The sequence below is a fragment of the Limnobacter thiooxidans genome, assembly GCF_036323495.1.
Classification (GTDB): Bacteria; Pseudomonadota; Gammaproteobacteria; order Burkholderiales; family Burkholderiaceae_B; genus Limnobacter; species Limnobacter thiooxidans.
Genome location: NZ_AP028947.1, coordinates 2,585,859 through 2,701,201, shown reverse-complemented (window position 1 = coordinate 2,701,201; position 115,343 = coordinate 2,585,859). Strand labels below are relative to the sequence as shown.

Sequence of the window (115,343 nt, the reverse complement as noted above, 5' to 3'; positions counted from 1 at the left end):
ACAAGGTGAGCAGGCGGTCAACTGGCACTTGGTAATACTCAGAGCCAGCACATCACATTGAATGGAACTTACCCGTTCCATGGAGGATTGTGGTCATGAACGCTCCCTGTCACCCGCGTCACCCCCTGTCACGTGCCGTTTCCCTGCACGACAAGTACACCCTTCCCAAAGGCAAAATTTTTCTCACTGGCAGCCAGGCCTTGGTGCGTCTCACCCTGCTGCAAGCCGAACTGGATCGCAGCCATGGTTTGAACACCGGCGGGTTTGTGTCCGGTTACCGGGGTTCACCCCTCGGGGCCGTTGATCAGGCTTTCTGGGCCGCCAAAAAGCACTTGCAACCCGCCAACATTCATTTTCAGCCCGGGCTCAATGAAGACTTGGCCGCCACCTCCGTGTGGGGCAGCCAGCAGTTGAACCTGTTTCGGGGTGCAAAAGTGGATGGGGTGTTTGGCTTGTGGTATGGCAAAGGGCCGGGTGTCGACCGCAGCCTGGATGTGTTCAAGCATGCCAATGCTGCGGGCGCTTCCCGCTACGGTGGGGTGTTGCTGGTGGCTGGCGACGACCACGCCGCGAAAAGTTCAACCCTGCCACACCAGTCAGACCACGTGTTGAAAGCAGCTGCCATCCCTGTGCTGTTTCCCAGCAATGTGCAGGAAATCATTGATTTCGGCATTCTGGGTTATGCAATGAGCCGCTACGCGGGCGTGTGGGTGGGCTTGAAGACGGTAGCCGATGTGGTGGAATGTTCAGCCACGGTTGACATTGACCCTGCGCGGCATGTGATCCATGTGCCCACTGATTTTGAGATGCCCCCGGATGGCTTGAACATTCGCTGGCCCGACACCGCACTGGCCCAGGAAGCCCGGTTGCTCGACCACAAACTGTATGCCGCGCTGGCTTTTTGCCGTGCCAACCACCTCAACCGCACGGTAATTGATTCACCGCATGCACACTTTGGCATTGTGGCCACTGGCAAGGCCTATCAGGATACTTTGCAGGCTTTGAATGACCTTGGCTTGACGCCAGGCCGATGTGCCGAAATCGGCATTCGTGTGTTCAAGGTGGGCATGGCCTGGCCCCTGGATGCGGTTGGCATTCGGGAGTTTGCCAAAGGATTGAAAGAAATTCTGGTGATTGAAGAAAAACGGCAGTTCGTGGAATACCAGATCAAGGAAGAGCTTTACGCCTGGCGCGAAGACGTGCGCCCCAAGGTCTATGGCAAATTCGATGAGCGCCTGGCCGAAGACGGCCGGGAAGGAGGGGAGTGGTCATTGCCCCAAGGCAACTGGCTGCTGCCCAGTCATTACGAACTGGACCCCGCACTGATTTCACAGGCCATTGCCAAACGCCTTCAGCACATCGTGTTGCCCCCCGATGTACAAGCCGCAATTTCACAACGTATTCAGGCCATTCTTCATCGACAAACCATTGGCAAACCTGCGCACCTGGCCGTTGAGCGCAAGCCTTATTTTTGTTCGGGTTGCCCACACAACACTTCCACCAAGGTACCCGAGGGCAGCAGGGCCATGGCCGGCATTGGTTGCCACTACATGGCGGTCTGGATGAACCGCAGCACGGAAACCTACACGCAAATGGGCGGCGAAGGCGTGCCCTGGATCGGGCAGGCACCATTCACCGAAACGCCGCACGTGTTTGCAAACCTTGGGGACGGCACTTATTTCCATTCCGGTATTCTGGCCATACGCGCCAGCGTGGCCGCTGGTGTCAATATCACCTACAAGCTGTTATTCAACGACGCCGTGGCCATGACGGGCGGGCAGCACCTGGATGGCGTGTTGACCGTACCTCAGCTGAGCCGGCAGTTGGCCGCCGAGGGCGTCGCAAAAATTGTCATCGTCAGCGACAATCCCCAGGCGCACCGCAGGCAGTCAGACCAGGACCCCAAGGCTGAAGGGGTCGAGGTGTTTGATCGCCGCGACCTGGACCTGGTGCAGAAACTGTTGCGCAGCACCCCCGGCACCACGGTGCTGATCTACGAGCAAACCTGCGCCTCTGAAAAGCGCCGTAGGCGTAAACGAACCGACCCGGCCACAGGCCAGCCACTATTCCCCAACCAGGCCAAGCGCGTGTTGATCAACGCGCGGGTGTGCGAAGGGTGCGGCGATTGCTCCCGACATTCCAATTGCCTGTCGATCGAACCCCTGCCCACACCCTGGGGCGTGAAGCGAACCATCAACCAGTCAACCTGCAACAAGGATTACAGCTGCCTGGAAGGCTTGTGCCCCAGTTTGGTCACCGTAGAAGGTGCCGGGTTGAAACAACATTCAAACCAGGTCCACTTGGCTGCGCTCAGCAATGCCTTGTCGGAATTGCAAGAGCCCGATTTCAATATTCACCCGAACGACTTGGACCGACGCTATGCCGTACTCATCAACGGTGTGGGGGGCACAGGGGTTGTCACCATCGCCGCCTGGCTGGGTATGGCGGCCCATTTGCAAGGCATGGCGGCCTTGGGGCTTGACATGGCTGGCCTTGCGCAAAAAGGCGGTGCGGTGTTTTCGCACTTTCAGTTTGCACCTGCCGGGCAGGCGTTGGCGTCGTCAAAAATACCTGTGGGCGAGGCTGACCTCATGATCGGTGGCGACCTGCTGGTGTCGGCCCATGAAAAAACCCTGGAGCTGTTGCGCGGTGAGGCATTTGCAGTGGTCAACACCGACACGTCGCCCACCGCTGACTTCATTCAGCAACGCGATTGGTCTGTTTCTGAAAATACAATGCACGCCGACATTGCACAGGCCTTGAGCAATCCGCAGGTTCAACTGCAAACAGTGCGTGCCCAGTGGATTGCCGAACAATTGTTGGGCGACACGGTGTTTGCCAATGCATTGTTGCTGGGCCTGGCATGGCAGCGGGGCTATTTGCCCTTGCACTTGGCAGCCCTGCGCCAAGCCATTGAACTGAATGGCGTCAAGGTGGCAGAGAACTTGCAGGCTTTTGAACTGGGTCGCCTTGCAGCCCAAAATCCAGAGGCGCTCGACAAACTTTTCAACCAAGCCGACATCCCGGCAACGCAGGAAACGGCCGAGGAGTTGCTGCAACGTTGCCACCGTGAATTGGCGCAGTATCAAAACACCGCATTTGCAGACCGTTTTGCAGCACGTCTAAAATCACTGCGCGCGCTGTTCAATCAGCATGCTGAACCAGGGCTTGCCGAGGTTTCGTGGGCACGTCTGTGCCGCACCTATTTCAAGTTGTTGGCATACAAAGACGAGTTTGAAGTGGCTCGCCTCCACACTGACCCGGCATGGGCCAACACGACGCGAACACAGTTTGAACCCGGGGCCAAGATGGTTTTTCACTTCGCTCCCACCTGGCTTGTTGGTCACGCTGCCCGTCCCAAAAAAATCCGGTTGGGGCAGGGGGCAATCCCGATCCTCAAGGCAGTGGCTGCTTTGCGGGTTGTTCGGGGAACCTGGTTAGACCCTTTCAAAGGCAGTTTAGAGCGTAAAAATCAGACTTTACTGGTCACCTGGTTTGAATCCTGGATGGAACTGATGCACAATAATCCCTCAATGTTGCAGTACAGCATGGAAATTAGCCGAACCCTGGATCTGTTCAATGCCGTGAAAGGTTTTGGTCAGGTGCGTATTGAATCATTTGAGAAAGCAAGGTTCGAGATTCAAAATTCCGTGCAATACAAGCCCAACCTGGATCAGCATGACCAAGACAGACAACAAACCTGAAACCAAAGTGACCAAGCGCAAAGAGACCAAACGCTCTGAAAAAGTGTTGCCCGAGGCCTTGGTCCCCGAAAGTCAATGGGAAATTCTGGGCCAAGCCTGCATGGTCAATGGCAAGGCCGTGCGCCTGCGCCAGTGGCCCACCCGCTATGGCGACATGCCTTCCAATGAGGACATGCACGAACGTGTGGACCAACTGTCGAAGCGCTTGAACCAGTTGTTGACCTGCCTGTATGCGCAGGGGCAGCACAAACTTCTGGTGATTTTGCAAGGCATGGACACTGCTGGAAAAGACGGTGCCGCTCGTGCCATCATGGGTTCTGTACACCCCATGGCATTGCGCATGGTGTCGTTCAAAGAGCCTTCCGAACAGGAAAATTCACATGACTTCCTGTGGCGTGTTCACCCCCATGTGCCGGGGGCTGGGCAGTCAGTGATTTTTAATCGATCCCACTACGATGGGATCATCATGCCCATCATTCAGGACAATGTGTCTGCTGTCTGGATTGAAGAGCGGATTCGACAGGCCAATGACTTTGAGCGCCTGCTCGTGGAAAGCGGCACGACTGTGCTGAAAATTTTTCTCAATATTTCCCGTGAAGAACAACATCAGCGCATGGTCGATCGGTGGGAAGCGCCAGACAAGCGCTGGAAGTTGACCGAGAAAGACCTGCATTGCGGCGAGAACTACAGCATGTACGCCAATGCGTATGAGCAAGTGCTTGAGAAAACCTGCACCAAGCAGGCCCCTTGGTGGATCATCCCTGCAGACCACAAAGGATTTCGCAATATGCTGGTTGCTGAAATTCTGGTGGGCACGCTTGAGCGAATGGGCTTGGCTTGGCCGGAACCAGATCCCGCCGTTGCGAAAAGTGAATTCTGGAAGAAACCGTCAACCACTACAGGAACGTAATCGTTATTACAGTTCCAGTCTACTTGTTATTATTTCGCAGGAATTATCGATTATGAATAAAGTCACTTTGAAGTTCGCATTGGCAAGCACTGTAGTGTTTTTTTCCGCAACGGCAGGGGCTACGGGCCTGGGTCTGGGCGGAAGTGCCGGAGTTAAGGCCGCTTTGCCAGGTGTTTCCGTCAACGTGGGTACACAGGCAGAAGCAAATGCAAACGCAGACGCAAATGCAAATGCCAAAGGTAACGTCGGTACGGACCTTGATTTGAAGGGCAAGACGAGTGCAGCAGTAAAAGGTGCCAAGTCAAAAGGCGATGACATGCGCAACGAAGCAGGTACCTTGCATTCAGAAGCCAAAGGCGAACTGGGCAAGCGTGCAAGCGCGCTTGAATCGAAAAGCGAAGTGAAACCGAAAACGGATTTGGGTGTCAAAGCTGACGCCAATGCCAAGTCTGACTTGAAAGCCAAGGCCGATTTGAAAGCATCTGCCAAGTTGAAAGCCGAAAAGAACTGATACGCAACGCCTGTTTGCACATTAAAAATGCCCCTTTAGTAGGGGCATTTTTTATACATTCCAGGCTTGGGTTGAGCGGTTAGAGTTTGCGTATTTTTTCCAGTGTGGCTGTGGTACTGCGCTCATGTTCAAACGCGATGGACAGCGCTGTGCCACCCCAGCTTTGTACTTCCTTGGCGCCCACCATTTTTTCAACTGGCCAGTCTCCACCTTTGACCAGCACATCCGGGCGAGCCGCCAAAATGGCGTTCAATGGCGTGTCTTCTTCAAAGTATGTCACCAGTGCCACACAATCGAGCGCTGCCAATACTGACATTCGGTCCGCTTGGGTGTTGATTGGCCGATCCGGCCCTTTGCCAAGGCGTTTGACAGATTCGTCGGAATTCACTGCCACAATCAGGCTTTGTCCTTCCTGCGCAGCCTGGTCCAGGTAAGTGACGTGTCCGCGGTGCAGCAAGTCAAAAACCCCATTGGTGAACACCACGGGACCTTTAAGCTGTTTGGCACGTTCCGCCAGTTCTGCTGGTGTGCACACCTTTTTTTCAAAGCGTGCGGGTTTGCCGGTTGTTGTCATGTGGCTCAGGCTGCGCTGGTCACTGGGGTGTCAGTAGCACCCAGGCGAGCCATCACTTCCTTGCGGTAACGGTTCAGATCTTGAACTGATTCGAAAGTGCGTTCAAACAGCAGGCTCATGTTGTGCAAAATGCGGTCAACCACCTTCTTTTCCCAGTCGGCGTCGAACTGAATCTGGCCATCCAGCCAGTTTTCAAGCCAATCCGGGTCGGGCAAGCGACTTTGCACGGTGTCGTTGGGGAACAGGTCCTTGTTCACGTGCAAGTTGGTGGGGTGCAATGGTTTTTGGGTGCGTCGAGCCGATGCCATCAACACGCCAATTTTCGAGAATGCAGCACGCGCGCCATCACCTGCCTCAACCAGCGCTTTTTTCATGTAGCGCAGGTAGGCACCACCGTGACGGGCTTCGTCATGGGAAATGATCTTGTAAATCTGTTTGATCACGGGTTCCGTGTGCCAATCCGAGGCGCAGCGGTACCAGTGATTCAGGCGAATTTCACCGCAGAAGTGCAGCATCAGTGTTTCCAATGGCGGTGCGGGATCAAACTCAAAGCGCACGGCGTGCAATTCTTCTTCGGTGGGTAACAAATCGGGGCGGAAACGGCGCAGGTATTCCATCAACACCAGCGAATGTTTCTGTTCCTCGAAGAACCAGATCGACATGAACGCTGAAAAATCGCTGTCATGCTTGTTGTCCCGAAGAAACATTTCCGTGGCCGGCAATGCAGACCACTCGGTGATTGCATTCATCTTGATGGTTTTGGCTTGCTCTTCGGAGAGCAAGCTGGCATCAAACTGGTCCCAGTTGATGTCTGTTTCCATGTTCCAACGCACAGATTCCAATGACCTGAATAATTCGGGATACAACATGTCGTTCCGCCTTCACTGAATTAATCGAACTTTTGTGATTTTAACAAGACATGTCATGAAGCAAGTGAAGATTTGGTGACAGGGGGGTGTTTATGTGCACGCTCGTGCGCTGAAAAACACAAACCATTGTCTCAGCCTGCCTGTTTTTTAAGCCAGCGCATCAACCCGCCCAGCACCGGGATCTTCTCGTAAAGCTCTTCAGCCGTGTCCCAGTAGTCTCTATGTGACTGTACAAGTCCGTTTTGGTTCAATTGCAGGTGCGACGAGCCCTTGATGCACTGCACCTGGCCCTGTTTGAAACGCTTCATTTCAAACAGGAAATCCCAAGCCATGAAAACCTGCTGACCCGATTCAAATGCTGTGTGCACCACAAACCGCGGATTGTCCACCTGGTGAAACATTTCCCCGAATATGCGGGCAATGTCTTCAACCCGCTTCACTTCATTAAAAGGGTCTTTGAAGTAGGCGTCGCTCGCATAAAAGCGGGGCATGTCGGCCACGGTCTGTTCGGTGATGTGTTCAAAATAGTCGATCAGCCTTCGCAGGGGCTCGGACAGCTTTTGCCGGTCCAGGGGGGCCAGGCTGTTGGGGTAACGGGTTTTATTCATTGCCCAGCTCCGGCTTTTTTGTGTTTGCCGTGATTTTGCGTACCGCCGCGAAATACAGGGAATAGGGAAGGATGCGCAGGGTACGCAAAGTGCGTGTGAAGGCTTTCGGAAAGTGAATCTCGAACTCGCCTTTTTCCAGGCCCACAATAATTTCCTGCGCTGCTTTTTCAGCTGTAATCAGGAAAGGCATGGGGAAGGTATTCTTGCGGGTCAGCGGTGTGTCCACAAAACCGGGGTTGATCACACTGACGCCCACATTGTGCGGCTTCAACTCCAAGTGCAGGGCCTCGGCCAGATTGATCAAGGCGGCTTTGGTTGGGCCATAGGCCAGTGAATTGGGAAGCCCGCGGTAGCCTGCCACGCTTGAAACAATCGCCAAGTGACCTGATTTCTGTTCGAGAAGCTTGGGCAATACATTGCCCAGTACATACATGGTGCCGTTCAGGTTGACATCAATTTGCTGGCATACCTTGTCAATATCGAAGCCTTCAACCGACATTTCCGAATAGGTGCCTGCCATCAGCACAATCAGGTCTATGCCGCCCCAAGCATTGATCAGGTGATCAAACGCTGTTTTCACCGCGCCTAGCTGGGTGATGTCCAGTGGCAATGCGGTGGCGTTTTTCAATTCGCCTGCCAATGTGGCCAGCTTGTCCGCACTGCGGGCCGACAGCATCTGCCGGCAACCCAGCTGGTCAAGCTGACGGGCCAATGCTTCGCCAATTCCGGTGGAAGCACCGACCAGCCAAACACGCTTGTTTTGCCACTGGGTCAATTTCGAGTTGAAGCTCATGCGGTGTGTCCTTGTTGGTCCTTGTTGATTCAGTCTCTTTTACGAAAGCTCAGCAGAACTTCGCCCAGCTCAATGCCGAACTTGCTCATGGTGGCGCGGTTCAGCATGACCTTGTCGTCCATCAGGTACATCCAGTCATCAAACTGCACTTCGTAAGTGGTGCCGTCCACGGGCAACAGCATGGTGTATTTCCATTGAAAGGCATTGCCCGAGGTTTCGCCATTGGCCTGCCCCAGCACATCTCCAGCAGTGCCGGTGTAGCTGTTGCCGTTTTTCTTCAAGGTCCACACGCGTTTTTGCGTGGTGCCATCCGAATACACAAAGTCTTCGTCCAGAATACCGGTGTCGCCATCCCAGGTGCATTTCATGACCACAGTAAAACGTTTCACCACTTTGCCAGATCTGTCCTGAAACACACCCCAGGCGTCGATCGTGCCGTTGAAATATTCTTTCAAGTCCAACACCGGTTTTTCCTGGGCATAATCCTTGGGCTGCGGGCTGGCACAGGCAGTTAGTACGAGCGCGCCTGCCAGCGCCAGAAATGCCAGTTGAATACGCTGAATCCAGCGCGATGTCATTGAAAGGTTGTTTTTCATGAGGTACTCCCGGTTGCTTTGTTGGGTTGTGTGCTGTTCAGGCTGGCCAGGCCACTGCGGCCCAGCAGCACGATGGCCAGTAATTTCAGGGCGCAGGGCAGTAGCGCGTAAACCCACAGTAATGGATCATTGGCCAGTTGTTCAAGCAAGCCCATGCCTTGATAGCTGTCCGTTTTGGCCATGTCGGCCGAGTAGTTGAACCACTGCAAGGTGCCCAAAGCGAAGCTGGGCGCCAATGCCAAGTTGAATTTGTTAACCCAGTTCCACAGGCCAAAGTAGGTCCCTTCTGTTTTGCCACGTTCGCCGTTCTCTTCAATCAGGCGGGCTACCAGCGCAGCAGGTAGCGATAAATCAGCACCCAGCGCAAAGCCTGTGACCACGCACACCAGCAGGTAACCTGCCAGGTCGCCTTCGCCCAGCACCACCACCACGACAAAGGCCGGAATGGACAAAAGCATACCCAACAGCCAGGCGCGTGCCAGGCCGATTTTGCTCGACAGCCACACCCAGAAAACCGTGGAAGCAGCACCCACCAGAAAATACACCGCCAACACCCATTGATCCGAGTCACCCAAGCCTAGCCGGTCGCGCATGTAAAACGGCACCAGTGTAGCCGGCAAGGCAGCCGCCAGGCCGTTGCACAAAAACACGCCCATCAACTTCCGGAAATTCTCGCGGCGCAAGGGCTGCACAATGTCCGCCAAGCCTTTCCTGATTGAAGCAGTAACGCTGGATTGAGCTTTGCTGAAGGAGTTCCCCAGCGCATTGGCAGTTTGCCGCGCAGCTGTATCGGGTTGCGGTGAAAATTTCAGCAGCAGGTACATGCCCAGTACCAGCATCACCGCGAACACGGTGAAGATCAGGCCTGCATTCGTTTCCAGCGCCAGTGACACGGCAAATACAACGCCCAGAATACCAACACCTTCACGCACGGCTACGTAGGTGGAGCGCTCTTTGTCAGTATGACCCAGCTCAGCTCCCCAGGCCTGGTAAGCGATGCTCGCAAAACTGTAGCCCAAGTGCACCACAATCAGGCTGGCCATCAGGCTGGCAGCATATTCCGTGGGCGTATCCCCCAAGGGAAAAAATACGCCGGCCATGCCCAGCAGCAGCAAGGGCACTGACAGCAACAAGGGTAGGGCGTACCGGTTGCCAGAGTTGCCCGAGTTACCTTTTGCGCTACGCCGATCAACCCAAAGGCCGATTGCCGGGTCCAGAACCGCGTCCAGCAAGCGGGACAGCAGCAAGATGATGCCAACCCAAGCTGAGGGCACTTCATAAATTCGGGTGTAAAGGTAAGGAACCTGGATGTAAATGGGCACCGCCACTGCGCCCAAGGCCCAGCCCAAAAGACCATAGTTCAGCAGGTTCTTGGCGCTGGTTTCAGCTTGGTTTGATTTGCTCATGGCGCGGTGGTATTCAGCGCTTCAAACCGATGAGTTCACGGCGCATTTCCGGCGCAGATGTTTTGGGGTCCAGCCAGATGCCCATGAAGGCTTCCGCCAGTTCAGGGTCATCCACGCGAGCCAAGGGTTGGCCATTGCGAAACAATTGCATGCCCTTTCCGGGTGTGAAAAGCGCACTCAGCGTGTGGCCTTTCTTCACGTTCGGAAAAATGGAATTGAGCTTGCTCAGCCAGGCTTGCCGCTGTTCTTTCGTACCGGCACCAATGGCTTCCATCTCGTCAATGCTGCGTTCAGCAATGTCGCTGCCATCGAAGTCACGGGCATATTTCAATTCCAGCCACGAAGGGTCGCGCTTGTAATTGAAATCGCCGGGTTCCGCGTTGGCCCACAATTGCCCATCATAAACCCGCAAGCCAAACCAGCGCAGTGTGCCGTACCCCATCAATTTTGCATCATCAATGGTCTGGGTGACCTGCCTGGGCGGTGGATTCAGGTTGCTGTTGGCATTGGCCAAGGGCGCCAAGCCAAGAAGAGCCAGGCAAAGCAGGGCATTCTGAACAAGGCGGGTGGCGGTCAACTTCATTGGTTCTCCACTTTTTCCAGGTAGAACTGGATGACATCGGTGCTTTCGTATTCAAAACCGGCTTCACAGTAGGCCAGATAGAATTCCCAGGTCCGAATGAACGGGTCGTCAAACCCCTGGTTTTTGACCTGTTCCAGCGTACCCATGAATTGGGCGCGCCACTGGCGCAATGTTTCAGCATAGTCTTTTCCGAAGGCCTTTTCAGACACCACGCGCAAACCGTGCTTTTCTGCCATGGCCCTGAATTTGGAAGGCGAGGGCAGCATGCCGCCCGGGAAAATATACTGTTGAATGAAGTCTGTGCCCTTGCGGTAGCGGTCAAACAGGGCGTCGTCGATCACGATGGTTTGAATGGCCGCTTTGCCACCTTTTTTCAGCAGCCTGTTCACAGACTGGAAATAGGCTGGCCAATATTCTTCACCCACCGCCTCGAACATTTCAATAGACGCAATGTGGTCGAATTGACCGCGGCAATCGCGGTAGTCCTGAAGACGAAAATCGGCGTGCTCACCAAAACCCTGTTTGGTCAGTCGTTCTTTGGCATAGGCCAGTTGCTCGGTCGACAAGGTCAGCCCAACTAGTTTGGCGCCCGCTGCGCAGGCTTTTTCTGCAAAGCCACCCCAGCCGCAGCCAATTTCAAGCACCTGGTCGCCCAGCTTGGGTTGCAGGTAGTTGATCATGGCCATGTACTTCGCGTCTTGGGCTTGTTCCAGGCTCAGGCTGGTGTTGCCATCAAACAATGCGCTTGAATAGGTCATGGATGGATCTAGCCACAACTGGTAGAACGGATTTCCCAGGTCGTAGTGGGCGTGAATGTTCTTCCGGGCCTGGGCCTTGGTGTTGCGGTTCAGCAGGTGCTTGATCTTGTATGCAATGCTGCCCAAAAAGCTGCCATAAATTACTTTCTCAACAGCTTTGCGGTTTTCAAGAAACACACCCAACACCGATGCGATGTCATTGGTTTCCCATTCGCCTGCAATGTAAGCTTCCGCAAACCCGATGTCACCCGCTTTCAGTGCGCGTTGGCAAACTGACCAGGAGTTGAGCTTGATTTTTGCACTGGGCTGGTCTTCATCGCCACCAAACAACAGGTGTACACCTTCAGGCGTCACCAACTCCAGTCGACCCTTTCTCAGCTTGGTCAGCAGTTTCAGTGTCCACTGCGCAGAGGAAGGGGCATAGCTTGGCAGTTGAAACTGCGAAAACGTGATCGATTGGGTCATGCTTCAAATTTTGTCGACGTAATGGTGTTACTGGGAGGGTTTGGCTTGCCGTGAAATTTCGCGCCTTTGAACAGCAATTTCACCGCCTGCCAATGGATTTTTAATACGACTGCCAATGTAAACCAGCCATATTTCAATAATGTTTTACCCCAAAGTGGGGTTGTTGGATGCACCAATTTTCCACTAACACTGGTGCTCAGTTGCTGGGCCGCACCTTCAAAGTAGTTGATTCGAGCCAAGGAGTGGTTCTCACTGCTGACAAAACGGAATTCATAGCGGCCGGACACCGGAAAAAAAGGCGACACGTGGAATTCTTTGGTGGCGTGCAGCAGCATGCCCCTGTTCAGAGCCGCTTCAGTATCTGGAGCATTGAGCAGGTAAAAGTGGCGTTCACCAAAGGTGTTGTTCACCTCGCACAGGATCACGCGGCATCGTTGCTTGTCGTTGTGGAAGTACCAAAAGCTGACTGGGTTGAACACATAGCCCAACACTTTTGGAAATGTGTGCAGGTGCACAGGGCCGTTCAGGGTCTCGCCGGTTTCTGCTTCCATTCGCGCATTCAATTGCGCCACAAAGTCTGGAAATTTCAGATCGTGCGGTTCAAGCCCGTAGTTGGTGGCTGACACGGACACTATTCCCTTGCCATCGATCACCGGGTAGCGGTGGCGCGTTTTGCCCTCGGTTTCGGAAAACACCAAGCGAACAAAACAGGCCCCTGTTCTGAATCCGTTGGGTTTGGGCAGTTCGCGGTGGTGCAACACCTGCCCCCAGGCCATTTTGACTTCATTCAGTTGAAAACGCGGTTGCGCCATCAAGCCGCCTGTTGTGTGGTCTTCGACAATTTGCCAATCAGGGCACGTGCGGCATTCAATCCCGACGTGTGGCCATCTTCATGGAAACCATACTTCATCCACGCGCCGGCCAGGTAAATACTGTTCAAACCTTGAAGGTCTGTCAGCGCTTGCTGGGCTTGCACAGCAGGCACGTCAAACACGGGGTGTGAATAATGAATTTCACGGAATACCTTGTTGCTGTCAGGCTGGATAATCGGATTCAAAGTCACGAAAATCGGTGTCTTCACGGGCAAAGGCTGCAGCAAGTTGCTCCAGTAGGTCACCGACACACTGGGCTGCGGATTCAACACATCGCTGAGGTAGTTCCAGGAAGACCAGGTGCTGCGTGTTTTGGGCATCAGCTTGGCGTCAGTGTGCAAGTAAGCCACGTTGGGTTGGTACTTGATGTGGCGCAGTTGCTCTTTTTGCGCTTCGTTGCCCTTCAACATGGCCAGCGCTTCATCACTGTGGCAAGCCAGAATGACCTGGTCAAATTCCTGTGCACCCAGGCTGGTTTTCACGATGGGCTTTGGGCCCGTGGTGTCCACTTCCTGCACGGGTGTTGATTTGTGCACTACGTCGATGAAAGGCAGAATCTTCTGAACGTAATTTCGGGCGCCGTTTTTCACGGTGAACCACTTGGGTCGGTCATTCACTTGCAGCAAGCCGTGGTTGTGACAAAACTGGATAAAGGTTGCCACAGGGAAAGCCAGCATCTGTTCGCTGGGGCAAGACCAAATGGCCGCAGCCATCGGGATCAGATACCAATCCCTAAATTCGGCGCTGTACTTTTCCTGCACCAGGTAGTCGCCCAGGTGCATTTTGGCTTTGCTTTTGAACAAATCGACTCGGCCCGCATCGGCCACCATGGCGGTGGCTTCCTTGTTAAAGCGCAAAATGTCCAGCAGCATGCGGATGAAGCGCGGGCGCAGCAAATTGCGACGCTGGGCAAACACGGTGTTCAGGTTGGTTCCGGCCCATTCAATGTTCAGCTCGGGCAGGCAGACCGAAAAAGACATGTCCGACTCAACCGTCTCCACATTCAGTTCTTCGAACAGGCGAATCAGGTTGGGGTAAGTGCGTTCGTTGTACACCAGGAAGCCCGTGTCCACCGCCACCTGTTGGCCTTCCACCTCAATGTCCACAGTGTTGGTGTGTCCACCAATGTAGTCATTGGCTTCAAACAATGTAACGTGGGCACGGTCTCGAAGTGCATAGGCTGCGGTCAAGCCGGAGATACCGCCACCAACAACAGCCACCTTGGGCAAAAGCTTTTTGGAAATCAGGGTCATGTGTGCTCGGGTAAAAAAATAGGCTGACATTAACGCTAGCATCCTAACCTGTTATCAGCATTCAAACAGGCTCTTGGTTCAGGCTTTTACGCCGGAACCAAGGTTTGTTCGAGAATTTACAGGCGTTTGTCCTCTTCTATCCAAGCCACTGCCGAGTGGTTGTGAATGGATTCGAAGTTTTCGCTTTCAATTCTGTATGCCAATACCTTCTTGCTGGCCTTTAAGCGGATGGCGACATCACGCACCAGGTCTTCCACAAATTTAGGATTGTCGTAGGCGCGTTCAGTGACATATTTCTCATCGGGGCGCTTGAGCAAACCCCACAATTCGCACGAGGCTGATTCTTCAGCCATGCGAATCAACTCTTCCACTGAAATTCCATCCATCACCAAGGCGCGAATCGTGATGTGGCTGCGCTGGTTGTGCGCGCCGTAATCGGAAATTTTCTTGGAGCATGGGCACAGACTGGTCACTGGCACCACAACCGTGATAAACACATCGGTGGTTTTGCCATTGTTGTCCGCTTCCAGGGTTACTTCGTAATCCAGCAGGCTGGCCACCCCGGAAATGGGCGCAATCTTCCTGACAAAATACGGAAACTTCATGGTGATGGTGCCCGCATTGGAATCCAGGCGTTGCAGCATGTCCTGCATCATGTGTTTCATGCCAGCAGGCGTCAGTGCACTTTCCTGGGTTTGCAAAATTTCAAGGAAGCGCGACATGTGCGTGCCTTTGACGTCTGCAGGCAAAAACACAGCCATATCAATTGTAGCCACAGAAGGTTGTGGGCCTTCCAAGGTTTCGACAATGATAGGGTGCCGGATGGCACGAACACCCACCCGTTGAATGGCAATGTTTCGCTGGTCTGCGCGAGATTGTTCATCAGGTAAAAAAATTCCGTCCGGTGCATTCATGAAGAAGCGCTCCAATAATAATTACTACTTTGTGATTGGATGTGCATCGAGTGCACGGCGTATGGCCTGGGTGATCTCCGGGCTTTGTGGTGACACCCCACTTTTGAAGGTGCCAACCACTTTGCCGTTTCGATCGATCAGGTATTTGTGAAAATTCCAGCCGGGTTGTTCTCCGGTGGCTTTTGTTAACTGTTTGTACAAGGGGTTGGCCTGGTCACCCTTGACGGACGATTTTGCAAACATCGGAAACTTCACGCCAAAGGTGTTGTTGCAAAACTCAGCAATCTCTTTGTTGGACTTGGGTTCCTGCTTGCCGAACTCATTTGACGGGAAGCCGAGCACATTAAAACCCTTGGCACTGTATTGGCGCTGCAGTTGTTCAAGTTCCTCGTACTGACCCGTGAAGCCGCAATAGCTGGCCGTGTTTACAACAAGTAGAACCTGTCCTTTGAATGAGCACAGTGATACTGGTTTTTCATCCTGCAGACGCTGAAACTGGTGGTCCAGCAAAGCAGGGCACTGTTTGTCGCCAGCCGGTGTCGACAAGTTGGCTGCTTTCACGTTCCCGTTCAAACCCAGGGCAAGCAGTGCGATCGTCAATACCCACGCCATTTGCCTCAGGTTTACCCGTGCTGGACTAGACAGACCGTTCCAATTACAATGCGTGTTAATCACTCGGGCGTCTCTATAAATGTAGTGGAATCTTGGTCAATGTGTTAATTTGACTGGGAATCATAGTTTCGGTTCCATTATCATTCGTCCAGCGTATGAAGTCAATTTGTCTAGGACAAAACAAAGATGTTGAAGTTTCAGAATGATCGGGTTTTCGCATGAACGAGCGCGCAGATCTAAACCAGCCCTCCTTTTCCATTGCTGCAGTGGAGCGGGACACGGGTCTTCCCAAAGACACATTGCGTGTCTGGGAAAAACGTTATCTTTTTCCCCAGCCAGGTCGAGATGCCTTTGGCGAGCGCATTTATCCGATCAACCAGGTTGAAAAACTTCGCGTCATCAAACGCCTAATCGACGGTGGTCACCGCCCTGGAAAAATTATCGGCCTGAGCATTGACGAGCTGGCCAAGCTGGCCGAGGTCAGCAGTGCGGGTTCGCGCATCCATGTTGCGCCTGACAGCCTGGATGAACTCAACGGGTACATGGAGTTGATCAAGCGCCACAATGCGGAAGAATTTCGCCAAGCCATGTCCCGCCTGGCTATGACCATGGGGCTTCGCCGTTTTGTGGTTGAAGTGGTTGCCCCCATGAACGCCATGGTGGGTGACGCCTGGGCGCGCGGTTATTTTGAAATCTTCGAAGAACACATTTATACCGAAACAATCCAGGTGGTGTTGCGCAATGCTTTGAACACCATGCCTTCTGCCCGCCAGGGTCCGCGCGTGTTACTGACCACCCTGCCCAACGAAATGCACGGCCTAGGTTTGTTGATGGCTGAATGTATTTTTTCAATGGAAGGCGCGCAATGCGTGTCTTTGGGTACCCAAACCCCAATTTATGACATTGTGCTGGCTGCACGAGCGCAGAACATCGATGTTGTTGCTCTTTCTTTTTCAGCGATTCAAGGTTCGACCGCTGTATTGGATGCGCTGACTGAGCTACGCGAAAAACTGCCGCCGACCGTGGAAGTGTGGTGTGGCGGCTCGGCAGCAGCCTTGCGCAAGAAACCGTCAGATGATTTCTACCTGTTGTCCAGCCTCGACTCGATCAGCGAATCGATTGCAGGCTGGCGTTTGCGAAACCAATCCACATCTGCTTAAGTTTTTGTGAGTAAATCGCAGTCCTTCAAAGGCAACAAGTCCTACTTGCCCACCAAGCCCTGTGTGGCTTGCGGCAAGGACATGACCTGGCGCAAAAGCTGGGCCAAAAACTGGGATGACGTAAAATATTGTTCGGAAGCGTGTCGCAAGGCCGCTCCCAAAACTGGCAAAAATTAATTCGATGAGCAGTACACACAAAGCAGTGGTGGTGTTGGGCGACCAACTAGACCTCAACAACCCCGCCTTGCTGGCCAATCCGCCAGGGCAAGCCGACGTCCTGATGGTGGAATCGCATGTCGAATCCACAGTGGTGTGGGTTCACAAGGCACGCATTGCCCTGTTTCTCAGCGCCATGCGCCACTTCGCTGACCAATTGCGCCAAGCTGGTTATACCGTGCACTACCGCAGCCTGAATGAAACAGGCAAGCGAAGCCTGGTGGGTGAAGTGGAATTACTGTGTCAGCAACAGGGCTACAGCGAGCTGGACATGGCTGAGCCCGGTGAGTGGCGCCTGGAACAGGAGTTTTTGGAACTCGCCAAAACCGCCAAGCTGAAACTGCGTTTGCTGGAAGACACCCACTACCTGTGTAGCCGTGCCGAATTTGCGAAATGGGCCAGCGGCTACAAGCAAATGCGCATGGAATATTTTTACCGTGAAATGCGCAAGCGCACCGGTGTGTTGATGGACAGCGCCGAACCCGCAGGCGGCAAGTGGAATTTCGATGCCGACAACCGCAGCGCATTTCCAAAAGCAGGACCCGGAAAAATTGAGCCGCCCGCCGCTTTTGAGCCTGATGACATCACACAGCAAGTGTTTGCCGAGGTCGAACAGTATTTCGGGGACCACCCCGGTACGCTGGCCAACTTCAAGTGGCCTGTCACGCGTGAACAGGCCCTCCAGGCTCTTGATCGCTTTATTGAAATACGTTTTGCCAACTTTGGTACTTACCAGGATGCCATGTGGACCAATACGCCATTTGGCTGGCATTCGCTGGTTTCCAGTTCAATCAACCTGCATTTGCTGCACCCGCTGGAAGTGATTCAAAAAGCGGAAGCTGCGTTTCGCGAAAATCGGGTCGATGTAGCCAGTGCTGAAGGTTTCATTCGCCAAATCCTGGGTTGGCGTGAATTCATGCGTGGTGTCTACTGGCTCGATATGCCCAAGATGCGCGAAGACAACGCATTAAAAGCGACCCGCGACCTGCCCAAGTGGTTCTGGACCGGCCAAACCAAGATGAATTGCATGAAGGATTCTATTGGCCAAACCGTGGAACACGCCTACGCACATCACATTCAGCGCTTGATGGTGATTGGTAACTTTGCCTTGTTGGCGGGCCTGGTTCCCCAACAGGTTGAAGACTGGTTTCTGGCTGTGTACGTGGATGCTGTCGAATGGGTTGAATTGCCCAATGTGGCGGGCATGGCCCTGTTTGCCAATGGCGGGCGGTTCACCAGCAAACCCTACATTGCTTCTGGCGCTTACATCAAGCGCATGAGCAATTACTGCACGGGTTGCAAGTACAACCCGGCTGAAAAAGTGGGCGACAAAGCCTGCCCCTTCACCACCCTGTACTGGGGTTTCCTTGACCAGCATGAAACCATGCTGGCGGCCAACCCGCGCACCGGTCTCATGGCCAAAAACATTGCGCGCCTTGATGACGCCCAGCGCACGGCACTTCGGCAAAAAGTGGCCGACACCTTCGAGAATATTGAACAACTGTAAAGCCTTAATTTGTTAAGGTAGGGCTTGAGTGTTGAACAACTGGAGGGCAAGGCATGGGTTTGCTGGTCGAAGGGCAATGGCAGGACAAGTGGTATGACACCGATTCTAGCGATGGCAAGTTCAAGCGTGAAAGCGCACAGCTTCGCAATTGGGTCACTGCCGATGGCACCGCAGGGCCCTCGGGCGATGCAGGTTTCAAGGCAGAAAGCGGCCGTTATCACCTGTACGTATCCTTGGCCTGCCCATGGGCCCACCGCACGCTGATCTTCCGCAAGCTCAAGGAACTGGAAAACCACATTGGCGTGTCTGTGGTCAGCCCGGAAATGCTGAGTAACGGCTGGTCATTCAATACCAGCACAGGCAGCACCGGTGATGAGCTGTTCGGCAGTGAATTCCTTCATCAAATCTACACCCGCCACAAGGCTGATTATTCAGGGCGTGTCACCGTGCCCGTGTTGTGGTGCAAACAGACCCATCGCATCGTCAGCAATGAATCCTCGGAAATCATTCGCATGTTCAACACAGCATTCAATGGCATCACCGGCAACCACGACGATTATTACCCGGCACCGCTTCAAACCATGATCGACCGCGTGAATGGCCTGGTCTATTACAACATCAACAACGGCGTTTACAAGGCTGGATTTGCAACCACGCAAGCGGCTTATGAGGAGGCGTACAACGGCGTATTCATGGCCTTGGATTCGGTCGAAAAAATTCTCGAGAACAACCGCTACCTGGTGGGCGACCGGATCACTGAAGCGGATTGGCGCCTGTTCACCACCCTGGTGCGTTTCGATGCGGTTTACCACGGTCACTTCAAGTGCAACCGTCAACGGCTTGAAGAGTTTTCCAATATTTCAAATTACCTTCGAGAGTTGTTCCAGTGGCCAGGCGTCGTTGATACCGTGGATCTTCACCACATCAAGCGTCATTATTATTTCAGCCACAACACGATCAACCCGAGCAGAATTGTGCCGGCAGGTCCCGCAATCGACTTTGCGCGTGAGCACAATCGCACGCGTTTGCCCGCAGTTCACACCAGTTGATTCAGTGGTAACCTTGGGCAACTTTGATTCTTGATATGGCCATGGTTCAGCACTCTGCACTACAAGGCTTTTCGCCCGACCACGTTGTTGCCAAACTGCCCAAGCCCATCCAGGTTTATGTGGTTGGTGGGGCAGTTCGCGACGCCTTGATGGGGCGCAAATTCAGCGATCGCGACTGGGTGGTGGTGGGCGCCACCGTCGAGCACATGTTTTCAGCAGGCTTCAAACCTGTGGGTGCAGACTTCCCCGTGTTTTTGCATCCGCACACTCATGAGGAATATGCACTGGCCCGCACGGAAAGAAAAAGCGGGCATGGCTATAAAGGATTTATTTTCCACGCGGACCCCACGGTCACGCTTGAGGAAGACCTGGCCCGCCGCGATTTCACCATCAATGCCATGGCAATGGATGCACAGGCCCGGTTGATCGACCCTTACAATGGCCTTGCTGATTTGCAAGGCAAGTTGATGCGGCACGTCAGCCCTGCATTTGTGGAAGACCCGTTGCGCGTGCTGCGCCTGGCCCGTTTCTTGGCTCGCTTTCTTGATTTCTTGGTGGCCGAAGATACCTTGGCCTTGTGCCGCAATTTGCGCGACAGCGGTGAATTACAGCACCTGGTGGCCGAACGGGTATACGCCGAATTCAACAAAGGCATGGGTGAAGAAAAACCATCGCGCATGATCAAACTGATCAGCAAGCTTGAATGCTGGCCGGAATTGGCTTCCGGTTGCGCCGTGCCTTTCGCTCAATTCGACAAGCCTGAATTCGATCGACTGAATGGTTTGCAAACTGGCCCGCAAACAGCGCAAGACCGGTGGGTCTATTCACTGGGCTTTTTCCTGAATGCGACTGACATCAAGGCGCTGGCCAAAGCCTGGCGCTTGCCCCGCGATACCGAAGACTTGGCCACACTGGCTTCAAATTTTCTTGCGTTCCTGCAGACCAATCAATTCGATTCCGACAGTTTCGGCCAGTTTTTTAACCGTGTGGATTTGTATCGCAAACCCGCCCGCCTGCGTCATGTGAATGGCTTGATCCAATCCCTTGCTGGGGGCAGTCCTGTCCACAACTTTGTTGAGTTGGCGGTCGACAATCTGGAAGCTGGGCATTACAAATCATTTCTTGCCGCCAAAATTTCAGGCCTGCAGGCCGGTGAACAGGTGGCCACGGTTGCTGCTCAGGCGCGGCAGGATTGGATCAACACTTTGTACGCTGAACACTTCTGAATCATGAAAAATATCTGTGTGTATTGTGGCTCCAGCCCCGGCAGCCGCGTTGAATATGCTGAAGGTGCGAAAGCACTTGCACGCGCCTTGGTCGCCAACAATCTGGGGTTGGTATACGGTGGCTCAAATTTGGGCTTGATGGGTATTGTTGCCCAAGAGGTACTGGACCAAGGGGGCACGGCGGTTGGGGTCATTCCTGAACAACTCGTCACCAAGGAACTGGCACACCCGGCGCTTACCGAATTGTTTATCACTCGAAACATGCACGAGCGCAAAGCCAGGATGGCGGAGTTGTCCGATGGCTTTATTGCACTGCCCGGTGGTTTGGGCACGTTTGAAGAATTGTTTGAAATCCTGACCTGGGGGCAATTGAGTTTTCACAGCAAGCCTGTGGGGGTGCTCAACGTGAATGGCTATTACGACGGCCTGCTGGCGTTCTTGAATCATGCCCACTCGGAAGCATTCATTCGCACACAACACCGCAACATGCTGATGTCGGCGACTTGTCCAATTGAATTGTTGAATGCCTTTAAAACCTATGAGGCACCCCCCGTTGTGAAGTGGGTTTAACGCAGAATGAACAATGCAGCTGTAATCCGTGATGCAACTGTCGCCGACATGGTCGCCGTGCAAGCCCTGTATGCCCATTATGTGTTGAACGAACTGGCCACCTTTGAATTGTTGCCGCCCTCTCTGGAAGAAATGTGTGCGCGCAGGCAAGCCATACTGGATTGTGGCTTGCCCTACCTGGTGGCTGAAATGGCTGGTGAAATTGTTGGGTATGCCTATGCAGCTAGTTACCGGCCCAGGCCTGCCTACCGCTACACCGTTGAGGATTCCGTGTACCTGTCGCCCCAACACACGGGTGTGGGCATTGGTACAGCTTTGTTGTCCGAGGTTATTCGCCGTTGCGAACTGGGCCCTTGGCGACAAATGGTAGCTGTCATTGCACAAACAGGTGCAACAGGTTCTGCCGCGCTCCACAGCAAGCTTGGCTTTGTGGAAGTAGGAAACATGCCCAGTGTGGGCTACAAGTTCAACCGGTGGTTGGGCACCCTTATCATGCAGCGTGAACTCGGAGAGGGGGCGAAGTCTGCCCCAGCCCCCATTTAAATTCCTTGAATTGAAGGACCCGTTTTGGAATTCAGCAATTACAGCCTGATTGTGGGCGTGGCCTTTTTGGTGGCCGGGTTTGTCAAGGGTGTCACCGGCATGGGTTTGCCGCCCATCGCCATCGGCTTGATGGCGGTGGTGGTTCCGCCCGTACAGGCGGCAGCACTGATCGTGGTGCCCTCCATGGTCAGCAATGTGTGGCAAATGCTGGTGGGCCCCAGCATGTTCGGCGCCACTCGCCGCTTCGGCACCCTGTTGCTCATGGTGTGTATCGGGGCTGCATTCGGCGTGGGCGTGCTCACGGGCGAATCGCCAGCTTATGCCACCCTGGCACTTGGCGTGGTGCTGTTTGTGTATGCCTTGTTGGGCTTGTTCAAGTTCAATATGCTGGTCAGCCCCCGCAATGAACGCTGGGCCTCGCCCCTGGTGGGTGGCTTGACTGGTTTTCTGGCTGGGGCCACGGGCGTGTCGTCCGTGCCTTCCGCCCCTTACATGAATTCGCTGGGCCTGGATAAAGATGCGCTGTTGCAGGCGCTAGGGCTGGTTTTCACCGTGGGCACCTTCGCAATGGCGGTGGGCCTGTACCTCAAGGGCCGGTTTGAATTGACCGCCGCTTGGGAGTCAACTTTGTGCCTGATTCCGACCATGCTGGGCGTGGTGACCGGTCAAAAGTGCCGCGCCATGTTGAGCGCCGACACCTTCAAAACCGTTTTTTTTGCAGGTCTTTTTGCCTTGGGGCTATACATGATTGTGCGTTTCGTTTGGCTTTAGGCTAGGCTATTCAAAACCAAACGGGAGGTACACATGCTGCGACAATGCGCCAGAATATTCCTGCTGCTTTCACTGCTTCAGCCTGTGCTTGCACCGGCTGCGCCGATTTCTGCAGAAAAGGCGGTCACCCGTCTCAATGAAGAAGTGCAGGTTCAGTTCAAAGTGCGCTCAAGCAAACTGCGTACCGAACGCGACCAAGTGGATCTCAATTCCCACACCAATTTCCGCGACCCCTCCAACCTGACCGTGGTCATTGATGGCCGTGTGGCCGCCTGGTATTCCTACCAGGGCATTCATGACCTGCCCAAATTCTTTTTCGGAAAAACAATTGTGGTGTCGGGAATTGTTGAGCCGTTTGCCGATCAAATTCGCTTGCTTGTTGCTGATCCTGCACAAATTCAAATATTGAAGTAGCCATGTATCTACCCAAACACTTTGAAGAAACATCACAGCAGTTGCTTTTCGATCTGATCAAGGCACACCCGCTGGCCACGGTGGTTACGCTCTCTGAGTCTGGCCTGAACGCCAATCACATCCCCTTGATGATCGCGGAAAACGAGAATGGCGAAAAGGTTTTGCGAGGTCATGTTGCGCGGGCCAATCCGATACTCAATGACATCGGCCTGTCACCGTCAACATTGCTTGTTTTTCAGGGTGATGAGCACTACATCACTCCGTCCTGGTACGCCACCAAGAAAGAGACTGAAAAGGTAGTGCCCACCTGGAACTATGTTGTGGTTCACGTCCGTGGGAAAATGAGAGTTGTCGAAGATGCAGCGTGGTTGCACAAGCAACTCAATGATTTGACAGTACAGCAGGAGTCTTCCCGTGACCAGCCCTGGTCGCTCAGCGATGCACCACCTGAATTCATCGAGCAAATCAAAAAGGCAATTGTCGGTTTTGAAGTGCAAATCGAGAGTTTGGTTGGCAAGTGGAAGGTCAGTCAGAATCAGCCCCAAGTCAACCGTGAGTCGGTTGCCAAAGGGCTGGAACAGTTAGCAACCGATTCAGCATTGCGAATGCGCGAATGGGTCAAGCGTCAATCTTGATCAGGTTTGAGATGCCGGCAGTATGAAATCTTCAAGAATTAAATCGGGTGAGTGCCTGTGTTGCGGCCGCTTCACGCTACTGACATTCCACCACCTCATTCCCAAAAAATTGCACCGGCGTGCATTCTTTCGAAAAAACTTTGACAAGGAAGCCCTGAACAGTGGATTGAACATCTGCAGGCTGTGTCACGACGGCATTCATGACTTGTACGATGAAATGCAACTGGCCAAAAATTACCCTACCGCCCAAGCCCTGCTGGCCGACGAGGCCTTGCAAAAGCATTTTGCCTGGGTGGCCAAGAAAAAATAAGCAAACTGCCGGATGTAGGCCAAGTTAGATTGGTCAGAAGGCGGCAAGAAGGAATACTTGGTACAATCAGGGGCTTAGCTCAACACAGCCCCAACACCTCCCCATGCTTGCCCAACAACGAAACACACTGATTGCCGCATTTGAAGCGGCTGCCGCCGCTGCCTTGAACCAGTCTTTTGAAGGCACAGTGGCCTTGGAAAAGCCGAAAGACCCCAGCCACGGCGACGCCGCCTGCAACCTGGCCATGCAGTTGGCCAAGCCAGCCCGCCGCAACCCGCGTGAACTGGCCCAGTTGCTGGCAGATCACGTCAAGGCCAACCCCGTTTGCGCAGGTCTCGTCGATGCAGTTGAAGTTGCGGGCCCAGGCTTTATCAATATTCGTTTAAGCCAGCAGGCCCGTGTGGCCGTGGTGGCAGCCGTGCTTCAACAGGGCGCAGAATTCGGAAAAACCAACGCACAGGCAGGGCAGGCCGTGCTGCTGGAATTTGTCTCTGCAAACCCCACCGGCCCATTGCATGTAGGTCATGGTCGTCAGGCCGCACTAGGCGATGCCATGGCCGCAGTCATGAAAACGCAGGGCTGGAAGGTTCACAAAGAGTTTTATTACAACGACGCCGGTGTGCAGATCCAAACCTTGGCCACATCTGTGCAAGCCCGTGCCAAGGGCTTCAAGCCGGGTGATGCGCAATGGCCTGAAAACGCCTACAACGGCGACTACATTGCCGACATTGCGGCCGACTTTCTGGCTGGCAAAGAAGTGCAGGCTGCGGATGGCGAACCCGTCAAGGGCAGTGGCAATGTTGAAGATTTCGAATCCATTCGCGCCTTTGCCGTGGCTTACCTGCGCGCCGAGCAAGACCTCGATTTGAAAGCCTTCGGCGTGAATTTCGACCAGTTTTATCTCGAAAGCTCGTTGTATTCCGAAGGCAAGGTGGAAGAGGCTGTTGAAAAAATGGTTGCTTCCGGTAAAACCTTTGAAGAGGGTGGTGCCTTGTGGCTTCGTTCAACTGATTACGGCGATGACAAAGACCGCGTAATGCGCAAATCCGAAGGCGGTTACACCTACTTTGTGCCTGATGTGGCTTACCACATTCAAAAATTCAAGCGCGGCTTTGGCAAGGTCATCAACATCCAGGGCACTGACCACCACGGCACCATTGCCCGGGTGCGCGCTGGTTTGCAGGCCTGCGACGTGGGTATTCCGCAAGGCTACCCCGACTACGTGTTGCACAAAATGGTCACCGTCATGAAAGGCGGGCAGGAAGTCAAGATTTCCAAGCGCGCGGGTAGCTACGTCACCGTGCGCGACCTGATCTGCTGGTCAGGCGGTGTGGATGAAAACCTGCCCATGCTGGAGCAGCCCGAGGCGCTCACCAAAGGCCGCGACGCCGTGCGTTTTTTCCTGGTCAGCCGCAAGGCCGACACTGAATTTGTGTTTGATGTTGATTTGGCGTTAGCGCAGTCGGATGAAAACCCGGTGTACTACGTGCAGTATGCCCATGCCCGCATTCACTCCATCCTGGATCAGGCCGAAATTGATTTGGGCAAACTCGATGCCGCGGATTTAACCCTTCTGGCAGCACCTTCCGAGCAGGCCTTGCTGCGTGTGTTGGCTTCCTACGGCGATGTTTTGGTCAAGTCCGCAGAAGAGTTGGCTCCGCACCACATTGCTTTTTACCTGCGTGAGCTCGCTGCGGCCTTCCACACCTTCTACAACGCAGAGCGGGTCCGCATCGACGATGTGGCATTGAAAACCGCTCGAGTGGCGCTGCTGGTGGCTGTAGCCACCGTGTTGGCCAATGGCTTGGCTGTGTTGGGAGTTTCCTCGCCCAAGCGCATGTAGCATATTGAATATGGAAAGTACTCAAAACCCTTATGCCATAAGGGTTTTGGGCGAAAAATGAGGGGCGTCACTCTAGGCGCAAACGTCTGGTTTTTGATACCATGATCAGCTAAGCAGTCAAAAGGTTTTGCATGAACGCACCAGTCGAATTGAACACATTGAAATCCTCTGCCGGCGAAACCGCTCGCCTGCGCGAGATTCCGTACAACTACACCTCTTTTTCAGACCGTGAAATCGTCATTCGCCTCTTGGGCGAGTCTTCATGGAAAATTCTCCAGGAGCTGCGCCAGGAGCGCAAAACAGGACGTTCAGCTCGCATGCTGTTCGAGGTGTTGGGCGACATCTGGGTGGTGCGGCGCAACCCTTACCTCCAGGACGACCTGCTGGACAACCCCAAGCGCCTGACAGCCCTGATTGAGGCCTTGTTTCATCGCTTGCGTGAAATTGATGCACGCCGGGTCGAAGTGAAAGAAGCAGCTGTTGAAGCTGATTCCGAAGATCGCAGCGCAAAAGTTCGAGAGCTGTTAACCACCGCTGAGAAGGCCGTTCTTGAGTTCCAGCGTGAATTGGAGGCCACGGCCATTTTGCGCGGCCATGCTCGCAAAAAGTTGGGCGAGCACACCGCCAAAGACAACATCAAGTACGACGGCTTGTCCCGAGTATCCCACGTAACAGATGCCACCGACTGGCGCGTTGAGTACCCCTTCGTGGTGCTGACCCCCGACCGCGAATCTGAAATTCCCGGCTTGGTGAAAGCCTGTATCGACCTTGGCTTGACCATCATTCCTCGTGGAGGCGGCACCGGTTACACCGGTGGCGCAGTGCCCCTGACCGCCATGTCGGCCATCATCAACACAGAAAAACTGGAAGAGCTTGGCCCGGTGGTCATGGAAGTGCTGCCTGGCCTGACCCAGGAATACGCCACCGTGTTTTCCGGTGCAGGCGTGGTCACCAAGCGCGTGGCTGAGGCCGCCGAAGCAGCCGGTCGCATTTTTGCAGTTGATCCCACTTCCGCTGAAGCAAGCTGCATTGGCGGCAACGTGGCCATGAACGCAGGCGGCAAGAAGGCCGTGTTGTGGGGCACTGCGCTTGACAATTTGGCCTGGTGGAGAATGGTCGACCCTCAAGGCGACTGGCTTGAAATTACCCGGGTCAACCACAACCTGAGCAAAATTCACGATGCGCCTCAGGCCGATTTCGACCTGGTGTGGTCCGATGGCCGTTTGGCACCCAATGCGAAAATCCTGAAAACCGAGCGCCTGACTGTCGAAGGCGCCCGTTTCCGCAAGGTGGGCTTGGGCAAGGACGTGACAGACAAGTTTCTGGCTGGTCTGCCCGGCATTCAGAAAGAGGGTTGTGACGGCCTGATTACCTCGGCCAAGTGGATCTTGCACCGCATGCCCAAGCACACCCGCACGGTGTGCCTGGAATTCTATGGCCAGGCCCGTGACGCGGTGCCTTCAATCGTTGAGATCAAGAATTACCTCGACGGTGAAGGCAAAGCCATGGGCGCCATTCTGGCCGGCCTGGAACACCTGGACGAGCGCTATCTGCGCGCGGTGAAGTACAGCCCGAAGTCCAAGCGCGGCGCTTTCCCGAAAATGGTGCTGTTTGGCGACATCGTGGGCGATGATGAAAATGCCGTGGCCCAAGCTGCATCCGAAGTCGTGCGCCTGTCCAATGGCCGCGCGGGTGAGGGTTTTGTGGCCGTCAGCCCCGAAGCCCGCAAGAAGTTCTGGCTGGACCGTGCCCGCACAGCCGCCATTGCGCGCCACACCAATGCCTTCAAAATCAATGAAGACGTGGTGATTCCCCTGCCACGCATGGGCGAATACACCGACGAGATCGAACGCATCAATATCGAGTTGTCGATCCGCAACAAGCTGAAACTGGTTGCCGCGCTGCGTGCCTTCTTTGAAAAGCCCTTGACCTTGGGCAAAACCGACGAAGTGGATTCCACCAAGTTGTCTGTTGAAGACCTGGTGGGCGACCGCGTGGGCCGTGCTGTGGAGTTGCTGGAAACAGTGCACGATCGCTGGAGCTGGTTGCTGTCCAATATGAACATGCCGCTGGCGCAAGCCAACCCTGTTCTGAAAACCCTGGGCCTTGGGCACCTTGAAGAAAACCTGGCGCATCGCTTGGTTGATCAGCCTGAAGCCACCGTGTTTGATGTGCTGCAAGACCGCACCATCCGCGTCAGCTGGAAAACCGAGCTTCGCCACAACCTGAACCGCATTTTCGAAGGCGGCGTGTTTGTTCCCGTAATGGAAGAATGCAAGGCTGTTCACAAGCAGGTATTGCGTGGCCGCTTGTTCGTGGCCCTGCACATGCACGCTGGCGATGGCAACGTGCACACCAACATCCCGGTGAATTCCGATGACTACGAAATGCTGCGCGAAGCGGAACACACTGTTGACCGCATCATGCAGATTGCGCGCAATCTGGATGGTGTGATTTCCGGTGAGCATGGTATTGGTATTACAAAATACCAATACCTGACCAAGGAAGAGCTGCAGCCCTTCCAGGACTACAAGCAGCGCATTGATCCGGAAGGTCGTTTCAACAAGGGTAAACTGTTGCCCGGCGGTGATTTGACCAATGCCTACACGCCCAGCTTCAACCTCATGGGCCATGAAAGCCTGATCATGAGCCAAAGCGACATCGGCTCCATTTCCGATTCCGTGAAAGACTGCCTGCGTTGCGGCAAGTGCAAGCCCGTGTGTTCCACACACGTGCCTCGCGCCAATTTGCTGTACAGCCCACGCAACAAGATTCTGGCCACATCCTTGCTGGTCGAGGCTTTCCTGTACGAAGAACAAACCCGCCGTGGTGTGTCCATCAAGCATTGGGAAGAATTTGAAGACGTGGCCGACCACTGCACGGTTTGCCACAAGTGCCTGACACCTTGCCCGGTCGATATCGATTTCGGTGAAGTGTCCATGAACATGCGCGCCTTGCTGCGCAAGATGGACAAGAAAAGCTTCAACCCCGGCACAGCCCTGGCCATGACTTTCCTGAATGCGAAAGACCCGGCCACCATCAAGGCGATGCGCGTTGGCATGACCGGCATTGGCTACAAGGTGCAGCGTGGTGCTTACAAAGTGGCCAAGTCATTGGGCTTTTTGCACAAGCAGACTGAGAAGCCGCCCGCCACTGTGGGCAAAGCGCCTATTCGCGAGCAGGTGATTCACTTCATCAACAAGCCCATGCCCGGCGGTTTGCCGAAGAAAACGGCACGTGCCTTGCTGGACATTGAAAACAGCGATTACGTGCCAGTGATTCGCAACCCGAAAACCACGCAAGCCGACACGGAAGCGGTGTTCTACTTCCCTGGTTGTGGTTCCGAGCGGCTTTACAGCCAGGTTGGCCTGGCCACGCAAGCCATGCTCTGGAATGTGGGCGTACAAACAGTGTTGCCACCCGGTTACCTGTGCTGTGGATACCCGCAGCGTGGGGCAGGGCAGTACGACAAAGCCGAGAAAATGATCACGGACAATCGCGTGCTGTTCCACCGCGTGGCCAATACGCTGAATTACCTCGACATCAAAACCGTGGTGGTCAGCTGTGGCACGTGTTATGACCAGTTGCAGGGCTATGAATTCGACAAGATTTTCCCGGGCTGCCGCATCATTGACATTCATGAATTCCTGATGGAAAAAGGCGTGAAGCTGGACAACGTCACCGGTACGCAGTACATGTACCACGACCCCTGCCACACGCCCATGAAAACTTATGACCCGTTGAAAGTAGTCAACCAGTTGATGAACAGCGAGCTGCAAGGCCAGAACATCACCAAGAATGACCGCTGCTGTGGCGAGTCAGGCACCTTTGGCGTGTCACGTCCTGACGTGGCTACGCAGGTCCGCTTCCGCAAGGAAGAGGAAATGCGCAAGGGCGCCGACAAGCTGCGCGATAAGGCACCAGAAGCAGATGTGAAAATTCTGACCAGCTGCCCATCGTGTTTGCAGGGCCTGAGCCGCTACAGCGACGACGCCAACGTAACAGCTGATTACATCGTGGTTGAAATTGCCAAGAACGTGCTGGGTAAGGAATGGTTGCAGAACTACGTGAAAGAAGCCAACGACGGCGGCATTGAACGTATTTTGGTATGACCTTGAACGAGGCCCTTAACGATGAAGGGTCGGCTGCCCCGGCAGCTGACCTGCCTGCTGGTGCGGACACGCCTGTAGCGGAAGCCAATTGCCCCCTGTGCGCCACACCGGGCGGTGATTGGGTGTTCAACTGCAGCAAATTCCGGGTCATTGAGGCGCTGGATCCTGAATATCCTGGGTTTTTGCGCTTGATCTGGAATGACCATGTGCGCGAGTTTTCTGATTTAAGTCGTGAAGACCGCATGCTTTGCATGGATGCGGTGGTTCTTCTTGAGCAGTTCGTATTACGTGTATTCAAGGCCGACAAGGCCAACATTGCCACCTTGGGCAATGTGGTGCCGCACCTGCACTGGCACGTGATTCCCCGTTTCACAGACGACAAGCATTTTCCAGCACCGGTCTGGGCAACAGCCAAACCCGGTATTTCCCTGTCGCCGAGGCAGCAACTGGTGCTCGATTCAAAGCCGAAATGGATGCAGGTTTTGCGGGCGGAACTGCACAAGGCGTTTCCGAACTAGCGCCGCCTTTTCATGTTCATAGGTGCTGACCACTTCTTCGTATGCGAGTGGCATGACCCTTTTCGGTCGCAAGGGTGCCGACTACTTCTTCGTTTGCAAAGGCGCTTGCCCCCTTCCGCCTGAAAGCCTGTATTTCCCTTTTTGAAATTCACACTGACTCACCGAACCTCGGCAAAAAAGATGGCCGAGTTCGGTGTCGGCTTGCAGCCGAACGTGGCGTGTGAATTCAAACGGGCAGGCTTTCTTGAATGGCGGTGCAAGGGCAATGCCGCCTTTGCAAACTCGAAGGACAGCGCCTGCTACTCCAGACAGGATTTTGCGCTGAGCCTGTGTTCTCCGCCAGCAGTTCGTTGCTCGCAGCGTTTATTGAATCTCTAGTCCCACAATCACCAGCGCAAGTTCGCAGCCTGAGAAGTGTTCGTTGTCACAAGCCACTAACTGGCGCAAGTTCGCAGGCTGTGAGGTGTTCGTTTGCTGCATCATCTTGCCGATTCAGGGCGAGGCTTCCCGGCTGATTCGCAGCGAGGGGCGATTGCGTAAGCAATCGATGCGAAGACGCTCTCGCGTTTCGCATGTCCCAAGCCAGAATCAATAAGACGGGAAATCAGCCAAGACCCAAGGCAAGATGAGCGGCAAAGAACTCCGACCCAAAGGCCTGCGCAACGAAAGCGATGATGGGCGGTATCTCACACTGAACAAGGCTTACATAACGCCTAACAAGGTTGTGATTTACGCTGCTGTTGTAATTTGAGCAGCAGCTGATTTAGGCGCAGCTTCAAGTTTTGCCAGCGGCATCAGAATCGTGAAGGTACTGCCCGCATTCGGTCTGCTTTGAATGTCCAGTTCACCATCGTGGCGTTGCACCACGTGCTTCACAATGGCCAAGCCCAACCCAGTGCCACCGCTTTCGCGGGAACGACTACGGTCTACACGGTAAAAACGCTCGGTCAATCGGGGGATGTGTTCAGCGGACACGCCAATGCCCGTGTCCTGCACCACGAACGCAGCGCAAGACTTCCCAATTTCGTTCTCGGTTTTTCGCAAAGCGATGGAAATTTTTCCACGCTCAGGCGTATAGCGTATGGCGTTGGTGACAATGTTCGAGAAGGCACTGAAAATTTCGGCTGTATTGCCCATGGCGAACAGGCCAGTTTCCACCTCGACGCGGATGTCGTGTTTCCCACCAGAAAGTTGCTGGGCCTCATCGCCAGTTTTCTGGGCAATGCCGCTTAAGTCAACCAATTCTCCGCTTTCGGCGCTGGGTGAAGATTCCAGCGCCGAAAGCGCCAGCAGGTCTTCCACCAGGTTCTGCATGCGGTTGGCCTGGGTGTACATCAGGTTCAGGTATTCCGCCTGCTGCTCCTTGCTCAAGGGCAGGTCCCTGAATGTCTCCAGAAAGCCGCTAAGCACGGTCAAAGGCGTTTTCAACTCATGGGACACATTGGCAATAAAGTCGCGGCGCATCCGTTCCAGTTTTTCAACCTGGGTCACATCGCGCGACAATACCAGCATTTGCTGGTCGCCGTAACTGACCAGTTGAACCGACAGCACTTTGCTGCGGCTGCGTGGCGCGGTCATCACCAGCGGATGTTCCCACTGGCGGCTGCGTATGTATTGGGAAAAATTCGGGTTTCTAACCAGGTTAATCAATGGTTGGCCAATGTCACTGCCTAGTCGCAAGCCCAAATGGTCTTGTGCCGTGTCATTGCACCAGGAAATATGGCCTTCCGAATCCAGCGTAACTACGCCGTCAGGCAAGGCTTGTGCCGCGGTGCGGAATGAAACCAGGGCGTTGGTCAGCGCCTGTTGCTGCCGCTGGTGCAGGCGCAGGTAACGAAACAGCTTGGCCGCCAGGTCGTCCCACCAGCCCGACACATCGGGTACATTCTCAACCTTAAAGTCGTCCAGCCAGTCAATGATCTTCAGGCCTGAACGCACATGCAATGCGTACACGATGAGCGAGGCAAGTATGGAGCCCGCCACCGCGCCTTTTGGGCCAGCGATCATTTGGCCCGCGATTGCAGCCGCGCCAAGCACCAAGGCCAACACAAACAGTCTGAAAAGTATGAATGCCATAGGTGCGTATTCTAGGGGAATATCCTGCCGGAGGGAGCCCTTAGTTCAGCGCACCTTCATTTTGAGTGGCAGTAAAGCGGTAGCCTGCGCCCCGAACGGTTTCTATCAACCTGTCATGTCCTGAAATGGTCAGGGCCTGGCGCAGGCGGCGAATGTGCACGTCCACGGTACGCTCTTCAACAAACACGTGGTCGCCCCACACCTGGTCCAGCAGCTGGGTGCGGCTGTGTACGCGCTCCGGGTGGGTCATGAAGAAATGCAGCAGGCGAAACTCAGTGGGGCCCATGTCGATGATTTTGTCGTGGCCCATGATGCGGTGGGTCACAGGGTCCAGTTTCAAGCCGTGCACTTCAACAGTGTCATCGGTCAGTTGGGGAGCCCGGCGGCGAAGCACTGCCTTGATTCGAGCCAGCAATTCTTTTGGCGAAAAAGGCTTGGTAATGTAGTCGTCTGCACCCGCTTCAAGTCCGTCCACTTTGTCCTGTTCCTCGGTGCGGGCAGTCAGCATGATGACGGGCACGCTGCGGGTTCTTTCCTGGGCGCGAAGTTCGTGGGCAAACTGGATGCCGGTTTTTCCGGGCAACATCCAGTCCAGCAGTACCAAATCAGGCAATTCAGCCGTGATCAGGGTTTTGGCCTGGTCTGCATCGGCGGCCCGAAGTACTTTGTGGCCAGCAAAGCTGAGGTTCACCGCGATCAGTTCTGCAATTGCGGGCTCGTCTTCGACAACTAGAATGGTGCTGGACATCTCGTTTTCCTCTTCTCTGGCTTGCTTTGTTGTGTTCCGTGCCACATAAAGTAGTAGATTTCCATGACAGTAATATGACACTTGAATGAATCGTCATCAAATTAATCACGGCGCCGCGCACAAACCACGGCCTGTCCCGATGAGATACACTTGAGGATTCGCATTCCCAAGACCCTACGCAGCATGGAAACCACCAACATCCCCGTACCCACCCGCATCGTGGTGCATCAAAAGTCCAAAGTCCTGGAAGTGGAGTTTGACACCGGCGCCTGTTTCAACCTGCCTTTTGAGCTTTTGCGCGTGTATTCGCCTTCAGCCGAAGTGCGTGGCCATGGCCCTGGCCAGGAAACCCTGCAGGTGGGCAAGAAAGAGGTGACTATCAACAACCTGGAGCCTGTGGGCATGTATGCCGTGAAGCCATTCTTTTCAGATGGCCACGATTCCGGCCTGTTTTCATGGCAGTACCTGCTGTGGATGGGTGAAAACCAGGAAGGACTTTGGGAAGACTACCTTGAGCGCATGAAAAATGCAGGCGCAAGCCGCGAGCCCAACGCACCTGAAAACATTCCATTTGAGCAAAAAAAGGGCGGCGCTTGCGCAAGCCATTAAACCCGGTCCCATATTGATCCCATGAACGAAAAAATTACCGATTTCGGCTTTGAGAAGGTTCCCGAAGACCAGAAAGCCAAAAAAGTGGCCGAGGTCTTTGACTCGGTTGCCGCCAAGTACGACGTCATGAACGATTTGATGTCGGGTGGCATGCACCGCCTGTGGAAGGCCAGTACCGTGCGTGCCGCGGGTGTCCGCCCCGGCATGAAAGTGCTGGATATTGCAGGTGGCACGGGCGACCTGAGCAAGGCCTTTCTCGACAAGGTAGGGCCCAGTGGCGAAGTCTGGCTGACCGACATCAACGAAAGCATGTTGCGCGTAGGGCGCAACCGCATGATTGATCACGGTTATCTGCCAAAAATGGCATTGTGTGACGCTGAAAAACTGCCATTCCCCGACAATTATTTTGATGTGGTCACGGTGGCTTTTGGTTTGCGCAACATGACTCACAAAGACGTTGCACTTGCTGAAATGCGCCGTGTGATCAAGCCCGGTGGCAAGGTGCTAGTGCTCGAGTTTTCAAAAGTGAACCCCTTGCTGGCACCGGCTTACGACCTATATTCCTTTCAGGTTTTGCCAAAAATTGGTCAAATCGTTGCACAGGACAGTGCCAGTTACCAATACCTCGCGGAAAGTATTCGCATGCACCCGGATCAGGAAACCCTGAAAAACATCATGCTGGGCAGTGGCTTTGATCAGGTGAAGTACACCAACTTCACTGCCGGGGTCGTTGCCTTGCATCAGGGAACCAAATTCGCCTGATTAAGTCTATAGACTACAAGTGAATAATTGTTAAATCAGGAGGCTTTACCTTGAATACCCGTGTTTGGTCAGTTCGATTGTCGGTGATGGCTGTGGTAGCAGCTTTCTTGAGTCTTGGTGTATTGCCCAGCGACGCAGAGGCGAAGCGCATGGGTAGTGGCGGCAGCTTCGGCCGCTCGGCACCTTCACAGTTCCAGAAATCTCCGCCTGCCTCGCCTTCGGGTGCAGCAAGTACCGCACCGAGCAAGCAGCAAGCCACCAATGGTACCGCTGCGGGCAACACTGCTGCGGCTGCGCCACGCAATCGCTTCCTGGGCCCCTTGGCTGGTTTGGCCGCAGGCTTGGGTTTGGCTGCCTTGTTTAGTCACCTGGGCATGGGTGCGGGTTTGGCGGAATTCATGGGCACTTTGCTGATGGTTGGAGCGCTGGTGTTCGCCGTGGTATTCCTGGTGCGCATGTTGCGTGGTCAAAAGGGTAACAAGCCCCAGCCCGCCTACAACGCACAGGGCGCAAGCGGATCTGCTTATGGTAACAACAGCAGTAACAACAGCTATCGCCAGTCTCCTGAAGCGCCGCGCTACACAGCGCCTGCTTCAGTCACCGGCAATACAAGCCCGATCAATGACCCGGTACCTGGCATGGGTGCCCCACGCAGCGACCAGGGTTTCGGTCAGTTTGGTAATTCATCTGCCTTTGATGCCCCGCTGCCTGCTGCAACGCCAGTGAAAGACTTGCCACACGGCTTTGATGAAGCCAACTTCGTGAACAGTGCCAAGAAGTTTTTTGTCACCATGCAAGGCGTGTTTGATCAAGGTGATGTGGCCGGTCTGCGCGAATATTGCAGCGATGAAGTGGTTGATCACCTACGTGCGGAAATTGAATCCCGTGGCAATGCGGTAAACCGCACTGATGTGGTCACGCTGAATGCCCAGTTGATCGGTTTTGAAACCGATGTGGACGAGCAAATTGCTACAGTTGCTTTCACAGGCCTGTTGCGCGAAGAGCAGGACGCTGACGCCACTGAGATCAATGAGCTTTGGATCATGTCTCGTCCCGTGTCAGGCGGTGGCTGGGTGCTTTCAGGCATTCACAATCTGTAATTTTTGAACTCCCCAGCCGGGCTTGGCTTGCCCGGCTGGGTTACACTCAAGCAAGTTTTGTTTGTTGGAAGTGTGCCTTGGCCAGTCCCCCCGTATTGTTTTTTCAGTTCGCCTCCAAACTGCTTTCTGCCGGTCAAGCCAAAGGCTCCATGGCGGCAGGCGGCTTTCTGTCTGCACCCTTGGGCTTGATGTCCGCCACAGTGACCCAGATGGTGTGCCTTGTCTTGAACCATCTTCTGGATCAACAACGAAGCAGCAAGTCACGTTTGCAGAAAGAATCAGGCAAGGTGCTGGCTTTGTCCATCGCGCCCGTGGTGCTCAAGTTACGTGTCAATGACCAAGGCTACTTTCAGCCCAGCGCACCCAGCAATGGCTTATCGGCCCCTGCGGACACGCAGATCACCATGCAGTGGTCTGATTTGGTGGGTGCCGTCAGTAACCCCAATGCGATGTCCAGAAAGGCTGCCATTGAAGGTGACATGGACTTTGCCCAAACGGTGTCCACGGTGATCAACGACCTCAGTTGGGACCCAGAGCGAGATTTGGCTCGCGTAGTCGGCGATGCACAGGCGGTTTGGGTGATGAATACGCTGTCTGCCTTGGGTACCAATGCCCGTGACGTGGTTCAGCGCTTCAAGAACAATTTGCGCGAATACGTGGTGCATGAAAAATCAATGACCCCCACCGCGTCCGAATTCGACGCGTTTCGCGGTGAAGTGAATCAGCTGCGTGATGAACTGGCCCGCCTTGAAAAGCGCCTGGCCAAGCTGGGCAACACATCGGGTTCAAAGCCAGGTGAGCCGTCATGAAGCTTCGCCGTTTGGCACGCATTGCATTGGTTGCCCGGAAGTATGGTCTTTTCCTGATCGCAGCAGACTCGATCAACAACGGTTTGGCCAAGTGGTTTCTGACACTGATATCTTCGCGTTCACATGTGCAGGCCCCCCGTGGCGAGCGCATGCGCCGGGCGCTCGAAGACCTTGGACCCCTGTTCGTCAAGTTTGGTCAGTTGCTGTCTACCCGGCGTGATTTGTTGCCGGAAGATGTGGCCGACGAGTTGGCCAAGCTGCAAGACCAGGTGCCTGCATTCGCTTCTGAAAAAGCTCGTGAGCTGATCGAAAGCAGCCTTGGTCGCCGAATCGACGACATGTTCGTAGACTTTCAAAACACGCCCGTGGCCAGTGCATCCATTGCACAGGTTCACTTTGCCGTGGTTCGTGCAGGTGAACACGAAGGCAAGAAAGTGGCGGTGAAGGTATTGCGCCCCGGCATGATCGATGTGATCGACAAAGACCTGGCCTTGATGAAAACAGCCGCGCGCTGGATAGAAAAAATTTCCTCTGATGGCAAGCGCCTGAAACCGCGTGAAGTGGTGGCCGAGTTCAACAAGTACCTGCACGACGAACTCGATTTGATGCGGGAAGCCGCCAATGCGTCACAGTTGCGCCGCAATTTCTCGCCAACATCGGGCAGCGGTCACCTGTTGCGGGTTCCCGAGATGTACTGGGACTACTGCTGCAGCACCGTGATCACCATGGAGCGCATGCACGGCATTCCAATCTCGCACCTGGATCGCTTGCGCGAAAACAATATTGATTTGAAAAAGCTGTCACGGGAAGGAGTGGAGATTTTTTTCACCCAGGTGTTTCGCGATGGTTTTTTCCACGCGGACATGCACCCCGGCAACATTTACGTGGGTGACCAGCCCGAAGACTTCGGGCGCTACATTGCGCTTGATTTTGGCATCGTCGGTACCCTCAGCGATGTGGACAAGCAATACCTGGCTCAAAACTTCCTCGCTTTTTTCAGGCAGGACTACAAACGGGTGGCGGAGTTGCATGTGCAGTCAGGGTGGGTGCCACCCGGCACCCGCATCGATGAGCTTGAATCCGCCATTCGTGCTTGTATCGAACCCTTCTTTGGCAAGCCACTCAAGGAAATTTCTCTTGGGCAGGCGCTGATGCGCCTGTTTCAAACCTCACGGCGTTTCAACGTGGAAATTCAGCCCCAATTGGTGCTGCTGCAAAAAACCCTGTTGAATGTGGAAGGCCTGGGGCGACAACTCGACCCCGACCTGGACCTTTGGAAAACAGCCAAGCCTTATCTTGAAAACTGGATGCACCAGCAAATCGGCTTCAAAGGCTTTCAGTCCAGCCTGCAGTGGGAAGCGGCGCAGTGGTCACAAATACTGCCTGCCTTGCCGCGTTTGCTTCACCAAAACCTGACCCAATCCAGTAACCGGGTCGACAGTCAAATTGAACAGCTGGTGAAACAGCAGAAGCGCCTGAATCGGGCCCTGTTCTGGATGGTGTTGATGTTGGCTGTCCTGTTTGGCCTGGTTGCGCTGGATTTGTTGTGGCCTTTTTTGATCGCCCACGCGGGTCCTCAAGGTTTGTTCTAGGATTTCCGCGGGCTAAGTGGGGCACTAAGCTTCCCGGGCTGTATCGTGCGCACGTTTCTTGCCTATAATTCGCAATTGTTCCCTTTCACTGGTGGGTTTTCACGATGTTGCTTGCCTCTGTAGTTGCCTATTTGCTGGTTTCCGTAATCATTGGCCTGTATGTGGCCCGAAATGTTCACAGTGCGGCCGACTACGCCGTGGCGGGTCGACATCTTTCACTGCCCATCGTGACCGCCACGGTGTTTGCCACCTGGTTTGGTTCAGAAACGGTGCTGGGCATCTCGTCCACCTTCGTGGAAGAGGGTTTGAGTGGTATCGTGGCCGACCCCTTTGGCGCGTCCATGTGCCTGATTCTGGCCGGTTTGTTCATCGCTCCCAAAATTTACCGCCTGAATTTGTTGACCTTGGGCGATTACTACCGCGTGCGTTACAACCGTGCAGTCGAGGTGTTTTGCAGCGCCTGTATCGTGGTGTCGTACCTGGGTTGGGTTGCCGCTCAAATCACTGCACTGGGTTTGATCTTCTTCGTGCTCAGTGATGGTGCAATTTCCCGGGAATGGGGCATGATCATCGGCGCCAGTGTGGTGCTGATCTACACCGTGTTTGGTGGCATGTTATCGGTTGCCATTCTCGACTTCATCCAGATGGTTGTGATTGCAGCTGGCCTGATTTACATCATGTGGATCGTCGCTGACCTGGCTGGTGGTGTGGGCACAGTGGTGGCCCATGCAGAAGCGGCGGGCAAACTGCAGTTTTTCCCTGAAGAATTCAGTTACGTCATGTGGGTTCCCTTTGTGGGGGCATTCCTGACCATGGCATTTGGCTCCATCCCCCAGCAGGACATTTTCCAGCGCATCAGTTCCGCCAAGAATGAAAAAACAGCGGTGCGTGGTGCGGTACTGGGTGGTTCGCTTTACTTCTTCTTTGCCTTCATTCCCGTGTTTCTGGCGTATGGCGCCATCATGATCGACCCGGCCACATTCATCGCCATGGTCACGGAAGATTCCCAAATGGTGTTGCCCAACCTGGTGTTGAACCACACGCCGGTGTTTGCACAAATCGTGTTTTTCGGTGCGCTGATTTCCGCCATCATGAGTACGTCCAGTGCCACTTTGCTGGCTCCAGCGGTTTCGTTTTCCGAGAATATCGTGAAGGTGGCGTTTCCCAAGATGGACGACAAGGCCCTGTTGCTCACCATGCGGGTGTCGGTGTTTGTATTTGCAATCATTGTGGTGGCCTTTTCCATCAACAGCGATTCTTCCATTTTTGAAATGGTTGAAAGCGCCTATGAAATTACGCTGGCCGCCGCATTCGTGCCCTTGGTGTTTGGTCTGTACTGGAAAAGGGCCACCTCGCAAGGCGCGGTGTGTTCAATCATCGTGGGGATCAGCAGCTGGTTGATTGCCAAAAACTTCTTCCCCAGTGAAATTTGGCCGCCCCAGTTGTTGGGCATGGTACTTGGCCTGTTCACGATGATTATTGCTTCCCTGATTCCGCAGTGGATTGAACATCGCCCCGCCTTGCGCGATGGCGTTGTGCACCCACACTGAGCGTCTCATATTGGGTGCTGCCAATGGGCACACCCGCTTCAAGCGCAGTAAAATAGCCGGATTACCTTTGTTAAAAGTGATCCGGCTTTGAAATACCTCACCATCGAAGACACCATCGGCAACACCCCACTGGTGCAACTGCAACGCCTGCCGGGCCAAGGCAATGCAAGCCGTGGCAATGTGGTTCTGGGCAAGCTTGAAGGCAATAACCCGGCAGGTTCTGTCAAAGACCGCCCGGCGATTTCCATGATCAAGCATGCCGAGGCACGTGGAAATATCAAGCCCGGCGATACTTTGATCGAAGCCACCTCGGGCAACACCGGCATTGCGCTGGCCATGGCAGCTGCCATTCGTGGTTATCGCATGGTGCTGATCATGCCGGAACACCTCAGCATTGAACGCCGTCAAACCATGCGGGCCTTTGGTGCAGAAATTGTATTGACGCCCCAAAAAGGCGGAATGGAATATGCGCGAGATTTGGCCGAGCAAATGCGGGATCAGGGCAAGGGCGTGATTCTTGACCAGTTTGCCAATGAGGACAACCCGCTTGCCCATTTTGAAACCACCGGACCTGAAATCTGGCGAGACACCGCCGGCAAGGTCACTCATTTCGTGAGCGCCATGGGCACCACAGGTTCCATCATGGGCGTGTCGCGTTACTTGAAAAGCCAAAACCCGAATGTACAAATTATCGGTGCTGAACCCAGTGAAGGGTCTCAAATTCCCGGTATTCGCAAGTGGCCCCAGGAATACCTGCCGAAAATTTACAAACCCGCTGGCGTAGACCGCGTGGTTCAGGTTACCCAAGCTGAGGCTGAGGAAATGGCTCGCAAAATGGCGGCAGAAGAGGGTATTTTCTGCGGCATTTCAGCGGCCGGTGCGGCGCACATCGCCTTGAAAATTGCCGAAGAAGTGGAAAACGCTACCATCGTGTTCATCGTGTGCGACAGGGGCGATCGTTACCTGTCCACTGGGGTTTTTCCGGCTTAGTTAAAGCTCAGTTCAGCATGTCCCTTCTCAGCTTCAATGCTTCGCTCAATTCGAGAACGGCATTGGCATAGAAGGAACTGCGGTTGTACCGAGTCACCACGAAGAAGTTCTGGCCACCTACCACGTAAGCTGATTCACCTTCGCCGCGAACCAGTTCAATCAGAGCCAGCTTTTCATCAGGCAGTGTTTCACCGTTCAGTTTCAGGCCTTTTTGCTGCATGGCAGCCGCAGTAAAGGTGGGCACGATATCGGGTGCCAGCAGTTCAGCCAGGTTGTCTGCGTGCTCAATGTCCACCAGCACGCGTGTGGCTTTGCCACTTTCCCAGCCATGCACTTTCAGGAAGTTGGCCACACTGAAAATGGCATCTTTCCGGCTGTGAAACAGGTCAACAATGCCATCGGCATCGCCATCCACCGCATAGGCAGTCCATGAGCTGGGCATGAATTGCCCTAAACCTATGGCGCCGGCATACGAGCCTTTGACTTCCAGCGCGTCCAGGTGGGTTTTGTTGCACAGGGCAATGAATGACTCAAGTTCACTCAAGAAAAAACCGGATCGATCTTTTTGCCCTTCCGGGTACGCAAAGGCCAGCGTGGCCAGTGAATCAAGCACGCGGTAATTCCCGATGTGTTCCCCGTAAATGGTTTCCACGCCAATAATGGCCACAATCACTTCTTGCGGAATGTTGTACTTGGCCTCGGCTTGCTTCAAGGTTTCCAGGTTTTCATTCCAGAATGCCATTCCTTTTCGAATTCGAATGGGTTCCACAAAGCGGCTGCGGTAGGTGTCCCAATTGCGTACCCCCTTGGTTTTTGGAGGCTTGACGGCTTGTACAACCCTTGGCAGCAGCTCCGCCTGTTTCAGCAAGGCGAGGGTATCCGCAATTGCAATGCCTTCTTTTTCCTGAAGACGCTGGGCCATGGAAACAGCAGCTTCCCGTTCAGAAAAATTCACCCGAGTGGTGTCTTGGGCATGTGCCGCTTGAGTGTAAAGCGCTGTGCTGATTAGAATGGAGGCAATGGATTTAACAAGTCTGCGAGCAGTTTCAAAAGGAATCAGCATGTCCGGTATTTGGGTAGTCAGAGGTGGCAGGTACAAGCCCTGTGTGCTTTTGCTGTTGTTGACAGGTCTTGGCCCCACTATAACCCAGCATTTGCCTGTGGATTTGGCCTGAGCCATGACCACAGCCTATATTTCCCATGCCGATTGCGCCTTGCATAATCCGGGTTTGGGCCATCCGGAAAGCATGGCCCGTTTGAAGGTGATCCGGCAAAAGCTTGAGGCCTCGGATTTGTGGTCGCGCCTTGTGCACTGCGAGGCGCCCGAAGTGTCTTGGCCAGCCGTCACGGCTGTGCACACGCCTGCGTATGTTGAAAGTATCAAGGCGCGTTTCCCCTTGAAGCGCAACATCGACATTGACGGCGACACCACCTTGTCCGAGTTTTCTCTGGATGCCGCCCGCCGCGCGGCGGGTGCTTGTGTGCATGCTGTTGACTTGGTCATGGCGCACGCGGTGAACAATGCCTTTTGTGCGGTGCGACCACCCGGCCACCATGCTTGTGTCGACAAGGCCATGGGGTTCTGTGTGTTCAACAACGTCGCCATTGCGGCGCAACATGCCATGGACGCCTACCGGTTGGAACGCGTGCTGATTGTTGATTTTGACGTGCACCATGGAAACGGCACCGAACATGCATTTGCCAACAACCCCAAGGTGTTGATGTGCAGTATTTTTCAGTCGCCGCTTTACCCATTCAGTGGCGGGTTGGATGGTGCAAGCAACATGGTAAATTGCCCCATACAGCCGGGTGGTGGGCGTGAAGCAATCAAGCAGGCCATTCAAAAGCATTGGGTGGATGCTATCGATCAGTTCAAACCGCAGCTTGTGCTGGTGTCGGCGGGCTTTGATGCACATGAAAGTGATCCGCTGGCAGACCTTCAATTGACCACCGAAGACTATGGCTGGATAACCGGTTTTCTAAAGCGTGTGGCTGAGGAGTATTGCGACGGCAAACTGGTCAGTACGCTGGAGGGCGGCTACGAGCTGGAGGCACTGGCCGATTCTGTTTACGCCCATGTCGAGGCTTTGGCTGGGTAAAACTGAATCAGTAAAATGGAGTGAAATTGGCTGATTCTGTCAATTCCTTGCCTCGACAGAACGGCCCTTAGAGTGTAGACTCTATGAAAAATCGAACGATCGTGCGTTTTTTATAAAAACGCTTCGTATAATCCAATCATCTATTCTCCAATTTCAACAAAAGGGATGGCTTGCATGAAGATCCTGGTACCCGTTAAACGCGTAGTCGATTACAACGTCAAAGTTCGCTGCAAAAGCGATGGTTCTGGCGTAGATATTGCCAACGTCAAAATGTCCATGAACCCCTTCGACGAAATCGCGGTTGAAGAAGCCACACGCTTGAAAGAAGCTGGCGTGGCCACTGAAGTGATCGCGGTGAGCTGTGGCGTGGCCCAGTGCGTGGAAACATTGCGTACAGCTGCCGCCATCGGTGCCGACCGTGGCATTCTGGTTGAAACCGACGTGGAATTGCAGCCTTTGGCCGTGGCCAAAATCCTGAAAGCCATTGTTGAAAAAGAAGGCATTGATCTGGTCATCATGGGCAAGCAAGCCATTGACGACGATTGCAACCAAACCGGCCAGATGCTGGCTGCACTGGCCGACATGCCACAAGGCACATTTGCTTCCAAAGTGGTTGTAGAAGGCGGCAAAGTGAATGTAACACGTGAAGTAGACGGCGGCCTGGAAACTGTGAGCCTGAGCTTGCCAGCGGTTGTTACCACCGACCTGCGCTTGAACGAGCCACGTTATGTGACCCTGCCCAACATCATGAAAGCCAAGAAAAAACAGATCGACACCATCAAGCCCGCTGATTTGGGCGTGAATGTGGATCCACGCATTAAAACCCTGAAAGTGAGCGACCCGCCCACACGTTCAGCCGGTATCACCGTGCCCGATGTGGCCACGCTGGTAGACAAGCTGAAGAACGAAGCGAAAGTGATCTAACACAGGGAATATAGGAGCACAAATCATGTCAGTACTCGTTATTGCAGAACACGACAATCAAAGCATCAAGCCCGCCACGCTGAACACCATCGCCGCGGCCCAAAAAATTGGTGGCGACATCCACGTGCTGGTTTCCGGCAAGGGTTGTGGCGCTGCTGCTGAACACGCTGCCAAGGCAGTGGGTGTGGCCAAGGTCCTGGTTGCCGATTCCGATTCACTGGGCGACCAGTTGGCAGAAAACCTGGCCGCACAGATTCTGGCCGTGGCTGCTAGCTACAGCCACATTCTGGCTCCTTCAACCAGCGTGGGCAAAAACGTGTTGCCACGTGTTGCGGCCAAGCTGGACGTTGCACAGATTTCCGACATCATCAGCGTTGAAAGTGCAGACACATTCACACGCCCAATTTATGCGGGTAACGTAATTGCCACGGTTCAGTCTTCCGACTCAACCAAGGTGATCACTGTGCGTACAACCGCATTTGATCCAGTTGCAGCAGAAGGTGGTTCGGCTGCTATTGAAAACCTGAGTGCTGCTCCCGATTCCGGCAAGTCCACATTTGTAAGCCGAGAAGTGGCCAAGAGCGACCGTCCTGAGTTGACAGCCGCAGGCACCATCATCTCCGGCGGCCGTGGCATGGGCTCTGCTGAAAACTTCAGCGTGCTGAACCCGTTGGCTGACAAGTTGAATGCTGCCATTGGCGCATCACGCGCTGCAGTTGATGCAGGCTATGCACCCAACGATTGGCAGGTTGGCCAAACCGGCAAAATCGTGGCGCCCCAGTTGTACATGGCTTTCGGTATTTCCGGTGCCATTCAGCACTTGGCCGGCATGAAAGACAGCAAGGTGATCGTTGCTGTCAACAAAGATCCCGAAGCACCAATTTTTGGTGTGGCCGATTACGGTCTGGTGGGCGACCTGTTTGAGGTTGTACCCCAACTGACCGAAAAACTGTAAGCAATCAAAACACGCAAAGCTGTATCAGGAGACGACAATGAGTTACAACGCCCCAGTCAAAGACATGATGTTTGTGTTGAAGGAATTGGCAGGTCTGGATCAGGTATCCCAGTTGCCCGGTTGTGAAGACGCAACCGAGGAAACCGTGGATGCGGTTCTGAACGAGAACGCGAAGTTCACCAGCGAAGTGGTTGCCCCATTGAACTGGTCGGGCGACGTGGAAGCCGCCAACTGGAAAGACGGCGTTGTAACCACAGCCAAAGGCTTCAAGCAAGCTTTCAAGGCATTTGGTGAGCAGGGCTGGCAAGGTCTGCAGCACCCTTCTGAATTTGGAGGTCAGGGCTTGCCCAAGCTGGTGGCAACACCTTGCATGGAAATGGTTAACGGAGCCAACCTCAGCTTTGCGCTGTGCCCCTTGTTGACCGACGGTGCCATTGAAGCACTGTTGGTGGCAGGTAGCCAGGAACAGAAAGAAACTTATTTGCCCAAAATGATTTCCGGTGAATGGACCGGCACCATGAACCTGACCGAGCCACAAGCCGGTTCAGACTTGGCCATGGTTCGTTCCAAGGCCGTGCCGCAGGGTGATGGTACTTACCGCATTTCCGGCCAGAAGATTTACATCACTTACGGCGAACACGACATGGCCGAGAACATCGTCCACTTGGTGTTGGCCCGTACCCCCGATGCGCCTGAAGGCGTGAAGGGCATCAGCCTGTTCGTTGTTCCCAAGTTCCTGGTGAATGGCGACGGTTCTTTGGGCAAGCGCAACGACGTGTACTGCGCATCCATCGAACACAAGCTGGGCATCAAAGCCTCTCCAACAGCAGTGCTGTTGTATGGCGATGACAAGGGCGAAGTGGGCAAGGGCGCAATCGGCTACCTGGTTGGTGAAGAAAACAAGGGCCTGCAGTACATGTTCGTGATGATGAACGCAGCCCGCTTCCAGGTGGGTGTGCAGGGCATCGGTGTTGCCGAGCGTGCCTACCAGCAGGCTGTGCGTTACGCCAACGACCGCGTTCAGTCACGTCCCGTTGATGGTTCCGCCAACGAAGCCGTGGCCATTATCAACCACCCCGATGTCAAGCGCATGTTGATGAGCATGCGTGCGCAAGTGGAAGCAGCACGTGCAATGGCCTGCGTGGCTGGTGCCGCGTACGATGCAGCACACTTTCACTCAGACGAAGCAACCCGCAAGCAGAACATGGCCGTTTACGAGTTCATGGTGCCGCTGGTCAAGGGCTGGTCTACAGAGATGAGCATTGAAGTCGCATCCACCGGCGTGCAAGTTCACGGCGGCATGGGCTTTATTGAAGAAACAGGTGCAGCGCAGTACTACCGCGATGCCAAGATTCTGACCATTTATGAAGGCACGACCGCCATTCAGGCCAACGACCTGGTGGGTCGCAAAACTTCACGCGATGGCGGTGCCATGGTGAAAGGCCTGTGCGCTGAAATTGCACGCACAGTAGCTCACTTGAATGAGTCAGGTTCTGTTCATGCAAAGGCTGTAGCAGGCCGCCTGGATGCGGCCCGTGCTGCGTTCCTGGACACAGCACAGTTCGTGGTGGACAACATGAAAGGCAATCCCAATGCGGTGTTTGCAGGTTCAGTGCCTTATTTGAAGCTTGCGGGCACAACCGTGGCCGGTTGGCAAATGGCCCGTGCCCTGTTGGCCGCTGAAGCCAAAATCAAGGCTGGTGAAACAGACAGTTTCTACAGCGACAAGATTTTGACTTCACGCTTCTTCGCTGACCATGTGCTGAATGCAGTACCTGGCCTACGCGACAGTATCGTCAATGGTTATCAAGCCGTGACAGAAATGGCTGTTGCCAATTTCTAAATCGCTTTGATCTTTGTTGAATTCAAAAAGCCCCTCCCTGTGAGGGGCTTTTTGTTTATGCTGAGCCAATGAATTATTCATTTCTTGCTGACGCGGTGTTGCTGGTTCATTTCGCCATCGTGCTGTTCGTTGTCGCGGGCTTGCTGCTGATCGCAGTGGGCAACGCTGTGCATTGGCGGTGGGTCAATGGCTGGTGGTTTCGAGCACTGCACCTGCTAGCAATTGGCATCGTGGTTGCTGAAAGCTGGCTGGGCATTGAATGCCCCCTCACCACCCTGGAAAACTGGCTGCGCATTCAGGCGGGGCAGGGCAACTACCTTGGCAGCTTCATTCAGTACTGGGTGCATGGCATACTCTTTTACCAGGCACCCCGTTGGGTATTCACCCTCGCTTACACCCTGTTTGCCTTCGCTGTTGTGGTGGCTTGGTGGCGGTGGCCACCGGTACAGGTTCGCGATTAGTGTTTCCTTCACACGCCACGCATGGCCTTTGCGATTGCACTGAGCACCGCATCCTGATTCCCTGCCGTTACAGCCGGCTCGGATGTAACGTTTTTGGGCTGGGTAGTGCAGTTTTTGTCGGGCATTCCGCTCTTGGCGGCAAATGTCACGGTTGAGGCAGTACCCAAAGTCAAAGCAATGCAAACATTTGTGAGCGTATTCATATCGTTCTCCGGTTTTCAGGGTTCAGTGCGGTCTTGCACTGAACCAAGTTTGCATTCCTCCGAATGACGAAGCGGATACCACCCAATTACATTTGTGTAATCTGACTTTGCCGGCATTTGTTTGTTCTTCTTTAGTGATTCAAGCCACCTCACCAAGCACCAACATTCGCGCCAGCAGCGTCAAAACCACCAATCACGCCATCGGCAAACCATCCGGAAAAGTCCACCCAGTCCGCCGTTTGTGTCACCAAGATCGTGGGTAACTCGGTGGCTTGAGCAAAACCAATTACGGTTAGTAAGGCAAGCCCAAATATTGAGTTTTTGATCACTCTGTTTGCTGTGCCAATCAGGCTCCAGTTCAAATCCAGGCTGTTCAGGTTTTCAGGCCATTCGTTCATGATTCACACTCCTTTTCGATGGTGTGAAGTCATGGTATTGATGTACATTGTGCAAATAAATCACCGTAAGTGAATAACACTCTTGCACGATGAGCAACAATTTCAATGAACTTCAAGCCGCAGAAACTTTCCTGATGGTGGTGAACGGGGGCAGTTTTGCCGCCGCAGCCAAGCTCAAGGGTGAAAATCCATCCAGCATAAGCCGTTCAATCGCCCAGCTTGAAGCGCACTTGAATGTTCGTTTGCTAAACAGGACCACCCGGCAAGTCAAAATTACTGAAGCAGGTGAAACCTACAAGCTGTATGCGCGCCAAATGCTTGAAAATCAGCAAGCTGCTCGCGACGCATTGACCCAACTGCAAAGCGGCAAGCCTCAAGGCGTGGTACGTGTCAGCCTTCCTGTCATTGTTGGTGAAAAAATACTGGCCCCCCGTTTGCCGGAATTTCATGAAAGATACCCTGATGTGCATTTGCAACTGGATTTGTCCAACCGCAATGCCCTGATTGTAGAAGAGGGGTTTGATATCGCAGTCCGCATGGGCCCGCTTCAGGATTCTTCCTTGCGTGCGCGAAAAATTGCAACCATCTGGCGCAAGCTCTATGCCGCCCCGGCCTATCTCGAAAAGCATGGTGTGCCGCAAAGTCCTGCCGACCTGGCACGCCACCAATGCATCGCATTCTCGCAGCGTGGTGATCTCAAGGAATGGGAATTCTGGCCGCGCAATGATCAAGGGCTCAGCCAGAAACACCGCGTTGCATCGTGGCTCACCTGTTCCAGCCCCATGATGGTGGTGCGTGCCATTCAGGCTGGTTTGGGCTTGGGGCGAAGTGCCGACTGGATGCTGCAGGGTGCGTTGGCCCGAGGAGAGTTGGTCGAAATTCTTCAGGACTGGTATTGCGACAACCCGGCCCACGGTGGTTTGCCCATGTACCTGGTATTTCCACCGGGGCCTGGCAGCCAGTTGTCGCTCAAAGCCCGGGTTGTGGCCGATTTTCTTGAAGAAGCTGTTCGGGCTGAGTTCAAAAAAGCGTGAATGAACGTCAATATGCTGACTGCGCAGTTGGCTTGCTTGGGCTACATTAACTGAACAAGAAAAAACTACTGCGGAGACACAATGCTAGGTAACACATACATCACGATCGGTTTGCCGGTTTCGCTTTTCATCATCATGATCGGCATGGGGCTTAGCCTCACGGTCGATGACTTCCGCCGAATTCGTGAGCAACCCAAAGGCGTTGTTGTAGGTACGGTGTTGCAACTGGTGGGCGTGCCTTTGCTGGGTTTTGCAATTGGTGGCTTGTTTGGCGGTGGTGTCATGGCGGCGGGGCTTGTTCTTTCTGCGGTCATGCCCGGTGGCACCACGTCGAATGTGCTTACCTACCTGGCCAAGGCCAACCTGGCCTTGTCAATCACCTTGACCGTACTGGCCAGCCTGCTGACTGTGTTGACCATTCCTTTTTACATGGCCTATGCATTGCCCATGTTCGTGGGGGAGGGCGCACAGCTTGAATTGCCATTTCTGAAAACCCTGATCACCATGATGGTGATTGTGATCATCCCGGTGTGCATTGGCATGTTCATCCGTGCGAAGAAGCCGGAACTGTCCCAGAAGTTTGAGCCTGCCATCAACAAATTTGCCGTGCTGGTGTTGGTTGCCATTATTGCCCTGATCGCAATCAGCGAGTCTGACAACATGCCTGGCTGGTTTGCGCAGGCCTGGATTCCAGTTGTGGCCCTGAACTTTGCATCTGTTGCACTTGGCCTGCTAGGTGGCAAGATCAGCGGGCTGAACGCCCGTGACAGCCTCACCGTGTCGATTGAAATGTGTGTCAAAAACTCCACATTGGGGCTAACCATTGCCCTTTCCTTGCTGCAAAACGCAGAAATTGCCGTGCCGGTTGTAGTGTACGGCCTGTTGATGTACGTCACCGTAGCGGCATTGTGCTGGTATGGTCGTCGGCTGGATGCAAACTCCAAGTCCTAAATTGGCGCAAGGCCACACTTCGGTGTGGCCGGAAGGCCCTGTTCCGGGTATAATTCGCGGTTAGCTGAATGATTCTTAGGCAAAAAGCCTGCGCGGGTGTAATTTGTCCCCGGGTGCTTTGTCGCATCTATTGGAGTTTCCCTTGTCGAAATTAGTCGCAAGCGCCCATCCGCGCGCCTTGCTCGCGCTCGCAGACGGCACAGTATTCGAGGGCATTTCTTTTGGCGCCCCCACCACGCAAGTGGGTGAAGTGGTGTTCAATACATCGCTCACGGGCTACCAGGAAATTGCAACCGACCCTTCCTATTGCCGCCAAATTGTCACCCTGACCTACCCTCACATTGGCAACGTGGGCACCAACCCGCAGGATGAAGAGTCCGATGGCTTGCATTTGTCGGGCCTTGTCATCAAAGACCTGCCCGAACTGGTCTCGAACTTCCGTTCAACCATGCCTTTGGCCGATTACCTGAAAAAGCACGGAGTGCCCGGCATTGCTGGTATTGACACCCGCAAGCTGACCCGCATTCTTCGTGAAAAGGGCGCCCAGAATGGTTGCCTGCTGACTGAAGACAGCGGCGAAACCTTCAGCGCCGAGCGCGCTGTGGAACTGGCCAAGGGCTTCCCCGGCCTGGCTGGCATGGACCTGGCGAAGGTCGTGTCCTGCAAAGCCCCTCATGAGTGGACTGAAGGCGAGTGGGCCTTGGGTATTGCCTCTGAGGTGCCTCACTTCCAGACCGGTGAGCGCCCCCACCACGTGGTGGCCTTCGATTACGGTGCAAAGCGCAATATTTTGCGCATGCTGGCCCAGCGCGGTTGCCGTGTCACCGTGGTGCCTGCTCAAACTCCGGTTGAACAGGTATTGGCCTTGAACCCGGATGGCGTGTTTTTGTCCAACGGCCCAGGCGATCCCCAGCCTTGCGATTACGCCATTTCCGCCATCAAGCACATTCTTGATCAAACCAAGTTGCCGGTATTCGGCATTTGTTTGGGTCACCAGTTGATGGCACTGGCCAGCGGTGCGAAAACATTGAAAATGAAATTCGGTCACCACGGTGCCAACCACCCTGTGCAGGATCTGAAAACCAAGCGTGTGGCCATTACAAGCCAGAACCATGGTTTTGCGGTGGATGCAGATTCATTGCCTGCCAACTTGCGTGTGACGCATGTGTCCTTGTTTGATGGCTCTATTCAGGGCCTTGAACGTACAGACCGCGCGGCTTTCTGCTTCCAGGGGCACCCTGAAGCAAGCCCCGGCCCGCATGACCTGGCAGAACTGTTCGACCGTTTTATTTCAGACATCAAGGCAGCCAAGGCTTAATTGCTTCTTGTGCACACCTGTTTGAACCGTATTGATATCTTTAAAATTAAAGGGAAGTTATGCCAAAGCGTAACGATCTAAAAACAATCCTGATCATCGGTGCCGGCCCAATCGTGATTGGCCAGGCCTGCGAATTCGACTACTCAGGTGCCCAAGCCTGTAAAGCGCTTCGCGAAGAAGGTTACAAAGTGGTGCTGGTCAACAGCAACCCGGCCACTATCATGACCGACCCGGAAATGGCCGATGTCACCTACATCGAACCCATCACCTGGCAGGTTGTTGAGCGCATTATCGAAAAAGAGCGCCCCGATGCCGTATTGCCCACCATGGGTGGTCAAACCGCGCTGAACTGCGCGCTTGACCTGGCCAAGCACGGCGTGCTGGCCAAGTACAACGTGGAATTGATTGGCGCGAAAGAAGAAGCCATCGAGAAGGCCGAGGACCGCTTGAAGTTCAAGAATGCCATGACCAGCATTGGTCTGGATTCCGCGAAAAGTGGTGTGGCCCACTCCATGGAAGAAGCCCTTGAGGTACAAGCCAGTATTGCCAAGCAGGTTGGCAGCAACGGCTTCCCGGTCATTATTCGCCCAAGCTTCACACTGGGTGGCACGGGCGGTGGCATTGCTTATAACGCGGAAGAATTCGAAACAATTTGCCGCCGTGGTCTGGAAGCATCGCCCACCAACGAGCTGCTGATTGAAGAAAGCCTGATTGGCTGGAAAGAATATGAAATGGAAGTGGTGCGCGACAGTGCAGACAACTGCATTATCGTGTGTTCCATTGAAAACCTGGACCCCATGGGCGTGCACACCGGCGACAGCATTACCGTCGCCCCCGCACAAACCCTGACCGACCGTGAATACCAGTTGATGCGCAATGCGTCCATCGCGATTCTGCGTGAAATTGGCGTAGACACCGGTGGTTCCAACGTTCAGTTCTCGATCAACCCGGCTAATGGCCGCATGATCGTGATTGAAATGAACCCGCGTGTGTCGCGTTCGTCTGCCTTGGCTTCCAAGGCAACCGGCTTCCCGATTGCCAAAGTGGCCGCCAAGCTGTCAGTTGGTTACACACTGGATGAACTGAAGAACGACATCACTGGTGGCTTGACCCCAGCGTCGTTCGAGCCTTCAATCGACTACGTGGTCACCAAGATTCCACGTTTCGCATTCGAGAAATTCCCGACTGCAGACGACCGCCTGACCACACAGATGAAGAGTGTGGGCGAAGTGATGGCCATGGGCCGCACTTTCCAGGAAAGCTTCCAGAAAGCCCTGCGCGGCCTGGAAGTGGGCGTGGATGGCTTGAACCAGAAAACAACCGACCGTGAAGTGATTGAGCGTGAGCTCGGCGAACCCGGCCCGGAACGTATTTTCTACGTGGGCGACGCGTTTGCCCAAGGCTTCAGTCTGGAAGAAGTGCACCAGCTGACCAAGATTGACCGCTGGTTCCTGATTCAGATTCAAGACATCGTCGACACCGAACTGGAACTGGAAACCAAGACACTGGCCGACCTGACTGAACCCGTGCTGCGTTTGCTCAAGCGCAAGGGTTTCTCAGACCGCCGCCTGGCTTACCTGTTGGACACGTCCGAAGCTGAAATTCGCAAGCTGCGCCACCACCACAATGTTCGCCCCGTGTACAAGCGTGTGGACACCTGTGCTGCGGAATTCAAAACCGGCACGGCGTACATGTATTCCACCTATGAAGAGGAATGCGAAGCTGCGCCCACTGACAAGAAAAAGATCATGGTATTGGGCGGTGGCCCAAACCGCATTGGACAGGGCATCGAGTTCGACTACTGCTGCGTGCATGCGGCCATGGCGCTGCGTGAAGACGGCTATGAAACCATTATGGTCAACTGCAACCCGGAAACTGTGTCCACCGACTACGACACATCCGACCGCTTGTATTTCGAGCCATTGACGCTTGAAGACGTGCTGGAAATTGTGGCCATTGAAAAGCCGGTAGGCGTGATTGTTCAGTACGGTGGCCAAACGCCCCTGAAGCTGGCCAAGTCACTGGAAGCCAATGGCGTGCCGATTATTGGTACCAGCCCTGAAAGCATTGACATTGCCGAAGACCGCGAGCGTTTCCAGAAACTGCTGACCAAGCTGAACCTGCGCCAGCCGCCAAACCGCACTGCACGCACTGAAGCGGAAGCCATTTCACACGCCCAGGAAATTGGTTACCCCTTGGTGGTTCGCCCCAGTTACGTATTGGGTGGCCGTGCCATGGAAATCGTGCACGAGCAGAAAGACCTTGAGCGTTACATGCGCGAAGCGGTCAAAGTCAGCAACGACAGCCCGGTACTGCTCGACCGTTTCCTGAACGACGCAATTGAAGTGGACGTGGACGCCCTGTGCGATGGCCACACCGTGATGATCGGCGGCGTGATGGAACACATCGAGCAAGCCGGCGTACACAGCGGCGACTCTGCTTGCTGTTTGCCACCCTATAGCCTGTCGGCTGAAATGGTGAATGAGTTGAAGCGCCAGTCGGAAGTGATGGCCAAGGCCTTGAACGTGGTCGGCTTGATGAACGTGCAGTTTGCGATTCAAAACGACAATGTGTTCGTGCTGGAAGTGAACCCACGTGCCTCACGCACCGTGCCTTACGTATCCAAGGCCACCGGTTTGCAGCTGGCAAAAATTGCTGCGCGCTGCATGGCAGGCCAGACTTTCGCTTCGCAAGGTGTGAAGGGCGAAGTGGTGCCCAAGTACTTCTCGGTGAAAGAGGCGGTGTTCCCGTTCGTGAAGTTCCCGGGCGTTGACACCATTCTTGGCCCTGAGATGAAGTCCACAGGTGAAGTCATGGGCGTGGGCCGTACTTTCGGCGAAGCGTTTGTGAAGTCGCAGTTGGCTGCATCGGTCAAGTTGCCCGAAGGCGGCACCGCGTTCATCAGCGTGAAGACCGAAGACAAGAAACACACGGTGAAACTGGCCAAGGGCCTGGTTGAGCTGGGCTTCAAGATTATTGCAACCAAGGGCACGGCAGCAGCAATTGCGGCTGGCGGCATTGAATGCACGGTGGTGAACAAAGTGCTTGAGGGCCGCCCGAACATTGTCGACATGTTGAAAAACGGCGAAGTGCAGCTGGTGGTGAACACGGTGGAAGAACGCCGCAGTGCCATCAACGACAGCCGGTACATTCGAACCACGTCGCTGAGTTCTCGTGTTACGATCTTTACAACAATGGCAGGTGCACTGGCTTCAGTCGAGGGCATGAAACACCTCGGAGCAATGGACGTTTACAGCGTTCAAAGCCTGCATGCGGAACTCTCCGCTTAATCTGCCTGTCTGAACCTTATTAAGCCGTCTTGTAGCAATGTCTGCTATCAGGCGGCTTTCCATTTGCAGGAACAATTGAATTTATGGCCACTATCCCATTGACCGTTAAAGGTGCTGAAAAGCTGAAGCAGGAATTGCACCGCTTGAAAACCGTGGATCGTCCACAGGTCATCAACGCAATTTCTGAAGCCCGTGCACAGGGCGACCTGTCCGAAAACGCGGAATACGATGCTGCTAAGGAAAAGCAGGGCTTTATCGAAGGGCGCATCAAGGAAATTGAAGGCAAGATGAGCAATGCCCAGATCATCGACCCCACGAATGTGGACGCTGAAGGCCGTGTGGTGTTTGGTGCGACAGTGAAAATGCAAGACATTGAAGCCGGTACCACTGTGGAATATCAAATTGTTGGCGACGACGAAGCAGACATCAAATCGGGTCTGATTTCCATTTCCAGCCCCACAGCCCGCGCGCTGATTGGCAAATACGAGGGCGATGTGGCCCACGTGCAGGCACCTGGTGGTTTGCGTGAATACGAAGTACTTGAAGTGAAGTACATTTGATGTTGAATCAATAAAGGAGTGCACGAACAATGACTTGGCGTGGTTTTCGGAGTGCGGAACTGGTGTTCTGGGCCATATGGCTCGGTGCTTTGTGGTTCATGGCCATTCTGGTTGCGCCAGGCTTGTTCAAGTGGCTACCCCGCCCGGAAGCCGGTTTGGTGGCAGGTCGGCTGTTTTACATGCTGACCTTGTATTCCCTGGTGACCAGCGGGGTATTGCTGGCGCTGTCGAATTTCGCAGGTGAATTTCGGGCTGGCCTGAAGGTGAATATACTGATGGCCGTGATCCTGGTTGTCAGTGTGTTCGAGCTGGCCTGGCTTCAGCCCCACATGGAAAGCTTGCGGGCTGCCATGGCCGGGCTTGAGGGTGATGCCCTGGCAACCTTGCGCAGCCAGTTCGGAAACATGCATGCCGCATCGAGCGTACTGTATTCCATCAAGATGATTGGTGCGCTGGTGTGGGGTTTAAGCCGGTTTGGTGTCAAACCGGCTGCAGTGTCAACCGGGGTGTAATCAATCTTTGGAGGCGAACTGGCGCTTGGTCTGGCGCGGTCCCTTGGGTCTTGGTCGGCTTTTTGCCTTGGCTTTCTCGGTGTCTTCAGCCTTAGGGCGGAACAGCACCAACAGTTTGCCAATGTGTTGAACCAGTGCCGCACCAGTTTCAGTGCAAATGGTTTGTGCATACTCAAGGCGCGCCTCGCGGTCGTCGCCGGCTACACGAACCTTGATCAGCCCGTGGGCATTCAGGTTCATGTCAATTTCCTTGACAACATTGGGTGTCAAACCCTTGTCGCCAATCAGAACCACCGGATCCAACGCATGGGCCTGGGCTTTGAGGGCCTTTTTTTCGGCAGGTGTCAGGGTTACAGCAATGGTGTCCGTCATATTAATTTTTCACTCGGTTGGGTAATCGGTGGCTAAAAAGAAGAAACTCAATAAAAACTGGTTGCATGATCACATCAACGACCCTTACGTGAAAATGGCCACGAATGCGGGTTACCGCGCCCGTGCTGCCTTCAAACTGAAGGAAATTGCCGAGCCGGAAGGGTTGTTGAAGCCGGGCATCAAGGTGGTCGACCTGGGCAGTGCGCCAGGTAGCTGGTCGCAGGTGCTTCGGGAAGCCTTGGTAGGGCCGGGTGGCGTCATCAATGGCCGTATTATCGCACTGGATCTGCTTCCAATGGAACCTATTGCGGGTGTTGAATTCATTCAAGGGGATTTTCGCGACGATGCGGTACTTGAAGACCTGAATCAGCGCCTGGGTGGCGAAAAGCTGGATTTGGTGGTTTCCGACATGGCACCTAACCTTTCCGGGGTAGCTGCGGCCGATTCGGCTCGGATTGAGCATGTCTGTGAACTGGCCATCGAGTTTGCCTTGAACCACCTAAAGCCCAATGGCGCGTTGATCGTGAAGATTTTTCACGGGTCTTCCTACAGCAATGTGGTGCACCAGATGAAACAAGTGTTTAAAAGTGTTTCACCGCGCAAACCAAAGGCCTCAAGGGACCGTTCGCGTGAAACCTTTTTGCTTTGCAAGGGTCTTAAATAGGTTATCAGCAGCAAATTTACCCGGGAATTGGTATTGTTAATCCCCATCATGAATTAGTGTGATGGCGCAATTCAACGGCTTGGGTTTAAAATGGACAACCTGCCCCCATTTCCATAGGGTGTGGTCAGAGTCCTCGAGGAGAAGTGGCATTGAATAATTCGTTTTCAAAAGCAGCAGTGTGGTTGGTTGTAGCGTTGGTGCTGTTCACGGTCTTCAAGCAGTTTGAAGGCCAGCAAACACGTTCTAACGAGATGACCTATTCCGAGTTCATGCAAGATGCGCAAAACGGGCGCATCAAGAGCGTGATCGTTGAGGGTCGCACGGTGCGTGCCTTGACAACCGATGACCGTGAGCGCGTGGTTTACTCGCCTGGCGACATCTGGATGGTCGGTGACTTGCTGAAATATGGCGTGCAGGTTCGCGCCAAGCCTGATGAAGAGCCATCGTTGTTGATGAGCCTGTTTGTCAGCTGGTTCCCCATGATCTTGCTGATTGGTGTGTGGATTTTCTTCATGCGTCAAATGCAGGGTGGCGGCAAAGGCGGTGCGTTCAGCTTCGGCAAAAGCCGCGCCAAGCTGCTGGATGAGAGCACCAACCCGGTGACTTTCGCTGATGTGGCTGGTTGCGATGAAGCCAAAGAAGATGTACAGGAGATGGTGGACTTCCTGAAAGATCCATCAAGATTTCAGAAACTGGGCGGCCGCATTCCCCGTGGCGTGCTGATGGTGGGTTCACCTGGAACAGGTAAAACCCTGTTGGCCAAGGCTATTGCGGGTGAAGCCAAGGTGCCGTTCTTCGCAATTTCCGGTTCCGATTTCGTGGAAATGTTCGTGGGTGTGGGCGCTGCCCGTGTTCGTGACATGTTTGAACAAGCCAAAAAGCAGGCCCCCTGCATTATTTTCATTGATGAAATTGATGCGGTGGGTCGCCAGCGTGGTGCCGGTTTGGGCGGTGGTAACGACGAACGCGAACAGACATTGAACCAGATGCTGGTCGAGATGGACGGTTTTTCGACTGACCAGGCCATTATCGTGATTGCGGCTACAAACCGCCCTGACGTGCTGGATCCAGCCTTGCTGCGCCCAGGTCGTTTTGACCGCCAGGTGGTGGTCAGCCTGCCCGATATCCGCGGCCGTGAGCAGATCCTGAAAGTGCACATGCGCAAAATTCCGATGTCCCCTGATGTGAATGCATCTGTGTTGGCCCGTGGCTGCCCTGGTTTCTCCGGTGCTGACTTGGCCAATTTGGTGAACGAAGCGGCCCTGTTTGCTGCACGCCGCAACGGCCGTGTAGTGGAAATGAACGACTTCGAAAAAGCCAAAGACAAGATCATGATGGGCGCAGAACGCCGCAGCATGGTGATGCCTGAAGAGGAACGCCGCAACACGGCATACCATGAATCTGGCCATGCGATTGTGGCCAAGTTGATGAGCAAGACCGACCCAGTGCACAAGGTTACGATTATTCCGCGCGGACGTGCCTTGGGTGTAACCATGCAGTTGCCGGAAGGTGACCGCTACAGCATGGACAAGGAACGCATGCTGTGTACCATTGCCGTGCTGTTTGGTGGCCGCATTGCCGAAGAAATTTTCATGAACCAGATGACCACTGGTGCATCGAATGACTTCGAACGTGCCACAGCCATTGCCCGTGACATGGTGACGCGTTACGGCATGACCGAAGCTTTGGGTCCGGTCGTATATGCTGAAAACGAAGGTGAGGTGTTCCTGGGCCGTTCAGTGACCAAGACCACGCACATGTCTGAACGCACCATGCAGATGGTGGACGCAGAGATCCGCAAGATTATTGATTCCCAGTACAAAGTGGCCTGGGACATTCTTGACCAGAACCGTGACAAGGTTCACCTGATGGCCAAGACCTTGCTGGAATGGGAAACCATTGATGCAGACCAGATCAACGACATCATGGACGGCAACAACCCACGTCCACCCTCTTCAGGTGGCAGCAGTACGCCCCCGACAGGTGGAAGCCCAAGCTCCAGCGGTGGTGGTGAGAAGGTGGTGCCTGCTGCACAGCCCGCACCTGCTGCGATGAGCGTGAAGGCTGACTAAGCCTTTGTGATTGCTGTTTGATTTGAAAAACCGCTGGTTTCGACCGGCGGTTTTTTTTAGCGAGCCTCTTTCGGTGTTCGTTGCTGCTCATCTTGCCTTGGACAAGGCTTGTTTCCCGTCTTGTTGATTCTGGCTTGGGGCATGCGAGACGCAATGGCGTCCTCGCATCGATTGCTAGCGCAATCGCCCCTCGCTGCGAATCAGCCGGGAAGCCTTGCCCTGAATCGGCAAGATAATGCAGCAAACGAACACCTCACAGGCTGCGAACTTGCGCCGGAGAAAGGGCTGGCGATTCAATGAACGCCGCAGACCGCAGACCGCAGACCGCAGACCGTAGACCGCAGATCGTCGGCAGGCGGTCGAGGGGTCGCAGCCAGCTCTGTTAGCAGGCGCAGCCCCCTCAAGTTTGCGAAGGCAGCATTGCCCTCGCACCGCCATTCAGGAAAGCCTGCCCGTTTTGAATTCACACGCCACGTTCGGCTGCAAGCCAACACCGGGTTCGGCCATCCCTTTTGCCGAACCACGGTGAGTCAGTGTGAATTCAAAAAGGGAAATACAGGCTTTCCGGCGGAAGTGGGACTGCGCCTGAGCAAACGAAGAGGGCATCCGCCTGAGCAAACGAAGAGGGCATCCGCCTGAGCAAACGAAGAGGGCATCCGCCTGAGCAAACGAAGAGGGCATCCGCCTGAGCAAACGAAGAGGGCATCCGCCTGAGCAAACGAAGAGGGCATCCGCCTGAGCAAACGAAGAGGGCATCGGCCTGAGCAAACGAAGAGGGCATCCGCCTGAGCAAACGAAGAGGGCATCGGCCTGAGCAAACGAAGAGGGCATCCGCCTGAGCAAACGAAGAGGGCATCCGCTTGGGTAAAAGAAGTAAAATGACCGTTCACATTCAACGTAAGGCACTGCATGAGCCGAATCTGGAAAGCTGGGCGATTTGAACTTGAATTGACGCAGGGCAAGCCGCTGATCATGGGTATTGTGAATGTCACGCCAGATTCGTTTTCGGATGGTGGCAAATTCTTTCACACCTTAAAGGCAATTGATCATGCCCGCCAACTGCTTGAATCAGGTGCGAATATTCTGGATGTCGGTGGAGAATCAACAAGGCCAGGTGCCGCCGGGGTGGACGTTGATGAAGAATGGGTCCGCGTTTCCGATGTGCTGCGTGAACTGATCAGCTGGAATGTGCCCGTGTCGATCGACACGATGAAGGCCACCGTGATGGCTCGGGCCGTTGATCTGGGTGCAGATATCCTGAACGATGTGAACGGGTTTCGGGACGAAGGGGCAGAGCAGGTGTTGACCCAATCTGCTGCAGGTGCTGTGGTGATGCACATGAAAGGCGAGCCACGCACCATGCAGGATTCACCGGTCTACACCCATGTAGTGGATGAGGTAGCTGACTTTCTGAAATTCAGAATAGCTGATCTTGAACAACTGGGCGTTGCTGCAAACCGTATTTTGGTGGATCCCGGTTTTGGTTTCGGAAAAACCTTGCAGCACAACATTGATTTACTGCGGGCCACTGAACAGTTTTCCGCCCTCGGGGCAGGGGTGTTGGTCGGTGTGTCGCGCAAGCGGATGATCGCCGATTTGACCGGGCAAACTGACCCGGCAGCGCGTGTGTCCGGCTCTGTGGCGGCTGCTATATATGCCGCGCAACAGGGGGCTGCGGTTGTGCGCGTTCATGATGTGCGCGAAACTGCTGACGCTTTGAAAGTGTGGTCGGCGCTAACCTTGTCATGACTCATCTCAAGGCAATTCAGCGTCCCTCTATTTTCGTCAGCGTGGCTGCATTTTGTGAGCCGCATTTGCAGTGGACCGTGGAGCAGTTGTTTTCCAAGGCAGCGTACCCTGAGCGCATTTTTGTAGGTTTGGTGGATCAGTCCGATGAATTGAATCCCGTCTGGTTGGACAAGCTTTCAACAAGAAAGCAGATCAATTATGTTGGCCTGTCTCCAGTCGACTCCAAGGGCGTCAGTTGGGCACGCTCAATCGCTTTCTCGCTGTACAACGATCAGGATTACTTGCTACAAATTGATTCACACACCCTGTTTGACGAAGCTTGGGATGAGTCGTTGGTTGGTCAACTTGAGCATTTAAAGAATTCGCACGCCAAGCCTTTGATCAGCACCTACCCACCAGGATTCAAGTTTGATTCACAGGGTAGGGCTGTTGCAGATGAGCCCGCCAAATCAGACGAGATTTTCCGGATTGACCGCGATCCGGGCAGTGAATTGACTGCACAGCGCGCTGTATTGCGGTTTCGTGTGTTCAAGGAAAACAGCGAACTTGATCATTTGCCGGGCTGTCATGTTGCGGCAGGTTTCATGTTTACCTTGGGGCGGTTTGTCATGGATGTGCCTTACGACCCCTATCTTTATTTTCGCGGTGAAGAGCAAAGTTTGTCTTTGCGCGCGCATGCAAAAGGTTATCAGGTGTTTCATCCAAAACACCGGCTTATTCCCTTGTATCACTTGTACCAGCCTGTTGGCCAACAGCATGCAGGGCAGCACTGGCGCCCTGACCTAGAAGCAAAAAGACAATCTGAATTTGGTTGGTTGCAGCAGCGTTCCAATGAGCGAATTCAGGCCTTGTATTCGCCAGGTTCTGACCTAGGGGTTTATGGGCTGGACAGCCCGGAACATCTGGAGAGTTTTTGTCGCTTGAGCAAGATTGATTACTTGGGTCGCACTTGATTACAGATTTGCCGCTTCACTGTGTGTGCTTGCCGTAAAATCTCCCCGATACACAATTCACCCTAAACAAAGACGATTCGCCATGAGCAGACAATATTTTGGTACAGACGGTATTCGCGGCACAGTGGGCCAGTCCCCGATGGTTCCTGATTTTGTTTTGCGCTTGGGGCAGGCTGCCGGCACGGTGCTGGGCAAGTACGAAACCGATGGCCGTCGGCCCCGAGTTTTGATTGGCAAGGACACCCGCGTCAGCGGCTACTTGCTGGAGTCTTGCCTTGAGGCGGGTTTCACATCCGTTGGTGTGGATGTGGTCATGGTGGGACCCATGCCCACAGCAGGTGTGGCGTATTTGGCGCGTGCCTTGAACATGTCGGCCGGCGTGGTGATCAGTGCTTCGCACAACCCCTACCAGGACAACGGAATCAAGTTTTTTTCAGGCGAAGGCACCAAGCTGCCCGACGCCTGGGAAATGGAAATTGAAGCGCAGTTGGCCTTGGATGCACCTTGCAAGTCTTCAGAAGAGCTTGGAAAAGCGAAGCGTTTGAATGATGCGGCGGGCCGCTACATCGAGTTTTGCAAGGGTACTTTTCCGCGCGACAAGCACTTGCGTGGTCTGAAAATTGTGGTGGATTGCGCCAACGGTGCGGCCTATCAAATTGCGCCAGCCGTTTTCCGTGAACTGGGTGCAGACGTGGTGGTGCTGGCGGACCAGCCGGATGGTTTGAACATCAACCGGGGCGTGGGTGCCACCTATCCCGACTTCGTTGCCAAAGCGGTGCTGGAACACAGGGCCGATTACGGTTTCGCGCTGGACGGCGATGCAGACAGGTTGATCTGCGTGGACGGCACGGGGCGTGTCTACAACGGTGACGAACTTCTTTTCGCGCTGGTGGCCGAGCGTTTGCACATGCAGGGCAAGGTCGACGGGGTAGTGGGCACCTTGATGACCAATTTGGGCCTTGAGTTAACACTGGGCAAGCTGGGTGTGCCGTTTGAACGCGCCAAGGTCGGTGACCGCTACGTGTTTGAGAAGTTGCAAGCCAATGGCTGGCAACTGGGCGGTGAGAGTTCTGGCCACTTGTTGGTATTGGATCGCCATTCCACTGGCGACGGCATTGTCAGCGCTTTGCAGGTGCTACGCGCCGTTCGCAATTTGGACAAGCCCTTGGGGGACATCTTGATGCCGGTTGCCATGTTGCCGCAGGTTCTGAAAAATGCGCGTTTGCCTGTGGGCTACGACTGGGCCAGTGACATCAAGGTGCAGGGTGTGTGTGAACAAGTAAGGGCTGATCTGGGTGCGAATGGCCGTTTGTTGATTCGCCCATCGGGTACGGAGCCTGTGTTGCGTGTGATGGTGGAAACTGCGGATCGGGATGTGGCGGATAAGTTGGTTGAGCGTATTCTTTTGGCTTTGCCAAAGATTGAGTAAAAGTGACAGAGGTGCTTGACGAAACCTTGTAATAGCCTTAAAATTCCGCTTCTTTGTCGGGGCATAGCGCAGTCTGGTAGCGCATCTGGTTTGGGACCAGAGGGTCGAGGGTTCGAATCCTTCTGCCCCGACCACCGAATTTTAAGGATGTTCTATCCTTGCCAAATGGGCGCTTTATACCCATTCCTGTGTTCGAGTTACAATGCAAATTCTGCCCGTAGCTCAGTTGGATAGAGCATCGGCCTTCTAAGCCGAGGGTCGGGGGTTCGAACCCCTCCGGGCAGGCCAATAATTTTAGTACCAGTTTACGGTGGCGGTGTTAGCTCAGTTGGTAGAGCAATGGATTGTGATTCCATGGGTCGTGGGTTCGAGCCCCATACATCGCCCCAAATAAAATCAAGGACTTAGCGTGAGTGATCCGCTAGGTCCTTTTTTTTATGGTGTTTTCTGGCCCAAAGTTTTGACAATGAAAAACCGGATCGAAATCGTGACGTGCGAAATGTATGATCGTCGACATATCTATTTTTTCAACCGCACACAAAGTAGATGTGTATTCCTTGGTCTCAACCCTTACAACTTCCCGACCAATTGCTCAAAATTCTGCCTGCATCTCAATTTGAAGGTAATTTGATGAATTGCACCGGTAAATCTTGTCCCAAAAATACCTACAAAATTGTATTGTTAATAATTATCGCGCTTAACAATTAACAATAAAGTTTAATAGTTATCCCGCTAACAGTGACTGAAAACAATACTTTCGCGATCATCAACGTGAAAAATTGTGTCAAATGATAAATAAATGTCAATTTTACTTAATCTTCTAGCAATACTCTCTATCGACCGTAGATGATCACACACCCATACTCCAGCCAAGTTTGAATTTACTCAGGTTGGAAGATGGCGCGTCGTTTTATACAAGTTTTGGGGTTGTTTGCACTCAGTTGTCTGGTTGCTGGATGCGATTCCGAGACTTCAATTTCTAACGTGCGTTTCGGATCACTTGAAGCATGGGGTCCAGTTCCTATCGAAGATCAGCTCAAGTATTGGGATTGTGCAAGCGTTGACTGGACGTTGGAGAACGAGTACCCGGACTTTACTGCGGTTACAGCGAAGTGCCACAGTGTGACCCGTACGGCCTTCAATGCAAAACTACGGACTTCAGTTTGTTTGAATTCTATTGAATACAAACACCACTGCCTCGACTTGTTCGATGTCGAGGAGGTAATTCAACTGAGATTTGCACTGCATTCCAGCGGCCGTGTTGTGCTGCTTGATGGCAACGAGCAAAGAATCAAAGACGGAAAAGTTCTGCACGATGCATATTTTCCATTGTCTTTCCTGGAGCACATTCGGGATGCCGGAGCCGGGCGATCCGAGTTGGCCTATTCAGTGCTTGAAAGCTTGGAGAAAGAGCCCCAAAAAGTGGACATGATCTGGAGTGATCTGATCATGAATTTCCCTCAGGCTCAAAATGTTCGCTACAAGCCTGAACATTTTGAAGTCGCGAATTTCATCAAAAAGAGGCTCAAGGAAGCGTATTCGCCAGAAGACATGGCGTATGGGGATACCAGTCACTTCAGTGGACTTGTGGCAACTCAGTAAATTTATAGGCAGATAGAAGAATGAATTTTTTTGGTAAATGTTTTTTAGGCGCGTTGACGATTTGTTTGCTCGGGCATTCAGCTGTTTCTGCTCAGAACAGGATTTCTCAAAACAATTTTGGTCAGCACAAAGAGCATGAACGTTTGGCGATCGAGAAAAAGAGGCTGGAACTTGAGGCGTTAACTCCAAAGAAGGTCGTTCCGTCCCACTCCGCTACTTTGCTCTTGAGTTCGAGCACTCAAATTCTGAATCAAACAACCTCCTGCTTGGACAAATCCAATGAGGTGATTTATTTCACGTCTGACGGCGCCTTTGAATACGCAATGAAAGACGCTGCAGACAAGAACTGGGATGCAATAGTTCAAGACTGTTGGGTGTTCGTGAAATTGACAGTGGCCAACAACACACTTCCAGATTCTGTCAGCGACAATTACTTCTACTACCGCAACATATCCAAACTGGAAACACTGGGTGTCCTTGACAAGTCAAATGTTCAGTATCAATTGCATGGAAGCAAGGAAGTTTTTAATCAGAAATTGGCTGACGTTACAGTGTCGGTAAGCGTATACAGGGCCAAAGACATCCACCGCTATCGATAGCCCCAATACACAAAACCCGGATTAAAAATCGTAGCGTACCCCAACCTGCAACAGCCTCGGCATTCCTACAATAATTCCACGTGTGCGGTCGGTGATGTAGGTTTTGTCGAACAGGTTTTTTGCACTCAAGAAACCTGTCGTGGCCTTGTCAAACTGATAATTCAAGCTCATGTTCCACACGGCTACGGCATCAATTTCACCCCGCTGTCCGTCTGGCGTGGGCGCTACGGTGTTGGCAAAATCTGAGAACTGCTGACCCACATACTGTGCTTCCAATTCACTACGCAGCTTGCCTTGCTGGTAGCCAAGTGCCGCGGTAAGCGTGTGCCTTGGCGCATAGGGTTGGCGGTTACCTTCTACGCCAACAAGCGCACCATTCGAAACATTCCGGAATGCCTCTGTCTGGTCTGCTGTGGGTAGCCAGGTGTAGGCCAGTCTTCCGAGAAAGCCCATGCCCAATTCACCGTTGGCGTTCACTTCAAGTCCTTCAAACAATGCTTTGCCTTGTGACAAGGGTGTACCGCCGCCAGCAATGGACCCCACTGCAATCAGGTTGCTGAAATCGGTGCGGAAATAAGCGCTTTGCAAGGTCCATGTCTCGCCAAGTTGGGTACGTACCCCCACCTCAAAGTTGGTGGATTGCTCTGCGTCAACTTCCGTGACGGTACCTGCGGTACCAATCAAATCCTCAACGCGTGGCGGTGCAAAACCTTCATGCAAGCTGGAGAATACCGTGAGGGTGGGTGAGGGGTTCCAGGTCACGCCAATACCCGGAGTGAACGCGCTGATTTGCGTTGCACCCTGGCTGCCATCAAGCTGGTTCAGGCGCTCCACATCAATTGATTCGTAGCGGGCAATCGGGGTAATGCTGAATTGATTGATGTCAAATCGATTGGATACGAAAGCTGAATAGGCTTGTGTGTTGCGCAGGTTGTTTTCGACCACAACCCCAGACCGGGCAGTGGGGCTGCTGCCATTGATTTGCCTGCGGTCTTGGTCTTCAAAGTGTGCTTTGACACCGGCTTGAAATTCGCCCGCACTGTGAGCAACAGTCAACCGTGGTTCAATGCCGTATGTCTCGTAGTAACGAAGACGCCCCTGGTTTGAGTTGCAGCTGTTCACATCAACAGCCTGACCTGCCAACCGTGCGTTGTTGAATGCGCCGCCGCATTGGGCATCCTGGCTGTTACTGGCCTGGCGCCACCAGTCGCGGTCGAACTGAAAGTAGTAAATGCTTGTGGTCAGCGTGGCGTTGTCGTTGAGCGAGAAATCGTGTGTGGCAGATGTGCCAATCCGCTCGATGTCAAATCGGTCATTTTCAAACGGATTGTATTGGCCGCCAAAACGTTCGAATTCCGCTTGGGTCAGTCCGGCGTAGGTGACTTGAGATCTTTCCTGATAGTAACTGGCGCGCAAGGTCAATGCGTTGCGCTCATCAATCGAAAACGCGTACTTCAGGTTGAGGTCATCCAGTTCATGGTTGGTGTTGTCACGTGCGCCTTGTCCTTGTTTTCGGACATAGTCCAGGTTGAAACCACCGCCACCCAACCCGATTCGTCCATTGAAGTAGTCCCTGTTTCCCAACGTACCTTGCAGACTGCCACCAAACTCCTGTCGTGGCGTGGGGGTGATGTAGTTGATGACACCACCAACAGTTTGCGGACCAAACAACAAGGCGCTCGACCCTTTGAGCACTTCAATGCGGCTGTAGCGGTCGATCATGGGGTGGTAGTAACTGGCATTGTCACCGTAGGGGGCATAGGACAAAGGCAAACCATCTTCGAGCAAAGTGACCTTTGTGGAGCGTGTGGGGTTCAAGCCGCGAATTGCGATGTTGGGTCGCAAACCAAAACCCTCTTCATCTCGCACAGTCACCCCAGGTACTTTGCGTAAAACCTCGTTCACTGTGAAGGCGCGTGAATTGTCCAGGTCTGTCTGCGAAATGATGTTTGCAGACCCGGGTAGTTTGATCAGATTTTCTTCACTGCCGATCACCTCTACTGTAGCGAGCGTTGATTCTGTCGAGTTGGCGTTGACGGCTTGGCTACACAGTGCCAAAGTTGCGGCTGCAAAAGCCAGTGCTGTGGGTTTGAACGGCGAGCGGGATCGGTGGCATTCAGAGGTACTGCGGGCGAACATGGGAGGACTCTCCAGAGAACAGTAGTGAAATGGCTTAAACGATGAGCCAAATACTAATTGATAGTGATTCTCACTACAATTCTCAAGGGGCTTGTTAATCTGGATTTAATGTACCGACAAATTTCGGGAATTCCTCAAGGCCCTGATTTCAGGTTGTCTATGCAGTGACGCTGTTACAAAGCTCGAACGCTTTGATCGCCAACTCGGTGTTGGACTTGGCTTTCAGCTTGACCATCATTCTTGCCCGAGTTGTGTCGACAGTTCTTGCAGAAACATTCAAGTGTTTGGCAATTTCGGATCGGCTGTGCCCTTGCAGCATTAGCAAGAGCACTTGGGTTTGCCGTGGTGACAGATGATGATTCAAAGCATCATTCAGCCTTTCAGAACTGTCGCTGTCGGTCAATCTCGACAGTTCTGAAACGGGGGAGGTCATCTGGAAGCTCACCTGAACCGTGTCCATTTCACAGCCCTACGATGTCCACAATGACACCTTCACGCGAGTCGATCAAAATCACGCTTTGCTCGATTCTGAATGCCACAGTGGTGCGAGGTTGATTGCGCATGCCAGGCGCAGACCTGGGGACTCTGGTGCCGGCCCGGTAAACGAATTGAGGCGCAGGAGCAGACACGTAAATTTCCTCTTCCCAATCCTCAGGTAACCTCTTGCGCGAACGTGAGCTGTAAGGCCCCATGTTGTTGCGGCAGTAGCCGCGCAGTTGACGGCGGTCTTCCGCGGTCAGTGCGTAAACTACATCGGATGCAATCTGGGTGCCAGCGCGAACACTATCCCTGGCAATTGAAAGGCCTGCATCCACCGAGTCGCGTGCAATGTCTAACGCAAAACCCACGGGTCCGGTGGCTTGTGCATTGACTGCAAAGAGCGAAACAACACCGCCAAGGAGAAGGGACAACACAGTTTTATTGTTCATGAGCAATTTCTAATAAATGCGACATAAGAAATATATGTTGCATTTCGGGCCTTGTAAATACCTTGAAAGTAAACAATTGCGACATATGCGAGAAATGTTGCTTATTTCGATGAATAGGTTTGGCGAGAATTCAGGTATAAAAACGCATGGGAACAACAATTGAAAAATCCATTGAGGCCATATTCCTCAGCCAGGTGCCGGAGCTTAGCCCGCGTGCCAGCCAGGTTGTGGATGCTGCTTGCCTGCAATTTGAAATGTGCCACCGCGTGGACCTTGTCGAGTTGGCGCAAATCTGCGAGGTGAATCGTGCCACCCTGTACCGGTGGTTTGGAAGTCGGGATGCTTTGCTGGCCGAAGTGTTGTGGCGTTTGTCGATGCGCATCATTTACTCGGTGGCCAAAGGCATACCGGGCACATCCTTGAGCGGTCTGATGTTGAGTATTCAGGGTTACCTGAAAATTGTCAGCACGCACAAGGGGCAAATTCATTTTGTAAAAAATGAACCCGAGGTGGCGGCGAGGGTTTTGTTCACTGGCGAATATTCAATACGAAATCGCCTGATCAATATTCTTCTGGTTTATTTGCCCCGGTACCGTGCTTTCAAGGAAGGTGATCCGCAGGTCAAAACCCTGGCTGTCGCCATTGTTCGCCTTGGGGAAACTTTTTTGTATGGTGACCGGTTGGGGGACACCGAGCCGCAACTGGAAGAATATTTCAAGATCATCGCCTTGTTGATGGCGAATGTCATGAATTGAGGTCATGTACTCAGTGACCCGACAACAACTTTGTCTGTTGATGCGGGTCGCGAGGTTTATTTCACAGCGTGATTTATTTCTCTGCGTAGCTCAAGCGTATGTCTTCCGTCGCCACCCTGCGACCGTCCCGGGTGCTGAATTTTCTGGCGCTTGCAAAATGAAAGCTCATTCGTTCAGCCCATGTGGCGTCATCCAGCAGGCGTGCGTCTGCATCTGCGAATCCCTTTTCTCCAGGCACTTTCAAGAAGCGGTCAAACCAGGCCACTGTGTAGTGGGTGATCATGGGTTGAGCCCACCCGCCCACGCAGGCGTTGTTTTTGATTTCCTTGCACCAGGAGCTTGCAGGCAGCGCGGGACCCGGTGAATAGTCCAGGTGCGTGCTGCCCGCAATCGTGATGTTGAAGGCAGGCACATTGGCTGCAGACCATTCCTTGAAGCCGGCCAGATGTTCATCGCGTGGCATGTTGCGCACGAAGGGCACCGGGGTGAATCCGTATTCCGAGGTGAAGCCCAAAGCGGGTACGCGCGGGCTAATGGGTGGTGCGTCTTGTGGCATGGTCAACAAGCCGACAAGTGGAAGCCGGTTCACAGTGCTGCTGTCGATCAGACTGGTCAGCGTGGCGGCTGCAGGCGTGTTTCTTGAGCCCAGTGCATCCCAGGCCACAATGGCTTTCAGCGGGTTGGTGGGGCTGAGCAAGCCCGGCCAGGGTCGGCTGTCGGGCGCGCCGTAGCTTTGCACCCAACTAACACCACCTGCACCGTAAGAATGACCCGCCGCGCCAATGCGATTGGGGTCGAGTTGGGCATGAAATGGATTGAATGCCTGGGTTGCCGTGGGGTAGGTGCCGGTGCAACGCTGTTCATGCGGGTAGGGCTTGCCCGGTGTGGACATCAGGAAGTCAATGTCGTTGACCAGGCCTTCGTAAAAGACTTTTCCGTTGACGTTGCCGCCCTGCTCGCCGGTGGGTGTAGCGAAGTCGGACAAGCCTTGTCCACGTGGATCGTTGGTCAACACCATGTAACCGGCACGCACCAGCGCTTGCGCAGCCCACCAGTACAGGGCTTCATTGGCCTGCACCGAACCATTTTTGATGATGACGGCTGGCAGTGTTGAGTTGCCGGTTGTTCTGGGTTTCCACACTTGCCCGGAAATGCGGGCGCAGCCTTGGTCGTAATACACCACGGGTGTGACTTCTGCTTCCTGCGTGTAAAACACATCGCCATCGGGGCCGTTCACGCCAGGGTAGCGAAATGGGTCGCCCACGCAAGGTCCTGCACCGGCAGCACAAAGCGGGGTGACTGGGCTGTTGCCGATTGCCGGTGGCAGGTTCCAGCTGGGGTCCTGCAGGCTGCGTTGCAGCAGAAACTGGATGTTTGCGCCGGTTTGCTGAATTTGCTGCGCGACAAACAGTGGGTTGAGTTGCTCCAGATTGGCTTCCAGTGTGCGGGCTACATTGCCCAGTTCACACTGCAGCATTTTTGCAGAGGGGTAAGTGGCCTGGTCGCAACTCAAGTCCAGCATGATGGGTGCACCAGTGAAGGGCACTTCCTGTGGCGTGGTGTTTGTGGCGTTGGTGGCTACAGGGCTGGTGTCTGAACTGCAAGCCGTGAGTGTGAGCAGGCCCGCAAGCACGCTGGTGAGCAGCAAGGAAGGTAAAAGTTGTTTTCTGGTTTTGCCTTGCACGGTACTGCCTCGTTGAATGTGTAGCCCTTTTACCCCGGCCCCCGGTTGAATGGATGCAAATGCGCACCAATTAAGGAAAATGATTTGCGAATGCGCGTGGAGCTTGTCTGTGCCGGTTTACAATAAGGCGCACCCATCGCCAAACAAGCAGCAAAGGTAGTACACATGGCAAAGCGAAGTTCACTGCGGGATATTGTCAGTTCCGATCAGTTGTCCAACCTGGATGAACTGGTGGTCGACAAGCGTTACGGCAAGCGCGCCAAGGCCAAGAAGGCGCGCCGCAACCGACATTACGAAAAACAGTTTTTAAGAAATGCTGTAACAACTGGTTTGGTGGAAGACAAGGCAGCCTGATCATTCCACCCGAAATTATTCACACCAGATCAGCCAAGGGGTGTGGGCCTTCAAAACTGGGTTTCAGGATTTCATCGACCACTGCTGTGTTGTCATCACCAAAATTCAGTGTTTGCCAGCGTGGTGATTTGTCCTTGTCCACCAGCAAGGCCCGCACCCCTTCTGCAAAGTCCGGGTGTGCACAGCAACCTAACGCAGCCTGGTATTCAAGCCGCAACACATCGCCCAGGCTTGCGTCAGCCAACCTTTTTTGCAACTCGAAGGCCAGCACCGCAGAAGTTGGTGAGCCATGAACGAATGACTGACCCGCACGCGCGAGCCAGGGGTCAGAGTGCCCAGCCAGTTCGTGAAGTCCGTTGGCGATTTCCTCAAGTGAATCGGCTTGAACAATGGCCTCAATGGTTTCAGCGTGTTGTTCCAGCAGGCCTGTGGGTGCTGCGCTGGCGAACTTCGTCAACAGCTTGCTCAGCAAATCGTGGTTGGCAAGATCATTACCAGTCCATTCTGTTTCTGTAATGGCAGTAAGTACATCGCTGTAATGTTCATGTGCAATAACATGGTCAGCAAGCTGCCCTTGCAGTGCATCTCCTGCATTGACAATGGCGCCAGTCAGGCCCATGAACAAACCCGTGCTTTTTGGCATGCGTTGCAGAAACCAGCTGCCACCCACATCCGGATACAGGCCAATGTGAACTTCGGGCATGGCGATTCGGGCATTGGGGCTGACCACGCGGTGCGAAGCACCGACCATCAGGCCAACGCCGCCGCCCATGACAATGCCATGCGCCCAGCAAAGCAGGGGTTTGGGATAGTTGTGAATGCGGTAATCCAGCCGGTATTCGTGCTCGAAGAAAGTGGCAGCTTCAGGGGGTACATGGCCTGCGCCCACGCGTTTGCAGGCGTGGTGAAGTGACACTACATCGCCGCCTGCACAAAATGCTTTGTCGCCTTTTGCGCCCAATACCACCCCAGCAATTGATTCGTCTTCAGCCCAGGCTTTTAATTGAGGATCGAGCAAGTCGATCATCTGCAGAGTGAGTGCATTCAATGCCTCGGGGTTGTCTAAAATCGCATGACCAAACAAATGATTGCTGGCGGTTTTGATGGTGCGGAAAGATACGGATGCAGACATGCTGAAAATTTGACAGGCGAAAATTAAAGGGATTGCAGAAGATACACCGAATTCGGGTGCAAATAAAAAAAGGCGCGTTGCTTACACTTTCCGCAGAAAATTTGTTGCCTTGTTATCAAAAGAGATCAAGCTTCTTCAAATGAATCATATTTTTCGCACAAGAAATCAATGAGTGCTCGAACCGCCGGCAAAATACCTCGGCGAGAGGGGAATACAACGTGAATTATCTCCCGCCGCGGCGACCAATCCGGTAGTACTCTCTGTAACTCCCCGCTGGCCAGTTGATTGGGAACCATAAGGTTAGGAAGCTGTACTACACCCACACCGGCTATCGCGCTTGCGCGCAAGGCAACCATGTCGGTGGTCACCAGCCTGGGCGAGTAAGGAACAACAATCTGATCGCCGTTTTCATGGTGAAGGCACCATTCGAAGTTGTTCTGAGAATGGCTTTGGGTTTGACCCAGCCCCAAGCTTGGCCAAGCTTTCAATTCGGCAGGATGTTTGGGTATCCCCTGTTGTTTTATAAGCGCTGGAGAAGCTACCAGGCACAGTCCCCGATCCGACAAGATCTTCAGTACCAGATCACTGCTTTCAAGAGGCAAGGGTCGAACGCGAATGGCCAGGTCCACACCTTCAGCGATCACATCTACGCGTCGATTGCTGGCTTCCATGTGCACGGTCACCTGGGGGTATTTCAACAGGAACTCCGCAAGCATGTCGCCTATGTGGGCATGCAACAGCGCGATGGGGCAGGTCAGCCGGATCAGGCCACGTGGTTCGGCATGGTTGTGTTCAATCAGTTCCTCTGCACTTTCTGCCTCGATCAACATGGCTTTGCAGTGTTGATAGTAGGCCTTGCCTATTTCTGTAATGTGCAACTTTCGGGTGGAACGGTAGAGCAATTGGGCATTAAGACGCTTTTCCAGTTCAGAGATTCGGCGGCTCACTTTTGATTTTGGAATTCCAAGAGCCCTGGCAGCAGCTGAGAAACCTTGGTGTTCCACCACTTTGGCGAAGTAATAAAGGTCATTCAAATCCATGTAAAAAGTCCTTGAATTGTTCCTTAGGTAGAACAATCTGTTGATAATTTGACTGCTTATCGACAATTGAATCTTTGATTAGCATATTGCCATTATTCACTGTCAATATACAAAGGAAAAAGTCATGAGCAAACCTTACATTCGTCTTGATAAAAACAATGCTGCTGTGTTGTTGGTTGATCATCAGGCAGGCTTGCTTTCGCTGGTGCGCGACATGGATCCTGACCGTTTCAAGAACAATGTGCTGGCTTTGGCTGATCTCTCCAAATACTTCAATTTGCCCACAATTTTGACCACGAGTTTTGAGACCGGACCCAACGGCCCCTTGGTACCGGAGCTGAAAGAAATTTTTCCCGACGCACCTTACATTGCACGCCCTGGGCAAATCAACGCATGGGACAACAACGAGTTTTTGGACGCTGTGAAAGCCACTGGCAAAAAGCAGTTGATCATTGCTGGTGTGGTCACCGAAGTGTGTGTTGCATTCCCAACGTTGTCAGCACTTGAAGAGGGTTACGAGGTTTTTGTGGTGACCGATGCTTCAGGCACTTTCAATGAAATGACTCGCAACTCAGCTTGGGAGCGCATGAGCAATGCAGGCGCGCAGTTGATGACGTGGTTTGGTGTGGCCTGTGAACTGCACCGTGATTGGCGCAATGACATTGAAGGTTTGGGCGCGCTGTTCTCAAATCACATTCCTGATTACCGAAACCTGATTACCAGCTACACAGCACTGACGAAGTAAGTGCAAAGCGTTATTCTTTCGTGATGAACAAAATCAAACGAATTGAACTTCGCACTGCCGATTTGGGCGAAGGCATGTTGGTGAAACGTGCCTTGCCCAGCAGACAGCAACGCATGGTAGGTGCATGGTGTTTTCTTGACCACGCAGGCCCTGTACATTTTGAGTCAGGCAAGGGCATGCACGTGGCCGCCCATCCTCACACGGCACTGCAAACTTTCACCTGGTTGATTGATGGCGAAGTGTTGCACAAGGACAGCATGGGCAATGAATTGATTATTCGCCCCGGACAGGTGAATTTGATGACAGCGGGTCGTGGCATTGTGCACACTGAAGATTCAATCGTGAACAGTCCGAACTTGCATGCGGCTCAATTGTGGATTGCCTTGCCCGAGACGCTGGCCGATTGCGAACCCGATTTCGCACATTACTCCGAATTGCCGTTGTGGCATTCAGCCGGTGTGCAGTTCACCTTGCTGGCTGGAAGCTATGGTGAATTCCAGTCACCCACCGCAGTCCATTCTCCAATACTGGGTATGGATTTGTTGAGCGTGTCAGGCGGCGTGGCCAAGTTACAGCTGAACCCGGAGTTCGAGTACGGTTTTTTGACATTGACCGGACAGGTGAATGTGCAAGGAGAATCGTATTCGATTGATGAGTTCGCCTATCTGGAAAAGGGTGGCTCGACTCTTGAATTGGAATTGGGAACTGATTCGCGCGTGTTGCTGCTGGGTGGCGTTCCATTCGAAAAACCTGTTCAAATGTGGTGGAATTTTGTGGGGCACAGCAAAGAAGCCATTGCAGCGGCACAGCAAGCCTGGGAGCAAGGGAATTCCCGTTTTGGCGCTGTGAAAGATCCCGCATCGCCGACTGGTGAGTCACTGCGTTTAACGGCACCTGTACTTCCCTGGAAATAGGGGGTAATCGCTTTCAGGGTTATCCATGACGTGGACTCCACTGGTGCTCAAGGGTTATTGCGATAGAAGTCGATTACAGTAAGGCAAGAACCACAACAGGATTGCCTACATGGATTTTTCCCTGACACCTGAATTGAAATCGCTGCAGCTGGAAGTGCGTGCGTTTGTTGCCGAGCACATCATTCCGCTGGAGAAAGATGCACGCCAAACTGCGCACGGCCCGTCTGAAGATTTGCGTGAAGAACTGGTTGGCCTTGCACGCAGGGCAGGTTTGCTGACACCACATGCATCGGTTGAACTGGGTGGCCGCGGCTGGACCCACATGCAAAAGGCGATTGCGTTTGAAGAGGCGGGTTATTCCACGCTGGGCCCCACGGCCATGAACATTCACGCACCCGATGAAGGCAATATTCACTTGCTGGAAGTGGTGGCCACACCCGCGCAAAAAGAACGCTGGTTAAAGCCCATGGTGCAGGGAAAAATCCGTTCCTGTTTCGCAATGACCGAGCCTGCACCCGGTGCGGGGGCAGACCCATCGATGATGCAAACCACGGCCGTGAAAGACGGTGACCACTACGTGATCAATGGCGACAAGTGGTTTATCACTGGTGCCGACGGTGCAAGCTTTGCCATCATCATGGCGAAGATGGAAGACGGTACGGCCACCATGTTTTTAAGCGACATGAATGTGCCGGGCATTGAACATGTGCGCACCATGGACGCGATGGACGCCTGCTTCACCGGCGGCCACGGCGTGTTGAAATTCACGAATTTGCGCGTACCTGCCAGCGATGTGCTGGGCGAAGTGGGCAAGGGCTTTCGCTATGCGCAGGTGCGCCTTGCCCCGGCACGGCTGACCCACTGCATGCGCTGGTTGGGGCAAGCCCGACGCGCCCACGACATTGCGCTGAATTACGCCCGCAACCGGCAGGCCTTTGGTGTGCAACTGGGTGCGCACGAAGGCGTGAGCTTCATGCTGGCCGACAATGAAATTGATTTGCACACGGCACGCCTGCACATTTGGCACACAGCCTGGATGCTGGATCAAGGCGAGCGCTGCAATTTTGAATCAAGCCGCGCGAAGGTGGCGTGTTCTGAAGCCGAGTGGCGGGTTGTGGATCGCAGCGTTCAAATTCTGGGCGGGCAGGGTGTGACTGGTGAAACCATTGTCAGCCGGATCTTCACCGACATGCGTGCCTTCCGGATTTACGACGGCCCCAGCGAAGTGCACCGATTCAGCATGGGCAAGAAAATGATTGCCGGGCGTGAGGGGCATTGATGAGTACGATGAACCTGAATGAAATGTTCTCCATGCAGGGCAAGCTGGCCTTGGTCACTGGCGCATCCAGCGGGCTGGGCAGGCACTTTGCTACTGTGCTGGCGCAGGCGGGTGCCACCGTGTTGTTGAGTGCGCGCAGCACGGACAAATTGCAGCCTGTGCTTGAAGAAATTCAGGCTGCGGGTGGCAAGGCGCATGCTGTGGCCATGGATGTCAGCCAGTCGGCTTCCGTGAACAAGGCACTGGCTGAAATGGTCGAGAAATTTGGTGTGCCCGATGTGTTGATCAACAACGCAGGCCAGTCGATCGCCAAGCCCATGCTGGATCAAACCGAGGAAGACTGGGACCAGATACTGGACACCAACCTGAAGGGCTGCTGGCTTGTGGCAACTGGCCTGGCGCGCGCACTGGTGGCTGCGGGCAAGCCAGGTTCCATTGTGAACATTGCGTCCATTCTGGGCGAACGCGTGGGTGGTGCGGTGGGCCCTTATGCCATTTCAAAGGCCGGGCTTGTGCAGGCCACCAAGGCCATGGCGCTTGAATTTGCACGCTACAACATTCGCGTGAATGCAATTTTGCCGGGTTATGTGGCCACCAATTTGAACCGCGATTTTCTGGCCAGTGAACTGGGCGACAAACTGCGCATGCGAATTCCAAGCCGCACCTTTTGCGAGTTGAGCGATTTGACTGGCCCCCTGTTGTTGCTGGCATCGAACGCGGGTGTCGGTATGACAGGCGCTTGCGTGGCGGTGGACCGTGGCCACCTGGTCAGCGCACTGTAGGTGGCGGGCATGGAAGAAAATATCAAGGAATCATTGGGCCGGTTTTTGAGCACTGCCTTGCAGGCCAACAGCGTGCAGGTCGTGCGTGCAGCACTGCTTTCTGGCGGTGCCGTGCAAGAAAACTGGCTGCTGGATTTGCAGATCACGGGTGGGCCATTCGATGGCATGTTGAACACCGTGCTGCGTTGTGATTCACCCACTGCGGGCGTTGCCATCAGCCATGGCCGCGCGCAGGAATTTGCACTGCTGCAAACCGTCTTCAATGCGGGTGTTGCGGTGCCTCAACCATTGTGCCTGTGCACCGATTTGTCGGTGTTTGGTCGCCCGTTTTTTTTAATGCGGCGCGTGGCAGGCACCGCCGCTGGCCATGTGTTGGTGAAAGACACGCGTTATGCACCCGACCGCGCTGCTTTGGCAAGGCAACTTGGTCGTGAGTTGGCGCGTATTCATTCCGTGAAGCCGCCAGTTGATGCCTTGGGCTTTTTGGCAAACTATGAGGAATCGCCTGCTCAATATCGAATACAGACGCAGCGCGCCTTCCTGGACAAACACCACACGGCTTACCCTGCGCTTGAATGGGGCTTACGCTGGCTTGAACGCCATGCCCCCGCACGTGGTGACATTGCATTGACCCACGGTGATTTTCGCACCGGCAACTACATGGTGAATGAAAACGGGTTGACCGGCATTCTGGATTGGGAGTTTGCAGGTTGGAGCGATCCGATGGAGGACATCGGCTGGTTCTGTGCGAAGTGCTGGCGTTTTGGTCGGGACGATTTGCAGGCCGGCGGAATTGGTTTGCGGGAAGATTTTTACGCCGGTTATGAAAGTGAATCAGGCCACACAATTGACCGTGATCAAATTCACTATTGGGAAGTGATGGCCCATGTGAAGTGGGCAGTGGTGGCCATTGAACAGGCCCAGCGCCATTGTTCCGGTGAAGAAAATTCCCTGTTGCTGGCATTGACCGGCCACATGGTGCCTGAACTGGAATGGGAAATATTGAACATGACGGAGAGCAGCTGATGCGTGAACAACCCACCGGTGAAATGCTGTTGCAGGCTGCACGCGATGTTTTGAAGAACAAGGTGCTGCCGCTGTTGCAAGGCGAGGCAGCGGCCGATGCAAGGCGCGAGGTACTGATGGTGATGAATGCAGTGTCGATCGCGCAACGTGAAATGCAAATGGGTGGTGAACCTGATGAGGAGGAACGGGTTTCACTGGAGGCCTTGGCGGCCCGTTCGATGATTGCACCCGTGGGTGAATCTGCGTTGAATATTGCACAAGCCAACCGGGAATTGAGCGAACGCATTCGGCAAGGTGTTGCAGACCCCGGTACACCTGCGCACACTGCGGTGTTGGCATATTTGCGGGCGGTGGGAAAAAGCCGTTTGCAAGCCAGTAACCCCAAGATGCTGAAGGCAGGCAAACCATGAGCCTGCTGGTCTTGATGCGACATGGGCAGGCTTCTTTTGGTGCTGCGCGATACGATGCCTTGTCGGAATTGGGGCAGGCGCAGGCCCGTGCAACAGGGCAGTGGATGCGAGCCCAGGGCGTGAAACCCACGTCGATTGTGCATGGTCCGCGCCAGCGCCAGGCTGACACAGCAGCCTTGCTGTTCAATGAAGGTGGTTTCAATTTGGCAGGCGAACAAACCTTGCCAATGCAGCAAGACCCGCTGCTGGATGAGTTTGCAGAAGGCGAGGAAATTTTTGCGACGGCCCAAAATTTTCTGGGCCGTTCGATGCACATGGACCATTCCGAAACTGCCCGCCCGCGACTGGATGTGCTGCGCGATTACGATGCAACCTGCCGCGCCTGGTCTCAAGGCCAGGTGAGTATTCAAGGCCGCTTGAGCCTGGATGAATTTCGTGGTCAGTTGCGGCAATGGCTGACTGAGCAGAGTGCAGCTGAACAGCCCCCAGGGCAGCACACACTGGTGGTGACTTCGGCTGGGTCCATCGCGGCACTGGTGTGTGAAGTGATGGGCTTGCCGAATTCCAGTTGGTACAGCCTGCTGCGCGTGATTCGAAACGCCTCACTGACTGAGGTGCTGTATTCAAAAGGGCAGTGCAGTTTGCTCAGTTTCAATGGGGTGAATCACTTGCCCAAGGATTTGAATACGTCGATGTAATGAGCTGACCCTGATGAATCAGCTCACCCGCTGTGTATCGAAAATTGCCTTACTGGTTTCCGGATCGAAGGGTGCCGAGAAATGTTCATGCACAATTTTCCATTCACCTTGCTGCAAGCGCAGGCAGACGGTAGCGCGCATCCAGCTGGCGTTTTCTTTTCCGAAGTCTTCAACTGATCCGCAGCGTGTCAGGTAATGGCAAAACGCCACGTCATTGGCATGGTGAATGGCCAGGTCATGAAGCTCAAACACTATACCGCCCGGGCACATGTTCAAGCATTCTTTCCAGTGTGCGGCGTAGTTGGTTTTGCCAACAAACTGGAGCTTCATAATCGCATCGAAGGCCACTACATTATCGCTGTAGTGGCTCATGATCTTGTCCAGATTTTCTTCGAGTACAGCTTGTTTCCAGGATTCGAGAAGTGCCTTGATTGCATCCATTTTTTTCCTCCACTGGGTTGAGTTTCAATGAAATTCAGTTGCAGTACACCGAGCTTAACCCGAGTTCGAGCGATACTCGCGATTCAGAATCCGATCACCCAAGCGGCTGCTAAGGCCATGCTGATGAATGTCACGGCCACACCCATGCGCGCGAAATCGGCAAACCCCAGGTGAATTCCCTGCTGCCCGGCGCGTTCAGCGGTGATGATATTGGCCAGGCTGCCGGTTAAAAGCAGATTGCCCGCCAGCGTAGAAAACAGGGCCAGCATGTGCAGGGCTTCGGTGTTTAATGAATCAGTGACTTTGAGAAGCAACACCACGGCGGGCACATTGCCAATAGTGTTGCTGGCCACAGTGGAAAACACCACGCTGGGCCACACCGTGTTGGGCAGCAAACCAGCCTGTTCAACCTGGTTCATGATGTGTGAAAGCTGCGGCAGTTCACTGAAACTGCCGGTGACCACCATCAAGCCCGCAATCATGACCAGCAGCGAAATATCAAGGGCTGGCAACAATTCACGGGTGTTCAGCCTTCCGAAAATCGTCAGCAGTACTGCCACCCCCAAGGCGACTTGCCAGCCTTGTTCTGGCATCAGCAGGTAAGCGAGCACAATGATCAGCAAACCGACCGTTGGCAAAGTCACGCCCGTTTTGTCCAAACGTGTGCCTGGCAGGTTTTGCCCGTCAATTCGCTCATTGTCTTGTTCACTCACCTCGTGTCGAAACACCCCGCACAGCACGCCATAAATCACCACCAGTGTCAGCAGCGCGGGCACTGCTGCAAACAGGAAATGTTCAATGAACACCAACTGCCCGACTTCCGCGATGAGAATGTTTTGCGGGTTGCCGATCAGGCTGGCGGCAGAACCGGCATTGGATGCAGCCGCCATGCCGAGCAATTGGGGCTTGGGGTCGAAACCCCGGTGCAGGCACACCGTGCACAGAATGGGCGCGAAAGCGTACACCACGATGTCATTGACCAGCAGCATGGAGAAGAGGGCGCTCAGGGCAATGACCACGGCGAGCAATCGGTGTGGTGTCATGCCGGGTGCAGCCAGTTTTCGGGTCAACAGGTCGAATACTTTGGCCTGTTCAAGGTGCGCGCCCACCACCATCAGGGAAAAGAGCGTGATCAACACTGGCAAGTCGATGATGTTCATCAATTCGCTGGGCACCACGATGTTCAGGGCCAGCAGCAGGCCTGCAGCGGCCAGTGCAATGCCTGCGCGGTCAATGCGCAAGCCCGGTAGTTTGCCGGTGGCCATGACCCAGTAGGTGAGGACAAAGCAACACAGCACCACGGTTTGTTGAAAGTCAGTCATTGAAAAATGGCGGTGAACAAGGCATGGGCACTGTAGCGGAAAAGCAGAACAGTTCGCAATTTAACTTTAATTATTATAAATAGTAATTATTATCATTATAATTACGGAATTGTTATTTTTACTTGAGTGTCATGATGACTATCCAAACCCCAAAAATGAATGCACTGGCTTTGGCTGTGCTGGCTGTTATTTCTTCCAATGCCTTGGCGCAGAATGCCGAGTTGCCTGCAGTGCAGGTCAATGCCAGTGCAGATGCCTCGGCAGAAGGCCTGGCGCCGGAATACGCTGGGGGGCAGGTGGCTTCCGGTGGACGTGTGGGTTTGCTGGGTACGCAATCCAATATGGACACGCCGTTTTCCCTGACCAGTTACACCTCCAAATTGATTCAAGACCAGCAGGCGGCCAGCGTGGGCGAAGTGCTGTTGAACGACCCGGCTGTGCGCGTGGCCCGTGGCTTTGGCAACTTTGCGCAGTTGTATCTGGTGCGCGGCCTGCCCATTTATTCCGACGACATGTCGTACAACGGTTTGTATGGTGTGTTGCCCCGCCAGTACCTGGCTGCAGAGTTTATTGAACGCGTGGAAGTGTTGCGCGGGACCAGTGCATTTCTGAATGGCGCCGCACCTGGCAACAGTGGCTTGGGTGGTGCCATCAACGTGGTACCCAAACGTGCGCCCAACTTCGACATCAACCAGGCCACAGTCGGGCTTCAGCAGGGCGGGGAAACCTATGTGGCTGGAGACTTTGCCCGCCGCTTTAACGACGGATCCACCGGCTTGCGTGCCACATTCGCCAAGCGTGATGGCGATACCAACATTGACGGGGAATCGCGTGAACTCACCCTGTTTGCGGTGGGGGCCGATTTCCGCCGTGACAAGCTGCGTATATCTGCCGATGTGGGTTACCAGGAACACAATTTGCGCGGCTCGCAACCCAACATCACGATCAACCCGGGTGTCGCGATTCCGGCCACGCCACGCGCAGACCGCAGTGTTGCCCAGCCCTGGACCTTCTCCAACACGGAAGACACCTTTGGTACCGTACGCGCTGAATACGATTTCAACAACACCGTGACGGGCTGGTTGGCAGGTGGCCTGCGTGAAAGCAGGGAGTCTGGCAACTTTGCCAACCCGAATGTAATCAATACGCAGGGCGACACGAATTCGCTGCGCTTTGCCAACGTGCGTGAAGAATCCATTCAAACCGCGGAAGCGGGCTTGCGTTTCAAGTTCAACACAGGTGCTGTGAAACACACGGTGAGTACCTCTGTTTCCATGTTTGAAAATGAAGCGAAAAATGCATTCGACTTTTCAAGCTTCGCCGGTTTTGCCGGCAATATTTACAATCCCACAGCCGTGGCTGAACCCGCCTTGGGTGCGTTCCCAAGTGGTACGTTCGGCAATCCCTTGGTCACGAATAAAACGGAAACTTCCAGTGTTGCAGTGGCCGACACCCTGGCCTTCATGAGTGATCGCTTGCTGGTCACCGTAGGGGCGCGTCATCAGCAGATTGAAGCGACCACCTTCAACGGCAACACGGGTGCGCAAACCGACAACTACTCGGAAAGCGCCACAACACCAGTGGCTGGCGTGGTGTTCAAAATCACCCCGCAGTATTCGGTGTATGCCAATTACATCGAAGGCCTGGTTCAGGGTGAAAAAGCGCCCGCCACAGGTGCGGGCGGTGCACCAGTCACCAATGCAGGCATTGCTTTCAAACCTTACACAACCGAGCAAACCGAGATTGGTTTGAAATATGACGGCGGCAACATTGGTGGTTCGGTGTCGGTCTTCCAAAGCGAAAAGCCCAATTACGGGGTGGATGCCAACAACACTTTCGGTCAGATCAGCGACCAAAGCAATGAAGGCCTTGAGATCATGGCTTTTGGCAAGGCCAGCAAAACCGTCACCGTGTTGGGTGGCGTGAGTTTTCTGAACACGGATGCCAATGGCCGCGATGCAATCGGTGCACCGTCTACACAAGCCAATGTGGGCGTGGAATGGAGCCCGGAGCAGTTGAAGGGCCTGGCGTTTGAAACCCGCGCTTTGTACACCAGCACTCAATATGCAGATGCAGCCAACACACAGGAACTGCCTTCATGGACTCGCTTTGATCTGGGTGTTCGTTACACGATGCCGGTTGGCAATGAGCAGGCGCTGACCCTGCGCGCGCGGCTCGACAACCTGACCGACCGCAACTACTGGGCTTCGGCCGGAGGCTTTCCCGGCGCAGGCTATTTGACCATTGGCAACCCACGCACCCTGACGGTGTCTGCTTCACTGGATTTCTAAGTCATGACCAAGCAATCCATCCGCACCTGGGTGTGGCTGCACAAATGGACCAGCCTGGTGTGCACGGTGTTCATGTTGATTCTGGGGCTCACCGGCTTGCCCCTGATTTTTGAACATGAAATTGCACACCTGACGGGTGCCGATGTGGAGCCCGCCGAGTTGCCTGCAGACCACCCACGCATCAGCCTGGACCGCGTGATGGACATTGCCATTGCGCAGTACCCGGACAAGGTGGGCATGTTTGTATCCCAAGACATGGACGACGATCGGGTGTGGTACGTCACCTTGTCCAAGGCGGCGCACCTGGAAGAAGGCTTGAAGCAGGTGGCGGTGGACGCCCGCACCGGTGCTGTTGTGGCCGAGCCCGCGCTGGAAGGCGGAGTGATGCACTTCATTGAAAGCCTGCACGTGGACCTATTTGCCGGTTTGCCCGGAATGATTTTTCTGGGTCTCATGGGCTTTTTACTTTTGATTGCACTGGTTTCAGGCGTGGTGTTGTATGCGCCTTTCATGCGTAAGCTGGGTTTTGTCGAAGTGCGTCGTCACAAGGAAAAATCCACCAAGTGGCTGGACATTCACAACGCCTTGGGCATTGTGACCTTGGTGTGGTTTTTCGTGGTAGGCGGCACTGGCGTAATCAACGCCTGGGGAGAACTGTTGTTCATGAACTGGCAACGTACACACCTGGCTGACATGGTAGCCCCTTACAAGGGCAAGGCCCCGTTGCAGCAATTGGGTTCACTGCAGGCGGCGGTTGATTCTGCCTTGGCGCTTGAACCTAACCGAACCATTCAGTTCATTGCGTTTCCCGGTACGGGCTTTTCAAGCCCACACCATTATGGTGTGTTCTTGCGCGGAAGCGAACCGGTTACCGCGCACACCTCCAAGCCTGTGTTGGTGGATGCCAGCACCGCGCAGGTCACTGCCAGCGAAAACCTGCCTTGGTATCTCACAGCTTTGCAGGTTTCCCAGCCTTTGCATTTTGGTGATTACGGTGGCATGCCGATGAAAATCATCTGGGCTGTACTGGATATCCTGACCCTGATCGTGTTGGGCAGCGGTTTGTATTTGTGGTGGGTCAAGTACAGAAAGGTGGCAGCATGAACAGGGGTATGCGTTTGTGGGGCTGGCCCATTGCAGTTGGGTTTGCGACAACAGCAGGCCTAGTTACAGCGTTGTTGGGCGAGGGTGCATGGGATTATTTGTCATGGCTTTCGCTAGGTGGCGTGACGGTGCTGGGCCTGTGCGTGAGCAGAAAAATTTAGGGAGCCTGTTACAGGAAGAGGGTGCTGCAGTGCAATGTTGACCAGGTGGGTAGGGTGATGCAACATGTAACCGCTCAGTTACATCTGTGTTGCAGTACTTCCCCTTTACTTTGGAGCAACACAATGCCCGCCCGTTTTTTCTCTGCCACCACAATTTTTCTGATCAGTCTTTTTTCATCAAGCCCAGTTTTCGCACAGGTTAAAGGCGTTGAAGTGCCGCCGGGTTTGGTGGGCAGTGTGTCGCGCCAGTTGATGAAAGAGATGAAGCCGCTGGACAAGCCACTGCACATCAAGATTTGCATTTTTGACATTCTGGGCAAAGCAGGCCCCGTGTTCAGCATTGCGCAAGACGTGGCTTTGGAAGCGCGCAAGTGGAATGTGTTTGCCGAGTTGATTCCACATACGAATGAAACCGTGGCCACGGAGTCGTTTCGCACCGGGCAGTGTGAAGCGGTGGGCATCACCACCTTGCGTGCGCGGCTGTTCAATTCATTCATGGGCAGTTTTGATGCCGTCGGTGCGTTGCCTTCCTATGACCATGTGAAAACTGCCTTGCAGGTCTTGATGGGCAATGACGCGTTGTATGAAAAATCCATTCAGGGCAAGTACCAGGTGGTGGGCATGGCCCCCTTGGGTGCGGCTTACGTGATGGTCAACGACCGCGCCATTGATTCAATCGAAAAAGCGGCAGGTAAAAAAGTGGCTGTAATGGATTGGGACAAAAGCCAGTCGAAAATGATTCAGCAACTGGGTGCGCAAGCTGTGCCCAGCGACATCACCAACTTTGCGCAGAAATTCAACAATGGTGTGGTCGACATTGTGGCCGCACCTGCGGTGGCTTTTGCCCCGCTGGAACTGTACCGCGGCTTGGGTACCAAGGGTGGCGTGTACAGAATGCCCTTGTTGAACGTGACCGGCTCGGCCATCATCAACCGCACCCGTCTGGAAAAGGAAGTACCCGACCTGGACGATCGCTTGAAGAAAATGCGCAAGTTCGGTTTGGGTTTCATCGACCAGGCACTGGATGCCGTGAAAACAATCGAAAAGCAGGTGCCTGCCAAGTACTGGATGAATGTGACCCCTGCAGACCAGGAAAAGTACAACGTCATGATGCAGCAGGCCCGCGTGCAACTGACGCAAGACGGCGTGTACGACAAGGGAATGATGAGCTTGCTTAAAAAGGTGCGTTGCCACCACACCCCCAGTGCTGCCGAGTGCAGCACCAATGTCGAGTAAACATGTCGCCGAGTAAACTTGAGTAAAGAAATGTTCAACAGGGTTTGATTCACACCGGCAAACCCTTCTTCACGCCATAATCCAATCACCCCGACACGCGACTGTGGCGGGGACCCGAAGTGGTAGCCATCTTAGCCAAGCATCGGTCAATTCCCACTGAAGAGTCATCACGATGAAATTTAAACTTGGCGGTTCAGGCATTGGTTCGCGTGCCTTCTCCACGCGTGCAGTAGTCAAGATTTTGTTGGCTGTCATTGCTATTTCACCTCTCGCCTGGTGGGGCTATTCCAAATGGAAGGCAGGACAGAATCCAGGTGAAGACTACATTGTTGCCGAGGTGCAACGCGGCGACATTGAAGACAAGGTTACCGCCACCGGGGTGTTGCAACCCCGGGATTTTGTGGATGTGGGTGCGCAGGTTTCAGGGCAGTTGAGCCGCATTCATGTGGAAGTGGGCAGCGAGGTGAAGGTTGGTGATTTGCTGGCTGAAATTGATGCAGAAGTGTCTGCAGCCCGCGTGGAAGCCAGCCAGGCCCAGTTGCGTGCTCAACGCGCAACACTGGCGGAACGCGAGGTCAATTTTGTAAAAGCACAGCGTGATTTTCAGCGTCAGAAAAACCTGATGACCGAGGATGCCACCACTGAAGAGGCCATGCAAAATGCAGACACCGCGCAGCGTGCGGCAGCTTTGCAAATTGAAGCGTTAAAGGCCCAGATTGACCAGCTTCAGGCGGGCATTCGCGTGGAACAGACCAATCTGAAGTTTAGCCGGATTGTTTCACCGATGGCCGGCACGGTGGTCAGCATTACGGCAAAACGGGGTCAAACCCTGAACGCCAACCAGTCGGCCCCCAACCTGATGCGGGTGGCTGACTTGTCGGTCATGACCGTTCAGGCGCAGGTGTCGGAAGCGGATGTGGGCCGATTGCGCAGTGGCATGAAGGTGTATTTCACCACGCTGGGTGGAAAGAACAGGCGCTGGTACGGCGAGCTGCGCAAAATCGACCCAACCCCGACTGTGACCAACAACGTGGTGTTGTACAACGCCTTGTTTGATGTGCCCAATTCCAATGGCCAGTTGATGACGCAAATGACCGCGCAGGTCATGTTCATTGTCAATGAAGTCAGCGATGTGTTGTTTGTGCCGGTGTCTGCGCTTACTTTTGAGCAGGGCGATCGCAAGAAAAGCAACAAGGCCGAGACGTCCAACCAGCCTCGAAAGGCCACGGTCAAGGTCATGAAGGCTAAGGGCGAAACAGAAGTTCGTGAAGTGACCGTGGGTATGAGTACCCGGATTCAAGCCGAAGTTTTATCGGGGCTGGTCGAGGGTGAGAAGGTCGTCGCAGGAGTGCGCGCAGCGGACAAGCCAGCGGCTAACTCAGCCGCCAATTCGCGCGACGGACAAGCCCGCAATTCGGGAGGCATGCCTGGGGGCATGGGCATGCAACCCGGCGGCCTCGGTGGTGGCGTTGGCGGTGGCCGTCGATGAACGACATCGCTTCCCCATTGATTGAGTTGGCCGGTGTAACCAAGGTGTATCAAACCGGTGAACTTTCCGTGCAGGTTCTCCACGGCGTAGACCTGCAAATTCATGCTGGCGAGTTTGTGGCCATCATGGGGTCATCGGGTTCTGGAAAATCCACTTTGATGAATATCCTCGGTTGCCTGGATCAGCCCAGCGCCGGCATCTACCGTTTTCGCGGGCAGGATGTCAGTGTCTTGGGAATGGATGATCTGGCTGAATTGCGCCGACAGGCTTTTGGTTTCGTGTTTCAAAGTTACAACCTGATCGGTACCAACTCAGCTGTTGAAAACGTTGAAGTGCCGGCCGTGTATGCGGGTGTGTCCGCACCAGACCGGCGGCAAAGGGCCAGTGCATTGCTGGCACGGCTTGGTTTGGCCGAGCGGCTGGATCACTTGCCCAATCAGCTTTCCGGAGGGCAACAGCAGAGGGTGTCGATTGCCCGAGCCCTGATGAACGGCGGGCAGGTTATTCTGGCCGATGAACCCACTGGTGCGCTGGACAGCAAAAGCGGGGCCGATGTCATGGTGTTGCTGGAAGAACTTGCTTCACAGGGGCACACCGTTATCTTGATCACGCACGACCCCAAAGTGGCTGCCCACGCGCGGCGGGTGATCGAGGTGAAGGATGGTGTGGTGGTGTCCGACCCGGGGCCTTCAAAACCAGTGGCGGGTGCCGCCCAATCCTCATTGCATGACATTCAGAACCACAAACCCGGTGCGATGGCCGATTTGATCGAAGCAGGAAAAACAGCACTCCGTGCGCTCAAAGCCAATGTATTCCGTTCGCTGTTGACCTTGTTGGGCATTGTGATCGGTGTGGCTTCTGTCATTGCCATGCTGGCCATTGGCGATGGCGCCAAGCAACAGGTTCTCGATCAAATCAGCGCCATGGGATCCAACCTGTTGCTGGTTCGTCCTGGTGCGCCCAACCAGCGCGGGTTTTCAGGCACGGCGACCCTTGTTCTTGACGACGTGACCGCTATTGATCAGGAAGTCCCCAATGTGTTGGCTGCTGTGCCTGAACAATCGACCAATGTGACCTTGCGCATGGAAGACCGTGATTATTCCACATCGGTGTTGGGGACTTCTGCGAAGTATCCTTTGGCGCGTAACTGGCCGGTTGAACGCGGCACCTTTTTCACACAGGACGATGAACGGGAATATGCCACGGTGGCCGTGCTGGGAAAGACTGTGGCCAATGCTCTTTTTCCTGGCAATGAATCACCGCTTGGGGAATACATTCTGGTCAACAACCTGATCTTTCAGGTGGTGGGGGTAATGAGCACGCGAGGCGCCTCGCCCAATGGGCAGGATCAGGACGACGTGGTGATTGTGCCGTATGGCACCAGCCAGTTGCGGCTTTCAGGTCAGCGTTTTTTGCGCAATGTCACGGTGGCAGTTCAGGACGTGAAGCAGATTGACGACACCCAGGCCGACATTGAAACCTTGCTGACTGAAAGGCATGGCGTGGTGGATTTCCAGATTCGCAACATGGCGTCCATTATCGACACAGCCACTGAAACGCAGGACACGATGACTGTGCTGTTGGGTTCAATTGCAGCAATTTCCTTGCTGGTGGGTGGCATTGGTGTGATGAACATCATGCTGGTCAGTGTGACGGAACGTACACGCGAGATTGGAATTCGAATGGCCACCGGAGCCAGAACGCGCAACATCCTCCAACAGTTTCTGATTGAGTCGCTGGTGGTGTCTTCCATTGGCGGACTAGCGGGCACGGCCATCGGGCTTGGGGTGGCCTTTCTCATCGACTGGAGCGGCACCATGCCCGTGAAGTATTCCGTGGCCCCCGTTCTTCTTGCCTTTGGCTGTGCATTTGCCACAGGCCTTGTATTCGGGTTTTTGCCAGCTCGCAAGGCTGCCATGCTGAAACCTGTTGTAGCACTTTCTTCCGAATGAAAACCAGACCCGGTTCAAGAACAATGATGACTTCAAGCCGATTTGTATTGTGCGTTTCCCTGCTGGTTTCAGCCTGTGCTGCGGTACCTACAGGCGAAGACGCCACCTCGGCAGTTGTTCCAGTGAGCATGCCGCAAAACTGGTCAACCGCCACGGCGACATTGGCTCAAGCCCAGGCGTTTGATCGTTACTGGTGGTTGCAGTTCAAGGCGCCACCCTTGATGGAATTGTTGAAAGAAGCCGAAAGCTCAGCCCCCGATTTGCGAATTGCCATGGAGCGGATTCGCCTGGCCTCCATTGCCTTGAAACAGTCAAGGGCAGCGGAACTGCCCACGGTGAATGCCACTGCAAACACCACGTCGCGCAACAACAGGGCAGAGGGTTTTTCTTCCACTTCGAACGACAACAGCAACCTCGGAGTGTCGCTGAGCTATGAACTGGATTTGTTTGGCCGGCTCGACGCACAAACGCGTGCACGCGAAGCAGACTTCAGCGCAACCCGGTACGACTGGCAAACTGCCCGACTTGCACTGCTGACCTCGGTGGCCAGCACGTACTTTCAGTGGTTGCAAACCGATGCGCGAATTCGCCTTGCCGTTGAACAGCAAGCGGTGGCCCAGCGAATACTGGCCGTCGCGCAAGCTCGTCAGCGTTATGGCGTGGCCACACAAATTGACGTCATGCAGCAGCAGGCGGTTGTGTTGTCGCAGGAAATTGCACTCGGGAACCTGCGTTTTCAACAGCAGCAACTTGCATCTGCGCTGGCCTTGTTGTTGGGTCGAATTCCCCAAGGTTACGCACCAGCGCTTTTTGAATTCACGCAAGTGTCGGTGCCCGTGGTGCCCGCAAGTTTGCCCAGCATTCTGTTAACCCGAAGACCTGATCTGGGTGCGGCTGAAGCTGCACTTGTTGCTGCTTCGGCCAACATCGACGCAGCCCGTGCAGCGCTTTTGCCCAGCCTGTCATTGACCGGCTCCTATGGTTTGTCCAGCAGCATCCTGGTGGGCATGGCTGACCCTGTGCAAAGTGTGGGCCTTGGTCTTTCGCTCATGAAAGTGTTGTTCGACGGGGGGCAGCAAGATCTGCAAATTCAATCCCAGCAAACGCAACGGGCCATCCTGGTCGAAACTTACGCAAAGGCTATTCGCGCAGCTTTGAAGGAAGTGGAAGATGGCTTGGGCAATGTAGAGCTGACTGCTCGCCAAACAGTGTTACAGGAAACGCAAGTGGACCTGGCGCAGCGTAGCTTGAGGCTTGCGGAATTGCGTTATCGCGAAGGGGCGGGCGATTTCCTCACTGTGCTTGAGTCGCAACGCGCCCTGTTTTCTGCACAAGATCAGCAATTGATCAGCCAGGCGGCTCGTTTGCAGGCCTCAATTGACCTGTTCAAGTCATTGGGGGGTGATTGGTCAACACTGCCCGAACTGGATCAGTCAACCCGGTAGATCAACCAAGTGTTCCAGATACTGGCTTTTTAAAAGTAGATATTGAGAATGATTTGTATTATCATTAATAATTAAATCAGATTCCCTCTCAATCAACTTTTTCTTCATCGTGAAATCCGTCGCCGAAAATCCTGTGTCCAGCCGTGCACGCTGGTTAAAGCAACTGCACCAGTGGCATTGGGTCAGTTCTGCCATCAGCCTCATTGGCATGGTGATGTTTGCATTCACTGGGATCACCTTGAACCATGCGGCTGACATACCGAGCACACCCGCTGTCGTACAGCTTGAGTTCAAATTGCCCGTGGAAGTGATGCCTGAACTGGTGTTGGACAAGTCCGAGCCAGCTCACGCGCCTTTGCCCGGTGGTGTGCGCAACTGGCTGGGCAATCAATTGAATGTCACCTTGCCAAACCAGCCAGCCGAATGGAGTGCGGAAGAAATTTACCTCTCACTGCCACGGCCCGGTGGAGATGGATGGTTGCGAATTGATCGGTCTAACGGTGTTGTGGAATACGAGTCAACCGACCGGGGCTGGATTTCCTATCTCAACGACCTGCACAAAGGGCGCCACACCGGCATGGCATGGACCGTGTTCCTGGATGTGTTCTCGCTGGGCTGTCTGATCTTCTCCATTACAGGGCTCCTGATTCTGAAGTTTCACGCCAACGTCCGCGCAAGCACGTGGCCCATGGTGGGTTTGGGGTTTGTTGTGCCCGTTCTGTTGTTGATCCTGTTTGTTCATTGATTCCAAGGAGCTGATGTTGAAATTCAAATTCGCGACTGCACTGACTGCCATGGGTGCCGCATTCCCTGTGGCTGCGGCAGACATGACCATCAAGGTGGAAATTCCACGCCTGAACGTGGCTGAGTATCACCGCCCTTATGTGGCGCTGTGGGTTGAAAAAGCCGACCAGGCTTTTGTATCGAACCTGGCAGTCTGGTACGACCTGAAAATGCGCAACAACGAGGGCACCAAGTGGCTGAAAGACATGCGAGCCTGGTGGCGAAAAAGCGGACGAGAGCTGGACATGCCTGTGGATGGAATAAGCGGTGCAACACGTGCACCGGGTGAACACACGGTGCAGTTTGGAAGCAAAGGCGAGTTCAGCAAACTGGCCCCCGGCCAATACCAACTGGTGGTTGAAGCGGCCCGCGAAGTGGGTGGGCGTGAACTGGTGAAAGTGCCGTTTGAATGGCCACCCAAGGCCGCAAAAACATCGAAAGCCGCAGGTACCCATGAACTGGGCGCAGTGAGCCTGATTGTCAAACCCTGACCTCGAAGGAAATACCCATGAAAAAATTCAATCTGCAAACCCCCTTGTTGTCACTGTGTGCTGCGCTGGCCCTGGCTGCTCCACTGAGCGCCGAAGCGCATCGTTCCTGGCTGCTGCCTTCCGGCACTATTTTCTCGGGTGAGCAGCCCTGGGTTACCGTGGATGCTGCAAGTTCCAACGATATTTTTTACTTTGAACACAATGCGTCGTCACTGGAGAACCTGCTGATCACGGCACCCGATGGCACGCGGATCAATGCTGAAAATCAGACCAAAACCCGCTACCGCAGCGTGTTTGATCTGAAGCTTGCGCAGCAGGGTACTTACCGGATTGCCTTGGTGAACAAGGGCATGGTGGCCTCGTACAAATTGAACGGAGAAACCAAACGCGTGCGGGGAACAATCGAAATGTTGCAAAAGGAAATTCCTGCCCATGCGGAAGAACTCAGCGTAACGGAAAGCAAGTCACGGGTTGAAACCTTTGTCACACGCGGTAAGCCCAGTACGCAAAGTTTACAGCCGACCAATGACGGGCTTGAACTGGTTTCTGTGACCCACCCGAATGACCTGGTAGCCGGTGAATCAGCGGTGTTGAGGTTTCTCAACGATGGAAAGCCAGCCGCAGGCTTTGACGCAGTCGTCATTCTTGCGGGTTCCCGCTACCGCGACCAATTGGGCGAAATGCGCATGACCACTGACCAGAACGGTGAGATCAAGATCAGGTGGCCCGAGGCAGGCATGTATTGGGTCAATGTCACACCCAAGCGCCCCGCACGCCCTGAAGTGGACATGGACGACGATGAGGATGACAAGCCTGCCGCTACATCAGCCGCCATTCGAGCAGGTACGCTGGATGACCCAGTCAAGCGTTCAGGCTACAGCCTGACCCTTGAAGTGATGCCGGGTTAAGTTTCCTGCACGGTAGCGCCCATGATTCGGTTGTTGATTCCTCACAAGCTGGAGCCGGTTGAGCCTTCACTGCTTGCCAAATTGCACCAGGTTCAGGGCCACACCATGGGAACCCATTGGCAAATCCGGTGGGTGCATGAAAGCCATCTTGATGCAGACACCGCAAAAATTCAGGCAATGGTTGAGCGGGTACTTGATCGGATTATCAATCAGATGAGTACATGGAAAGAAGACTCGCTGTTGTCACAATTCAACTGCGCGCCTGCTGGCACGGTGCAAGAAATTCCTTTCGACTTTTGCACCGTGTTGAAGGCTTCGGTGGCCTTGGCCGGCCTCAGCTGTGGGGCTTTCAATCCTGTTGCTGGTGGCTTGGTGAACCTGTGGGGTTTTGGACCAGGCCCACGTTACACCGACCCTGGTTTTCTTCCCCCAGGTGCAGATGAAATTTCACAGGCTTTGCGTTTCACTGACTGGTCTGCATTGCGCGTGGAAAACGGGACTTGCCACATAACCCAAACCGGTGGCCTTTCACTTGATTTCTCAGCGATTGCAAAAGGGTATGCCGTTGACTGCATTGCTGAAGCCTTGCTTGCGTCAGGTTTACAGCATGTCATGGTGGAGGTGGGCGGCGAATTTCGTGGGCACGGGTTTCGACCTGGCGGTTTGCCTTGGTGGATTGATCTTGAAAACCCGCCTGCTTTCAACCACGCACAGGATTTGGTGCTGAACCGTTTGGCATTGCATGGTTTGGCTGTGGCCACGTCGGGCGACTACCGACGCCATTATCAATACCAGGACCAGATCTACAGCCACACCATTGACCCCCGCAATGGCAGGCCGATTGAGCATGGCTTGGCCTCGGTCAGTGTTGTTCATGCTTCGTGCATGTGGGCCGATGGGTGGGCTACGGCGCTGAATGTTCTGGGTGTTCACACGGCGCGCGAATTGGCGATTCAACACGAGATTGCCGTCCGTTTTGTCGAGCGATTGCACGACGGGAGCTTGCTTGAAACCATAACCCCTGCATTTAGGGAATTGACGACATGATTGCCTTTAAATGGATTTATGCCACCGGTGTATTGCTCAGCTACGGTTTGTTGTGCGCTTTTTTTATTCAAAGGCACCTGCAGCGTGAGTTTTCGCGCAAGGCGCAAGTGGCTGGCTTCGTGAATGCAGGCGAAAGCCTTTCCGTCTGTGTGGTGGCGTATGCAAGCCAAACCGGGCAGGCCGAGGAACTGGCTTTTCAAACTGCGCGTTTTTTGCACGATGGTGGTGAATCGGTGAGGCTTGTTTCGTTGGGTGAACTGACCAGTGAGAAGTTGCAACAGTGCAGGCGTTTGCTTTGTATTGCCAGCACCTATGGTGAAGGTGACGCGCCCGACAGCGCAGCACCTTTTGTCAGCAAGGTGATGCAAAGCAGGCCGTTGAATCTGACAGGGTTGGAATTCGCCGTATTGGCATTGGGCGACAGCAGTTACAAGCATTTCTGTGGTTTTGGCCGTGCTGTTTTTCATCGCTTGCAATCGTGTGGTGCCCGACCCCTGTTTGATCTGGTTGAAGTGGATAGCAGGGCCAATGACCGGTCCAGTAAAGGCATTGAGACGTGGCGTCAGGGCTTGATGCGTGTGCTGGAAATCGAGAAAATTCAATGGCGCGACACGCAGGTGTTTTCACCTTGGTTGATTCGAGCCCGAAAGCATTTGAACCCCCACAGCAGCGGTCGTGAAGTACATCACATTGAGCTGGTACCCGCAGACGGCGAAGTGCTTCCTGACTGGCAGGCAGGCGACCTGGTTCAACTTGAGGTGCCCGGTGTACCGGGTGCCCTGCGCGATTATTCCATCGCCTCCATTCCGCAGGACGGTGCGGTGCATTTGCTGGTTCGCTTGGCTGTGCGTGAAGATGGCAGCGCAGGCCTTGCATCGGGTTGGCTTACCCAGCGTGCGATTTTGAATGACAGGGTTCAATTGCGTATCCGCACCCATCCTGCATTTCGCATGGCAGAAAACACAGCAAGGCCCTTGCTCTTGATTGGCAACGGCACTGGATTGGCCGGTTTGCGTGCCCACCTGCGCGCACGGTTCAATGAGCGAGTTCTGAATCAAGACATTCCGCTTTCATCCACGTGGCTGATTTTTGGTGAACGTCATGCGCAATTCGATTCCTACTATCGTGAAGAAATCGATGACTGGATCAAACAAGATCTGTTGAGTCGTGCGGACCTTGTTTTTTCAAGGGACCAGCCACAGCGGCGTTATGTGCAACATGTGCTGGCAGAATGTGCTTCGGATGTTCGTGAATGGGTGGAGCAGGGCGCCGCGATTTATGTGTGTGGCAGTTTGAAGGGCATGGCCGCTGAGGTGGATGCGCAACTGAAGCAAACCCTGGGTGAAGATGCGGTGAAGCAATTGAGCCTGAATGGTCGATACCGCCGCGATGTGTACTGAGCCTCGATTTGTTTCAAGCCTTGTAGTTGCATCAACCCCCAATCATTGATTCGTCAACCTGTGCAAGTGTTGCGCAACCGCACAGGGCCATGGTGATTTCAAGCTCATCTCGAAGCAGGCGTAGCACATGCGCCACACCTTGTGCGCCTTGATTAACCAGTCCATGCAACACGGGCCGACCCACCAGCACGGCAGTCGCCCCCAGTGCAACAGCCTTGAACACATCGCTGCCACGGCGCAGGCCACCATCGACCAACACCGGTACACGGTCATGTACAGCTTTCACGATTGAAGGCAACACAGTTGCAGTCGCCGGCATGGTGTCAAGCACTCGCCCTCCGTGGTTCGACACGATCAAACCCTGCGCACCGTGTTCAATCGCCGAGGTGGCATCGGCCGGGTGGGTAATGCCTTTCAAGATCACGGGCAGCCGGGTGTGGCTGGCCAGCCAGTCCACGTCTGTCCAGGTGGGAGCGTGTGCCATGTGGTGATCAAACAGCACGCTGCCGCTTTTTGAAAATGGTGTGGGTGCATGGAGTGGCTGGTGTTTCAGGTTTACCGCCTCAATGCCTGCGGGCAGCGCAAAGCTGTGTTGTCGTTCCCTGTCACGCACACCGCTGACGGGCGCGTCCACAGTCAACACGAGGGCTTCGTAGCCAGCCTGCTCTGCGCGTTGAACCAGTTCAAGCGTGAATTCCCGTTCATGTTGCATGTAAAGCTGAAACCACAAAGGTCCACGGCCTTGTTCAGGCAGGTAAAGCTCGGCAATGTTTTCAAGTGAGGTGCTGGCCTGTGTGCTGCACACAAACCCGGCTTCCAGTGCGGCAGCGGCCAGGGCAGTGGCCAGTTCACCCGCGGGGTGGGCAAGTTGTTGATACGCCATGGGGGCCACCAGGATTGGGTGTGCATATTCGCGACCGAATAGCTGAATTCGGGTGTGTCCACCCTGTATAGATCGCAACACGCGCGGCAGTAATTCAATGTGTTGCCAGGCGGTGGTGTTTTTTCTCAGGGTCAATTCATCTGCGGCGCCACCGAACAGGTAGGCCCAATGGGCAGCAGGCAGGGTTTGTTGGGCGCTGTTCTCGTGATCTGACAGTGTGGTGGGGTGGAGTGTGTGCATGTCAGGTTTCAGCCCATTGCTGAATCAGCTTGTGATAGTGGTTGGTCAGGGCCAGCACCTCGGGCGTGTCGCCAAGTTGGTGGCGAAGTTTCACAATGGTCATGTCCAGATCAAACAGCATGGCGCGTTGCCCATGGTGTCGAATCAGGCTTTGGATCCAAAGAAAAGAAGCGAAACGGCAACCTTTTGTCACCGGCTCAACGCGATGAAGCGAGGTGGATGGGTAGGCAATGGCATCGCCTGCATCCAGCTTGATTTCCTGCGCACCGAAGTGGTCTTCAATCACGAGTTCGCCGCCCTCGTATTCTTCAGGTGGGTTTAAAAATACAGTGACCGACACATCGGTACGCACTTTCTGCCCTGTTTGCTGGTTGGCCTGCAATGAATTGTCAGTGTGGTTGCCATAACAGCCGCCATTTTCATAGCGGTTGAACATGGGTGGCAGTGTGTGAAGTGGCAACACCCCCGCGATGAACAGGGGGTGTTTGTTCAAGGCATTGGCCACAAGCCCCGACAGCGCATCAAACTGTGTACAGGCGGTGGACAATTGCCGGTTCTGTTTCGCTTGCGCAGCCTGCGCCCCGCTGCTTTGTTTGCCATCCACCCAATCGCCCTGGTTCAAGGCCTTGCGAATGTCTTGCAGTTGCGCCGCATTCAATACTTGCGGAATGTGTAACAGCATCGATGTTTCCTTCAAACGGGAAAGGCCTGCACGCATTCAAGCCTGATTAAAAGGCCATGCTCACAGTGACACTGGCCGAACGGGGTTCACCCAGTGATGCACGGTTGCCGTTGTTGTTCAATGTGGCGATGTAGTCCTCGTCAAACAGGTTGTAGATGTTCAATCGAACGCTGACATCCTTGGTCAATTGATAGGAGGCCATGGCGTCGGCAACCCAATACGATGGAATTACCGGCATGTTCTGGGTGGCCAGGTTCGTGCCCGTGGTGATGACACGCTTCTGTTCATCGACATACCGTGCACCACCGCCCAAGGTCAGTTTGTCCAACTGGTAGGAAGTCCACAGCGTGGCGGTCAGGTCGGGTGAAAAGCGGACACCGTCGGTGGGGTTGCCGTTGTTGGTTGCAAACTGGTCAATCTGTTTGGTACTTGTTTTCGCAAATCCACCGATTACTTGCCAGAACCGGTTCAGCTGACCCACGGCAGACACTTCCAGCCCTTGAACCCGGGTTTTTCCAAATTGCAGGGGCAACAGCGTGACAGGGTCCAGTGACACCTGTTTGTCATTCTCGTTGCGGAACAAGGCCGCTGACACATTCAGCTGCTTGTTCAGCAATTCCCACTTGGTGCCCAGTTCAATGTTTTCTGTTTCCTGGGGTGAAAATGCCGGGTTGTTGGTGTTTGTGGCTGTGCCACTGAGCTGGAAGTTGCTGCTGGCCGGAGGTGTTTCGGCGGTGGAATAGGCAGTGTAAATGCTGCCATTTTCTGCCGGTTTGTACACTGCGCCCACACTCCAGCTGAACAGCCTGTCAGAGTCTTCTAGGGGGGTGGTGGTGAAGGTTGTTACATTGGTAACAGGATCTGTTGTTGCGGTAATGTTGTTGGTGTCCACACTGTACTGGTCAATTCGAGCACCACCGTTGATCGAAAATTTGTCATTCAACTTGATGGTGTCAAACACATAGGCACTGAGGGTGGTTACCTCGCCGCCAGCCTCGCCACCATTGCGACCACCGAATTGCGCCATCGGGTCGTTCGGGTTCGGATTGTACAGGTTTGCATTGGTGGTGGTGCCGGTGCTTGAGTGGGTGTAGTTGGCTTCTTTTTCATACAACAATTCAACGCCTGCGGCGAGGTCATGTTCAAGCCCGCCCAGATTGAGCGTGGAATTGACACTGGTCTGGTTGGCCAGAATGGTGTTCTCACGATCAACACGCTGGCGTGAACGGGTGACTGTCCAGGTGGACGGGTCTGCGGGCGTAATGCCCAGCGCTACATCGTCCACCACCAGCGCACCCAAGCCTGTGAGCACGCGGTCCATTTTGGTTTTGCCCATGCGTGTGATGTTCCGCAAAGTGGTATTCGGGCTTAAGTCGTGCTCGAATTTCGCAGTGACCATGTCGGCGTCCACTTTTTCGAAATCATTGGCTTCGCCATAAAAGTTTTCGGGGTTCACTCGTGCGGCAGCACGGGCTTGCGCATTGGCATTGAAAAACCCTTCGAGCCCGATGGTGGGAATACCCCCGTCTGGTTTGTTGTTTTGGCGAATGTGCTGGGTGAACAGATTAAACCGCGTGCCCGTACCCAAGCCACCCGCATACGAGAAGGCGAGTCCTTCTCCGGAGTTGTCTATCCCGTTGCGACCATCGACCCCGCTGTCTTGTACCAGGCCGTTCACACGAAAGGCGGAGGTCTCGGACAACTGTCGGTTCATGTCAATGGTGGCGCGTTTTTGATCGGCGGTTCCCAAGGTAATCGAACCCAGGTTTGTGTCACCCAAGTGGGCCTGCTTGGAAATCAGGTTGATGAAACCTGAACTGGCCCCGCGACCAATTTCAGAACCGGATGCACCCTTGACCACTTCCACCTGTTCCAGGTTAAAGGTGTCGCGGCTTATTGCACCAAGGTCGCGGATACCATCTACAAAAATATTGTTTTGCAAGGAAAAGCCGCGCAGCTGAAAGGTGTCACCTGCAGCGGTGTTGCCACCTTCACCCAACTGCAAGGTAATGCCAGGTGTATTTCGCAAGGCATCGGTCAGCGAAATGCCGCCTTGTTCCTGAATGGTTTCTTTCGAAATGATTTGAACGGTCTTGGGCGTGTTCACCAAGGGCTGACTGAACATCGGGTTGGCTGATTCATCGACCTTGAAAGTACCTTGTGCGGCTTCTTCTACAGTGACCTGTGGCAGCACAGTGTCCTGCTGAGCCAATGCACCAACGGGAGTGGCTGCGGTCAGCAGGGCAAGCAGTTGGGCGGATTTGTTGTGTTTGAAACGGTTGATCTGACTCATTTCAGGGTGTTCCTGTTAGCAAAAGTGGATTGCTGGCTAACACACCAAAATTAATTCAAGGGGTGGTGTCTGGCTTTGAAGGTTGAAGCCAGTGATTCTAATGCAAATAAAAACAATTATCATTAACTAAATGATGAAAAGCGCAACTGTTTCTTGACGAATTTCAATCAGGGGGCTGCGAAGCGGGCTTGTGGTCCGCTCGCAGCGCGCTTTTTAGCGGTTTACTGCCTACCCAGCCAGCTTCGGGTCTGTTGCCCGGCCAGCCTGACCAAATCACCTTGGGCAATGGATACGTCAATTAAATGCAGGCCCCAATTGGTCCCGCCGATGAACTCGCCGGGGTAATCATCGGCCCGCGGGTCATCGGGTTTGGCCAGAATGGTGGCCTCAAGGTAACTGACACCGTTGGGGCCGATTTTGCATTCACCCTGAACTTGCCCGGGTATGGAGTAATATGCGGTGGGTATGGTGAGATTGCTGATCGGGTTGGCGTAGGGGCCGCCTGGTCCGCGCGGAATCAACAGCAGCCTGAACACTGGTGGCTGTTGTCGAGGTATCACTGGAAGCAGTAGGGACTTCCCGCCAGCCAGTGCGGCCGGGTTGGTGCACAGTGCTTGGGTGCCTTCCTCTGTGCTCAGCCCAAAGCGGGGGTTTTCAAGTTGGGGGTCGCCAGCGCGGTAGGTCACATAGGCCACCACACAGCCAGTCTGGTTTGCATTCCTGCAGGCAGATACCTTTTGAAAGGATGCGCCCACATCAGCGTTGTTGGGCACCAGAACATTGGTGCCTGGAATGTGGGCCGCAATCAATCGATTCAGCAGTTCGGGACGTGTTTCAATTTCCTCGGCGATCAAACGTCGAATGATGCCCGAACCCTGTGAGTGACCTACGAGGATGAATCCACGCCCTTTACTTTGGTTGGCAATGTATTCCTTGAAAGCGTCCAGCACATCGGTATAGGCCACTTCACTGGCATTGGGGGCAATGTCAATGCCACCTAGCGCACCAGTGAAAGTGGTAATTCCCAGGGCTGTCAGGGTGCGCTGCCGGTAAACCGGTGCAAATTGTCTGCACACCTCGCCATATCTGCCGAATTGAAGCGCTGTGGTCTGTTTTTCCTGTGGACCAGGCAGCAGATCGGAATTGCCAGTGAGGTCCAGGCTTGTTGTAGGGTACACATAAAAACAATCTACTTCCGGGTTGGTGGCAGCCTGGTAAATCAGGGGTGTGGCGCTGGCATCGGCCGCCACCGCAGTGCTGTCAAAATTGCCCTGGCACACATTGGCTGAACCAAAAAGGTCTGGGTGGCAAAGCCAGTTGCGTGTACCGGTGTACAGCGCACTTTGATAAGCCGGGAACGGATTCACCGCATTGCTTGCACTGTTGGCAGTGACCCGGGTGTTACTGCTGGCAGTGGACGAGTCTTCAGTACACGCCGTCAAAAGCAGTGCGCTGGCAGCAAGACCCAAGATGAGTTGATGAATCACAGTGTTCTCCCGTCGCTGCAAGTGGCCCCCGTGGCCGTTACTTCAAACGCTTGGCTTACCCCTTCGAATGCTTGAGGTGAACCTGCTGGCACTGCCACACCCCTGTGTCGAATCCGGTATTGGCCTGCAAGTGTGTTGGCCGGTATTTTCCATTCGGCCAGGGCGGTAGATACAAAGCCGGGCAGGGGCACCGGGCTCAGGTAAGGTGTTGGATCAAACGGTTGCCAGCGAAACAGCAGTTCTGGAGACCGGTCGTGGGTAAAACTTTGCCATTGCCCATTTGCATCCAGTTTTTCAACTTCAACAATGGCCAGCCCGCGTGTTTTCATGTTGCGCGGGTGTGCGCTTTGAAACTGCGCGGTGACGGTGTTGCCTGCTGCCACCTTGGGGGCAGGTTGAGCCAGTACATCGCCAAATGCTGCGCCGGGTGCCTGGTCAAAAGGTATGTAGGGCGGGCGTGGTATCGGGTTGCTGGTTACCGTGCGCGGCGGGCCTGCTGGTGGTTGGCTCTGCGAAGCCAGAGACATGGCCAGGCGTCGGCTTTCCTGTTGAACTGCCGCCAGTGTCCATGGGCCAAATTGAACCGATGCGCCTTCGTACTGCTGAATTGAGTATTCTTCGCGAGTGGTCAGGTAATTCACATAGTCGTTGCTCAGGCCACTAATGATGACCTGATCAATACCTTGCGGTTCGAGAACTTCCAGCACTGTTTGCCGAATGCGTCGCCCTGCCATGGTGGTGATTTCCCAAGGCAGGCCCAGTACGGCCACATTGCCAATGGTGAACAACTGGAAGGGCAGTGTGTCATTGCTCAAATTCAATGGTGCACCGAGTACAAACAGCACCGGCTTTTCTGCGTGGCAGGCCAGGTCGACGCCCACCGGCACCACATCAAAAGGCAATGCGCTCACATTGCAAAGTGCGGCACCAGCCAATACCTCGGGGGGCAGCTTGCCCGCAGCCAAGGCTGCCAGGTCGCGGGTCAAGCGGGCTGGGTCCAGCCGGTTGTTGCACGTGGCACCTTCTACGGTGGGGCCTGGCCCGTCTTCTGCACCCGCACCAAAGGAAACCCCCATGGCAGCTGTGCATGTTTTCTTGACAGCGCTGTTCAGCGTTTCCGGGTGTTTCAGTGAATTCAAGATCACCGGGTCAGTCACTTCAACCTGGTCCATTTTGACGTGGAACTGGGCGAAATTCACGCCGCCGCGTACCATCTGGTTCGCATCGCGGTAAAGCGTCAGTGCACGGGCCAATTGTTTGCTGCCGTTGATTTCAACGGCCTTCAATTCATCCACTGAACCACCCCTTTCTGCGAAAGGTTTGTCTTTGAAGAAAACATTCGGGCTGCTGTCGCCCTCGTCAGTTTGGGCGAAGGCGGCCACAAAGGTGTTTTCACCCGGGGCGGTTTCATAGCGGGTGCCCATGATTTTTTCAAAGGCCAGGGCGGCCCAGCCCTTGTTGTCAGAAGACACCAGCGGGTTGGTGTTGCCCGTGGTGGTGGGGTGCACACCAAACCAGTTGATTTGCCCGATCGGAGTGCCATCGCCACGGCGCAGTTTCAGCAGTGCCATTTCCTTGTTCACATTCTGGCTTTCACCGCGCTGGGTCAGTGTCCTGTTTCTTTCTTCCTGAGGGTTTTGATCGTAGGCACTGGCCGAGCGGTTCACGTTGGCATTCAACAGTTCCCCGTTGTTGACCCACAAACGCCCAGGTTCGGGATTGGCTTGCAGATTGGCATGAGCGCGGCGAATGGCCAACACGATGCCATCCACGATGAAGTTGTAAACCTCTTCGTCATGCCCCAGGCGAAACAGGTTGAATGCGGCAAAGTGTGCATAGCCACCGGGCCCTGCATGGGTGTGAGTGGCGTTCAACATGATGTTTTGTTCGTTGTAAAAGGCGGCCAGTTCTGCATCGGCGGCCACCTTGTTCAACACGCCTTGGCGCACAGCATGAAAAATCATGCCCAGGTCGTTGACCACGTAAACCACGCGCTTGCCATTGCAGGGTGAGCCGAGCACATAGGCCCTTGAAAACTGGCGGGTGTGCAAACCCAGGCTGGCGTGGGTCGGCGATTCGTACCCCATCATGACCGAGCCCGCGGCAGGCCCCGTGATGTCGGCGATGCCCGTGCCCATGGTGAAGTCGGTGTTGTTCTGGCAGGCGCCGCTGTTCAAGCCGGTGCTGGGTTGGGCTGAATTGTCAGGGGTTTGCGCTGGCGTGATGGCTTGGATTACCGAGGGACTGTCTAGCCCTTCGCCAATTAGCAGGTTGGGGTCGCTGAGTGCGCACTGCAAACCTGTGGAATCAACAAATTCACCGCCTGAAGGACCTTCGTTGGGATTCGTTCGGTCGCCCGCTTGTGGCGTGTCGTCGTTGTTGCCCAGGCAACCTGACAAGGCCAATACAGCAAGCAAAGTCCAGGGCGTGCGCCGTGTCCACTTGAATTTGGTGTGCATGTTTGTGTTTCTTTTTTGAATGTCTCCTTGGGTTCTTACTGCCCGATGTGTTGGGCAGATTCAGGTGAATTGCGGCAAGCGCGTGACTGTGTCGTGTAACCGACACTAGTCACTTTGAAGGTAGGTCAGAACGTGTTGTTGATCAACACTTCAGTCAGGCTGAGTTGTCCCGGCTTGGGCCAAGGTGCCTTGGTGCCCTTGCCAATGGCCACCATGGGGCCCATGACGTGGTCAGTTGGCAAATTGATCAGTTTGGCCACGGCCTCAATGTCGAAACCGATCATGGGGCAGGAATCAAGCTCCAGGCCTTTTGCAGCCAGCATCAGTGTTTGCATGGCCATACCGATTGAACGTTGGGCTTCATCGCGTTGCAGCCATTCACGGCCTTCGTGAAAAGGTCCCATCCAGCCCACCAGCAAATCCGCCACTTCCTTGGGCGCACCAGCCCAATAACGGGCAGGGCTTTTCTCCCAGGCTTTCATGTCGGCTGTCATGATGACCAACAGGGACGCATCCGTAATTTGTGCCTGCTCATTGCCCAGTTTGCGCATTTCCTGTCGCAGGGCCTTGTCACGCACCACCACGAAACGCCAATGCTGAATGTTGAAACTGGTGGGAGCCTGAATGGCAGCCTCGAACAGCTTCTGCTCGTCTTCAGCGGAAATTGTGTAGTCGGGGTCGAAGGCCTTGATGGCCCGGCGTTGATAAATTGCGTCAAATAATTCCATGCACTGCTCCGTGTTTAATGCGTAAAAAAGCCGGAACCCCGCGAAGGAGTTCCGGCTTACAGTTTACAGGCTAAAAGCGAATAGCCGGCTTACTGCCTTACTTGGCCAAACGACGGCCTTGTGACACGGCATAGCTGCCTGCGCGTGCGGCCAGCAACGGGTCTTCTGACCCTTCAATGCCGGTTGGCAGTACCAGTGGGTTGAAGTTGATGCCGTCACAGGCTTCTTTGTCGGTAACCGAAGTCACTTTCAAACGGCCTGCAACCACCTTCTTGCGGTCGTCAGGCCAGGCCACTGTGGCGTTGTCGGTCACGTCACCGGCTTGTGCCAGTTGCAATACAAAATCAAACTCGACTGGAATCTGGGATACACGGCCCTTCAACTCATCAGCCAGGAACACCTTGGAGTAGGTGGCCAGTTTGTCATCCGCAATAAATTCCTGACCGGTAACGGGTACAAACATCCACTTTGCAAACTGGGTTTTGCCGGCAGCATTCGTGAACTTGAATGCGTTTGCGCTCCAGTAATTCACTGCTGCATAGCTGGCCGGTACGCCAGTTTTTGCAACCCATTCCATTTGGGGCTTGAAGTCTGGGTACTTGGCTGCAGCCGCGGCAATTTTAGCGGGGTCAGGTTTTTTGGTGGCTGGGTCGGGTTTGCGGGCTTCCAGGAATGCCAGGAAACCATCGGGTGTGGCCGCTGTGAAGAATGGCGCAGAAATATTGGCCATCAGCCATTGTTCGCCATTTGGCAAGTCAAACTGGGCAGCCAGGCCGCGCACACCCTTGCCATTCTCAGGCGCATTGGGATTGCCGCCACCCACTGAAAAGCGCAGGGTCACTGGAATTTCTTTTCCGGAAAACGCGGAGGCCTTGGAAATTGCAGCGCCTGATTTGTTGCCAGTGAAAGTACCCGCAGCACACACACCGCGTGCACCGGATCGGCGCGCGCCCGCGTGCGTGCCAAACACGCCTTCCAGACCATCGACCAGGTTGACCGCATTCGCTGGCTCGCTGGGAATTGCAGTTTGTGCCACTGCGACTTGTGTACCGAAAGCCGCCAAAGCGGCCACTACTGACAAACCAATTGCTGTTTTCATTGATTGAATCCTTTTTGATATACGCCCAAGGTGTAACGCCATTCCAGTATGAGGGTGGAGTTACGCAATAGATCGTTAATGCGTGAATAAAGTTACACAGTCACAAAAATATAATTTTCTAGTAAGGGCGGATTTCAGGGTATTCAAATCTTTTTCAATCAAACAATACTTAATTCGTGGGCAGCAGGTTCTTGATCACTGCTTCAGCAACAGGCTGGCTCATGTAGCGGGGCACCGCATAGGTAAATCGAGCCTCGGCAATCGCAGACTTTGCCACTTCTGGAATATCAGCGGCTTTCAAGGCAGCCAGTTGGGTCGGAATGCCAAACTTTGCATTCATCTCACGGATGCGGGCAATGAAAGCGCGGGCCAGGTGAACGTCGTCAGCGCCTTTCTCACCGATGCCACAGGCACGGGCCAAAATGGCCAGGCGATCCGCACAGTTGGGCAAGGAAAAGTCCAATACATGGGGCATGACAATGGCATTCGCCAGGCCGTGGGGTGTGTGGTATAGGGCACCGAATTTGTGGGCGATGCCATGCACATAACCCACGCCAGCCTGTGTGAAAGCAATGCCAGCCAGGTGAGATGCACGCGCCATTTTCTGGCGGGCTTCCAGGTTGCCCCCGTCGGCTACGGCTGTTTCAAGGTACTTCATGACCAGTTGAGTGGCTTCCAGCGCCTTTTCATCGGTTTTTTTCATGGCGTTGCGCGACACGAAAGACTCCACCGCGTGGGTCAATGCATCCATTCCTGTTGCCGCGGTAATGTGCGCTGGCAAGCCGGTCATCAGGGCGCCGTCCAGTGCGGCAGCTTTGGGCAGCAGGCGCAGGTCCATGGCCGCTACCTTCCGCTTGTTGGCAGTGTCGCTGACCACTGCGGCAATGGTTACTTCCGAACCTGTACCAGCTGTTGTGGGCACCGCATACAGGGGCAGCATACCCTTGTGCACGCGCAGCAGGCCTGTCAATTTCACTACAGGTTTGTTGTTCTTGGCGCGGGCACCAATCATTTTTGCAGCGTCAATAGGGCTTCCTCCACCCACGGCCAGAATGGCCTGGCAGCCGTTTTCCTTCAGCATGCGGTAGCCTGCTTCAATCTGCTCCACCGTGGGGTTGGGTTCGACACCATCGTAAATCACGTATTTCACGCCCTGGGTTTCCAGTTCGGCTTTCATTTTTTCCAGCACGCCCAGCTTGACCAGCACGGCATCGGTCACCAGCAGCACATTTCGATGTCCTTCATCTGCCATGTGGCGAACCAAATCCAGGGATGAACCGGTGCCTTCGAACATTCGTGGCCACTTGAATGGCATCAATGCGGTGACTACCTTGAAAATGGCCATGTAGATGCGAAGAGCAAAAACTTCGAGTGCATGTAGCATGCGGGTGTCTCCTGACTTTTTATAATAGGGGGTTAACAGTTGTTACTCAGATTGTACAAAGAGTGCGCGGGTTTAGAGCAGAGGATTTATTCCACTTTCCGTGAACATCGGGAAATTTTCACGCGCCATTTCCTTCATGATTTGCCAACTTGAATCAAAACACGACAGAGACATTTTTCATGACGTATCGCTTGACCCCTCTTTTGGCCTCTCTTGCCGCACTGGGCCTGGTTTCCCCGGCTGTTGCCCAAACTGAAAACCTTGATGATTTTGTGGTGTCTGCTACGCGGCAGGCGAGGGATCCCCTCGATGTGCCCGCCTCGGTGGACAAGATTAACCAGGACACTTTGGAAAAAGCGGCCAGTTTTCAGGTCAACCTGTCTGAAACGCTGACCCGCGTGCCAGGCCTGGTAATCAACAATCGCAACAACTTCGCGCAAGACCTGCAAATATCCATTCGTGGTTTCGGTGCGCGCGCCACTTCCGGCGTGCGCGGGGTGCGTTTGTTCTCCGATGGCATTCCGGCCACCATGCCCGATGGTTCAGGGCAAATTTCGCATTTCAGCCTCAGTTCGACCGAATCCATTGAGGTATTGCGCGGCCCGTTTTCATCGCTGTACGGCAATTCCTCGGGTGGGGTGATTCTGTTGACCACTGAAAACCCGCGCGTGGGCACCGAGCTGGAAGTGAATCAGATATTTGGATCAGACAGCACGCGTCGCAGTGGCATCAAACTGAACAAGGGCAACGGCGAGGTGGGCATTGTGATTGACGCGTCCACCTTCCGAACCGACGGTTACCGCGACCATAGCAAGGCACGCCGCGACAACTTCAACAGCAAAATGGTCTGGAACCTGAGCAGCGACACGCGGCTGAGCTGGGTGGTGAATTACGTCGACATTCCCCTGGCCCAGGACCCGGCTGGCTTGACCGCTGCGCAACTGGCCCAGAACCGAAGGCAGGGCAGCCCTGCATCCGTGGCCAACAATTCCAACAAGACTGTTGAACAAAGCCAAACCGGCATTGTGCTTGAGCATCAATTCAACCCGTCTACCAGTGTCACCTTCAGCCCGTATTACGGAGACCGAAAAATCCGGCAGGTGTTGGCCAGTCAAACCGTGATCGATCTGAAAAATGAGTACAGCGGAGCCGACTTGAAGTTTGCCCACCAGGCAAATCTGCTGGAAAAGCCCTTGTTTTTGACCGCGGGTTTGACCGTGGGTGAACTGGAGCAGGCGCGTTTGGGTTTCGCGAATGTGAATGCCAACAGCAATCGGGACGAAGCCAACACGGCCAGCCAGTTCGACCAGTATCTGCAGGCGGAGTACTTTTTGACCGACAGGCTGAGCATGCTTGCGGGTGTGCGCAGTTCTTCAATTGAAATTGAATCCCGCGATCAGTTTTTGACGAATGGCGATGGCAGTGGCAACAAAAAATACGATGAAGTGACGAGCAACCTCGGCTTCACTTTCCGTTTGCAACCGAATATCAGCACCTATGTGTCCTACGGTGAGGGTTTTGAAACTCCCACATTGCTGGAGTCTGCGTATCTGTCTGCCGTAAACCCCATGACCAATGCGCCGCTTAGCCCAAATTTCAACAGCACACTGGATGCCGCGAAAAGTGAGCAGTTTGAAGTGGGCATGAAGGCCAAGTTTGGCAACACCAAGGTCAATGCGGCCTTGTATACGGTAGACACTGAAAACGAAATCGTCGTTTTGCAGGCCGCTGGTGGAGCCACCGCATTTCGAAATGCTGGCCCAACCAGCCGTGAAGGTATCGAGTTTGCGGTACAACATGCCCTCAGTAAAGAATGGCAAGCCAATGCTGCGGTCAACCTGATACGTGCAACATACGATTCGTCTTTTGACACCATCGGATCAACCAACGACATCGTGGCTGGCAACAGCCTGCCCAGCATTCCGGAAAAGACCTTCTTTGGTGAAGTGGTATTCAAGCCTTCAAGCCTTTATGAAGCAGCCACCGAGTTGCGTTACGTGGACAAGCTGTTCGCCAACGATGCCAACACGGCATTTGCACCGTCCTACTCAGTGGTCAACCTGCGTGCCAGCAAAGACTGGCCTCTGGATGGTGGCTGGAACGTGCGCACTTACGCCCGTGTCGACAACGTGTTCGACAAACAATATGTGGGCTCGGTGATTGTTAACCAAGGGGCAGGGCAGTTCTTCGAACCGGCCAGTGAGCGACAGCTGCTGCTGGGTGTGACTTTGGGCATGAAGTGGAAGTAAGCCCTTTGCGGAATTCCCGAAGTCATCGGGAATAAGTCCCGGTCAGTTGCGGGAATTCTGCTCTGGAAAACCACGGGGTCTCTCCTTAATCTGAAATGAGTCCGAAAGAAGAGTCGGATGACAACAAATCAGATTAAACAAAGAGGAGAGATCAGTGAGAAATTCAAGCTTGAAACTCAGTGCCTTGACGCTTGCCGTGGTTGCTGCCACCGCAGGTCTGGCATTGCAGAGCGGTGCAGCGTCGGCCAAATCGGGCGGTGTCACCTGGGAAGACATCGTCAACGATGAAAAAACACCCAAAGACATCCTGAGCTACGGTTTTGGGCCCAAGGCGCAACGCTACAGCCCCATGACTGCCATCAATGACAAGAATGTGGCCAATCTCGTGCCCGCGTGGTCCTTCAGCTTTGGTGACGAAAAGCAGCGTGGGCAGGAAACACAGGCTTTGGTTCACGACGGCATCATTTACGTGACTGGTTCCTATTCACGCATGTATGCGTTGGACGCAAAAACAGGTGCCAAGCTCTGGCAGTATTCGCATCGCCTGCCTGAGGACATTCGTCCCTGCTGCGACGTAGTCAACCGCGGTGCAGCCATTTTTGGCGACAAGGTCTTCTTTGGAACCTTGGATGCCGGCATTGTTGCGCTGGACAAGAAGACTGGCAAAGTTGCGTGGCGCGAAAAGTTTGAAGACCACACTGCCGGGTATACGATGACCGGCGCGCCGACCTTGGTCAAAGATCAGAAGACCGGCAAGGTTCTGCTGATTCATGGATCTTCCGGCGATGAATTCGGTGTGGTGGGCAAGCTGTATGCCCGTGACCCTGAAACCGGCAAAGAAATCTGGATGCGTCCTTTCGTGGAAGGACACATGGGTCGCCTCAATGGCAAGGAAAGCACACCGACGGGTGACCCACGTGCACCTTCCTGGCCGGATGACCCCTCCAGCCCAACCGGAAAGGTAGAGGCGTGGAGCCAGGGCGGCGGTGCCCCGTGGCAATCAGCCAGCTTCGACGTTGAAAACAATCTGATCATTGTTGGTGCTGGTAACCCGGCCCCGTGGAACACCTGGTACCGAACCCCCAAAGGTGGCAATCCGCTTGAATACGACAACCTGTACACCTCGGGCCAAGTGGCTGTAGACCCCAGCACTGGCGAGGTAAAGTGGTTCTACCAGCACACACCAAATGACGCATGGGATTTCTCCGGCAACAATGAACTGGTCTTGTTCGAGTACAAGGACGGTGGCAAAACCATCAAGGCCACTGCACACGCTGATCGAAACGGCTTCTTCTATGTGGTGAATCGTGCTGACGGCAAATTCATTCGTGGTGTGCCCTTTGTGGATGGAGTGACCTGGGCCAAGGGCATTGACCAGAAAACCGGTCGGCCGATTGAAGTGGCGGGACAGCGTCCACCTCCCCCTGAGCCAGGTCAGGACCGTGGCAAATCTGTTGAGGTTTCCCCTCCATTTTTGGGTGGCAAGAACTGGAACCCTATGGCCTACAGCCAGGATACAGGCCTGTTTTACATCGGTGCAAACCACTGGAAAGAGGACTACTGGACTGAAAACGTGACCTACAAGAAAGGGTCTGCCTACCTTGGTCAGGGCTTCCGTATCAAGCGCATGTTTGATGACCATGTGGGTGTTTTGCGTGCCATGAACCCGGTAACAGGAAAAGTTGCCTGGCAGCACAAGGAAAAGCTTCCACTGTGGGCCGGGGTCATGGCCACCAAAGGCAATCTGGTATTCACAGGGACGGGTGATGGTTATTTCAAGGCGTTTGATGCCAAAACCGGCAAGGAGCTCTGGAAATTCCAGACGGGTTCCGGAATTGTTTCTTCCCCGATTACCTGGGAAATGGATGGCGAACAGTACATTGGTGTGGCCAGTGGTTACGGTGGTGCAGTGCCTCTCTGGGGCGGTGACATGGCCGAGCTGACCAAGCCCGTGCCGCAAGGCGGCTCATTCTGGGTGTTCAAGCTGCCCAAGATGATTCAGCAAGCCTCGCGTTAATACGACGTCAACATTCCTCTCTTCATCCTGGAAGACGTTGTTGCTTGGGATGGGTTTGCTTTGCAGAGCAAACCCATCCGTTTTTCTTTTAAAGGATTGAATCAATGAAATCAATCAAGTATTCCGGATTGACGATACTGGCTGGGTTATTGCTCGCCATGAATGCCCAGGCTTGTGACCTGCAGCCTGGAAGCAACTGTAAAAATGCCAGCTTGGCGGGTCAGGACATGCGCAATATGGAATTGAGTGCGATAGACCTGTCCAATGCGGACTTGAGTGGCGCCGACCTGCGCCACGCTGACTTGCGTGGTGCCAACCTGGAAGGTGCAAACCTGACTGGAGCCAACTTGACTCGGGCTGACCTGAAACGTGCCAACCTGCGCCGAGCCAATTTTACCGATGCGACACTGGATGCCGTGCAGGCCTATGCTGCGTTTGGCCAGGCAGCCAACTTTAGCCGTACCAGCCTGGTTGCCGCTGATTTTTCCTTTGCAAGGGTCAACCGTGCCAACTTCGCGGGTGCCAATGCTCAGATGTCCAGTTTTGAGAAAGCCTGGATGGACAAATGCAGCCTGGTGGATTCCAACTTCAAGAACGCCAATTTGCAGGAAGCCAAAATGAACATGGTGGACTTTGACGGTACCACGATCACTGGTGCCCGAATTCACTATGCGACGTTTCAGGATGCCAATTTCGAGGGCTGCACAGGTTGTCCTGTGGGCTGGTAGACTTCAATCAATTGCAGGCTCACCGCAAGGTGGGCCATTGCGGCCGTGGTGTCGACATTCAACTTTTGTTTGATGATGGACAGGTTATTGGCGACTGTTTTCGCACTGAGATTCAACAGCTCGCCGACCTGTCGGGATGAATAACCCTTGGCAATCATCAGGAAAATTTCACTTTCACGGCCAGACAGCATGTCCAGCGCGGTGTTGTTTTTGCTGTCTCTCGAACATATCAAGTTGGTTGCAAGGCGATGTTCAATGTAATGTTTTCCTTCCGATATCGCTTGAATGGCCCGAGCAAATTCCTCCGGCTCGGCTGATTTGCTGACATAGGCACTGGCACCCAGTTTCATCGCGCGATTCACCAGTCCCAGCTCATCGTGCATGCTAAAGAACATCACGCGTGTATCGGCCTGCCTGCGTAAAATTTTTGTGGCCAGATCCAGGCCGGAAATGTCAGGCAGGTTGATGTCCAGTACAACCAGTTCGTGGCGTGTTTCAATCCACTTCATCCAGGCTGATGCGGCGTTGTCGGCATGGTCGATCCGCGCATGACCATTGCTGATCTGATTGATGATCTGTGAATAGCTTTGCCGGATCAGGGGGTGGTCATCAACAATCAAGTAATTCATTCGAATAGGCTCGCTGGTGTGTTTTGTGCAAATGCACGGTCACGCCCGTGCCGGGACTCTTCTGAATACGAAGACTTGCGCCCAGTTCCTTGGCGCGTTCACGCATGGAGCGAAGACCGTAGCCGGATTTCATCACCTTGGGGGCTACGCCATTGTTTTCAATTCTCAAATCGAAGAAATCAGGTGTATTCACCAAGCTCACCGTGGCCCTGTCTGCGTTGGAGTGCTTGTAAATGTTGTGGAGGGATTCCTGAACGATACGGATTATGTGCACCAGTTCCTGTGCGCTCAGTGCGCTGACCGGCGAGATATCACCCGTGGTTTCAAAGTCGCATTGAATACCGGTGGCTTGCATCCATTTGACGCAAATATGTGCCAAAGCCTCATTCAGGTTGACCGTTTGCAAATCCACCGGGTCCAGTTCGGTGATCAGGTGCCGGATCACGCGGTGGGCTTCTTCCAGTTCGCTGGACAGCGATTTCAGCGTATCCCGACTGGAGTGCGCCTGCTCTGACTGGGTTTGCATGTGAAGCAGATAGACTCTGGCACGAAGTCCCGCGATGATTTGTCCCAGGTTGTCATGCAGTTCGCAGCCCAGGCGCCTGCGTTCCTCCTCCTGCGAATTGATCAGGGAAATCGACAAAGCCTTGTTGTCTTCCCGGGCTTGTTCCAGTGTCAGGGTTGTGGCGTTGAATTGCCGGGCGATGTCCTGAAGTTCAACAATCGGGCTGGTCTCGGGCAATTTTGCTCTCAGATCACCTTCCCGCATGCTGGACATGGCGCGGCTGAACTGGCGCAAGCGTTTCAGAACGTCGTTGACGCCCAGTTGGATCAGTGCCATGCACAGCAGGGCAGAGGCCAAAAACACAAAAAACGTGACAGTCAGGCTGTTCCAGACTTCATTGAGCTCATCTTCAGGTGTGGCGTGCACAGTCCAGACCTGCACCGGGTCCAGATGAATTGCATAGGTCTGTCCAGTGCTTGCAACATCACCCAACGTCCAGTTCGCCAGCCAGGCCGGCATGGCCACATCCAGGTCCTGATCCAGTAAATGCGGTGGTTGTGCTGCAATCCGGATGTGCCGGAACTGCAGGGTTTTCGCCTCATGGGCACCAATTCGATCGGATTCAATCAGCAATGCGAGGCTTTTCGCCACCTGCGTGGCCGACTCCAGTTCCTCCTGAATATCGTCCCGTGCCTGCAGCACGATCAGACACGCCGACAGGGTGAAGCCAATCGAGAAAGTGAAGGGAACCCAGATCAATGAACGCAACGAGAATTTCATGCCTGCATATTGAAATGCTTGCGGCTCGTGCGCTAGGGAACAGTTCCCGTTTTAGTTGAATCCTGCACACTGTTCATCCACGACACCGGGTAGTCTTTTAGAGACGTCACACCAAACAATTCATTAACTGCACTGTTAGAATCTGGCACGTCCTGTAATAACAAAACAACCGGATTCATCGTCATGTCTTCAGCACTTAGTCTTCGCCGCATCAGCCACATGTCCAGCAATGGCTGGGATCGCCTGTTCAAGTCAGAATCCATGGTGCGGGCTGGCTTGCAACCGTTTGAGATCATTCACCAAAGCGGTATCCACAGCGTTCGCCATTACCTGCCCCTGACCGAAGACAGCATTCAGATGGGCGATGACACCCTGCCCGTGGCCAAGAAGCGCAACACCATTCCACTGGTTCTGATTGCTCCGCTGGCCGTGAACATGTTTGTGTATGACCTGTTGCCCGAACGCAGCTTTGTGCGTTACCTGATGGCGCAGGGTTTCGACGTTTACCTGATCGACTGGGGCAAGCCCACGCGCAAGCAAGCTGGCCTGACACTGGAAAACTACATCAAGGAATTTTTGCCCGCCTGCCTGAATGCGGTTCGCGAGCACAGTGGCTCGAAGAAGCTCAGCCTGCAAGGCTGGAGCATGGGTGGTGGCATGGCGCTGGCTTACACCGCCTTGTTCAAGGACGAGAATATTCACAAAATCGTGACCTACGGCACTCCGATTGACGGGCATGCCAATGGCCCGATTGGTCAGCAGTACAAGCGCCTGGCGCACCTGCTGAAATCAGCGCGAATCAATTTCCGCAAGGTACCCGCCAAGCTGCTGTACACACCGGGCTGGGCCAATGTGATCGGCTTCAAGTTGCTTGACCCGGTGGGAAGCCTCAAAGGGTACTGGAGCCTGGTGACCCAGCTGCACGATCGCGACTACGTTGCCCAACACGCCAACCAGGCCGCCTTCATTGACAGCCTGGAAGCCTACCCAGGCGGCGCCCTGCGCGACTGGTTTGCCAGCATCTGGCTTGAAAATGAAACAGCCCACGGTCACTTCAAGGTGGGCAAGGAAGTTGCCAATTTCAAGGACATCGCTTGCCCGGTATTGGGTATTGCAGGAAAATCGGACAGCTTGGCCAATGTGGCCTGCTGCAAGCCAATCACCAAAGTGGTGGGCTCCGACAAATCCGAATTCTTTATTGGCCCCGGTGGCCACATCGGTATCATGAGTGGCAAGGAATCGCCCAACACCATCTGGGCAAAAACCGCAGCGTGGCTGAACAGCTGATCCAAATCCAGCCAAGCTGCACGTTAGCCTGCCTGAACTGCTTCTTTTGGTTATAGTGGAATCCACTCAGCACCAAAAGTAGCAGGAGGCGGCATGCTGAAATCAAGACGAACAATTCTTCGCGCCAGTGCAGGCCTGCTCATCGCAGGCCCCATGTTCGGGAACCGCCAGGCCTTGGCGCAAACCCCGGCCTGTGATGACAGCCCCACACCCCGTCAAATCGAAGGTCCGTTTTATACACCTCAAACACCCCGGCGAAGCAAGCTGGTCGATGGTTTGCAAGGTGAAACGCTGGTGCTCGAAGGTCGGGTGTTGTCGACCACCTGTCAGCCGCTTGCCAATGCAATCGTCGATTTGTGGAGTTGTGACGCTGCTGGTGAATATGACAATTCCGGCTTCAAACTGCGTGGGCATCAACTCACCGATGCGAAGGGCAGGTTTCGGTTTGAAACGCTGATGCCTGGCTCCTATGGCAATTCAAGTTTCAGGCGCACCCCGCACCTGCATGTGAAAGTGCAGGGGCCATCAACGCCCTTGTTGACCACGCAGCTTTATTTTCCCAATGAACCACTGAATGCTCGAGACAGTTTTTACAGCCCCGCCTTGTTGGTGAAATTCAGTCAGACCAAGCCGCTGTTGAAGGTGGCCACATTCGATTTTGTCTTGCCCGTGCAGGCAAAGGGATAGTTTCAATGACATTGTTCCCACGCTGGTTATTCGTTCTTTGCTTCGCTTTGCTTGTATCGATGGAAGCAAGCGCGCAGCCATCCGTGCCAATAAGCGTCCCCACAGAAGTACCCACAGCGTCCATCTGGCTCCTGGGCGAGGTACACGACAACCCCGATGCACACCGTGCGCGTTTTCAGTTGATCGAGGCCCGGGTGAAAGCTGGTTGGCGGCCCGCCCTGGCCATGGAGCAGTTCGACCGGGAACATCAGGGCCTGCTGCGCACAGCCCAGGATCAATGCGGTACCGCCGAATGCATTACCTCCCAACCGTGGGTTGAAAGCTGGGAATGGCCACTTTACGCGCCCTTGATCCAGTTGGCGCTGGATTACAAACTGCCTTTGCTGGCCGTGAATGTGTCACGCAAAGATGCCAACCGAATTGTGCAAGGCGGTTACTCTGCAGCCTTGGACCCAGACACGGTTGCCCATTACAAACTTGACCAACCCCTACCCGAGCCTCTGGCCCGGCAGCATCGCCAAAACATTGTAGAAGGCCACTGCAACATGCTGCCTCCCAGCGTGGCGGACAAAATGGTGCCGGCTCAAGTGGCCCGCGATGTGTGGATGGCCCAGGTAATTGAGCAGCAATCCAGCCAAACCGATGTGGTGTTAATCGCTGGCAATGGGCACGTTCAAAAAGATGTCGGCGTGCTGCACTGGTTGCCCGTTACACTACAACAAA

105 protein-coding genes and 3 tRNA genes (1 of these 108 only partly in view) are annotated in these 115,343 nt (G+C 54.2%); 72 read left to right on the top strand and 36 right to left on the bottom strand.

From position 1 onward, the window contains the following. The first annotated feature begins 95 nt into the window (after positions 1–95). The 3 genes from RGQ30_RS12285 to RGQ30_RS12275 are packed head-to-tail and all read left to right on the top strand — an operon-like array spanning position 96 to position 5,125. The gene (locus RGQ30_RS12285; RefSeq protein ID WP_130557943.1) at positions 96–3,704 is read left to right on the top strand and encodes an indolepyruvate ferredoxin oxidoreductase family protein; all 3,609 of its coding nucleotides are present in this window, start codon (positions 96–98) and stop codon (positions 3,702–3,704) included. After that, on the top strand, positions 3,679–4,614 hold the full coding sequence (locus RGQ30_RS12280; RefSeq protein ID WP_130557944.1) for a PPK2 family polyphosphate kinase: 936 nt from the start codon (positions 3,679–3,681) through the stop codon (positions 4,612–4,614). The genes RGQ30_RS12285 and RGQ30_RS12280 overlap by 26 nt, the downstream gene beginning before the upstream one ends. 52 nt (positions 4,615–4,666) lie before the next feature. Next, entirely contained in the window at positions 4,667–5,125 is a 459-nt protein-coding gene (locus RGQ30_RS12275) for a hypothetical protein (RefSeq protein ID WP_130557945.1), read from the top strand. A 79-nt stretch (positions 5,126–5,204) separates the two neighbouring features. Here RGQ30_RS12275 and rfaE2 read toward each other — a convergent pair whose 3' ends face one another. The 12 genes from rfaE2 to RGQ30_RS12215 form a co-directional block, all read right to left on the bottom strand. Further along, positions 5,205–5,699, bottom strand: coding sequence for a D-glycero-beta-D-manno-heptose 1-phosphate adenylyltransferase (gene rfaE2, locus RGQ30_RS12270; RefSeq protein ID WP_130557946.1), 495 nt, complete (start codon positions 5,697–5,699; stop codon positions 5,205–5,207). A gap of 5 nt (positions 5,700–5,704) precedes the next feature. Beyond that, entirely contained in the window at positions 5,705–6,568 is an 864-nt protein-coding gene (locus RGQ30_RS12265; protein ID WP_130557947.1) for a ferritin family protein, read from the bottom strand. 131 nt (positions 6,569–6,699) lie between these two features. After that, positions 6,700–7,176, bottom strand: coding sequence for a nuclear transport factor 2 family protein (locus tag RGQ30_RS12260; protein ID WP_130557948.1), 477 nt, complete (start codon positions 7,174–7,176; stop codon positions 6,700–6,702). Beyond that, positions 7,169–7,969, bottom strand: a complete 801-nt coding sequence (locus RGQ30_RS12255) for an SDR family NAD(P)-dependent oxidoreductase (protein ID WP_130557949.1) — start codon at positions 7,967–7,969, stop codon at positions 7,169–7,171. Before RGQ30_RS12255 ends, RGQ30_RS12260 begins: the two co-directional genes overlap by 8 nt. A 29-nt stretch (positions 7,970–7,998) precedes the next feature. Beyond that, positions 7,999–8,547, bottom strand: a complete 549-nt coding sequence (locus RGQ30_RS12250; RefSeq protein WP_420915177.1) for a DUF3833 domain-containing protein — start codon at positions 8,545–8,547, stop codon at positions 7,999–8,001. A gap of 14 nt (positions 8,548–8,561) precedes the next feature. Further along, positions 8,562–9,971 (bottom strand): MFS transporter, encoded by a 1,410-nt coding sequence (locus RGQ30_RS12245; protein WP_130557950.1) that lies wholly within the window; start codon positions 9,969–9,971, stop codon positions 8,562–8,564. Positions 9,972–9,984: 13 nt separating this feature from the next. After that, the gene (locus RGQ30_RS12240; RefSeq protein WP_130557951.1) at positions 9,985–10,554 is read right to left on the bottom strand and encodes a chalcone isomerase family protein; all 570 of its coding nucleotides are present in this window, start codon (positions 10,552–10,554) and stop codon (positions 9,985–9,987) included. Then, positions 10,551–11,777, bottom strand: coding sequence for an SAM-dependent methyltransferase (locus tag RGQ30_RS12235; protein ID WP_130557952.1), 1,227 nt, complete (start codon positions 11,775–11,777; stop codon positions 10,551–10,553). The genes RGQ30_RS12240 and RGQ30_RS12235 overlap by 4 nt, the downstream gene beginning before the upstream one ends. Then, complete coding sequence (locus RGQ30_RS12230) at positions 11,774–12,589, bottom strand: DUF1365 domain-containing protein (protein ID WP_130557953.1); 816 nt, start codon at positions 12,587–12,589, stop codon at positions 11,774–11,776. The genes RGQ30_RS12235 and RGQ30_RS12230 overlap by 4 nt, the downstream gene beginning before the upstream one ends. Then, positions 12,589–13,902, bottom strand: a complete 1,314-nt coding sequence (locus tag RGQ30_RS12225) for an FAD-dependent oxidoreductase (RefSeq protein WP_130557954.1) — start codon at positions 13,900–13,902, stop codon at positions 12,589–12,591. The genes RGQ30_RS12230 and RGQ30_RS12225 overlap by 1 nt, the downstream gene beginning before the upstream one ends. A gap of 116 nt (positions 13,903–14,018) precedes the next feature. Continuing rightward, positions 14,019–14,816, bottom strand: coding sequence for a GTP cyclohydrolase FolE2 (gene folE2, locus RGQ30_RS12220; RefSeq protein WP_130557955.1), 798 nt, complete (start codon positions 14,814–14,816; stop codon positions 14,019–14,021). A 24-nt stretch (positions 14,817–14,840) separates the two neighbouring features. Further along, positions 14,841–15,428 carry a glutathione peroxidase gene (locus RGQ30_RS12215; RefSeq protein WP_130557956.1) on the bottom strand — a complete coding sequence of 196 codons (588 nt, stop codon included), beginning with the start codon at positions 15,426–15,428 and terminating at the stop codon, positions 14,841–14,843. A gap of 218 nt (positions 15,429–15,646) precedes the next feature. Between RGQ30_RS12215 and RGQ30_RS12210 the strand changes: the two genes are divergently transcribed. The 14 genes from RGQ30_RS12210 (at position 15,647) to RGQ30_RS12145 (ending at position 30,302) form a co-directional block, all read left to right on the top strand. Then, positions 15,647–16,588, top strand: coding sequence for a MerR family transcriptional regulator (locus tag RGQ30_RS12210; protein ID WP_130557957.1), 942 nt, complete (start codon positions 15,647–15,649; stop codon positions 16,586–16,588). A gap of 6 nt (positions 16,589–16,594) precedes the next feature. After that, positions 16,595–16,765, top strand: a complete 171-nt coding sequence (locus RGQ30_RS12205) for a DUF2256 domain-containing protein (protein ID WP_130557958.1) — start codon at positions 16,595–16,597, stop codon at positions 16,763–16,765. A gap of 4 nt (positions 16,766–16,769) precedes the next feature. Further along, positions 16,770–18,311 (top strand): cryptochrome/photolyase family protein, encoded by a 1,542-nt coding sequence (locus RGQ30_RS12200; RefSeq protein WP_130557959.1) that lies wholly within the window; start codon positions 16,770–16,772, stop codon positions 18,309–18,311. 53 nt (positions 18,312–18,364) lie between these two features. Beyond that, a complete protein-coding gene (locus RGQ30_RS12195) occupies positions 18,365–19,360 on the top strand; it encodes a glutathione S-transferase family protein (protein WP_130557960.1) in 996 nt (331 codons plus the stop codon). Between the two features lie 41 nt (positions 19,361–19,401). Further along, positions 19,402–20,586 carry a tRNA nucleotidyltransferase/poly(A) polymerase-related protein gene (locus RGQ30_RS12190; RefSeq protein WP_420915144.1) on the top strand — a complete coding sequence of 395 codons (1,185 nt, stop codon included), beginning with the start codon at positions 19,402–19,404 and terminating at the stop codon, positions 20,584–20,586. Between the two features lie 3 nt (positions 20,587–20,589). Then, positions 20,590–21,156, top strand: a complete 567-nt coding sequence (locus RGQ30_RS12185; RefSeq protein WP_130557961.1) for an LOG family protein — start codon at positions 20,590–20,592, stop codon at positions 21,154–21,156. A 6-nt stretch (positions 21,157–21,162) separates the two neighbouring features. After that, positions 21,163–21,699 carry a GNAT family N-acetyltransferase gene (locus RGQ30_RS12180; protein ID WP_130557962.1) on the top strand — a complete coding sequence of 179 codons (537 nt, stop codon included), beginning with the start codon at positions 21,163–21,165 and terminating at the stop codon, positions 21,697–21,699. A gap of 24 nt (positions 21,700–21,723) precedes the next feature. Continuing rightward, a complete protein-coding gene (locus RGQ30_RS12175) occupies positions 21,724–22,470 on the top strand; it encodes a sulfite exporter TauE/SafE family protein (protein ID WP_130557963.1) in 747 nt (248 codons plus the stop codon). A gap of 33 nt (positions 22,471–22,503) precedes the next feature. Next, the gene (locus tag RGQ30_RS12170) at positions 22,504–22,884 is read left to right on the top strand and encodes a hypothetical protein (protein ID WP_130557964.1); all 381 of its coding nucleotides are present in this window, start codon (positions 22,504–22,506) and stop codon (positions 22,882–22,884) included. Between the two features lie 2 nt (positions 22,885–22,886). Next, positions 22,887–23,519 carry an FMN-binding negative transcriptional regulator gene (locus RGQ30_RS12165; RefSeq protein ID WP_130557965.1) on the top strand — a complete coding sequence of 211 codons (633 nt, stop codon included), beginning with the start codon at positions 22,887–22,889 and terminating at the stop codon, positions 23,517–23,519. Between the two features lie 22 nt (positions 23,520–23,541). Continuing rightward, positions 23,542–23,829 carry a hypothetical protein gene (locus RGQ30_RS12160; RefSeq protein ID WP_130557966.1) on the top strand — a complete coding sequence of 96 codons (288 nt, stop codon included), beginning with the start codon at positions 23,542–23,544 and terminating at the stop codon, positions 23,827–23,829. Between the two features lie 103 nt (positions 23,830–23,932). Next, entirely contained in the window at positions 23,933–25,672 is a 1,740-nt protein-coding gene (gene argS / locus RGQ30_RS12155) for an arginine--tRNA ligase (protein WP_130557967.1), read from the top strand. 131 nt (positions 25,673–25,803) lie between these two features. Beyond that, positions 25,804–29,784: a DUF3683 domain-containing protein gene (locus RGQ30_RS12150; protein WP_130557968.1), complete on the top strand. Its 3,981-nt coding sequence runs from the start codon at positions 25,804–25,806 to the stop codon at positions 29,782–29,784. A 2-nt stretch (positions 29,785–29,786) separates the two neighbouring features. Beyond that, positions 29,787–30,302 (top strand): HIT family protein, encoded by a 516-nt coding sequence (locus RGQ30_RS12145; RefSeq protein WP_338284452.1) that lies wholly within the window; start codon positions 29,787–29,789, stop codon positions 30,300–30,302. A gap of 729 nt (positions 30,303–31,031) precedes the next feature. On the opposite strand, the gene phoR is transcribed toward RGQ30_RS12145, so the two are convergent. Next, a complete protein-coding gene (gene phoR, locus RGQ30_RS12140; RefSeq protein WP_130557970.1) occupies positions 31,032–32,378 on the bottom strand; it encodes a phosphate regulon sensor histidine kinase PhoR in 1,347 nt (448 codons plus the stop codon). 40 nt (positions 32,379–32,418) lie between these two features. After that, complete coding sequence (phoB, locus tag RGQ30_RS12135) at positions 32,419–33,126, bottom strand: phosphate regulon transcriptional regulator PhoB (protein ID WP_130557971.1); 708 nt, start codon at positions 33,124–33,126, stop codon at positions 32,419–32,421. A 183-nt stretch (positions 33,127–33,309) separates the two neighbouring features. On the opposite strand from phoB, the gene RGQ30_RS12130 reads away from it, so the two are divergent. The 7 genes from RGQ30_RS12130 to cysM all read left to right on the top strand — a co-directional run bounded on the left by RGQ30_RS12130 (position 33,310) and on the right by cysM (position 40,538). Then, the gene (locus RGQ30_RS12130) at positions 33,310–33,735 is read left to right on the top strand and encodes a gamma-butyrobetaine hydroxylase family protein (protein ID WP_130557972.1); all 426 of its coding nucleotides are present in this window, start codon (positions 33,310–33,312) and stop codon (positions 33,733–33,735) included. A 21-nt stretch (positions 33,736–33,756) separates the two neighbouring features. Beyond that, complete coding sequence (ubiE, locus tag RGQ30_RS12125) at positions 33,757–34,497, top strand: bifunctional demethylmenaquinone methyltransferase/2-methoxy-6-polyprenyl-1,4-benzoquinol methylase UbiE (protein ID WP_130557973.1); 741 nt, start codon at positions 33,757–33,759, stop codon at positions 34,495–34,497. A 50-nt stretch (positions 34,498–34,547) separates the two neighbouring features. Further along, positions 34,548–35,597, top strand: a complete 1,050-nt coding sequence (locus RGQ30_RS12120; protein WP_130557974.1) for a Tim44 domain-containing protein — start codon at positions 34,548–34,550, stop codon at positions 35,595–35,597. A 77-nt stretch (positions 35,598–35,674) separates the two neighbouring features. After that, positions 35,675–36,406: a ubiquinone biosynthesis accessory factor UbiJ gene (locus RGQ30_RS12115; RefSeq protein ID WP_130557975.1), complete on the top strand. Its 732-nt coding sequence runs from the start codon at positions 35,675–35,677 to the stop codon at positions 36,404–36,406. Then, positions 36,403–37,998, top strand: coding sequence for a ubiquinone biosynthesis regulatory protein kinase UbiB (gene ubiB, locus RGQ30_RS12110; RefSeq protein ID WP_130557976.1), 1,596 nt, complete (start codon positions 36,403–36,405; stop codon positions 37,996–37,998). Before RGQ30_RS12115 ends, ubiB begins: the two co-directional genes overlap by 4 nt. A 104-nt stretch (positions 37,999–38,102) precedes the next feature. Next, on the top strand, positions 38,103–39,548 hold the full coding sequence (locus RGQ30_RS12105; protein ID WP_130557977.1) for a high affinity choline transporter 1: 1,446 nt from the start codon (positions 38,103–38,105) through the stop codon (positions 39,546–39,548). Between the two features lie 87 nt (positions 39,549–39,635). Continuing rightward, positions 39,636–40,538, top strand: a complete 903-nt coding sequence (cysM, locus tag RGQ30_RS12100) for a cysteine synthase CysM (protein WP_130557978.1) — start codon at positions 39,636–39,638, stop codon at positions 40,536–40,538. 7 nt (positions 40,539–40,545) lie between these two features. Here cysM and mltB read toward each other — a convergent pair whose 3' ends face one another. Next, positions 40,546–41,718, bottom strand: a complete 1,173-nt coding sequence (gene mltB, locus RGQ30_RS12095; RefSeq protein ID WP_130557979.1) for a lytic murein transglycosylase B — start codon at positions 41,716–41,718, stop codon at positions 40,546–40,548. On the opposite strand from mltB, the gene RGQ30_RS12090 reads away from it, so the two are divergent. From RGQ30_RS12090 to RGQ30_RS12070, 5 genes are all read left to right on the top strand, one after another. Beyond that, positions 41,717–42,637: a histone deacetylase family protein gene (locus RGQ30_RS12090; RefSeq protein WP_130557980.1), complete on the top strand. Its 921-nt coding sequence runs from the start codon at positions 41,717–41,719 to the stop codon at positions 42,635–42,637. The two genes, mltB and RGQ30_RS12090, sit on opposite strands and share 2 nt — an antisense overlap. A 174-nt stretch (positions 42,638–42,811) precedes the next feature. Next, complete coding sequence (locus RGQ30_RS12085; protein WP_008250324.1) at positions 42,812–43,561, top strand: electron transfer flavoprotein subunit beta/FixA family protein; 750 nt, start codon at positions 42,812–42,814, stop codon at positions 43,559–43,561. A 25-nt stretch (positions 43,562–43,586) separates the two neighbouring features. Continuing rightward, entirely contained in the window at positions 43,587–44,516 is a 930-nt protein-coding gene (locus RGQ30_RS12080) for an electron transfer flavoprotein subunit alpha/FixB family protein (RefSeq protein WP_130557981.1), read from the top strand. Between the two features lie 37 nt (positions 44,517–44,553). Further along, positions 44,554–46,359, top strand: coding sequence for an acyl-CoA dehydrogenase (locus RGQ30_RS12075; protein WP_130557982.1), 1,806 nt, complete (start codon positions 44,554–44,556; stop codon positions 46,357–46,359). A gap of 68 nt (positions 46,360–46,427) precedes the next feature. After that, entirely contained in the window at positions 46,428–46,820 is a 393-nt protein-coding gene (locus tag RGQ30_RS12070) for a DUF2784 domain-containing protein (protein WP_130557983.1), read from the top strand. A gap of 8 nt (positions 46,821–46,828) precedes the next feature. On the opposite strand, the gene RGQ30_RS12065 is transcribed toward RGQ30_RS12070, so the two are convergent. After that, a complete protein-coding gene (locus RGQ30_RS12065) occupies positions 46,829–47,023 on the bottom strand; it encodes a hypothetical protein (protein ID WP_130557984.1) in 195 nt (64 codons plus the stop codon). A 149-nt stretch (positions 47,024–47,172) separates the two neighbouring features. After that, positions 47,173–47,421, bottom strand: a complete 249-nt coding sequence (locus tag RGQ30_RS12060; protein ID WP_130557985.1) for a hypothetical protein — start codon at positions 47,419–47,421, stop codon at positions 47,173–47,175. A gap of 89 nt (positions 47,422–47,510) precedes the next feature. Between RGQ30_RS12060 and RGQ30_RS12055 the strand changes: the two genes are divergently transcribed. The 6 genes from RGQ30_RS12055 (at position 47,511) to RGQ30_RS12030 (ending at position 55,086) form a co-directional block, all read left to right on the top strand. Beyond that, entirely contained in the window at positions 47,511–48,455 is a 945-nt protein-coding gene (locus RGQ30_RS12055; protein WP_130557986.1) for a LysR family transcriptional regulator, read from the top strand. An 81-nt stretch (positions 48,456–48,536) separates the two neighbouring features. Further along, complete coding sequence (locus tag RGQ30_RS12050) at positions 48,537–49,406, top strand: bile acid:sodium symporter family protein (protein ID WP_130557987.1); 870 nt, start codon at positions 48,537–48,539, stop codon at positions 49,404–49,406. A gap of 142 nt (positions 49,407–49,548) precedes the next feature. After that, on the top strand, positions 49,549–50,724 hold the full coding sequence (gene carA, locus RGQ30_RS12045; RefSeq protein ID WP_338284451.1) for a glutamine-hydrolyzing carbamoyl-phosphate synthase small subunit: 1,176 nt from the start codon (positions 49,549–49,551) through the stop codon (positions 50,722–50,724). Positions 50,725–50,783: 59 nt separating this feature from the next. Further along, the gene (carB, locus tag RGQ30_RS12040) at positions 50,784–54,014 is read left to right on the top strand and encodes a carbamoyl-phosphate synthase large subunit (protein ID WP_130557988.1); all 3,231 of its coding nucleotides are present in this window, start codon (positions 50,784–50,786) and stop codon (positions 54,012–54,014) included. An 83-nt stretch (positions 54,015–54,097) separates the two neighbouring features. Beyond that, on the top strand, positions 54,098–54,574 hold the full coding sequence (greA, locus tag RGQ30_RS12035; RefSeq protein WP_130557989.1) for a transcription elongation factor GreA: 477 nt from the start codon (positions 54,098–54,100) through the stop codon (positions 54,572–54,574). 29 nt (positions 54,575–54,603) lie between these two features. Beyond that, positions 54,604–55,086, top strand: a complete 483-nt coding sequence (locus tag RGQ30_RS12030; RefSeq protein ID WP_130557990.1) for a DUF4149 domain-containing protein — start codon at positions 54,604–54,606, stop codon at positions 55,084–55,086. Here the strand turns inward: RGQ30_RS12030 and yhbY are convergent, their stop codons facing one another. Then, positions 55,087–55,458, bottom strand: coding sequence for a ribosome assembly RNA-binding protein YhbY (yhbY, locus tag RGQ30_RS12025; protein WP_130557991.1), 372 nt, complete (start codon positions 55,456–55,458; stop codon positions 55,087–55,089). 28 nt (positions 55,459–55,486) lie between these two features. Between yhbY and RGQ30_RS12020 the strand changes: the two genes are divergently transcribed. From RGQ30_RS12020 to RGQ30_RS11975, 10 genes are all read left to right on the top strand, one after another. After that, a complete protein-coding gene (locus RGQ30_RS12020) occupies positions 55,487–56,122 on the top strand; it encodes an RlmE family RNA methyltransferase (protein WP_130557992.1) in 636 nt (211 codons plus the stop codon). A 149-nt stretch (positions 56,123–56,271) separates the two neighbouring features. Continuing rightward, entirely contained in the window at positions 56,272–58,194 is a 1,923-nt protein-coding gene (ftsH, locus tag RGQ30_RS12015) for an ATP-dependent zinc metalloprotease FtsH (protein WP_298216485.1), read from the top strand. Positions 58,195–59,103: 909 nt separating this feature from the next. Next, a complete protein-coding gene (folP, locus tag RGQ30_RS12010) occupies positions 59,104–59,943 on the top strand; it encodes a dihydropteroate synthase (protein WP_130555694.1) in 840 nt (279 codons plus the stop codon). After that, on the top strand, positions 59,940–60,896 hold the full coding sequence (locus RGQ30_RS12005; RefSeq protein ID WP_130555695.1) for a GlcNAc-transferase family protein: 957 nt from the start codon (positions 59,940–59,942) through the stop codon (positions 60,894–60,896). Before folP ends, RGQ30_RS12005 begins: the two co-directional genes overlap by 4 nt. An 82-nt stretch (positions 60,897–60,978) precedes the next feature. Then, positions 60,979–62,325 carry a phosphoglucosamine mutase gene (gene glmM, locus RGQ30_RS12000; RefSeq protein WP_130555696.1) on the top strand — a complete coding sequence of 449 codons (1,347 nt, stop codon included), beginning with the start codon at positions 60,979–60,981 and terminating at the stop codon, positions 62,323–62,325. A gap of 57 nt (positions 62,326–62,382) precedes the next feature. Continuing rightward, a tRNA-Pro gene (locus tag RGQ30_RS11995) sits at positions 62,383–62,459 on the top strand. 77 nt (positions 62,460–62,536) lie between these two features. Beyond that, positions 62,537–62,613 (top strand) — tRNA-Arg (locus RGQ30_RS11990). Positions 62,614–62,638: 25 nt separating this feature from the next. After that, positions 62,639–62,714 (top strand) — tRNA-His (locus tag RGQ30_RS11985). 508 nt (positions 62,715–63,222) lie between these two features. Next, positions 63,223–63,927 carry a hypothetical protein gene (locus RGQ30_RS11980; RefSeq protein WP_130555697.1) on the top strand — a complete coding sequence of 235 codons (705 nt, stop codon included), beginning with the start codon at positions 63,223–63,225 and terminating at the stop codon, positions 63,925–63,927. Positions 63,928–63,947: 20 nt separating this feature from the next. Further along, the gene (locus tag RGQ30_RS11975; protein WP_130555698.1) at positions 63,948–64,526 is read left to right on the top strand and encodes a hypothetical protein; all 579 of its coding nucleotides are present in this window, start codon (positions 63,948–63,950) and stop codon (positions 64,524–64,526) included. Positions 64,527–64,547: 21 nt separating this feature from the next. Here the strand turns inward: RGQ30_RS11975 and RGQ30_RS11970 are convergent, their stop codons facing one another. The 3 genes from RGQ30_RS11970 to RGQ30_RS11960 all read right to left on the bottom strand — a co-directional run bounded on the left by RGQ30_RS11970 (position 64,548) and on the right by RGQ30_RS11960 (position 67,594). Further along, the gene (locus tag RGQ30_RS11970) at positions 64,548–66,665 is read right to left on the bottom strand and encodes a TonB-dependent receptor family protein (RefSeq protein WP_130555699.1); all 2,118 of its coding nucleotides are present in this window, start codon (positions 66,663–66,665) and stop codon (positions 64,548–64,550) included. A 157-nt stretch (positions 66,666–66,822) separates the two neighbouring features. Continuing rightward, positions 66,823–67,125, bottom strand: a complete 303-nt coding sequence (locus RGQ30_RS11965) for a response regulator transcription factor (protein WP_130555700.1) — start codon at positions 67,123–67,125, stop codon at positions 66,823–66,825. Position 67,126: 1 nt separating this feature from the next. After that, positions 67,127–67,594 (bottom strand): hypothetical protein, encoded by a 468-nt coding sequence (locus RGQ30_RS11960; RefSeq protein WP_130555701.1) that lies wholly within the window; start codon positions 67,592–67,594, stop codon positions 67,127–67,129. Between the two features lie 146 nt (positions 67,595–67,740). On the opposite strand from RGQ30_RS11960, the gene RGQ30_RS11955 reads away from it, so the two are divergent. Next, on the top strand, positions 67,741–68,349 hold the full coding sequence (locus RGQ30_RS11955; RefSeq protein ID WP_130555702.1) for a QsdR family transcriptional regulator: 609 nt from the start codon (positions 67,741–67,743) through the stop codon (positions 68,347–68,349). Positions 68,350–68,422: 73 nt separating this feature from the next. Here RGQ30_RS11955 and RGQ30_RS11950 read toward each other — a convergent pair whose 3' ends face one another. Continuing rightward, positions 68,423–70,033, bottom strand: coding sequence for an alpha/beta hydrolase family protein (locus RGQ30_RS11950; protein WP_130555703.1), 1,611 nt, complete (start codon positions 70,031–70,033; stop codon positions 68,423–68,425). 165 nt (positions 70,034–70,198) lie between these two features. On the opposite strand from RGQ30_RS11950, the gene RGQ30_RS11945 reads away from it, so the two are divergent. Next, positions 70,199–70,387 (top strand): hypothetical protein, encoded by a 189-nt coding sequence (locus RGQ30_RS11945; protein WP_130555704.1) that lies wholly within the window; start codon positions 70,199–70,201, stop codon positions 70,385–70,387. Between the two features lie 19 nt (positions 70,388–70,406). Here the strand turns inward: RGQ30_RS11945 and RGQ30_RS11940 are convergent, their stop codons facing one another. Together RGQ30_RS11940 and RGQ30_RS11935 are read right to left on the bottom strand one after the other, a co-directional pair. Next, positions 70,407–71,519 (bottom strand): enoyl-CoA hydratase/isomerase family protein, encoded by a 1,113-nt coding sequence (locus tag RGQ30_RS11940; RefSeq protein WP_130555705.1) that lies wholly within the window; start codon positions 71,517–71,519, stop codon positions 70,407–70,409. Between the two features lie 125 nt (positions 71,520–71,644). Then, positions 71,645–72,559 carry a LysR family transcriptional regulator gene (locus RGQ30_RS11935; protein WP_130555706.1) on the bottom strand — a complete coding sequence of 305 codons (915 nt, stop codon included), beginning with the start codon at positions 72,557–72,559 and terminating at the stop codon, positions 71,645–71,647. A 124-nt stretch (positions 72,560–72,683) separates the two neighbouring features. On the opposite strand from RGQ30_RS11935, the gene ycaC reads away from it, so the two are divergent. The 7 genes from ycaC to RGQ30_RS11900 all read left to right on the top strand — a co-directional run bounded on the left by ycaC (position 72,684) and on the right by RGQ30_RS11900 (position 78,413). Further along, on the top strand, positions 72,684–73,304 hold the full coding sequence (gene ycaC / locus RGQ30_RS11930) for an isochorismate family cysteine hydrolase YcaC (protein ID WP_130555707.1): 621 nt from the start codon (positions 72,684–72,686) through the stop codon (positions 73,302–73,304). Positions 73,305–73,327: 23 nt separating this feature from the next. Beyond that, positions 73,328–74,218 carry a pirin family protein gene (locus tag RGQ30_RS11925; RefSeq protein WP_130555708.1) on the top strand — a complete coding sequence of 297 codons (891 nt, stop codon included), beginning with the start codon at positions 73,328–73,330 and terminating at the stop codon, positions 74,216–74,218. A 109-nt stretch (positions 74,219–74,327) separates the two neighbouring features. Further along, positions 74,328–75,497: an acyl-CoA dehydrogenase family protein gene (locus tag RGQ30_RS11920; RefSeq protein ID WP_130555709.1), complete on the top strand. Its 1,170-nt coding sequence runs from the start codon at positions 74,328–74,330 to the stop codon at positions 75,495–75,497. 8 nt (positions 75,498–75,505) lie between these two features. Then, positions 75,506–76,279 carry an SDR family NAD(P)-dependent oxidoreductase gene (locus RGQ30_RS11915; RefSeq protein ID WP_338284888.1) on the top strand — a complete coding sequence of 258 codons (774 nt, stop codon included), beginning with the start codon at positions 75,506–75,508 and terminating at the stop codon, positions 76,277–76,279. A 9-nt stretch (positions 76,280–76,288) separates the two neighbouring features. Next, positions 76,289–77,305 carry a phosphotransferase family protein gene (locus RGQ30_RS11910; RefSeq protein ID WP_130555710.1) on the top strand — a complete coding sequence of 339 codons (1,017 nt, stop codon included), beginning with the start codon at positions 76,289–76,291 and terminating at the stop codon, positions 77,303–77,305. Further along, the gene (locus RGQ30_RS11905) at positions 77,305–77,715 is read left to right on the top strand and encodes a DUF6285 domain-containing protein (protein WP_130555711.1); all 411 of its coding nucleotides are present in this window, start codon (positions 77,305–77,307) and stop codon (positions 77,713–77,715) included. The genes RGQ30_RS11910 and RGQ30_RS11905 overlap by 1 nt, the downstream gene beginning before the upstream one ends. Next, on the top strand, positions 77,712–78,413 hold the full coding sequence (locus RGQ30_RS11900) for a histidine phosphatase family protein (protein ID WP_130555712.1): 702 nt from the start codon (positions 77,712–77,714) through the stop codon (positions 78,411–78,413). The genes RGQ30_RS11905 and RGQ30_RS11900 overlap by 4 nt, the downstream gene beginning before the upstream one ends. Before the next feature lie 18 nt (positions 78,414–78,431). Here RGQ30_RS11900 and RGQ30_RS11895 read toward each other — a convergent pair whose 3' ends face one another. Together RGQ30_RS11895 and RGQ30_RS11890 are read right to left on the bottom strand one after the other, a co-directional pair. Next, positions 78,432–78,854: a YybH family protein gene (locus RGQ30_RS11895; protein ID WP_130555713.1), complete on the bottom strand. Its 423-nt coding sequence runs from the start codon at positions 78,852–78,854 to the stop codon at positions 78,432–78,434. 83 nt (positions 78,855–78,937) lie between these two features. Continuing rightward, positions 78,938–80,176, bottom strand: a complete 1,239-nt coding sequence (locus tag RGQ30_RS11890; protein WP_130555714.1) for an SLC13 family permease — start codon at positions 80,174–80,176, stop codon at positions 78,938–78,940. Between the two features lie 134 nt (positions 80,177–80,310). Between RGQ30_RS11890 and RGQ30_RS11885 the strand changes: the two genes are divergently transcribed. From RGQ30_RS11885 to RGQ30_RS11830, 12 genes are all read left to right on the top strand, one after another. Continuing rightward, positions 80,311–82,467, top strand: coding sequence for a TonB-dependent receptor (locus RGQ30_RS11885; RefSeq protein ID WP_130555715.1), 2,157 nt, complete (start codon positions 80,311–80,313; stop codon positions 82,465–82,467). 3 nt (positions 82,468–82,470) lie between these two features. Beyond that, complete coding sequence (locus RGQ30_RS11880; protein ID WP_130555716.1) at positions 82,471–83,571, top strand: PepSY-associated TM helix domain-containing protein; 1,101 nt, start codon at positions 82,471–82,473, stop codon at positions 83,569–83,571. Next, positions 83,568–83,732, top strand: coding sequence for a hypothetical protein (locus tag RGQ30_RS11875; protein WP_338284448.1), 165 nt, complete (start codon positions 83,568–83,570; stop codon positions 83,730–83,732). The genes RGQ30_RS11880 and RGQ30_RS11875 overlap by 4 nt, the downstream gene beginning before the upstream one ends. A gap of 123 nt (positions 83,733–83,855) precedes the next feature. Continuing rightward, positions 83,856–84,968, top strand: coding sequence for a putative solute-binding protein (locus RGQ30_RS11870; protein ID WP_130555717.1), 1,113 nt, complete (start codon positions 83,856–83,858; stop codon positions 84,966–84,968). 172 nt (positions 84,969–85,140) lie between these two features. After that, complete coding sequence (locus RGQ30_RS11865) at positions 85,141–86,457, top strand: efflux RND transporter periplasmic adaptor subunit (protein WP_130555718.1); 1,317 nt, start codon at positions 85,141–85,143, stop codon at positions 86,455–86,457. Beyond that, a complete protein-coding gene (locus tag RGQ30_RS11860) occupies positions 86,454–88,409 on the top strand; it encodes a MacB family efflux pump subunit (RefSeq protein ID WP_130555719.1) in 1,956 nt (651 codons plus the stop codon). The genes RGQ30_RS11865 and RGQ30_RS11860 overlap by 4 nt, the downstream gene beginning before the upstream one ends. Before the next feature lie 23 nt (positions 88,410–88,432). Then, complete coding sequence (locus RGQ30_RS11855; RefSeq protein ID WP_338284447.1) at positions 88,433–89,854, top strand: efflux transporter outer membrane subunit; 1,422 nt, start codon at positions 88,433–88,435, stop codon at positions 89,852–89,854. Positions 89,855–89,963: 109 nt separating this feature from the next. Then, entirely contained in the window at positions 89,964–90,599 is a 636-nt protein-coding gene (locus RGQ30_RS11850; RefSeq protein WP_338284446.1) for a PepSY-associated TM helix domain-containing protein, read from the top strand. Between the two features lie 13 nt (positions 90,600–90,612). Beyond that, the gene (locus RGQ30_RS11845; protein WP_130555721.1) at positions 90,613–91,128 is read left to right on the top strand and encodes a DUF2271 domain-containing protein; all 516 of its coding nucleotides are present in this window, start codon (positions 90,613–90,615) and stop codon (positions 91,126–91,128) included. Positions 91,129–91,145: 17 nt separating this feature from the next. Continuing rightward, positions 91,146–92,036, top strand: a complete 891-nt coding sequence (locus RGQ30_RS11840; RefSeq protein ID WP_130555722.1) for a DUF4198 domain-containing protein — start codon at positions 91,146–91,148, stop codon at positions 92,034–92,036. A 21-nt stretch (positions 92,037–92,057) separates the two neighbouring features. After that, entirely contained in the window at positions 92,058–93,083 is a 1,026-nt protein-coding gene (locus RGQ30_RS11835) for an FAD:protein FMN transferase (protein WP_130555723.1), read from the top strand. Beyond that, positions 93,080–94,483: a sulfite reductase subunit alpha gene (locus tag RGQ30_RS11830; RefSeq protein ID WP_130555724.1), complete on the top strand. Its 1,404-nt coding sequence runs from the start codon at positions 93,080–93,082 to the stop codon at positions 94,481–94,483. The genes RGQ30_RS11835 and RGQ30_RS11830 overlap by 4 nt, the downstream gene beginning before the upstream one ends. 31 nt (positions 94,484–94,514) lie before the next feature. On the opposite strand, the gene RGQ30_RS11825 is transcribed toward RGQ30_RS11830, so the two are convergent. The 8 genes from RGQ30_RS11825 to RGQ30_RS11790 all read right to left on the bottom strand — a co-directional run bounded on the left by RGQ30_RS11825 (position 94,515) and on the right by RGQ30_RS11790 (position 105,738). Continuing rightward, a complete protein-coding gene (locus RGQ30_RS11825; RefSeq protein WP_130555725.1) occupies positions 94,515–95,606 on the bottom strand; it encodes an alpha-hydroxy acid oxidase in 1,092 nt (363 codons plus the stop codon). Position 95,607: 1 nt separating this feature from the next. Continuing rightward, complete coding sequence (locus RGQ30_RS11820; protein WP_130555726.1) at positions 95,608–96,288, bottom strand: Fe2+-dependent dioxygenase; 681 nt, start codon at positions 96,286–96,288, stop codon at positions 95,608–95,610. 46 nt (positions 96,289–96,334) lie between these two features. Further along, positions 96,335–98,581: a catecholate siderophore receptor Fiu gene (locus RGQ30_RS11815; protein ID WP_130555727.1), complete on the bottom strand. Its 2,247-nt coding sequence runs from the start codon at positions 98,579–98,581 to the stop codon at positions 96,335–96,337. Positions 98,582–98,802: 221 nt separating this feature from the next. Further along, a complete protein-coding gene (locus tag RGQ30_RS11810; RefSeq protein WP_338284445.1) occupies positions 98,803–100,068 on the bottom strand; it encodes a DUF3089 domain-containing protein in 1,266 nt (421 codons plus the stop codon). Beyond that, positions 100,065–102,527 carry a neutral/alkaline non-lysosomal ceramidase N-terminal domain-containing protein gene (locus RGQ30_RS11805; RefSeq protein ID WP_130555729.1) on the bottom strand — a complete coding sequence of 821 codons (2,463 nt, stop codon included), beginning with the start codon at positions 102,525–102,527 and terminating at the stop codon, positions 100,065–100,067. Before RGQ30_RS11805 ends, RGQ30_RS11810 begins: the two co-directional genes overlap by 4 nt. 125 nt (positions 102,528–102,652) lie before the next feature. After that, complete coding sequence (locus tag RGQ30_RS11800; RefSeq protein WP_130555730.1) at positions 102,653–103,255, bottom strand: nitroreductase family protein; 603 nt, start codon at positions 103,253–103,255, stop codon at positions 102,653–102,655. A 97-nt stretch (positions 103,256–103,352) separates the two neighbouring features. Further along, positions 103,353–104,354: a catalase family peroxidase gene (locus RGQ30_RS11795; RefSeq protein WP_338284444.1), complete on the bottom strand. Its 1,002-nt coding sequence runs from the start codon at positions 104,352–104,354 to the stop codon at positions 103,353–103,355. Between the two features lie 169 nt (positions 104,355–104,523). Continuing rightward, positions 104,524–105,738, bottom strand: a complete 1,215-nt coding sequence (locus RGQ30_RS11790) for an iron-containing alcohol dehydrogenase (RefSeq protein WP_338284443.1) — start codon at positions 105,736–105,738, stop codon at positions 104,524–104,526. A 179-nt stretch (positions 105,739–105,917) separates the two neighbouring features. On the opposite strand from RGQ30_RS11790, the gene RGQ30_RS11785 reads away from it, so the two are divergent. The 3 genes from RGQ30_RS11785 (at position 105,918) to RGQ30_RS11775 (ending at position 110,732) form a co-directional block, all read left to right on the top strand. Then, on the top strand, positions 105,918–107,987 hold the full coding sequence (locus RGQ30_RS11785; protein WP_130555732.1) for a TonB-dependent receptor family protein: 2,070 nt from the start codon (positions 105,918–105,920) through the stop codon (positions 107,985–107,987). A gap of 154 nt (positions 107,988–108,141) precedes the next feature. After that, the gene (locus tag RGQ30_RS11780; RefSeq protein WP_130555733.1) at positions 108,142–110,004 is read left to right on the top strand and encodes a methanol/ethanol family PQQ-dependent dehydrogenase; all 1,863 of its coding nucleotides are present in this window, start codon (positions 108,142–108,144) and stop codon (positions 110,002–110,004) included. Between the two features lie 104 nt (positions 110,005–110,108). Further along, positions 110,109–110,732 (top strand): pentapeptide repeat-containing protein, encoded by a 624-nt coding sequence (locus RGQ30_RS11775; RefSeq protein ID WP_130555734.1) that lies wholly within the window; start codon positions 110,109–110,111, stop codon positions 110,730–110,732. Here the strand turns inward: RGQ30_RS11775 and RGQ30_RS11770 are convergent. Both RGQ30_RS11770 and RGQ30_RS11765 read right to left on the bottom strand, forming a co-directional pair. After that, positions 110,684–111,361, bottom strand: a complete 678-nt coding sequence (locus RGQ30_RS11770; RefSeq protein ID WP_130555735.1) for a response regulator transcription factor — start codon at positions 111,359–111,361, stop codon at positions 110,684–110,686. The genes RGQ30_RS11775 and RGQ30_RS11770 overlap by 49 nt on opposite strands. Next, positions 111,342–112,646 (bottom strand): sensor histidine kinase, encoded by a 1,305-nt coding sequence (locus tag RGQ30_RS11765; RefSeq protein ID WP_130555736.1) that lies wholly within the window; start codon positions 112,644–112,646, stop codon positions 111,342–111,344. The genes RGQ30_RS11770 and RGQ30_RS11765 overlap by 20 nt, the downstream gene beginning before the upstream one ends. A gap of 183 nt (positions 112,647–112,829) precedes the next feature. Here RGQ30_RS11765 and RGQ30_RS11760 point away from each other — a divergent pair, with 183 nt between their 5' ends. The 3 genes from RGQ30_RS11760 to RGQ30_RS11750 form a co-directional block, all read left to right on the top strand. Beyond that, positions 112,830–113,933, top strand: coding sequence for an alpha/beta fold hydrolase (locus RGQ30_RS11760; RefSeq protein ID WP_130555737.1), 1,104 nt, complete (start codon positions 112,830–112,832; stop codon positions 113,931–113,933). Between the two features lie 93 nt (positions 113,934–114,026). Then, positions 114,027–114,620 (top strand): dioxygenase family protein, encoded by a 594-nt coding sequence (locus RGQ30_RS11755; RefSeq protein ID WP_130555738.1) that lies wholly within the window; start codon positions 114,027–114,029, stop codon positions 114,618–114,620. Positions 114,621–114,703: 83 nt separating this feature from the next. Continuing rightward, positions 114,704–115,343, top strand: the 5' portion of a protein-coding gene (locus tag RGQ30_RS11750) for a ChaN family lipoprotein (protein ID WP_338284442.1). The gene runs 128 nt beyond the window's last position; 640 of the gene's 768 nt are visible here — the first part of the coding sequence; it begins with the start codon at positions 114,704–114,706; its stop codon lies beyond the right edge, outside the window.

What these genes read in the sequence shown, in the direction of transcription:
- RGQ30_RS12285 (WP_130557943.1), top strand. Translation starts at nt 96, where the DNA reads ATGAACGCTCCCTGTCACCCGCGTCACCCCCTGTCACGTGCCGTTTCC.
- RGQ30_RS12280 (WP_130557944.1), top strand. Translation starts at nt 3,679, where the DNA reads ATGACCAAGACAGACAACAAACCTGAAACCAAAGTGACCAAGCGCAAA.
- RGQ30_RS12275 (WP_130557945.1), top strand. Translation starts at nt 4,667, where the DNA reads ATGAATAAAGTCACTTTGAAGTTCGCATTGGCAAGCACTGTAGTGTTT.
- rfaE2 (WP_130557946.1), bottom strand. Translation starts at nt 5,699, where the DNA reads ATGACAACAACCGGCAAACCCGCACGCTTTGAAAAAAAGGTGTGCACA.
- RGQ30_RS12265 (WP_130557947.1), bottom strand. Translation starts at nt 6,568, where the DNA reads ATGTTGTATCCCGAATTATTCAGGTCATTGGAATCTGTGCGTTGGAAC.
- RGQ30_RS12260 (WP_130557948.1), bottom strand. Translation starts at nt 7,176, where the DNA reads ATGAATAAAACCCGTTACCCCAACAGCCTGGCCCCCCTGGACCGGCAA.
- RGQ30_RS12255 (WP_130557949.1), bottom strand. Translation starts at nt 7,969, where the DNA reads ATGAGCTTCAACTCGAAATTGACCCAGTGGCAAAACAAGCGTGTTTGG.
- RGQ30_RS12250 (WP_420915177.1), bottom strand. Translation starts at nt 8,547, where the DNA reads ATGACATCGCGCTGGATTCAGCGTATTCAACTGGCATTTCTGGCGCTG.
- RGQ30_RS12245 (WP_130557950.1), bottom strand. Translation starts at nt 9,971, where the DNA reads ATGAGCAAATCAAACCAAGCTGAAACCAGCGCCAAGAACCTGCTGAAC.
- RGQ30_RS12240 (WP_130557951.1), bottom strand. Translation starts at nt 10,554, where the DNA reads ATGAAGTTGACCGCCACCCGCCTTGTTCAGAATGCCCTGCTTTGCCTG.
- RGQ30_RS12235 (WP_130557952.1), bottom strand. Translation starts at nt 11,777, where the DNA reads ATGACCCAATCGATCACGTTTTCGCAGTTTCAACTGCCAAGCTATGCC.
- RGQ30_RS12230 (WP_130557953.1), bottom strand. Translation starts at nt 12,589, where the DNA reads ATGGCGCAACCGCGTTTTCAACTGAATGAAGTCAAAATGGCCTGGGGG.
- RGQ30_RS12225 (WP_130557954.1), bottom strand. Translation starts at nt 13,902, where the DNA reads ATGACCCTGATTTCCAAAAAGCTTTTGCCCAAGGTGGCTGTTGTTGGT.
- folE2 (WP_130557955.1), bottom strand. Translation starts at nt 14,816, where the DNA reads ATGAATGCACCGGACGGAATTTTTTTACCTGATGAACAATCTCGCGCA.
- RGQ30_RS12215 (WP_130557956.1), bottom strand. Translation starts at nt 15,428, where the DNA reads ATGGCGTGGGTATTGACGATCGCACTGCTTGCCCTGGGTTTGAACGGG.
- RGQ30_RS12210 (WP_130557957.1), top strand. Translation starts at nt 15,647, where the DNA reads ATGAACGAGCGCGCAGATCTAAACCAGCCCTCCTTTTCCATTGCTGCA.
- RGQ30_RS12200 (WP_130557959.1), top strand. Translation starts at nt 16,770, where the DNA reads ATGAGCAGTACACACAAAGCAGTGGTGGTGTTGGGCGACCAACTAGAC.
- RGQ30_RS12195 (WP_130557960.1), top strand. Translation starts at nt 18,365, where the DNA reads ATGGGTTTGCTGGTCGAAGGGCAATGGCAGGACAAGTGGTATGACACC.
- RGQ30_RS12190 (WP_420915144.1), top strand. Translation starts at nt 19,402, where the DNA reads ATGGTTCAGCACTCTGCACTACAAGGCTTTTCGCCCGACCACGTTGTT.
- RGQ30_RS12185 (WP_130557961.1), top strand. Translation starts at nt 20,590, where the DNA reads ATGAAAAATATCTGTGTGTATTGTGGCTCCAGCCCCGGCAGCCGCGTT.
- RGQ30_RS12180 (WP_130557962.1), top strand. Translation starts at nt 21,163, where the DNA reads ATGAACAATGCAGCTGTAATCCGTGATGCAACTGTCGCCGACATGGTC.
- RGQ30_RS12170 (WP_130557964.1), top strand. Translation starts at nt 22,504, where the DNA reads ATGCTGCGACAATGCGCCAGAATATTCCTGCTGCTTTCACTGCTTCAG.
- RGQ30_RS12165 (WP_130557965.1), top strand. Translation starts at nt 22,887, where the DNA reads ATGTATCTACCCAAACACTTTGAAGAAACATCACAGCAGTTGCTTTTC.
- RGQ30_RS12160 (WP_130557966.1), top strand. Translation starts at nt 23,542, where the DNA reads ATGAAATCTTCAAGAATTAAATCGGGTGAGTGCCTGTGTTGCGGCCGC.
- argS (WP_130557967.1), top strand. Translation starts at nt 23,933, where the DNA reads ATGCTTGCCCAACAACGAAACACACTGATTGCCGCATTTGAAGCGGCT.
- RGQ30_RS12150 (WP_130557968.1), top strand. Translation starts at nt 25,804, where the DNA reads ATGAACGCACCAGTCGAATTGAACACATTGAAATCCTCTGCCGGCGAA.
- phoR (WP_130557970.1), bottom strand. Translation starts at nt 32,378, where the DNA reads ATGGCATTCATACTTTTCAGACTGTTTGTGTTGGCCTTGGTGCTTGGC.
- phoB (WP_130557971.1), bottom strand. Translation starts at nt 33,126, where the DNA reads ATGTCCAGCACCATTCTAGTTGTCGAAGACGAGCCCGCAATTGCAGAA.
- RGQ30_RS12130 (WP_130557972.1), top strand. Translation starts at nt 33,310, where the DNA reads ATGGAAACCACCAACATCCCCGTACCCACCCGCATCGTGGTGCATCAA.
- ubiE (WP_130557973.1), top strand. Translation starts at nt 33,757, where the DNA reads ATGAACGAAAAAATTACCGATTTCGGCTTTGAGAAGGTTCCCGAAGAC.
- ubiB (WP_130557976.1), top strand. Translation starts at nt 36,403, where the DNA reads ATGAAGCTTCGCCGTTTGGCACGCATTGCATTGGTTGCCCGGAAGTAT.
- RGQ30_RS12105 (WP_130557977.1), top strand. Translation starts at nt 38,103, where the DNA reads ATGTTGCTTGCCTCTGTAGTTGCCTATTTGCTGGTTTCCGTAATCATT.
- RGQ30_RS12090 (WP_130557980.1), top strand. Translation starts at nt 41,717, where the DNA reads ATGACCACAGCCTATATTTCCCATGCCGATTGCGCCTTGCATAATCCG.
- mltB (WP_130557979.1), bottom strand. Translation starts at nt 41,718, where the DNA reads ATGGCTCAGGCCAAATCCACAGGCAAATGCTGGGTTATAGTGGGGCCA.
- RGQ30_RS12085 (WP_008250324.1), top strand. Translation starts at nt 42,812, where the DNA reads ATGAAGATCCTGGTACCCGTTAAACGCGTAGTCGATTACAACGTCAAA.
- RGQ30_RS12080 (WP_130557981.1), top strand. Translation starts at nt 43,587, where the DNA reads ATGTCAGTACTCGTTATTGCAGAACACGACAATCAAAGCATCAAGCCC.
- RGQ30_RS12075 (WP_130557982.1), top strand. Translation starts at nt 44,554, where the DNA reads ATGAGTTACAACGCCCCAGTCAAAGACATGATGTTTGTGTTGAAGGAA.
- RGQ30_RS12070 (WP_130557983.1), top strand. Translation starts at nt 46,428, where the DNA reads ATGAATTATTCATTTCTTGCTGACGCGGTGTTGCTGGTTCATTTCGCC.
- RGQ30_RS12065 (WP_130557984.1), bottom strand. Translation starts at nt 47,023, where the DNA reads ATGAATACGCTCACAAATGTTTGCATTGCTTTGACTTTGGGTACTGCC.
- RGQ30_RS12060 (WP_130557985.1), bottom strand. Translation starts at nt 47,421, where the DNA reads ATGAACGAATGGCCTGAAAACCTGAACAGCCTGGATTTGAACTGGAGC.
- RGQ30_RS12055 (WP_130557986.1), top strand. Translation starts at nt 47,511, where the DNA reads ATGAGCAACAATTTCAATGAACTTCAAGCCGCAGAAACTTTCCTGATG.
- RGQ30_RS12050 (WP_130557987.1), top strand. Translation starts at nt 48,537, where the DNA reads ATGCTAGGTAACACATACATCACGATCGGTTTGCCGGTTTCGCTTTTC.
- carB (WP_130557988.1), top strand. Translation starts at nt 50,784, where the DNA reads ATGCCAAAGCGTAACGATCTAAAAACAATCCTGATCATCGGTGCCGGC.
- greA (WP_130557989.1), top strand. Translation starts at nt 54,098, where the DNA reads ATGGCCACTATCCCATTGACCGTTAAAGGTGCTGAAAAGCTGAAGCAG.
- RGQ30_RS12030 (WP_130557990.1), top strand. Translation starts at nt 54,604, where the DNA reads ATGACTTGGCGTGGTTTTCGGAGTGCGGAACTGGTGTTCTGGGCCATA.
- yhbY (WP_130557991.1), bottom strand. Translation starts at nt 55,458, where the DNA reads ATGACGGACACCATTGCTGTAACCCTGACACCTGCCGAAAAAAAGGCC.
- folP (WP_130555694.1), top strand. Translation starts at nt 59,104, where the DNA reads ATGAGCCGAATCTGGAAAGCTGGGCGATTTGAACTTGAATTGACGCAG.
- RGQ30_RS12005 (WP_130555695.1), top strand. Translation starts at nt 59,940, where the DNA reads ATGACTCATCTCAAGGCAATTCAGCGTCCCTCTATTTTCGTCAGCGTG.
- glmM (WP_130555696.1), top strand. Translation starts at nt 60,979, where the DNA reads ATGAGCAGACAATATTTTGGTACAGACGGTATTCGCGGCACAGTGGGC.
- RGQ30_RS11980 (WP_130555697.1), top strand. Translation starts at nt 63,223, where the DNA reads ATGGCGCGTCGTTTTATACAAGTTTTGGGGTTGTTTGCACTCAGTTGT.
- RGQ30_RS11975 (WP_130555698.1), top strand. Translation starts at nt 63,948, where the DNA reads ATGAATTTTTTTGGTAAATGTTTTTTAGGCGCGTTGACGATTTGTTTG.
- RGQ30_RS11970 (WP_130555699.1), bottom strand. Translation starts at nt 66,665, where the DNA reads ATGTTCGCCCGCAGTACCTCTGAATGCCACCGATCCCGCTCGCCGTTC.
- RGQ30_RS11965 (WP_130555700.1), bottom strand. Translation starts at nt 67,125, where the DNA reads ATGGACACGGTTCAGGTGAGCTTCCAGATGACCTCCCCCGTTTCAGAA.
- RGQ30_RS11960 (WP_130555701.1), bottom strand. Translation starts at nt 67,594, where the DNA reads ATGAACAATAAAACTGTGTTGTCCCTTCTCCTTGGCGGTGTTGTTTCG.
- RGQ30_RS11955 (WP_130555702.1), top strand. Translation starts at nt 67,741, where the DNA reads ATGGGAACAACAATTGAAAAATCCATTGAGGCCATATTCCTCAGCCAG.
- RGQ30_RS11945 (WP_130555704.1), top strand. Translation starts at nt 70,199, where the DNA reads ATGGCAAAGCGAAGTTCACTGCGGGATATTGTCAGTTCCGATCAGTTG.
- RGQ30_RS11940 (WP_130555705.1), bottom strand. Translation starts at nt 71,519, where the DNA reads ATGTCTGCATCCGTATCTTTCCGCACCATCAAAACCGCCAGCAATCAT.
- RGQ30_RS11935 (WP_130555706.1), bottom strand. Translation starts at nt 72,559, where the DNA reads ATGGATTTGAATGACCTTTATTACTTCGCCAAAGTGGTGGAACACCAA.
- ycaC (WP_130555707.1), top strand. Translation starts at nt 72,684, where the DNA reads ATGAGCAAACCTTACATTCGTCTTGATAAAAACAATGCTGCTGTGTTG.
- RGQ30_RS11925 (WP_130555708.1), top strand. Translation starts at nt 73,328, where the DNA reads ATGAACAAAATCAAACGAATTGAACTTCGCACTGCCGATTTGGGCGAA.
- RGQ30_RS11920 (WP_130555709.1), top strand. Translation starts at nt 74,328, where the DNA reads ATGGATTTTTCCCTGACACCTGAATTGAAATCGCTGCAGCTGGAAGTG.
- RGQ30_RS11915 (WP_338284888.1), top strand. Translation starts at nt 75,506, where the DNA reads ATGAACCTGAATGAAATGTTCTCCATGCAGGGCAAGCTGGCCTTGGTC.
- RGQ30_RS11910 (WP_130555710.1), top strand. Translation starts at nt 76,289, where the DNA reads ATGGAAGAAAATATCAAGGAATCATTGGGCCGGTTTTTGAGCACTGCC.
- RGQ30_RS11905 (WP_130555711.1), top strand. Translation starts at nt 77,305, where the DNA reads ATGCGTGAACAACCCACCGGTGAAATGCTGTTGCAGGCTGCACGCGAT.
- RGQ30_RS11900 (WP_130555712.1), top strand. Translation starts at nt 77,712, where the DNA reads ATGAGCCTGCTGGTCTTGATGCGACATGGGCAGGCTTCTTTTGGTGCT.
- RGQ30_RS11895 (WP_130555713.1), bottom strand. Translation starts at nt 78,854, where the DNA reads ATGGATGCAATCAAGGCACTTCTCGAATCCTGGAAACAAGCTGTACTC.
- RGQ30_RS11890 (WP_130555714.1), bottom strand. Translation starts at nt 80,176, where the DNA reads ATGACTGACTTTCAACAAACCGTGGTGCTGTGTTGCTTTGTCCTCACC.
- RGQ30_RS11885 (WP_130555715.1), top strand. Translation starts at nt 80,311, where the DNA reads ATGACTATCCAAACCCCAAAAATGAATGCACTGGCTTTGGCTGTGCTG.
- RGQ30_RS11880 (WP_130555716.1), top strand. Translation starts at nt 82,471, where the DNA reads ATGACCAAGCAATCCATCCGCACCTGGGTGTGGCTGCACAAATGGACC.
- RGQ30_RS11875 (WP_338284448.1), top strand. Translation starts at nt 83,568, where the DNA reads ATGAACAGGGGTATGCGTTTGTGGGGCTGGCCCATTGCAGTTGGGTTT.
- RGQ30_RS11870 (WP_130555717.1), top strand. Translation starts at nt 83,856, where the DNA reads ATGCCCGCCCGTTTTTTCTCTGCCACCACAATTTTTCTGATCAGTCTT.
- RGQ30_RS11865 (WP_130555718.1), top strand. Translation starts at nt 85,141, where the DNA reads ATGAAATTTAAACTTGGCGGTTCAGGCATTGGTTCGCGTGCCTTCTCC.
- RGQ30_RS11860 (WP_130555719.1), top strand. Translation starts at nt 86,454, where the DNA reads ATGAACGACATCGCTTCCCCATTGATTGAGTTGGCCGGTGTAACCAAG.
- RGQ30_RS11855 (WP_338284447.1), top strand. Translation starts at nt 88,433, where the DNA reads ATGATGACTTCAAGCCGATTTGTATTGTGCGTTTCCCTGCTGGTTTCA.
- RGQ30_RS11845 (WP_130555721.1), top strand. Translation starts at nt 90,613, where the DNA reads ATGTTGAAATTCAAATTCGCGACTGCACTGACTGCCATGGGTGCCGCA.
- RGQ30_RS11840 (WP_130555722.1), top strand. Translation starts at nt 91,146, where the DNA reads ATGAAAAAATTCAATCTGCAAACCCCCTTGTTGTCACTGTGTGCTGCG.
- RGQ30_RS11835 (WP_130555723.1), top strand. Translation starts at nt 92,058, where the DNA reads ATGATTCGGTTGTTGATTCCTCACAAGCTGGAGCCGGTTGAGCCTTCA.
- RGQ30_RS11830 (WP_130555724.1), top strand. Translation starts at nt 93,080, where the DNA reads ATGATTGCCTTTAAATGGATTTATGCCACCGGTGTATTGCTCAGCTAC.
- RGQ30_RS11825 (WP_130555725.1), bottom strand. Translation starts at nt 95,606, where the DNA reads ATGCACACACTCCACCCCACCACACTGTCAGATCACGAGAACAGCGCC.
- RGQ30_RS11820 (WP_130555726.1), bottom strand. Translation starts at nt 96,288, where the DNA reads ATGCTGTTACACATTCCGCAAGTATTGAATGCGGCGCAACTGCAAGAC.
- RGQ30_RS11815 (WP_130555727.1), bottom strand. Translation starts at nt 98,581, where the DNA reads ATGAGTCAGATCAACCGTTTCAAACACAACAAATCCGCCCAACTGCTT.
- RGQ30_RS11805 (WP_130555729.1), bottom strand. Translation starts at nt 102,527, where the DNA reads ATGCACACCAAATTCAAGTGGACACGGCGCACGCCCTGGACTTTGCTT.
- RGQ30_RS11800 (WP_130555730.1), bottom strand. Translation starts at nt 103,255, where the DNA reads ATGGAATTATTTGACGCAATTTATCAACGCCGGGCCATCAAGGCCTTC.
- RGQ30_RS11795 (WP_338284444.1), bottom strand. Translation starts at nt 104,354, where the DNA reads ATGAAAACAGCAATTGGTTTGTCAGTAGTGGCCGCTTTGGCGGCTTTC.
- RGQ30_RS11790 (WP_338284443.1), bottom strand. Translation starts at nt 105,738, where the DNA reads ATGCTACATGCACTCGAAGTTTTTGCTCTTCGCATCTACATGGCCATT.
- RGQ30_RS11785 (WP_130555732.1), top strand. Translation starts at nt 105,918, where the DNA reads ATGACGTATCGCTTGACCCCTCTTTTGGCCTCTCTTGCCGCACTGGGC.
- RGQ30_RS11775 (WP_130555734.1), top strand. Translation starts at nt 110,109, where the DNA reads ATGAAATCAATCAAGTATTCCGGATTGACGATACTGGCTGGGTTATTG.
- RGQ30_RS11770 (WP_130555735.1), bottom strand. Translation starts at nt 111,361, where the DNA reads ATGAATTACTTGATTGTTGATGACCACCCCCTGATCCGGCAAAGCTAT.
- RGQ30_RS11765 (WP_130555736.1), bottom strand. Translation starts at nt 112,646, where the DNA reads ATGAAATTCTCGTTGCGTTCATTGATCTGGGTTCCCTTCACTTTCTCG.
- RGQ30_RS11760 (WP_130555737.1), top strand. Translation starts at nt 112,830, where the DNA reads ATGTCTTCAGCACTTAGTCTTCGCCGCATCAGCCACATGTCCAGCAAT.
- RGQ30_RS11755 (WP_130555738.1), top strand. Translation starts at nt 114,027, where the DNA reads ATGCTGAAATCAAGACGAACAATTCTTCGCGCCAGTGCAGGCCTGCTC.